Below are 115,343 nucleotides of genomic sequence, written 5' to 3' on the forward strand. Positions count from 1 at the left end.
CGGTGGTACCCGCCACGCTGCCGCCCACGGCACCGGTGGTGCGAGTCGCGGTATCCACAGTTGCCCCAGCGACGTTGCCAACGGTGTTCGTGGTCGCCCCGAGCGTGCTGCCGACCGTGGAGGTAGCGCCGCCCAGCAACCCGCCGCCCGACGCACGGCCTTGCCCGGAGGCTCCGGCCGTTGTCCTGGCACCGCCTGCTCCCGAGGACATGATGGGTTCATCGGCCATCATCGTGGTCGAGGAGACAGCGCTCTCCGCCGCCGCTACCGCTTGGATCGTGGCATCGAGCGGAATCTCGCGGCCGTCTTTCAGCAGGGCGCGTTCGAAGACGATGCCCAGCTCGGACTGTGAATCGGCTTTTCCCTTCTCACGGACTTGTGCCTTGGTGACTTTGCCGATCAGCTTCGAACCCCGAGGAATCACAACTTGTCCCTCGGACTTGACGTCCTGCGTGGTCTTGGCCTCAACCCGGTCGCCTTCCTTGTTCTTGCCGGCACTGATGGACTTCGTCAGAGTGGCATCGATGACCGTACCGCTGGCGAGGGTGGCCGAACCGCGACCTGCTTTCGCCGAGACGGACGCATCCGCGGAACCGCTCGCCGAAGCCTTGGCATCCTTCTTCGGCTTTTCCGGGGACGGCTCCTGGCCGGCTGCAGCCTGCTGCGACGCCGCTGTCGAGGTGCTCGACCCCACTTGCGCCCCGGACTTCCCTGCCGAAGCGGAAGTGTTGCTTGTGCCAGCGGCTGTGCTCTTCGCTTCCGCTTCGGTTTGCGCTGCGGCAACCCCGAGCGAAAGTACCATTACGAATAGCATCATTGCGAAGCGCTTCATTACTCTGTGACCTCCCGAGTCTCGTCCCGGGGGATGGGACGGATATCCAGTAGCTGGGAGGTTGAGATGCAGCCAGGGCCATTGCGGGTTGACCCGCGAGGGGCACAACTCGCTGTGTCAACGACTTAGACAGGCTGGAAGGGGCTCATTCCAGGGCAGCTTCTTCCCAACGTCGAAAACGCTGCAGGTCGGTCCGAACGGAATGCAGTACCCAGGCGACGATGGTGGCATCGTCCAGGTAGCCGACGATGGGCAGGGCGTCGGGGACGACATCCAGCGGATTCACGAAGTAGACCAGGGCTCCCAGCAGCGCCACGACCGTCCGCCAGGGGACGCTGGTGTAGCGACGGCTACGCCACGAGCGCAGAAGGCGCAGGGCGGTTGTGAAATCGGACCACAGGCTGCCGAATACGCCGCGACGTCGTTCGGCCTTGCGTTCGGCATCTTCCAGCAGCCGGCGCGCACGCTCGGGGTCCTGCGCGTACGACTCGGCCGCCTTTGTGGCCCGACGCAGTCCCCGTCCCAATTCTCCTGACACCATCCGCTCCTTGCGGCAGGCTGGCCGCACAACTCGTATTATGCACTGCCTCCAGCGCAGGCGCTACGTTGCGGACACCAGGCGGAAATCGCCCAGTTGTGGCGACCGCTAGACGCGTGCCGCACACTTTTTCGATAATGTCCGCACTCGTTTCCTGGAGGTCAAAGTGAGAGCGTGGACTCTTTTTTTCTTGTGCATCCTCTGGTCTTCGCCGGCCCTGCGAGCCGACGAGGGCCATGACCATGGGCCGGACGGACGGGAAAAAATCGGCCGCGTCACATTCCCGGTCTCCTGTTCGGCAGAAGCCAGGCAGGAATTCGGCCGCGCGGTGGCTCTCCTGCATTCGTTCTGGTACGAAGAAGCGGAAAAAGCATTCCGCGCTATCGCAGAAAAGGATCCAAAGTGCGCGATGGCGCACTGGGGCGTGGCCATGACCAATTTCCGCCCGCTCTGGTATCCCACCGATCGAAGCACGCGCGAGAAGATGCACGAAGAATTGGTAAAGGCCGAGAGCCTGAAGCCGCGTACCGCGCGTGAGCGTGACTACATCGCAGCCCTACTCACCTACTTCCGTAATCCCGAGCGCACGGACCACCCGGCGCTTATGGTGCAGTACGAGCAGGCGATGGAGAAACTGCACCAGCGCTATCCGCGCGACAAGGAAGCCGCCATCTTCTACTCCCTGGCGCTACTGGGGACGGCGCAGGCCCAGCCCCCGGACAAGAGCTATGCGCGACAGAGAAAGGCCGGCGCCATCCTGGAGCCGCTGTTCGCCGCCCAGCCCGATCATCCCGGCCTGGCCCACTACTTGATTCACTCCTACGACTTTCCGACGCTGGCGGCGCAGGGACTGAACGCAGCACGGCGCTACGCCCGAATCGCGCCCGCAGTACCGCACGCCCTGCACATGCCCTCGCACATCTTCATCCGTCTGGGCATCTGGGACGATGCCATCGCTTCCAACCGCGCATCGGCGGAAGCGGCGCGCGTCTACGCGCGCAGCCGCGGCTGGGAGGGCGCCTGGGACCAGCAACTGCACGCCATGGACTATCTCGCTTACGCGCACTTGCAGAAAGGAGAGCAGGGCGAGGCGGAGCGCGTGCTTGACGAACTGCAGGGCATTCAGACGGGCATTCCCATGAGCATCACCTCGCACTACGCCTTCGCAGCGATCCCGGTGCGTCTGGCCATGGAGTCGCGCCGGTGGGAACAGACGGCAAACCTTCAGCCGCGCGCGGACGCCAGCCCCTGGGCGGCGGCGATGGTGCACTGGGCTCGTGCCGTGGGCGCCGCACGGAGCGGCAAGCTGGAGGCGGCTCGCCAGAACCTGGCCACGCTCACCGCGCTGCGCGACCAGCTTCGCCAATCGAAAGTGCCCTTCTGGACCGATCAGACCGAGGTCTTGCACCTGAGCGCTGCCGCGTGGGTATCCCAGGCTGAGGGCAAGGCACAGGAGGCGGAACGGCTCATGCGCGCCGCCGCCGATCTCGAGGATTCGACCGACAAGCATCCGGTCACGCCCGGCGCCATCACGCCCGCGCGCGAGATGCTCGGAGACCTTCTGCTGGAGCTGAAACGTCCGAAGGAGGCTCTCGCGGAATACCAGGCGTCGCTCAAGAACGCGCCCAACCGCTTCAACGGCCTGTATGGAGCCGCGCGCGCAGCGGAACAGGCGGGCGATACCTCTCTGGCCCGAACCTTCTACAACCGCCTGCTGGAAACGTGCGGGAAGGAGAATACGGAGCGCAAGGAACTCGACGCCGCGCGGAGTTTCATCGCCATGCGCTAGCGGCCCTTGGCGCGGGCGGCGTTGACCTTGGCCAGCAGATCGCGGGCCGGCTGGCGGAACGGGCTGTTGATTTCTGCGGCCTGCATCAGCGCCTGTCGCGCTTCCGTCAGCCGGTTCAGTTTGGCGTAGGCGAAGCCCAGATAGTACAGACATTCGGCATACGCTCCGGCTTCGTTCTTGAGCGCGCTCGAGGCTTTTTGCAACTCGGCGATGGCCGCTGCCGTGTTCCCCTGGTTGAGCAGCGCCTTCCCCAGCGCGGTGTGCGCGGTACCCGCCAGCAGCGCGCGCTGCGGGTCGGCGGCCGCGTCTTTGTCGGCGAGTGTCACCGCCTTGCGTCCGTACTCGACGCCGCGTGCGGCCGTCTTGGGATCGGAACCGAAACTGTCCGCCAGCAGCACCAGCACGGGAACGCTTTCCGGGTTCGCCTGCAGCGTCTTCTCCGCGTACGCGATCAAGCGGGTGCGGTCGTTCAGTTGCTGCAGCGCGATCATGGCGAACTGGGCCACCTGCTCCTCGAACTTCGATCCCGGAAACGCCGGTGTGAAGCGTTCGATCAGGGCCATGCGCCTGGCCGGACTCTCTTCATTGGCGATGCCGTTGAAGGCCACGCTTTCCAGATAGTCATAGGACGGCTTGTGCTGCAGGCGCAACTCCTCGACGCGGTTGCGGAAATGCTCGTCCGTCATGCCTTCCGGTTTGTGCTTCTCCAGATTGTTGTACAGCTCGCCGCCGCGCGCCGCATACTCCACGATGCGCGTATTGTCCTTGGTCTGCATGGCGGCCGTCACCTGGGCCATGATCAGGTCGAGATTGTTGGGCATGGCTTCCAGCGCCTTGTCGCCGTGCGCGAGGGCGGCCTGTGCGTCGCCCCGCGCCAGAGCCAACTCCGCCAACTGTGAGTGTCCGTAGGCCACGGCGGCGGCATTGGACGAGAAGTTCTGCACAAACTCTTCCAGCATTTGCACTTTTTTCTGCGTGTCCGCTTCCTGATTGATTTGCTGGATGGCGGCATCCTCAGGGGTACCGGCAGGAATGATGATCTGTCCCAGCTGCGCCGTTGCCGGCGTGGTCGCCACCAGCAGCAGGAGCACGAGGGTCAACCCGCTCAAGGGGCGCATGGGAACCTCCACGAGGTGACGGTCGACAATCGGCGGGCATGGTAGCGCTGTTTGTCGATCCCGTGCAAGACACTCGGCTGAATCAACGCCAAGCGCGCAACTCTTTTCGACCCTTACTTCCGGCCGGTTCTCTTTTGCGCAACCACCAGCCCGCGCGGCGTGGGCAACAGCACAACGGAGATGAGGCCCTCCTGCTCCATGCGCAGCGCGGCTTCGCGTACTACGCGCAGGTGTGAACTCGCGTCGTGCATGAGGATGAGACCGGTGGGATTGATCTGCGGCAGAAAGCGCCGCACTTCCTGCTCGCGGATGGGCGGATCGCTGTCGCTGAAAAACAAGTCGATCCTCCCGTCGACCTCGAGCTCCAGACTGGCCTGGTTCCGGCAGTCGACCCAGGGCAGCAGCCCCGCAGTTTGCAGTCGTTCCCGGGCTTTCGCGAACACCACGGGATCGTGCTCGCAGGTGATGACCTTGCCGAAACCGTTCTGCTTCAGCCCTTCGGCGATCCACAAGGTGCTTGCGCCCATGAAGCTGCCGGTCTCGACCACCAGGCTCGGCTTCACGGTGGTGACCAGGCACTTGAGGAACTCCAGCACTTCGACCTCGGCCGTCATGGAGTCGTACATGCGCCAGCGCTCCGGATGCGGACACTCGGGCGTCGCGCGGTGATATTCGGGCTGCATCTTGGTTCCGTGCTCGCCGGCATGCTGCGCGATGCGGTGCTCCGCCTTGACCGCCTTGAACCGCCGCCGCACCACCGCCAGCAGCGTGATTCCTGCAATCATCGACAGCAGGCTCACGGCCTGCGCGTTGGTCAGGCCAAAGAACGACCGCGGGTTGATGCGGATGAACTCCACCAGAAAGCGCGCCAGCCCGCTCAGCACGAAGTATTGCGCCGCCACTTCACCTACGGGGCGCGGCTGCAGCAGCACCTTGGCTCCCACCCGCCACAAGTAGTAGAAGATCACCACGCCTGCGAGGAATTCATAGATGGGCGTCGGGTGCACGCGCTCGGTCGTCGGTACCAGGCCGTGGGGAAAACTCATGCCCCAGGGCAGCGAAGTGGGGATGCCGTAGTCGCCGTCGCCCGAGAGCAGGCAGCCGATGCGTCCGACGGCGTATCCCAGCGCCACGGCGGGCGTGGTCACATCGAGCATCACCGGCAGCGGCATTTTGTAGTGCCGCGCCAGCAGAACTACGGTAATCACCCCTCCGATCGCCGCTCCATACCAGGCGAATCCGCTGGAGCTGAACAAGCGTCCCACCGGATCAGCGAACAGCTCGGCCGGTGTCTCCAGCACGTGGTAGAGCTTGGAGCCAACCAGACCCGCGGCCGCCAGCCACAGCGCGATGTTCAAAGCGTCCGCCGAAAGCTTGCGTCGCTTCAAGTCGGCTTCCAGCGCCTTGTAGCCGCACACCAGCCCCAGCCAAACCATCAGGCCGTAGGTGCCCAGCTTGAGAGGGCCGATTTCGATAAAGGGGATCAGGTGCGTCCTCGCGACATTATCAGCAGTATAAGGGACGGCGTTGTATTGCCCGGCCTCAGCTTTCCAGGCGCGCACCGGTCTGAGTGTCGAAGAGATGCAAGGTTAGGTCCATCAGCCAGACGGCGCGAGCGAACTCCGGCACGCAGATGATGTTCCGGTTGATCGGGTCAATGTCAACGACACCCGGCCGGAAGGTTCAGGATGTCAGGACGACAGCAGCCCGAGCACAGCGCTGTTCCATCCCTCAGGCCCCGGCGCATCGCCGCGCATGATCTTCGGCAGCCGAGCGAGCACCTGGGCGTCGAACTCTCCTTCCGGGTTCGGCAACAGAAAGGCCTGGTCGACGGCCGCCAACATCGGCAGGTCATTGGCGCTGTCGCCCAGAGCGACCGACCGCAGACGAACGTGGGATGCGGCGCGATACAGATCCATCAGTTTGCGCACCGCCTTGCCCTTGTCACTGCCGGCAAACAGATGATGGAAGCGTCCGCCGCGCGCCACCTCAAGCCCATGTTCCCGCGCCAGTTGCAGAAGTTTTTTCTCTGCCTTCGAATCCGATCCGGCGAAGAAAAACGGTTCGTCGAAGTCCCTGCGTTTGGCCAATGCTGCCTGGCGCAGGTCGAGTCCGGTGTTAGCGGCGACCTCGCGCGCACTCATCTGGTGGAAGCCGACCACCTCGGCGCCGGCTTCGGCCGCGATTTCCTTTAGTTGCTCGATCATCTGTTCGTACGGCTTTCCCAGCGCCAGGCAGTGGTAACGGCCCAGCCGGATCTCGCCGGGAACTTTTCGCTTGAAGTATTCCTGGGGGATGAACACGCCGGCGCCGTTCTCGGAAATGAAAGGATGCGGATTGCGCAGGCGCCTCCTCAAGTCCTCGATCTCGGCCCGTGTCTTGCTGCTGCAAAAGACCAGCGGAATAGACCGCCGTTCCAGCTCCTCCAGCGCCGGCTGGGCCGCTGACCACGAATAGGTGTGATGGTCGAGCAGCGTCCCGTCGAGATCGGTGAACACGACGTAGCGCGGCGCCAGCGGGCTCACAAGTGCCGGAAGACCTCTTCTTCCTTCTCGCCCGGGCGCATCCTTCCCTCCAGCCACTCGCGAGCCATGTCGCGTCCGGCCAGGCCGAAGGCGATGGCCAGCGCGATCACGATTCCGGCAAACAGAATAGCGAAGGCGACCAGCAGCGCCGTGCGTCCGATGCGCAACTGCTCCAGCGCAATCACTACCGTCAGGCTCAGCACCAGCACGCGCACGATGCCGGCCACCAGCCGCGCTCCCCACCACTGCGCGTTCACCGCCGCCAGCAGGGCGCTGCGCGCCAGGAACTTGGCCACCAGCACTCCCAGCAGCAGCACCAGCAAGGCCGTGATCAGGTCGGGGACGTAGTTGACGAAGCGCACCACCAGGCTGTGGGTCATCTCCGTCTCGGCCGCTTCCAGCGCGATCAGGATGATCAGCACCCACAGCACGCCCTGCAGCAGGCGCGCGGCGAAATCGCTGGGCGCGCGGAACAGGCCGCTGCGGGCCACGATGCTGCCCAGTTCGGTTTCCATCATCATGCGGTCGAAGCGCAACAGGTGCAGCAGCCTTTCGGTGATGCGGCGGGCCACGAACGCGAACGCGCCTCCGACCACCAGCACGACCAGCACGGTTACCAATCCCGGGAGAATGGCGGCGAACTGGTCCGCCAGCCGCTGGAATGGGATCAGGAACGCCTTTTCAATCAGCGATTGCACGTGACTCCTCCTTCTCTGCCTTCTCCACCTTCTCCGTCTTCTCCGGTGGCGGCGTGCCGGACCAGCGCGCCAGCAGATAGGGCTTTTCTTGCTCGAATATCCTGCATAACTGTTCGATGCGGTCTTCGACCTGAACCGCATTGCTCTCCCGCACCTCGATCACGAAGGATGCCGTCCGCCCCAGGTATAGCGGCACCAGCGATTGCATGAGATGGTCGCGATCCATCTTCTTCTGATGGTGCGCCGCCGCGAACTCGTAGATCAGCCGTACCCACAGCACGTCCGGGATGCGGAAGTTCTCGCCATCGACCCTGGCCCAGGCTGCCAAAGACTCGAGCGTCTCCGGCGAAAGGAACACCTTGTACACCTCCGCCAGGTCGCGCACGCCCTGCGCGTAGGCGCGGATCATGCGGTTGACGTCGACCGTGATGGGCTCGACGCCCACGTCGAACGGAAAACCGAACATCGGCACCGATTCCCCTGTCTTGGGTTCCTTCCACACCGCCTCGTAGCTTCCCATCAGGGAGAACAACGAGCCCACGACCTGGCGAAACATGGCCGTCAGGTCGGCTCCGGGATCCTTGGCGTCGTGCAGTTTGGCGCCCAGGTAGGACTGCCCGATGCGGAACCCATCGCCCATCGCCGTGACCGTCATCCAGATGTCGATCCCGAAGCGCGCCACGTCGGTCTCCCACACGTCCTTGGTCAGATAGTGCGCCGCCAGGCGTCCGGAGAAACCGAAGTCTCCTCCGATGGGCTGCCGCACGCTCTTGCCGAACAGGGTGCGGGTCAGTGGATAGATGATGCCGTTGGTGATGGTGCCGTCGTACTTGTGGCGCAGGTAGTAGGGCGCGACGAAGTCGATGTTGCGCTCCAGCACCGGGCGCACCAGCAGGTCCACCCAGTGGGGCGTGATGCTGCGCAGATCCGAGTCCACTACCAGGCAGGCCTTGGCGTTCAACTGACGGGCCACTTCGAAGATGGTGCGAAACGCGCTGCCCTTCCCCGGAATCCCGTGGTAGGGCGTGCTCAGCCGCTGCACCGGACGCACCGGGTGCGCCACCAGCAACAGCGATTCCGTGTCCACCTCCGCCTTCAGCACTACCTCCGGCGTGCCGTCCTTGGAGGCGCCGTCGGAATTCACCAGGATGGACCGCCGGTCGGGGAAATACTTCGCCAGTCCCGCGGCTACGGCGCGCACCACATGTCCGATGGTGCGGGCGTTGTTGTAGCTGGGAATACCGGCGACGATGTCCGTCTCGCCGATCTCCTTCAGGCGAGTCTCCAGTTCGGCCGGCAGGAAGGCTTCCACGCTTCCTCTCCTTCACAGGCTGCGAGCCCGGGGACCGCGGCTAAGCCGAAGCCGCCAGCGGCTCGCGCTTGCGGGCCACGAACTCCGGGTTGTCCGCGTCCACCGCCTCCGACAACGCGCCCAGGAACCCGGGCAGCGCCGAGGTGATGCGGTTCCAGTTGGGGATCAGCGGCGCGCCCAGGGGATCGGCAAAGTACTCGTCGGCCGCGACCTTCAGCGCCTGGGCGAAAGTCTCAACCGCCGTCTCTTCTTCGTGCCGATCGAATACCAGGTCGTTGATCATGGCGTCGGCGTGGTAGCGCGTGATGCTGTCCTCCGCCTTGCGCACGTAGCGTACCTGCAGGGTCTGCATGTGTCCCGTGTCAAAGCTCGCTCCCTCCGCCGCCAGAATGCGGAACAGCGCTTTGGCGATATCCACCGACATCTTCATGAGTCCTCGCGATGGATCGCCCTGCGACAGATCCTGATGCTTATGTTCGTAGTTGTCCGCGATATCCACCTGGCACACCCGCTTGATCGAGCAGTTACGGTAGATTTCTGCCAGCACTCCTACTTCGAGACCCCAGTCCGAGGGGATGCGGTTCACCCGCGCCAGGTCCGCCTGCATGGCGAACTCGCCGGCCAGCGGATAGCGGAAGCTGTCCAGGTACACCAGGAACGGCACGTGACCGAAAATGGACTGCAGCGCGCGCACCAGCGGAGTGACGAACAACCGCGTCACCCGCCCGTGCATGCGGTCGCTCACCCGCGCGTAGAACCCTTTACAGAACTCGAAGTTGATGTTCGGATTCACCACCGGGTAGCACAACCGCGCCAGCATACGCCGGTCGTAGTTCACGATGTCGCAGTCGTGCAGCGCGATGCAACCCGCCCGGCGGCTGGCCAGCGCATACCCGTACGCCATCCAGCAGGACCTCCCCTTGCCGTCCGGTCCCGGCTGCAGCCCGTTCTCCTCCAGTGTTCGGTACAGGCTCTGGACGCGCTCACCGCTGTTCCACACCACCCGCACCTGTCCCGGCAGAACGTTCAACCGTTCCTTCACTTCGCGGAACTGCGCCGCCGTTGCGCCGGCCAGCGTCACGATGAACTGCTCCACATAGCGGACAGAGGAAAGCTCGCCCAGGATGCGCGCCATGGCCGGCTTTTCGAACTCGCTATACAGCGCCGGCAAGACCAGCGCGATGGGCTGTTGCTGGGCGTAGCGCTGCAACTGGGTTTCCAACACCTCCAGCTTGGCATCGCCCAACCGGTGCAGCGTGGCGATAACACCTGTCTGGTAGAAGTCCGACATGAACTGCCTCCCCGATGAAATAGGTTCTCGTGCGTCCCAGACGACGTGAGCAAGGGCGCCGCAGGATGTGGCGCAGAACGGGCTGATTCACCCGAAAGAATTGCTTCCGGTTGGATGCTACCAGCCTGAACTGCGATGCCTCAACAAAAATCGGACCGGTCCTTCCCTTTTTTGTCGCCGCACTCGTAAGGAATCTCTGCCTTCGTCCCCGGGAGCGGGTATGCACAGCACGCGGCCGGTACCAACCTGGGCACTTGGTGTAACCTCGGTGCGCGGCTAGCATCGAACCGGGTGCCGGGCCCGTTCTCCTGTTCTCACCCCAAGGGCCGGGGACAGCACATTCCGGGCACCGCGGAGAATTTCGACGTGGCGAAGGAATGGATGCAGTCGGTGATCGCCCCGCCCGAGCCTCGCGAGGACAAGCGTCGCGCCAAGCGCTTCACCATGCGTCTGCCCATCCACGTGTACTTTGACGACGGCATCGCGCGCGAGGTCACCGGCGTCACGCGTGACGTCGGCGCCGGCGGTGTCTACTTTTATCTTGATACGCCCCTCGCCACGGGCCTGGAAATCGAATACGTCGTCACCCTGCCGCGTGAACTGGTGCTGATGGACCGCGTCCAGGTGCGCTATCGCGGCCGCGTCGTGCGCAGCGAGGCCGTTCCCGGCCAGCAGATCGGCATCGCCGCCGCTAGCACGCACTTCGAGTACGTGTAGCCGCCAGCTCCTGGCTCCTAGCTCTGGTTCCGCCATCCACCGCCCCCGGCCATCTCTCCGGCCGCATGGTTTCAATCTTCAATCTCTGTGCCTCTGTGTCTCTGTGGCAGAATGGTAGGTTTTCAAGGAGCCTTCATGTTTCAACCGCTCGAGGGTCGCAATGCGGTCGTCTTCGGAGTCGCCAACAAACGCTCCATCGCCTGGGCCATCTCGCAGAGTCTGGCTAATGCCGGCGCCCGCCTGGCCGTTACGTATCAGAACGAGCGACTGGCCGAAGAAGCTCGCGACCTCATCGCCGACCTTCCCGGCGCGGAGGGCTTCCAGTGTGATGTCTCCAGCGACCAGGAAGTGGATCGCCTGTTCGGCGAGCTGCAGTCCCGCTACGGCAAGCTGCACGTGCTGGTGCATTCGATCGCGTACGCGCCTGCCGAGGAGTTGAAGGGAGAGTTCCTGAACACCACGCGTGAAGGCTTCCGTATCGCGCACGATGTCAGCGTGTATTCGCTCATCGCGCTGGCGCGCGCCGCCGCGCCGCTGATGACCGAAGGCGGCAGCATCATCACCCTCACCTATCACGGCTCCGAGCGCGTCGTGCCGCACTACAACGTCATGGGTGTGGCCAAGGCCGCGCTCGAAGCTACCGTCCGCTACCTTGCCCACGACCTCGGCAAGCGCAAGATCCGCGTCAACGCCATCTCCGCCGGACCCATCAAGACCCTGGCCGCGCGCGGCATCGCCGGCCTGGGCGACATGCTCAAGTCCCACGCCGAGCGCGCCCCGCTGGCCCGAAACGTGGACGTTGCCGAAGTGGGTTCCACGGCTCTCTTCCTGGCCTCCGACGCCTCCAGCGCCATCACCGGCGAGGTCATCTACGTGGATTGCGGCTACAACATCATGGGATTCTGAGAATTGTCGGATTTCGGAATTGTCGAATTGAAGAATCGTGTCTGAGTCTGGAAGCAATTGACAGGCGTCGCTCGCCCGCAACTCAATTCGTAAATTCGTCAATTCGACAATTCAATCCGCCGCTGGTTTTCTCCTGTCCGCGCAATCTTGATTTCAACGTCGCGGTCTCTTCGAAAACGTTCAAATTTCTCTCCCCACTCGATCAGCAGCAGGCTGCGCTCTCCCATCAGGTCATCCAGGCCCAGCGTCTCCAGTTCGCGCGGCGTGTCCACGCGATACAGATCGATGTGATACACATCAGCTTCCGGCCCGCGGAATTCGTGCACCAGCGTGAAGGTCGGGCTGGTCACGTCTTCTACCTTCGCCGCCTTGAAGCCCTCGACGATGCCTTTGATGAGTGTGGTCTTCCCTGCTCCCAGCTCGCCGGTCACCACCACGAGTTTCGGCGGACGTAGTTCGGCGGCAAGCTTCCGCCCAAGAGCCGTTGTTTCCTCCGCCGAGCCAGTCAGGATTTCCTTCGATCTCACTTGAACTCTCATTCAGCCATCATCCTGAGCGAGGCAAGCCTTCCGCGCGCAGTCTCCGGTGCGGGAAACCCGAGCGAAGGACCCCGGTGTTGCGATGGTCCGACCTCTTCAGGAAAGGCGCTTCCTTGAAGCGTTGCACCGCCAGCCCTCCCAACGCCCCAGCCCGCCCATGGCGGGCAGCATTAGAGTTAGCCCCGGGCGTAAGCCCGGGTAAGCTGCCTGAGTTCTGACAGCGCGCCCGATGGGCGTCGCCGAGCGAGCTCGCGAGCGAGGCAGCGACAATCGGGCGCGCCGCAACCACCTTATCCGCTCACTCGCACGAACTTGTCCCGCGCCCGCTCGCGCGCCACGCGAAACGCCGCTGGAAGGCACCGCAGCAGGTCGGTCGCGGTCATGACGTGCTCCTCTAACTCGTCCCGGGCCAAATCGCCGGCCAGACCGTGCAAATAGACGGCGGCAATTGAAGCCCTCTCTTTCTCCGACAGATGTTGCCCCATCAAGCCGGCGACCAGCCCGGTGAGGATGTCGCCGGTTCCTCCGCTTGCCATGCCGGGATTGCCCGTCGGGTTCACCCAGACCATACCTTCGGGCAGCGCGATCAAAGTTCTCCAGCCCTTGAGCACGACAACGCATTTGTGCTCGCGGGCAAAGTTTCGCGCCACCCCGACGCGGTCCTTCTGGATGTCCCTGGCTGAGGAGTTCGTGAGCCGCGCCATCTCTCCCGGATGCGGCGTCACTACCAGCAGTCGCTTGCTTCCATCGAGCTTCGACGCGCACCCTTCGAAAGCATTCAGCCCATCGGCATCGAGCACCACCGGCAGGTCGCACTCGGCGACCAACGTCCGCACGAACTCCGCCGACTCGGGATGCCGCGAGATACCCGGACCGATGGCCACCACGCTCTTCCCTTCCATCAGCTTGTCCATCCGCCCGTACTCTAGTGCGCGCATGGAAATTGTTCCGACTTCGGTTTCCTCCAGCGCCTCGGTCATCAACTCCGGCATGAATCCTGCCACGGTGGGCTGGATCGAGCGCGGGACCGCCACGGTCACCAGGCCGGCGCCGGCGCGCAATGCGGCCATACCGGCCATGGCTGGTGCCCCAGCCTTGCCCACCGAGCCGCCCACGATCAGGACGTGGCCAAAGTCGCCCTTATGGGCATCCGGCTCTCTCGGCAATAGAACCGTTCCGATATCGTCGGGGGTGATGACTTCCATAGCCAGCTTGGAGGTCACCGCTTCGCGCGGAGTCCCGATCTGCGCTACGACAGTTTTGAGGCATGCGAATCGATTGAACAGATGAACTGGCTTCGGTGCGGTGAAGGTTACAATTCCGCCACACTTCGCCACTAATTCTGGGTTCGGCTCGAAAGGTTCGTCCGCGCTTGCTCCGGAAGGAATATCGACCGCACACACCGCTCTTGCCGGAAGCGCATTGAGCGCTCGAATGGCAGCCGCCTGGATCCCATTCACCGGCGGCTTGAACCCGGTCCCCAGGATCGCGTCTACCAGCACCTCCGCCGCGAACACCTCTCTTGCGGATTCGCTGTTCAGTTCCTCCTCGTTCCGGGCGATTACGGCCGTAAGCGGCAGCTTCTTGTACATCTCCGCCGCATCGCCCTTCAGGTCTCCCGGGTCAGCCAGCAGCAGTACCTTCACCTGTTTCCCGGCTTCGTGCAGCTTGCGTGCGGCCACAAAGCCGTCGCCGCCGTTGTTGCCTTTGCCGCAGATGACGCCGAAGCACTGTGCCTGCGGATATTCGCGCAGAAGGAACTCCGCCACTGCTGCGCCGGCGTTTTCCATCAAGGTGAGCGAAGGCACGCCGTAGCGCTGGCTGGTGATGCGATCGATCTCGCGCATCTCGGCGGCGGTGACGATCTTCATCGGCAGGAGATCAATGGGTTACGCTGCGGCTCGGGGTCAGGGCGAGCTGCTCCAGTCGCTTCAGGTTCTCGGTCTCGCCCACCACAATCAGCGAGTCCCCGCCCAGGATGATATCGGTGGCGCTGGGGTTCACCCGCATGGCCTCGCCCGGCCGCTTGATGGCCAGGATGATGACCCCCATCTTCTGATGGATCCGCGACTCTCCGATGGTGGTGCCGGCCAGGGAGGACCCGGCAGTCACACTGAGCTCTTCAATCTCCACCTGCAGCTTGGTTTCGTCCCGGCCAACGGCGATATCCAGGAAGTCCAGCACACCCGGGCGCAGGAAGGTCTGCGCGATGCGGTGTCCGGCGAAAACGTAGGGCGAGATCACTGAGTCCGCGCCCGCCGTGAGCAGATGCTTCTCCGACCCTTCCTCGCTGGCCCGCGCAATGATTTTCAGCTTGGGATTGAGGCTGCGCGCAGTCAGGACAATGTAGATGTTGGTCGCGTCGGTGGTGGTGGCCGCCACCAGCCCGCGCGCATGCTCGATGCGCGCTTCCCGCAGCACTTCTTCTTTGGTCGCGTCGCCCACCAGCGTGGGCCAGTCCTCGGCGCAGCGCTCCGCTTTCGACTCGCTGCTCTCCACCACCACGAACGGCGCCGGCTGCGCCGCCAGTTCGCGCGCCACGCTGCGGCCGACCCGTCCAGCGCCGCAAATGATGTAGTGCCCGGAAAGCCGTCCGATCTCGCGCTCCATGCGCCGCCTTCCCAGAAAGCGTCCCAGTTCGAATTCTAGCAAAGCGGTGCTGAGCGTCCCGATGGCCGCAAACGCCAGCCCCACTCCGGAAGCGATCAAAAAGATGTTGAAGATGCGCCCCGCGTCGGAGAGCTCATGGACTTCCCGGTAGCCCACCGTGGCCAGCGTGGTCACCACCATGTACACGCTGTCCAGCCAGGACCAGCCTTCGATCAGGCGGAAACCGAGCACCCCGACGACGAACAACGCCGCCAGCGCCAAACTCAGAGTCCTCAGGATGCGAAACGGTTTCAACCGCAGCAATCTTCAGCCTCTACCACGCCCCGCGGCATCATACCGCCGGCCCCTCGCCCAGGCCAGTTACTTTCCCATGCCGAAGGTGCCCCGCGTTCGCGCCCCGCGGTTGGGCGCTAACGTGGGACCAGCAACGACCTTCGAATGCACAGCGCGCAAAGCGCGCGGCCGAGATTAGCCCGGCCCGCCCCAATCTTGAGGATGTCAAAGGGAACCTCACGGTGCCCCATGTCTACGCGATGCTTTTGCGCGGAGACATGGGAAAAACGAACGACAGAAACTCACCCGCGGAACTCTCGCAAGGTGCCCCACGTTCGCGCCCCGCAGTTGGGCGCTAACGTGGGACCGGAACGCCGCCTACACCAGTCGCTTCTCCATCCGCAGCCCGTCCACGCTCCCCTGGTAATAGCGCGGCAGCGGGTGGAGCACGGAATTGCCCGTTCCGTTTTGGGCCGCATCCAAGAACGGCACCATCAGGACGAATCGTTACTTTCGTTACTTGCGCGAGGCGAAACTGCCTGAGAGACTGCTCAACGACTACGGGAGAAAAGAATGCGCTCTATCGCCTTGACCCTCCTGCTCCTGCCGGTTTGCCTCTTCTTGGCGCGCCCGGCGGAAGCTCAGTCCTCGGTACAGTTGCCAACACTCTTTTTCTGCGACGGGGAATTCAAGACCGTGACCACGACCTTCACGCTGGACAGGAACACCATCACGGGGACGGAAGCTGTTACCGGCACCTGGCAAAACGACTTCTTCCAGGTCTGCTCGAACTTTCCGGCGAACACTGTTCTATCAGAATCGGTTTGTGCCGTTCCTAGCGCAGTGGTTCATTGGTACGTCCTCGACGACTCTCTGGGTCCGCGCGACGGCGGAGTCGGCTTTTGCAATCCCATCTATCTTTACTATCCAAAGACTCAGGCTACGTTTCAGATTCGCGCTGCCGAGGGTCTGGCCCAGCCCATCGATGTCAACATTTACACCAGCACCAGCTTAAGCACATTGATAGGCACTATCCGGTAACACCCATACTTGGACCCAAATTGCTTGTATACAAGATGTTCCCTAGCCTGAGGAACTACGGCGGTATAGCTCCATATCCCATCCAGGAGCAACAGCTCAACTTTCTCGTGGCATGCGAGAACACCCAAACCGCTGAGGTCGTGCCAAATTGCGAAGTTCAGATTATCCACACAGTGGTTCCCAATTCCGGCGGACACGACCATGACGATCCGAGCCGTCCCAAAGGCGAATTCAGTATGTTGGCGGGCAACACTGGCCCAGGTGGCTTCTTGAGTATCACCTACACGGCACCCGAACTCTCGAGTAACGTCAACGTGAACGTTTCGGGCCTTGCGAATGGGCTCCCAGCGACTCCCGAAGTCTTCGCCATTGAGGTGGGACTTGGTGGGTTGGTCGAGCTGTCTCCCAGCGACCAATACGAGCTGATTGGGAGCTTTGGGGAGCCGGGTGTCGGTTCCAGACACGTTCGCAATCACTTCGGCATGCCAGAATTCAATTTCGCCCTGAGTCGTCTAGCTGACTTGTACGTTGCAGCCTATCCCGGGGAGCGTCTGCGGTACAACGACATGAGCCTCGAGACCGGAGGCGTGTTCGACATCGGCAACAACTGGCAGCCACCACACGGCGAGCATCGCTTCGGCGTGAACGTGGACCTCGATACAGCATTCGTCAACCCAGAACAGCGACGCGAGCTACCGAGGCTCATGCGCCTTGCTGGCTTGCGAGGACCACTCGACGAGGGTGATCATTGGCACCTCACCCTGAGAGGATTCTAATGTTGACTACCAGAAGCTATTTAACCCTATGCGCAGCGATGTTGCTGACCGTGAGTTCGCTTGTGCAGCCCATGCAACTAGCGGCACAGGTGCGTGTACCGTACATTCCGGCCGATCGCGTATCCGTTACGGTCGATACCAACGTGACCTACGACGCCGCTACCGCGCTCTACACTTACGCCTACACGCTCAGCAGTGCTCCGACGAGCGAGCAGGAAGCGTGGTACTTCGCCTTGGAACTAGCGGGTGATGTGATGCCAGAGATCAAGCAGCCCACCTCGCCTGCAGGCTGGAGGTTCGGCATTCATCAAGACCAGCCTGTCGTCAGTTGGGCGGCAACCGAGGGACCTCCACCACCCGATTGGGTTGACGAAGGCCAGAACGTACCACCCAGTCCGTTCCAGCTAAAGCCGGGACAGACCCTCGCTGGCTTTTCCTTCAAGAGCCCAGACCCCCCCGCGTCCGTAAAGTTCTTCGCTCAAGGCTTCACGCCGATCCCTTCCGTCACAAGTGATGCCAGTGAACTCGGCGAAGAAATCCCCGATTGGACCGAGGACAGCTTTACCGGCATAGCTTCCGGGCCCAAGGGTCTGGTCTTGGACCAGCCATTCCTCGGCGGCCGCCGGCCTTCCGTGGACGGTTTCCTTGCCTTTCTCAATATCCACAATGACGAAACTTTGACGTCCCTCCCGGTAGCCGTCGCGGTGAAATTCTCCGTCAGTGGTGAAACCGTGGATCGCACGACCTTCCATGCCGAACTCAACGGAATGGATGTGACCAGGACCTTTCAGGAGACTGGAGGCGCAGCCGACTTGGTGGCGATCTTTGATCTTGGGTCCCCGCCACTCAAGCGAGGCCGCAACGTTCTCATCACCTCGGTAAGAGGTTTTGTGCCCGATACCAGCCGAACGGCGGACGATACAGACCGGATCACCTTCTTCGTGCCTGATTCCGTACCGTAAGAACGTAACCTCGCTACACCAGCCGCTTCTCCATCCGCAGCCCGTCCACGCTTCCCTGGTAATAGCGCGGCAGTGTTCGCAGCACGGAATAGCCGTGCCGCTTGTAGAAAGTAAGCGCGGCCAGGTTGTCCACCGCCGTCTCCAGGAAGACCATGTGGCACCCCGCCGAGCACAATCGTTCCTCCGCCGCCCGCATCAGCCGCGAGCCCAGCCCCGCGCGCCGGGCCGCCTCGCGGACGTCGAGCGTGATGATGTGCCCCGCGCCCCGACGCAGAACTTCACCCACTACGAAGCCCGCAATCACGCCGCCTTGCTCGGCTACCAAGGCAAACGCGTTCTTCTGCCCCAGGTAATACGCCAGCTCTTCGCGCGGATAGGCAATGCCCGGCGGAAAGCACTCCTGATCGATCCGCCACAGGGTTTCGAAGTCCGCCGGGCACTGGTCTCGCAAAACGAAAGTAGCGGTTTCAGCGTCGCGTTTCACAAGGCGTTTAGCAGTGGGCACATGGCATTTAGCCACGAACAGAAGTGGTCCAACCGATCAGATGCAACGCTCGCAGGCTCAATGCTAATCGCTAACTGCTAATTGCTGCCTTTCAACTGTCCGCATGCCGCGAAGATTTCCCGGCCGCGCGGCCGCCGGATGAAGGTCGGCAGCCCGGCATCGATTAACACCCGCTGGAATCCCTGCACGCGCTCGTCAGCGGGGGTAGCGAACGCGATGCCGGGCCCCGGGTTCAGCGCGATCAGGTTCACTTTGGCCCGCAATCCCCGCAACCGCTCCGCCAGTGCCCGGGCATGCTGGGGTTGGTCGTTCACGTCGTCCAGCAACACGTACTCGAAGGTCAACCGTTCCCGCGGCCGCAACGGGAACTCGTGCGCCGCCGCCAGCAGCGTTTGCAGGTTCCACTTGCGATTGATGGGCATCAGCCGCGTGCGCAGTTCGTCGTCGGGCGCATTGATGGAGATAGCCAGCTTCGGCCGCACCGGCTCCCTGCCCAGGTCATGGATGCGCGGCGCCACTCCGGCCGTAGAAACCGTCATGCGCGACTCAGCGATTCCCGCTCCCTCCGCCAGCAGCCGTACCGCCTTGATGAAGTTCTCGTAATTGAGGAAAGGCTCGCCCATCCCCATGAACACCAGGTTGATGCGCTCGCGCTTCCGCGCCACCCCCTGGTCGTCCAGCACCACCAACACCTGTCCCACAATCTCACCGGCCGTCAGATTGCGCCGCATTCCCAATTGAGCAGTCAGGCAAAACTGACAATCCACGGCGCAGCCCACCTGGCTCGAGACGCAGATCGTGGCCCGCCGCCGGCGCCGCTCTTCCGTGGTTGATTCCTTCTCAACTTCGTCTCCGGCTTCGCTGCCATCTCCGGCCTCGCCTCCGTCGCCCTCCGGCATCCACACCGTCTCGACGCTTTGGCCGTCTCCGAACGCCATCAGGTAGCGCACGGTACCGTCCTGCGCCGTGAACCTCTTCTCGATCCGCGGCTGTCCCACCTCGACCGCCTGCTCTTGAAGTCGCCGGCGCACCGCTTGCGGCAGCGTGGTCACTTCTTCCAGCCTTCCCAGCCGCTGGCCGTACAACGCCTCGTAGAGCTGGCGGCCGCGGTAGCCGGGTTCCCCGGCCTCCTCCATTAGGCCGGTAAGCTCTTGAAGATCAAGGCCTAACAGTTCGAGTTTCTTTTCCCTGGTCGGCATCTAAGTGTAGGAGGACAGGCTTGGCATCTGCTCCCCCAGATTGTACGCCCTAACCCCGGAACGGCTCGCGGCGATTCCATATAAGCTATTGATAAGGGAAGACTTAGACATCATGACGTCTCCAACGGCATATGCCACAATAAGAAGGAGATGACAGCCGAAGAAAAGCGCAATATACGCCGGCAGGCGCTGCCCAATGGACTGCTGGTCCTGACCGAGCAGATGCCACACATCCGCTCGGTATCCATCGGCATCTGGCTCAAGACGGGCTCACGCCACGAAGAATTGGCCGCCAACGGCATCTCCCATTTCCTCGAACACATGGTCTTCAAGGGTACACGCACGCGCAGCGCCGAGGACATCGCCCGTCAGATCGATGCCCTTGGCGGCCACATGGACGCCTTCACCGCCAAGGAGTGCACCTGCTTCAACGCCAAGGTGCTCGATGAGCATCTTCCCGTCGCCCTCGACGTCCTGAGCGACCTGGTGTTGAACCCCGTCTTTAACGAGCAGGATATTGCCCGCGAGCGCGGCGTCATCCTGGAAGAGATCAAGCTCGACGAAGACAGCCCCGACTACCTCGTCCACGAGATTTTCACCCAGAACTTCTGGAAGGGACATTCCCTCGGCCTGCCCATCCTGGGCACTCGCCAGACCGTACGCCGTTTCGACCGCAGCCTGGTGCTCGATGCCTACGCCCGCAATTTCCTGCCCGGCAATCTGATTGTGAGCGCAGCCGGCAACCTCGAGCACGACCATTTTGTCGACCTGGTGGCGCAGAAATTCCAGCATCTCCCCGCGGGCAGCAATGGATTCCACGACTCGGTCCCGGCCGTTTCCACAGCCATCACGCTCAGCCAGAAAAAGCTCGAGCAGGTGCAGATCTGTGTCGGTGTGCCCGCCCATCCCATTGCCCATCCCCGGCGATACGCGACCTATCTGCTCAACGTGATTCTGGGCGGCGGCATGAGTTCCCGGCTCTTCCAGAACATCCGTGAGCGCCAGGGCCTGGCCTACTCCATCTATTCCGACCTCGACTTGTACCGCGACACGGGATGTCTCTCCGTCTACGCCGGCACGTCGCCGGAAACCGCCTTGCGCGTGGTCGACGGCATCATGGACGAGTTCCGGGCGCTGAAGAACAAGCCCATCACCGAGGAGGAGTTGCAGCGTGCCAAGGGACAACTGAAGGGAAGCCTGATGCTGAGCCTGGAATCCAGCAACGCGCGCATGTCCAATCTGGCTCGCCAGGAAATGTATTTCGATCACTTCTTCGGCCTGGACGAGATCACGGCGCTCATCGAAGCCGTTACGGTCCGCGACCTGGCCGAGCTGGCCAACGAATACTTCCAGACCGGGCGCGTCTCCGCCACCGTGCTTGGCGACCTGAACGGACTTTCGCTCTCTCCCGAGCGCCTTGCCTGCTAGGCGGTATCCTGGCTGGGCCCCATCTTTATCCCATCTGCCCCAGCCCAAACTGACACTTTTTGATTTCCCGGGTGACACATTTTGTCATTCGAAGCCCACCCACAAGCGATTACCAACACCGCAAAAGGCCCCATTACTCACGGATTACTCGGCTATCTTGCTGATTACAAAAGAACTTTTGCCTATCGCCTGAAGGCTGTGGAAATCCAGTCGGCTGGAACCTGGCTTGCCAATACAGAGGAACAGCGAGCCTACCGGCTCGGCAAGAAATCTTCGCAAGCACGACAGCTAGACAAGCTAACACCTGGAGAAAAGAGGGAAACAAATGCGCAAACAGAAAGGATTCTCGCTGATCGAGTTGCTGATCGTCGTGGCGATCATTCTGATCATCGCGGCCATCGCCATCCCGAACCTGCTCCGTTCGCGAATCTCGGCGAACGAGTCTTCGGCGGTGGGCTCGATCCGCACCCTGAACACAGCGGAAGTCACTTACTCGACGACCTATCCTAACGTCGGGTTCACCTGCACCCTGGGCAACCTGGGCCCGCCGGCTCCCGGCGCCAATCCGACCTCCACGACCGCTGGCCTGATCGACAACGTGCTGGCCTCCGGTCAGAAGAGCGGCTATGGATTTGCTCTGGGTGGCTGCTCCGGCACGCCCGTGGTGACCTACAACTCGCAGGGCACGCCGGTGAGCATCGGCCAGACCGGGCAGCGCGCCTTCTGCTCCGACCAGTCGGGCGTGATTCGCTTCGCGGCTGACGGCTCGGGCACGACCTGCCTGGCGGGCACGACCGCCCTGCAGTAACGCTTCACGGCAGGCCCCCTCGTCCTGCCACAAGTTGGCGAAGTACCTGGGGGAGGGTACAAGCCAAGGGGAGCTCAGGCCTCACGCCTGGCTCCCCATTTTTATTCCCGCCGTGGCTGCTCAGCGCTCGCGTCCTGTTCCAGCTTCGAGCCGCCGAATCGCTTCCCGCGCTTGCGTCGCTTGCGTGGATCCCGGGTAACGCCGAATCTCCTCTCCAAATGCCGCCAATGCCTCTTCTGTCCTTCCCTGATTGGCGTACGCCACTCCCAGCAGAAAGTGGTATCCGGGAGCCTTGGGGCTGATTTCCAATGCCTTCTGGAGCAACCTTTGCGCTTCTTCCGCTCCGTTCTGAGCCAGCCGGATCACCGCCAGCCGGGCGTAGGTTTCGGAGACAGCCGGAGCAAACGTGATAGCCCGCCTCATTTGTTCTTCCGCCCGGACAAAATCGCCCGATTCGTAGTAGCAGATTCCCAGGTTGAAGGCAGAAAGCCATCCGGGCCGCAGCTCATCGGCCGCCTGGAAATGACGGATCGCTTCCGCCAGTTTCCCTTGATCCTTGTACGTGACCGCCAGGCTGAGCTGCGCCTTGAAGCTTCGCGGCGCTATCTCTACCGCCCGCGTGAACAACGTCAGATCGTCTTTCCAATGCAGACTTTGTTGGGCGCTCGCGAGCGCCATTGCTGCTCCCGCCAGGATTGCCAGGCCCGGCGCCAGCCACTGTGTCCTCGGCCGCAACCGAGCGTCGAGCCAGCGCCACCCCAGCCCCGCCAGCAACGCGAACCCCACGGAGGCGAGGTAGAGATAGCGGTCATGCACCAATTCGTCTTCGTTGACCAGGCGCGCGTTGAGCGCCGGCGCCAGTGCCAGCAAACCCCACAGGGCGGCGAACGCCACTCGCCAGTCACGCGACCGGCTCCACCACCAGCCGACCGCTGCGGCGCACACCGCCACCATGGCCAGCGGAATCAGTAACGCAATTCCCGGCTGCCGCACATAATCCAAGTCGTAGTAAGGGCTGAGTTCCGTCGGCCACACCAGCAGCCGAACGTAGAACGCCAGCATCTGCGGAGCCGTCAGCAACGCGGTACCGGTCGAGATCGAGGTCAGTGCTACCCAGCCCCCCAGCGCCTTCGCCCGTATCCCTACAAACGCCAGCGCGAGCACCAGGTACGGCAGCATCGACTTCGCGCCCGCGGCCATCCTGCGTGCCTGGCGAGGAAACTCTGCTGTGAAGTAGGCATGCAGGAACACCAGTGCTGCCAGGACCACGGCGACTTCCTTCGCGGCGAGCGCTCCGGCGAACAACAGCAGGGCCGCTGCCGTCCAGGCTGCCCGCTTCCCTGCAGCCTGGCGCGACTTTAGGTAACACAGGAAGGCGCCCACGAAGCCTACCGTCAGCAGCGGATCGCACACGCCGGAGATCCAGGCCACGCTCTCCACGTGGAGAGGATGCAGCGCGAATACCATCGCTCCCACCAACGCCGCCCGCCGGTCTTCCAGCAAACGCACTCCCAACCCATACACCAGCACAGTGGCCAGCAGATGAACCAGGACCGTCGTGGCATGGAACCCGCTCGCATCCAGCCCGAACAGGCTTCGGTTGGCAATAAACCACAGCAGCAGCAGCGGCCGGTAGAAGCGCGCCGGAACGCCGGGGAGGTGGCTCCAGAAGTGCTCGCTGAAAAATCGCGGCACGTTCCGCCAGGAGGTGAGGAGCGGGTTTTGCTCGATGCTCTGGTGGTCGTCGTAAACGAATCCGAAGCCGAGTGTGACCGCATAGCTCAGCGCCGTCACCAGCAGCAACACCACCAGCCAGCGGCGTTCCCTTCCGCCGGCCGGCTCGTTTCCGTCGTGTTCACGCTCTCCTGCAGCTTGGCGGATCATAGTCAATCGAACAGCAGCTCTGTGCCCAGACGGGCTTGGGCGACCTCCCCAGCCCGTGCTTCGCTGCCCAGTCTAGCGGGGGACTGAAACCCGGCGTTTCATTTCCTCGAGTTCCTGGCGCGCGGGTGAGGCCGGGTTCAACTGCAAGGCGGTTTCCCACTCGCGGCGCGCTTCGTCCTCTTGGCCCAGCCGGCTCAGCACCGTTCCCAGCGCATGGTGGAAGCCGGCCTCTCGCGGCCAGATCTCGATCGCCTTGCGCAGCGGCGTTTCCGCCTCCGGCCAGCGCCCGCTGTTCATCCGCGCCAGCCCCTGAAAGTAGTACTGGTTGGCATTCAGCGGGCGCAACTGGATGGCGCGGCTCAGTGCCTGGTCTGCCTCCTCGAAACGGCCCGATTCGAAATACGTCACGCCCATCGCGAAGTGCGTGGTCCAGTGCTGCGGGTCCAGCGCCGCCGACTCCTTGTAGAGCTGGATAGCCAGATCGGTGCGTCCGCGCTTGTGCAGCTCGTTCGCCAGATTGTCGCGCGCCAGAACGTTTCCGGGCGCGATTTCCACGCCCCGCGTGTAGAGCAGCAGGTTGCTGGCCCAGTACCCGCTTTGCGCCGCAGTCGCCGCGGCCAGGAACAGCACCAGGGCGCCGAAGGCTACGGCCTGGCCCGCGGGCAATCCGAAAACCTCAGAGCGTCCCCAGCGGATCTTCCGCAGACCCAGGGCTACCAGCATCGCGAAGCCAGCCACCGGCAGATACAGATAGCGGTCGTGTACCAGATCATGCGGATCGAAGACTGCCACACCGGCCAGGGCGGGCAGCAGCGGCAAAATCAGCCAGGCCAGGCCGCTCATCACTTTCGGACGCCGCCTCGCCCACCACCCCAGAGTGCCCGCACCTGCAATCACTCCGGCTAGTGGCAACCAGAACCCCCGGAATTCCGGGCGGGTCACCATTCCCAGATCGTAAAAGACGCCGAGCTTCACCGGCCACAGCAGGTGCTGCAGATAGAACATCGCCACCGACGGCAGCGTAAGCAGGAAATTGGCCAGTTCCGCCCATTCTGGCTGTCCTCCTCCGCGCAGCACATGCGCGCGCATGGCCAGGTAAGCCGCCGCCACCGGCAGGAATGCCGCCAGCGCGGAAAGAGCGCCTGTCACCGCTTTCCTCCGCCCAGGCTCGTGTGGGAACGCCAGCGCGTGCACCGCCGCCAGGCCCGCCACCGCCATCCCCGTTTCCTTCATCATCATGGAAAACAGAAATAGAATCAGGGAACCAGCCAGCCACAACCCTCGGCGGGGAGCATGCTCATACCAGTCCATCCAGCACAGGAAGGATGCCACTGCCAGCACCGCCATCAGCGGCTCGGTTGCGCCCGAGACCCACGCCACCCCCTCCAGGTGGACGGGATGAACGCCGAAGATCAGCGCGGTGAATCCGGCGGCGTAGCCATCGCGCAACAGGCGCTCCGCCAGCCGGTACACCAGCGCCGTGCACGCCAGCTGCGCCAGCAGTGACATCACATGCCATCCCAGCGGTTCCAGTCCGAACAGCGAGCGATTGATCAGCAGCCACACCAGGAACACCGGCCGGTAGTAGTTGCCCGGCTGGTCCGGCCAGATGTGCGCCCACACGTGCTGGCTGAAGTATTGCGGCAGGAAGCTCCATGACTGAAGAAAGGGATTGCGCACGATCTGCGTCACATCGTCGTAGACGAACTGACCCCGCAGCGTCCCGGAATACGACACCGCCGTCAGCAGCAGCGCGACGGCCAGGAAGATCCGCCCCCTGCGTTCCGAGTCCGGTCCGATCTCCGCCTCTGTTCCTGGCATGCTCTTGCTCGTCCCACCGTCTCGCGCACGATATCATGGCCTTCCTCCCGGACACGGCACATATGGTGACCGCAGAACCATCCGACCGTCTTCCTGGCTCGGCTTCGTGCTTCGTGCCGCGTCCTGGTTTCCTCCTGGGACTGGCTCTGCTGCTCACCGCCCTCGCCTACCTCGACACGCTGCGCTTCCAGTTCGTTTACGACGACATTCCGCAGATCGTGCTCAACCCGCGCCTCGAATCCTGGAGTTTCGTGCCTGCGTTCTTTCGGGAACACGTTTGGGCCCACATGCAGGGTCCGAACGAAGGCAACTACTACCGGCCGGTGTTTCTGCTCTGGCTGCTCGTCAATCGGACGTTGTTCGGGCTGAACCCTCTCGGCTGGCATGCGACCGCGCTCGCGCTGCACCTGGCGGTGACCTTCCTGGTGGGACGCCTCGCGTTCTCCGTCAGCCAGGACGCCTGGATGGCGGCGCTTGCCGCCCTGATCTTCGGACTGCACCCCATTCACGTCGAGGCGGTCGCCTGGCTGTCGAGTGCCAACGATCCCCTGGCTGCCCTGTTCGCCATCTCCTGCTCCCTCTTTTGGTTGCGAAGCCGCCGCGATCCCCGGCCATCGCGCTGGCTGGCTCTTTCGCTGCTTTGCTATTCGTTGGCGCTGCTGACCAAAGAGAGCGTCATAGTCCTGCCGCTCATGGTCGCGCTGTTGGCGTGGATGACCGATTCCTCGTCCGGAGCGCTGGGGCGCGCTCTCCGGCAATCAGGTCCGTACTGGTTGCTCACTCTTTTCCTCTATCTTCCACTTCGTTATGCCGTCTTCGGCCGGCTGGGCAGCCTCGCCACTCCCATCACGTGGGATACGCTGCTCTGGACTTTGCCTTCAGTGGCCTGGTTCTACTCCGGCAAACTCCTGCTCCCGATAGGTCTCAGCGCCTTTTACGATTTCTCCTTCGTCAATTCGCCGGACTTTGCCAACTTCGCGCTCCCGCTGCTGGGCTTGCTCGCCCTTGCTGCTGGGCTGTGGTTCATCGGGCGCAGATGGCCGTCTCCTGCGTTGGTTGCCGGCCTGGTCTGGCTCCTTCCCATCCTGCCGGTTTTGGCCCTGCCGGCGTTCCCCGCGACGCAGATCGTGGGCGACCGTTACCTCTACTTGCCCTCCATCGGCTTCGTGACCCTGGTCGCGCTGGCGCTGCGCCGCATCCGCCTGGGCAGCACTTTGCGCTTCGGGCTCCCCACCGGCCAATTCACGGCGGCGCTGGTGCTGGCTGCACTCCTGGGGGCAGGTACCGTCGCCCAGGCTCGTCATTGGGCCACCAACCTCTCGCTGTACACGCGCGCGGTCGAAATGGCGCCGCGCAACTTGGACGCGCTCACCTTCCTGGCCAATGAGCTCACCAACCGCGGCCAGATGGACCTGGCCATTCGTCTCTACCACGAGGCTCTGGCTATCGATCCCAACTACTGGTGGGGCAACCTCAGCCTGGGAATCACGTACTATCGCGCAGGAGATCTTGCCCAGGCGGAGATGTTCCTCAGCCGCGCCATCACAGCCAACCCGAACAACAGCCTGCAATTCCTGCACCTGGGGCTGGTGCGCCGTGCGCAGGGCGACCTGCCGCAGGCGCAGGCCGCCCTGGAACATGCCATTCGCCTGGAACCTACGGCCTCCGGATACCGTACGATTCTGGCGGAGGTGGAGGAGCAGCGCGGCGATCTCGAAGCCGCCCTCCGCCACTACCGCGAAGAGGCCGCACTGGTTCCCAACCATGCCGTGCTCGCCGAACGCATTCGCCGGGTCGAGCAACGCCTGCGCGAGCGCCCGGCTGATTCCCAACCGACTTTGGAGAGGAAGCCATGAAACAGCGTCTGCAGCGTCTTGCCACCGTCGTCGGCACCCTGGTGCTGGTGTATCTCGTGGTCGTGATCACCATCCTGGGCTACCGCAAGTATCAGGAGCGGGTTCCCCCGCGCGTCGTGCTGGAGGTCCGCCTGGATGAGCCGATGGTGGAATACGTTCCCGATGATCCCGTTGCCCGCGCTATGCTGCGCGACCGCGCCGTGGTGCGCGACGTCGTGGACGCCCTCGACCGCGCCGCCGGCGACGATCGCGTCGTCGGCCTGGTCGCCTGGATCGAAGCCTTCCCGCTGCCCATGGCCCAGGCCCAGGAACTTCGCGACGCCGTCGAGCGCTTCCGCGCAAAAAAGAAGTTCGCCATCGCCTATTCGGAAACCTTCGGCGAGTTCGGCCCTGGCAACCAGGCCTACTATCTCTCCACCGCCTTTGACGAAATCTGGCTCCAGCCTTCCGGCGACCTCGGACTCACCGGCTTCATGGCTGAGCCCATGTTCCTCGCCGGCGCCTTTGAGAAACTCGGCGCCCGCTTTCGAGGCGACCAGCGCTACGAATACAAGAACGCGCTCAACACCTACACCCAGAAGAAGTTCACGCCTGCCCATCGCGAATCTCTCGGCAAGGTGGTCGAATCCTGGTTCAACCAACTCGTGCGCGGCATCGCCCAGGGACGCCGCCTCAGCGAGCCCGAGGTCCGTTCCCTCATCGACCGCGGCCCGTTCCTCGGCAAGGAAGCCGTGGACGCCAAACTCGTCGACGGCCTCGCCTACCGCGACGAAGTCATCGCCAAGGTGAAGCAGCGCGCCGGCGAAAACGCCCCGTTCCTCTTTTTGGACAAGTACCTGGAGCGCGCCGGCCGCCCGCACCAGGAAGGCCAGACCATCGCGCTCATCTACGGCGTGGGTGAGGTCCAGCGCGGCGAGAACGGCTACGACCCTATCTTCGGCAATATCAAGATGGGGTCAGACACCGTGGCTGCCGCCTTCCGCTCTGCCGTTGCCGATAAGGACGTCAAGGCCATCCTTTTCCGCGTCGATAGCCCCGGCGGCTCGTACGTCGCCAGCGACACCATCTGGCGGGAAGTCGTCCGCGCCCGCCAGGCGGGCAAGCCGGTCATCGTCAGCATGGGCTTCCTCGCCGGCTCCGGCGGCTACTTTGTCGCCATGCCCGCAGACAAGATCGTCGCCCAGCCCGGCACCGTCACCGCTTCCATCGGCGTCCTCGGCGGCAAGTTGCTTACCTCCGGCTTCTGGGAGAAGACCGGTATCTCATGGGATGAATTGCACTTCGGACAGAACGCCACCATGTGGACCGGCACCCACGACTACTCGCCCACCGAGTGGGCGCGTTTTCAGGCCGGGCTTGACCGCATCTACCAGGACTTCACTTCCAAGGTTGCCGATGGTCGCAAGATGCCCAAGAGGAGGTGCTGAAGATCGCCCGCGGGCGTATCTGGTCGGGTGAAGATGCAAAGGCCCTTGGCCTGGTGGACGAACTCGGCGGTTTCCCCAAGGCTCTCGAACTGGCCAAGAAGGCCGCCAACATCCCCGAGAGCGAGGACGTCAAGCTCAAGCTCTTCCCGGAGAGGAAACCCTTCTTGCAGCGACTGCTTGAAAAGCAGCCGGACTCGAGCGAACGCACTGCCGTCCAGGTGCTCCAAACGCTGCAGCCCGTCCTGCGCCAGCTCCGCGCCCTCACCGGCGCAAGTCAGGGCGTGCTCGCCATGCCCGATTACGCCAATGATTCAATGACTAAATGAGTTCAATGATCCAACCGCTTCGTGCCCACGTTCGCGCCGCGCTGTTCGGCGCTAACGTGGGACGATGCGCGAAAGATGCGTCACCACGCACTTCCACTGCCCTTCCTGCCTCACAAACACGCAGGTCACGCGCTCGCCTTCGCGGAACGGCTGTCCCTGGTACTTCCCCCCGGAAACGCCACGCGCAATCACCACGGCGCAATCCCCGTAAACGCGCACGTCCATGTCGTGCGATTCCATCACGTCGTGGCTCAACACTCCCGACCGCACCAGCCCCAGAAATGTCTTCTTGTCGCACAGGTTTCCGTCGGACCCGATGATCGTCCACTCCTCGGCCATGTAGCGCCCGATCTTGTCCGCGTCGTTCGCCACCATCGCCCGGTCCCATTCGTGCGAGAGGGCGATCAGCTCTCTTCTGGCTTCTTCGTCCATGGCTCACCCCGTGCCCATCTTACGTCCGCCGCCTATCCCAGCTCTTGCCCCCTTTTCGTAAAATATTCCCGTAGGACTACACTCGCTTGACGCTTGGTGCCCGGTGTCTGCGCCCTGCCTTTCGGCGCAGACGTGGGAAAACCATCCATGGCTGCCATCGAAATCCAGGGTCTCTCGAAGACCTACACGGTCGGCTTCCTGCGCAAGAAGCAGAAGGTTGCGCTCAAACCTCTCAACCTGACCATCGAATCCGGCGAGGTCTTTGGCTACCTCGGCCCCAACGGCGCCGGCAAGACCACCACGTTGAAGCTCCTGATGGGGATCATCTTCCCCACCGCCGGCTCCGCCAGCATCCTGGGCATGGCCCACGATGACCCGCGCGTCAAGGCGCGCATCGGATTCCTTCCCGAGCAGCCCTACTTTTACGACCAGCTCACCGCCGCCGAGCTGCTCGACTACTACGGGCATCTGTCCGGCATGGACGTGGCCACGCGACGCCGGCGCGCCGCCGAGTTGCTCGAGCGCGTCGGTCTGGCCGATGCGCGTGACACCGCGCTGCGCAAGTTCTCCAAGGGCATGTTGCAGCGCGTGGGCATCGCCCAGGCCATCCTGCACGATCCCGACGTCGTTTTCCTGGATGAGCCCATGAGCGGCCTCGACCCCGTCGGCCGCCGCGAGGTCCGCGACCTCATCCGCAGCCTCAAGGACGAAGGCAAGACCGTCTTCTTCTCCACCCACATCCTCTCCGACGCCGAAGCGCTCTGCGACCGCGTCGCCGTGCTGCATCTCGGCGAACTGCGCGCCGTGGGCGCCGTGGCCTCGCTCGCCGCCGCCGGCCCCGCCAAGGTCGAGGTCCTCTGGCAGGGCATGGCCGCTCTCGACGCCGTGCGCGCCCTGGGCGCCGAGTGCCGCGTCGCCGGCGACACGATTTCCGCCGTCCTCGCCGAGGAAAAACTCAACTCCGTGATCGACTTGCTGCGCCGCGACACCTGCCGCCTCATCTCGGTTACGCCGGTGCGCGCCACCCTCGAGGACTACTTCGTGCGGCAGATCGCCCAGCCCGCTCCGCCCGCGGAGGTCCGCCGATGACCTCGCGCATCGCCACCATCGCCTTTGCCACCTTCCGCGAGGCCGTGCGCGACCGCGTCCTCTACAACCTCATCCTTTTCGCCCTTCTCCTCACCGCCGCCTCCGTGCTCGTCGGCCAGGTCTCCATCGATATCGGCCGCCAGGTGGTCATCAATCTCGGTCTCACGTCGGTGTCGCTGTTCGGCATCCTCATCGCCATCTTCATCGGCATCGGCCTGGTCTGGAAGGAAATGGAGAGGCGCACCCTCTACACCCTGCTGGCGCGCCCCGTGCGCCGGTGGGAGTTCGTCCTGGGCAAGTTCGCCGGACTGGTCGGCACGCTGGTGGTCAACGCTTCCATCATGGCCGTGGGAGTCTTTGCCGCTCTCTACTACGTGGCCGGCAAGTTCGAGCCCGGCGACAAATGGATCTTCGTCGCGCTTTACTTCATCGTCCTCCAGTTCATCGTCATCACGGCGCTGGCGCTCCTGTTCTCCACCTTCTCCTCGCCGCTGCTTTCGGCCGTGATGGCCTTTGCGTTGTTCGTCATCGGGACCTTCGCCGAGGACCTGCGCGCCTTCGCCCAGATGAGCGAAGGCGTTTCGCGCTGGGCTACCACCGCCGCCGCGTACCTGGTCCCTAACTTCGCCTCCATGAACGTCATCGCCGGCGTCGCCCACCAGCAACCCGTCGCCGGCGATCTCATCCTGCACAACACCCTGTACGCATTGCTCTATGCCGCCGGGGCGCTGAGCGCCGCCGTCCTCATCTTCGAGCACCGCAACCTGAAATGACCGAGCGCCGCCGCATCACCCGCATCTTCGCCGTCCTGCTGGTCGGCTGCGCCGTCGGCTGGTCGCTCGAACTCCGCACCCTCGACTCCCTCCGCACCGGCGCCACTTTGGAGGAGGTTCTCTACATCTCATCTCCCGCCGTGCTCCGCCGCATGAGCCTCGGCTACACCGGCCTCATGGCCGATCTTTATTGGACAAGGACGGTGCAGTACTTCGGGAGGAAGCATGTGGAGCGGGCGAAGCGTTATGACCTCCTGCCCAAGCTGTTGGAGATCACGACGTCACTCGACCCGCATCTGGTGGTGGCGTACAAGTACGGCTCCATCTTCCTGGCACAGCGGCCGCCGGAAGGCGCGGGCATGCCGGACTACGCGGTGAAGTTCGTCGAGGAGGGCATCCGCAACAATCCCACCGACTGGCAGCTTTATTACCACCTGGGCTTTATCCACTACATCGAGCGCAACGATTACGTGGCGGCCAGCCAGGCGTTCCTGCGCGGCGCCGAGGTGCCGGGCGCGCATCCCTGGATGCGCATTATCGGCGCGGCCATGGCGCAGCACGGGGGCGAGCTCGAGACTGCCCGCCGCATGTGGCAGTACATTTACGAGAGCAGCGAGGACAAGTACATCCGCGCCAACGCCGTCAAGCGCCTGCGCGCGCTGGAGGTGGACGAAGTCGTGCCCCGGTTGGAAGCCGCCATCCAGCAATACCGGCAGCGCACCGGCCAACTGCCCTCCGGCTGGCAGGAGATGATCGCCGCCGGCTACCTGCGCGGGATTCCGCGCGATCCCACCGGCGCCCCCTACAGGCTCATGCCCGACGGGCGCGTCGAAGTCATGCGTCCCGACGACCTGCCCTTCATCCGCCGTGGCCTGCCCAAGGGCAAGGAGTCCGAATTCATTCAGATCGTGAAGGACGAGAAGGAGCCAAATGAGCAGAAGAAGTGAGCGCCAATTGTGAACTATGCACTGCGAACTACGAACCTAGTTCAAAGTTCACAGTTTACAGTTCATACTTGTCCCATGCGCTTTGCTGCCCTCCTGCTGCTCACCGTCTCCCTCCCCCTCGCCGCGCAGCCGGACGTCACGAGCCTCGCCCGATCCGTGGACGCGCGCTACAACCGCCTGCAATCGCTCTCGGCGGAGTTCACCGAGATCTACCGCGGCCAGGGGATGGCGCGCACCGAGAGCGGCACCATGTGGCTGAAGCGGCCCGGCAAGATGCGCTGGGAGTACCGCCAGCCGCGCGAGAAGCTGTTCGTGACCGACGGCAAGACCGCCTACTTCTATCTGCCGGAGGAGCGCCAGGTGCGCCGCGCCCCGGTCAAGAAGCTCGACGACCTGCGCTCGCCGCTGCGCTATCTGCTGGGCCAGTCGCGACTGCTGAAGGAATTTCCTGACCTTGCGCCGGCGCCGGACCTGAAGCCGCTCGAGCCCGCGAACACCGTGCTGCGTGGCGCGCCCGAGCATATGGCCGGACGGGTCGAGCAGGTGTGGCTGGAGGTCGCTCCCGACTCGCGCATCACCCGCATCGTCATCGAGGAAGTGGACGGCTCGACCACCGAGTTCCGCTTTCGTTACCTCACGGAGAACCAGCTCCGCGACGACGCCAGGTTCCGCTTCACGCCACCGGCCGGGACGGAGGTGATTGAGACGGAAGCCTTCGAACCTTAGCTGCCTTAACCACTGAGGACACAGAGCTACACGGAGAACAGTTCTTGCCACAGGATCACCCGGATGACCACGGACTAATTGTGAATTGCAGCCTGAGGAATCCGCGTTCATCGGCGCAAATCGGGGCGGAATGTCTTTCGCCTTGGGCTCTTGGTTGTCGGCTAGAAGCTAGCAGCCAACGGCTAGAAGCCAAAAGCCAAGAACCAACAGCCAAGAGCCTGTCCGGGCGGTGATAGACTGGCGCTCGAAGCATGGCCGAATTTCTCATCAAGATGGCCGACGAGCACGGCCGCCTGCTGGAGCAGGTGGAGGATGCGCAGTCGGAAGCCGAAGCGCGGGAGCGCTTCTCCCGGCAGGGCTTCCTGGTCTACTCGGTGCGGCCGCGCCGCATCCTGGCCGGGGGCGAGGTGCATCTGCCGCGGCGGCGGCGGGTGAAGCTCGATGAATTCGTCATCTTCAACCAGCAGTTCGTCACCCTGATCCGCGCCGGGCTTCCCATCCTGACCGCGCTCGACCTGCTGAAGGCGCGGCAGCGCAACGCCTACTTCCGCGGCCTGCTGGAGGACGTTCGCGACCGGGTGCGCAGCGGCGAGCTGCTTTCGGAAGCCTTCGCCGCGCAAAAGGCCTTCCCCAGGCTCTACACCACCACGCTATTGGCGGGCGAGAAGAGCGGCAACCTGGAAGAGGTGATGAACCGCTACATCGTCTTCCAGCGCACGGCCAGCTCGGTGCGCAAGAAACTGCTGGCGTCCCTGGTGTATCCGGCGCTACTGGTGACGCTGGTGGTCGCCATGCTGATCTTCCTGGTGACTTACGTGGTGCCGGAGTTCGCCAAGCTGTTCGAGTCGCTGAAGGCGCAGTTGCCGCCCCTGACGCTGTTCATGCTGCGCATCGGGGTGACCTTGCGCGAACACATCCTGCTGGTGGCCGGGGGCGTGCTGGCGGTGGGGCTGCTGGTGCGACGCTGGCAGCGCAGCCCGGCGGGCGCCGAGCGCCTGGATCGTCTGCGGCTGGCGACGCCGGTGCTGGGCGACATCTGGCTGAAGTACCAGATCGCCATTTTCGCGCGGATGATGTCCACGCTGCTGGCGGGCGGATTGCCGCTCGTGCCGGCGCTGGAGACGGCCGGGGCGTCGCTCGAAAGCAAGTACCTTTCGCGGGGCGTGATCCAGGCTGCGCACCGCGTACGCGAGGGCCAGCCGCTCTCCAAGAGCCTGGAAGAAACGGGTTCGTTTCCCGAACTTTCGGTGGAGATGATCGAGGTGGGCGAATCCACCGGCGCGCTGCCCGCGATGCTGAACTCGGTGGCCGAGTTCTACGAAGAAGACGTGCAGACGGCGCTGGCGGCGCTGATGTCACTGATCGAGCCCGCCATCCTCATTTTCATGGGCCTGGTGGTGGCTTTCGTGCTGCTGTCGCTTTACCTGCCCATCTTTACCCTGGGAGCGGGAGGGGTGGCGGCAAGGTGAGACCATATGGTCATGTAGTCGTGTGGTCATCTGGTGATTGTAATTGGGTAATTTGGTAATTGCTTGATTCGACGATTGATGATTGCAGCTTGGTGATTGATGATTTAGCTGAGTGCTGACTGCTGATTGCTGAATGCTGGTTTTCGCGTGCTGATTGAGAGTTTGAGTTAACCTGAAAGATATGGCCAACGAGACCAATCCGGCCGGGGGGCGGCGTACGCCGCTGTTCGCCAACGGCGGCAACGGGGGGCGCGCCCCGGTGGCGACCCCGGTGGATGAAGAAGCGCGGGCGCACGACCTGGCCGGCCGCTACCGCTGCGAGTACGTGGACCTGAAGCACTTCCGCATCCAGCACGAACTGTTCCGCTCCATTCCTGTGGACCTGATGTTTCGCTACAACTTCGTGCCGCTGGAAGTGACCGAAGACGGGCGGCTGGCCATCGCCATCGACGATCCCAGCAAGCTGATGATGATCGACGAGATCGGGCTGCTGCTGGGCAAGCGCATCCTCACCAAGGTGGCGACGCTTTCGCAGATCAGCGACCTGCTGAAGAAGACCGAGCAGTCGCAGCGCGTACTGGAGGAGGCCAGCGAGGGCTTCACCCTGGACGTGATCCGCGAAGACGAGCTGGCGGATGAGACCATCTCCATCGAGAAGCTGACCGCCGAGGGCGACATCAGCCCCATCATCCGCCTGGTGGACACGACCATCTTCACCGCGCTGCAGCGGCGGGCTTCGGACATCCACATCGAAACGCGCGACGACTCGGTGGCCATCAAGTACCGCATCGACGGGGTGCTGCAGCCGGCCATGTCGCCCATCGCGCGCGACCATCACTCGACCATCATCAGCCGCATCAAGGTGATGAGCGAGCTGGATATCGCGGAGCGCCGCGTGCCCCAGGACGGCCGCTTCCGTGTGCGCTACAACAACCGCTCCATCGACTTCCGCGTCTCCATCATGCCCTCCATCCACGGCGAGGACGCGGTGCTGCGCGTGCTGGACAAGGAGTCGATGAGCGAGAAGTTCCGCAAGCTCACGCTGGACGTGGTGGGCTTCAGCGACGAAGACCTGAAGAAGTTCCGCCGCTACATCTCGGAGCCCTACGGCATGGTTTTAGTAACGGGGCCCACGGGGTCCGGCAAGACGACCACGCTCTACGCCGCGCTGAATGAGATCAAGACCGATGAAGACAAGATCGTGACCATTGAAGACCCGGTGGAGTACCAAATCCGCGGGGTGACGCAGATCCCGGTAAACGAGAAGAAAGGGCTGACGTTCGCGCGCGGGCTGCGCTCCATCCTGCGGCACGACCCGGACAAGATCATGGTGGGCGAGATCCGCGACACAGAGACGGCGCAGATCGCCATCCAGTCGGCGCTGACCGGGCACTTGGTGTTCACCACCGTACACGCCAACAACGTGGTGGATGTGATCGGGCGGTTCCTGAACATGGGGGTGGAGCCGTACAACTTCGTCTCCTCGCTGAACTGCATCCTGGCGCAGCGGCTGGTGCGAGTGATCTGCGACAACTGCAAACGGCAGGTGGAGTACGACAGCGAGACCCTGGAAGCCAGCGGCCTGGACCCGGCGGAATGGGGCCGGCAGCCGTTCTACGAGGGCGCGGGATGCATCGAGTGCGCAGGCACGGGGTTCCGCGGACGCACCGCCATCCACGAGCTGCTGGAGCTGAGCGACAACATCCGCGAAATGATCCTGGCCAAGAAGCCGACGTCGGAGATCCGCCGCGAAGCCAAGAAAGAAGGCATGCACTTCCTGCGCGAGTCGGCGCTGGCGAAAGTGCAGGCGGGTACGACCACGCTGAGGGAGATCAATAAGGTCACGTTTATTGAGACGACGCGGTAGGGGCGCTCTCCGCTCTCCGCTGTCCGCTCTCCGCTTTCCGGTGAAGGAGTAGGGGAACAGGTCGCAGGTAGCAGCCGCGGGTCGCAGGTCTCAGGTCGTAGATGTCAGGTCTCAGGTGCAGGTTGCAGGTCGCAGAGCCTGGATGCCTGGGCTTCCAGTCCCTCCTATTCCAGGTTTCGGATACAATCGGCGCTGAATAACCGCTTTGGTCGCAGCGGCGAAACTTCATGAGCAGCGAGGGCAAGGCGAGGGCGCGTCCCCGGCTGGCGTGTGAAATCGCCGCCAACCGGGTGATTGCGGCGCGCGCGGCGCAACTGGGGCGGGGCCTCGACCTGTGCACGTGCCGGGCGATCGGTGTGGGCACAGTGCATCCCGGGCTGACGGCGGGCAACGTGGGCGACGCCGCGGAGTTGCGTCAGGCCATCGCCAACGCGCTGGGCCCGGTGGCAGGGCGGTCGCGCGACGTGATCGCCATCCTGCCCGATGCGGCGGTGCGGGTTTCCCTGCTGGAATTTGAGAATTTCCCGCAACATGCGGACGACGCCACGTCCCTGGTGCGCTTCCGGCTGCGCAAGACGCTGCCGTTCGACGTCGAACACGCCGCCATCTCCTACCACGTACAGAGACCGGAAGGGACGTTCGCCGCGCAGGCCGGGCCTATCACGGTGGTGGTGGCGGTGGCTCCGCGGGCGGTAGTCGAAGAATACGAAACGGCGTTCCGCGACGCGGGCTACAACCCGGGCGTGGTGATGCCCTCGATGCTGGCGGCGCTGGGCGCAGTGGACGCGCTGACGCCGGCCATGATCGTGAAGACCGACGTGGTGACGACCACCGTGGCCATCGTGGACCGGAACGAGTTGCGGCTGTATCGCGCCCTGGAGAACCAGCCGGGAACTGGCGATGATGCCCGGCTGGCCGACGAGATCTACCCCTCGGTGGTGTTTTTCAAGGACACCTACGGCTCTGGCGTGGACCGCGTGCTGCTGGCGGGACAGTTGGAAGCCGAGGGACTGGGCGCGGCGCTGGAATCGCAGATCGGAGTACGGGCCGAGCCACTGGTGGGGCGCGAGCAATTGGAGCATATGCTGACGCGCGACCATGTACCGGTCTCGGCGCTGGCCGGCGTGCTGGGAGCGCTGGCGTGAAAAACAGTTTCGAGGTTCGAGTTTCCAGTTTCCTGCAAAGGCACTCAGGATGAAGCTGGACATCAATCTGGCGAGCCAGCCGTACGAGGACATACGGCAGTTCCTTTTGCAGTGGGGCACAGCGGTGGCGCTGGTGGCACTGGTGACGCTGGGCCTGGTGAGCTACGCGGTGCGCACCTGGACGGACGCGCGGGAGGCGCGCAGGGAGATCACGCAGCTACGGGAAGACCTGGCCCGTCTGGACCGCGAGCAGCAGGAGGCGGTGGCCGTTCTGAGCCGTCCGGAATACGCCGATCTGCGGCGGCGCGCCGCGTTCACCAATGGGCTGATCGCGCGGCGCACCTTTTCCTGGACGCAGGTGTTCGCGGCCCTGGAAAAAGTGATGCCGGCGCAGGTGCACGTGATCTCGCTCGAGCCCGAAGTGGTGGAGGGCAACCAGATCGAGCTGCACATGCGCGTGGCGGGGCGGTCGCGTGACCAGGCGCTGGAGCTGGTGCGGCGCATGGAGACATCCGAACGCTTCCGACTGCCGGAACTGCGCAGCGAGCGGACGCAGGCCGATGAGGAGGTCCCCATCGAGTTCGACATCGTGGCGCTGTATGTTCCGGAGGTGGCCGGAGCGGGAGGCGCACCATGATCTCGAACCTGCGCGAGCTGCGGAAACGCCTGCTGTGGCTGCTGGGGTTCCTTCTGGTGGTCGATGTAGCGACGGGCGCCTTCCTGCTCTCGCCGCTGGCCCGCTCCCGTGAAGAGCTGATGATGGAGAAGCAGAGCCTGGAAGCGCGCCGCGGGCTGCGCGAGCGGGAGGTAGCGCCGCTGCGCCAAATCGACCGGAAACTGAAACAGGCAGCGACGGACCTGGACAAGTTCTACGCTGAGCGCGTGCCTACGGAGGCGTCGGCGCTGGCAGACCGGTTGGGCAAGCTGGCCGCCAAGAATGACGTGCAAATCTCCCAGGTGAAGTACACCACCGGCGAGAGCGAACTGAACGGGCTGCGCCAGGTGACCATCAAGGCCGACCTCAGCGCCGACTACCTGGACCTGACGAAGTTCCTCAACGCGCTGGAGCGCGACCCCATGTTCTTCGTCATCCAGCGCATCACACTGAACGAAGGCGAGGAGGGCCAGGTGCGGTTGAACCTGGAACTGGAAACGTACCTGAAGCAGGAGAGCTAGTTTGAAACTGGGGCTGGAAAACCGGCGCATGGTGGCGCTGCTGGCGCTGACGGTGGCCGCAGGACTCTATACCGTGCCGCGCATGTTCCGCAGCCTGGAGCCGCAGCCGGTGGCTTCGGCCGGTGTGGCCGCGGTCTCCGCGCCGAGCCCGCGGCAGCGGAACGCGCCGAGGCGGGCGCGTCGCATGCCGCCCGCGGCCTCTCTCGATCCGACCCTTCGCCTGGACCTGCTGCGCGCCAGCCAGGAAACCGAGTACCGGGGCACGGGAAGGAACATTTTCGAGAGCCAGGCGGAGGCGCCTAAACCCGTCGTGCCCGTGGCGCGGCCGGGGGGAACGCCGGTGGCGTACAGCGGCCGTCCACCGGGTCCGCCGCCCCCGCCGCCCATCAACCTGAAGTTCTTCGGCTTCGCCAGCCAGCCCGGCGAACCCAAGCGGGTCTTCCTGTCGCAGGGAGAGGACGTGTTCATCGGCGGCGAGGGCGACATCATCAACCGCCGCTACAAAATCGTGCGCATCGGCGCGAGCGCCGTGGAGGTGGAGGACCTGCAGTACAACCACCGGCAGACGCTGCCGTTGACGCAATCGTAGGCGGCAGCAGAGCCGCCGACTACAGCGATTAGCAATAAGCAGTAAGCGATAAGAAACAAGTCCTCTTTGCTTATGGCTTATTGCTTATCGCTTATTGCCGTTTGCGAGAAGTGGAACCTCTATCCAAAGCGCGCCGCAAGAGCCGCAGGAGCGAGCGCGGCTACGCCCTGCTGGCCATCCTGCTGGCGTTGATGCTGATGCTGCTGGCCATGACGGTATCAGCGCCGGTGATCGCGCACCAGATCCAGCGCGAGCGCGAGGAGGAGATGATCCGGCGCGGGCGGCAGTACGTGCGCGCCATCCAGCGATACTACCGCAAGTTCGGCCGCTATCCCGCCAAGCTGGAAGACCTGGAAAACACCAACAATCTGCGTTTCCTGCGGCGCCGCTACAAGGATCCCATGACGGAGAGCGGCGAATGGCGCATCATCCATTTCGGCGAAGCCCGTCCGCGTGCCGGCCAGGCTGCGAGTGGGGCTCAGCCGGTGCTGCCCGGAGCGCAGCCGGCGGGCGGGACAAGCAGCCGACAAAGCGGTGCAGATTCGCGAGCGCCGGGCCGCCCGGCGGGAGATTCGCTCTCCGGGCAGCGCTTCGGCGGCGGGCCGATCGTGGGCGTCGCCAGCCAGAGCGAAGAAGAATCCATCCGCGAACTCGAAGGCCGGACCCACTACAACGAGTGGGAGTTCGTCTACGACGTGTCGCAGGATCCCGGAGCGCGTCCGCCGGTGCTGCCCGGACAGCCGGGTCAACCGGGAAGGCCGGGTCAGCCAACGCCCTCAACGCAGCCGCAACCGCAGCCTTCGCCCGGCCAGCGACCGAACCTGTAAGGCGCGGGCGCGCCTTCAATAATCCCTATTTGTCCACTCCAATATCGAAGTGATGTACGTCTTTCCGCGTGCCGAGAGATTCGTACAGTCGTGTGGCGGGCATATCCCCTGAGTCTGCTTGCACAAAGATTACGTACGCGTCCTTCTCGCTGGCAATGCGCTTGAGTTCGGTGATGAGCAGCGCCTGGATGTGAATCTGGCGGTGACAAGGGAGGCACAAACACAAAGGCCCCGCCATGCAGGCGGGGCCGGCCATCGAAGATTTAGACGTTGAAGGAAGAGCCGCAACCGCAGGTGGTCTTGACGTTGGGGTTGTCGAACTTGAAGCCGGCGCCTTCCAGGGTTTCCACGTAATCCACGACGCAGCCATCCAGGTACATGAGCGAGGTGGCGTCGATGAAGACCTTCAATCCATCGAAGTCGAAGCTCTTGTCCATCATGCCGGCGGAGTTCTCAAAGGCCATGGAGTAGGAAAAGCCGGAGCAGCCGCCGCCGACCACGCCGACCCGCAGGCCAGCCGGGACAGGGTCCTGCTGCGCCATGATCTCCTTCACCTTGGCGATGGCGGTGGGAGTCAGGGTGACGGGCGGAGCCTTCGGGGTGGTTCCTACGTTGGGTGTCGTGGTTGTGGACATTTCTCTCTCCTTCGGGACTGATTATAGCACGGGCGCGTGAGGCTCTTGGCTTTTGGCTGTTAGCAGCTCTCAATCAATATAGATGCTGTGGCGACGGAGGGGATGCGGGTTCGCAGAAGCCCTCGTGCTCCTCGCACTTCCGCAGACTCCGGTCACGGCTGGCAGCTACAATAGGGCGCATGGGCCGGTCGGACCGCGATCCGCTCTTCTTCCCGCCGTCGAAGTACAGCGACGAGGCGGAGCCGGAAGAGTATTCGGCGGAAGTGGACGTGGAAGAGCAGCAGGAGGGACTGAAGGCGGTGCTGTTCTTCGGCCTCCTGCTGCTGCTGGTGGGGGTGCTGTTCCGGTACTGCTAGGGGCGGGAGGGCTGGGCCTGCGAAACTTGCTTTTGCGCTTGGCAGCGGGACTATAATCTGCGTGAGGGCCCCCTATCGGCTGGCGCGACCCGGCTGGGTGCAGTGCGGCCGGGCCCTGGGCGCCGACGATCCCGGGCTGATCGCTTCGAGCGAGGTGGCGTATGCCGACCCTTACCATGCTGTTGATCGTCTGGGGTGCGATCACCGCAGTGCTCGTCGTCCTGCTGATCTATCGCAGCACGCTGACCATCCACGAGGACGACCAGCTGTTCATCGACGAGTCGGAATCCCACATGGCGCAGGAGCAGCAGGAGCTGGTGCAGAAGATCGACAAGCTCACGCCGCTGGTGCGCATGTTCGGCGCCGCCTCGGGAGTGCTGGCGGTGGTGATTTTCGGCATGTGGCTCTACCAGGGCTTCATGCAGAACTACTGACCGCCCGCGCTCGAGCGCGCCGCGACGCTGGCGGGCGCGCACGGTTGGTTGTCGACGGAAATCAGGACGCCTTCCGGCCCAGCCGGAAGGCGTCGGTGTCTTGGGCGGGCCGCGCCTGAAGAGGTTCCGCCCGCGGTTCCTCCCGCCTCGCTGCCGGGCGGCGAGGGCATACAATGAGAACAGCCAGGATGGCGGAACTGGCAGACGCGCACGCCTTAGGAGCGTGTGCCATACGGCGTGTGGGTTCGAATCCCACTCCTGGCACCAGAAAAGCAGCCGTCAGCATTCAGCCGTCAGCCATCAGCAAAGGCTGATCGGCTAATCGCTCCCCATCGAGGCCATCATGTCGAATCCGGCGCAGCCCAACATCAAGCTTCTCCAGAGCGGCGACTACCGCGAGAACTACGCCAACAGCGTGCAGGTGCGGGTAAGCGTCTGGGACTTCTTCCTGGTTTTCGGCACCCTGCGGCAGCAGACGCCCACCGAGGTCGAGGTGCAGAACTTCCAGGGCATCTACCTCAGCCCGCAACAGGCCAAAGCGCTCATGGCCATCCTGGAGCAAAACGTTATGAACTACGAAAAGGCCTTCGGGGAGATCAAGCTGGACCCGCAGATGGCGCCGGTGGGACCGATCAACTAGTGGCCAGTGGCCGGTGGCGAGTGGTCAGTTCCCGGTTCTCAGTTCTCATCTCGGTGGAAGCGTGAAGTGAGCCAGACCGCTGAGACAGCCAGAGCGTGGCGTCTCCACCACAAGGCACGCGCATTCGCGCTCATCTTTACCACGCTCTTCCTGCTGCACGCGCCGCTGCTGCGCCTGCCCTACTTCTGGGATGAAGCGGGATACTTCATCCCTGCGGCGCGCGATCTGCTGCTAAGCGGCGATCCGATTCCCCAGGCCACGCTTTCCAACGCCCACCCGCCGCTGGTGATGGCGTACCTGGCGCTGTGGTGGAAGCTTTCCGGGTTCATGCCGGCGGTGACCCGGACGGCGATGCTGCTGGTGGCGGCGCTGGCGCTGGCGGGAGTCCACCGGCTGGCGCGGCAGGTGGCCAACGCCGAGGTGGCGGTGGGGGCTACCGCGTTGACCGCACTGTATCCCGTTTTCTTCATGCAGAGCGTGATGGCGCACCTGGACCTGGCCGCTGCGGCGTGCACGCTCTGGGCGCTGGCATACTACCTGGAACGAAGGATGGCCGTGGCCACGCTGCTGTTCGCGGTGGCCGCGCTGGCCAAGGAAACAGCCATCGTCGCACCAATGGCGCTGGTGATATGGCGGTTCCTGCGCCGAGCGAAAGCGCCACACGACCCGGAAGAGTCCCGGCACGGCCCGCAGTATTTGCTGCTGCTCTCGGCCGCGCTTCCGCTGGCCCTGTGGTTTGAATACCACCGCGAACGCACGGGTTACATCTTCGGAAATCCGGAGTACGTCGAGTACAACCTGTTGGCGACGCTTGATCCGCTGCGCATCGGGCTGGCGGCGCTGCGGCGGCTGTGGCAGGCGTTCGGCCACCAGGGCCTGTGGGCTTTGACGCTGGCGGCACTGGTCGCTCTGCTGCGACGCCCTCTGCGCGACGCCGACCAGGAGCGTCCGCGGATCGCTGTGGCCACACAGATGACGTTCGCGGTTGTGATTGCGGCGTACGTGGCGGCATTCTCGGTCACGGGTGGGGCCATGCTGGCGCGCTACCTGCTCCCGGTGGTCCCGCTGGTGGTGATCGTGTGGGTCTCGACGTTGTGGCGGCGCCTGCGGTTGTGGAAGCTCGTGGGGGGAGCGGTCGCAGCCATCTTCGTGGCGGCTATGTTTCTTCAGCCGCCGGTGCCGCTCTCGCCCGAGGACAGCCTGGCGTGGCGCGACTTCGTGCTCATGCACAAGCGTGCGACGGATTTCCTGAGCGCGCGCTACTCCCGGGCACGCGTGCTCACGGCCTGGCCGGCCACGGACGAGCTGACGCGCCCCTACCTGGGTTACGCACAGACGCCGTTGCGGGTGATCGCGCTGCGCGATTTTTCACCGCCGCAAATGGCGGTGGCGGCGCGCAACAACGCGCTGTACGACGTGGCGCTGGTGTTCTCTACCAAGCCCGATCCGCCGCAAAACCTGCTGCGCCGTTTTCCCCGATGGGAACGATGGGAGACGCGCTTTTTCGACTATCACCGCGACCTGGAGCCGGAGTCGGCTGCCGCGCTGCTGGGCGGACGAATCGTCTTCCTGGAGCGGCAGGGAGGACTGTGGGTGGCGGTGATAGCGATCGGAAGAGTGGAGAATGCCGGACTGAGGAAATTGATTCATTGAATCATTGAGTCAGTGAATCATTGGAAAAGCAAGTCACTCTTCAATTCGAGAATCCAACCCTCGTCAATTCTTCCTCTCGGCCAGTCGCCTGGCGATTTGGAAGATCCTCAGGAACATTGCACGCGTCAGCTTGCCTGTCTGCGTGTTCTGCATGGAGGGATGGTAGGAGGCAAGAAGGGCCTTGCCATCCGGCAGCGCGTAACGCGCCCCGTGGCGGAAGGCAAAACCGCGCGCGGTGTCGATGAGGCCGGTGCGCTTCAGGTAGCGCAAATAGGCCTCGAAGGCGACGCGGCCCAGGGCCACCACCACGCGCACGTTGCTCAGACCGGCGAGCTCGCGGTCGAGGAAGGCCGAGCAGTTAGCCAGCTCAGCCGGAGTAGGCTTGTTGTCCGGAGGTGCACAGCGCACCGCGGCGGTAATGTAGAGATCGCGCAGGCGCAAGCCGTCGCGGCGGTCGGTAGCCGTGGGCTGGGAAGCGAAGCCTGCCCGATGGAGCACCGGGTACAAGAAATCGCCGGAGCCATCGCCGGTGAACATGCGCCCGGTGCGATTGGAACCGTGGGCGCCCGGCGCTAAGCCCAGCACCAGGACACGCGCCCGCGGGTCGCCGAAGCCGGGTACAGGCCTGCCCCAGTACTCCCAGTCCCGATAGGCGCGGCGCTTTTCTCGCGCGACTTTCTCCCGGTGGGCCACCAGGCGTGGACACAGGCGGCAGGAAACGATATCAGCGTTCAGCGTGTTCAGCCAGCGGGGAGGAGACATTTGGCGATTTGGTGATTGTCAGGTCGATTCGAAGATCCCCACGCTTCGCTCCTCGGTAGTGAGTTTCTCGAACGACCGGTCGAGCCGCGCGTACTCGTCGTGATGCTTCTGCTTGAAGGCGTCGTGGGCGGCGAGTGAGTCCCAGTCATCTATCGTCAGGTACCGGCCGGCATCCTTACTGTCGCGCAGGAGCGTGGTGCCGCGGTAGGACGGGTCGCGCCGGAAGAACTCTGCCCAGGTTCCGTCGCGGTTGTAATGACGCTCGAACTCGGCACGCTGCTCCGGCGGCACTCGGAACTCCCAGACGATGTGAACCACGATCCGCCCTCGATTCATTCTACGAGAGCCCATGCGATTGCCGCATTGCCGAATCTCAGGATTGACGAATCGAAGGCCGGCCAGCGTTTGACCGCGCTTTCGTTCCTCCCTATAGTGGAAACAGGTCCGCATCCGCGGGTCGAAATCCGATTCAGGGATGCCGTTGAGCCCAGACACCAAAGAGAGCTGTGTGCGTGAGGTCGAGGTCGAAATCCCGGCCGACGTGGTGGTGCGGGAGACCGAGGCAATCGTGGAGAAGTTCCGCGCGGCGGCGCGCCTGCCGGGCTTCCGCAAGGGCAAGGTGCCGGGCAGCATCATCCGCAACCGCTTCGCCGACGAAGTAAGAAACGAAGTGGTGGACGCGCTGGTGCCGCGGTATTTCCGCGAAGAAGTGAAGAAGCGGGGGTTGGAGCCGGTGTCATCGCCGCGGGTGACAGACCTCAGCGTGAACGACGGCGAGCCGTTGCGCTTCAAGGCCAGTTTCGAGGTACTGCCGGAGATCGAGCTGGGGGCTTACCAGGAACTGCGCGCCGACAACCCGGATGTTGCAGTTTCCGACCAGGACGTGGAGCAGGCGCTTGAGCACTTGCGCGAGCAGCACGCTACCTATTCACCAATCGAGGGCCGCGGGCTCGCGGATGGCGATTGGGCACAGGTGAGCTTCCGCGGCGCTCCCAAGGACGGGTCCTCGCCGGAGGCGAAACCCGTCTCGGTGGATGAAGTGATGGTCGAGATCGGCGGCGCGAACTCCGTGCCCGAATTCAATGAGAATCTGCGCGGCGCCCAAGAAGGCGAAGAACGCAGCTTCGACGTGGCCTATCCGGCGGAGTTCTCCGACCCGCGGCTGGCCGGCCAGACCTTCCACTACACGGTGCAGGTACGCGGCATCAAGAAGAAGGAGTTGCCGGAGCTCGACGACGCCTTCGCGCGGACGTTGGGCGAATTTCCCACGCTCGACGACCTGCGCAAGAAGATCCGCGAGCAACTGGAAGCCGAGCGGCGCCACGAAGCCGAGCACGAAGCCAAAGAGAAGCTCATCGACGAACTGATCCGCCGGCACCACTTCCCGGTGCCCGAAGCGCTGGTGGAACGTCAGGTGGAGCTGCGGCTGGAGCGAGGGCTGCGGGCGCTGGCGGCGCAGGGCATGCGCACCGAGGACATGCGCCGCATGGACTTTGATCGTCTGCGCGCCGGCCAGCGGGAAAGCGCCGTACGCGAAGTGAAGGCTTCGTTGCTGCTGGACCGGATCGCGGAGCGCGAGAACGTGGAGGTGACGGAGCAAGAGGTGGATGCGGAGGTGGAAGCGCTGGCGCGGCAGATGCGCCAGACGCCGGAGGCCATTCGCGCCCGTTTGACACGCGAAGGGGCGCTGGATAGAATCCGAAACAGAATCCGGCACGAGAAGACACTCGATCTTCTGTACCGCCGATCCGCTTAATCGGTATTTATCTGGGATACTCCGCTCCCCTCCCCGGCCCGCCAGTCGAGGCCGGAGTGTAGGCGCAGGAAAGGAACGCAGGACATGCTGGTGCCCATGGTAGTGGAGCAGACCGGCCGCGGCGAGCGCGCCTATGACATCTATTCGCGCCTCCTGCGTGACAACATCATCTTCATCGGCAGCTCGATCGACGACAATGTCGCCAACCTGGTGACCGCGCAACTCCTGTTCCTGGCGGCCGAGGACCCGGAGAAAGACATCCAGCTCTACATCAACTCGCCGGGCGGCGTGATCACCGCGGGCATGGCCATTTACGACACCATGCAGTTCGTGCGCCCCAACGTGACCACCATCTGCATCGGGCAGGCGGCCTCGATGGCGGCAGTGTTGCTGGCGGCAGGCACGCCGGGCAAGCGCTTTGCCCTGCCCAACGCCCGCATTCTCATCCACCAGCCCTCGATGGGCGGCCTTTCCGGCCAGGCTTCGGACATCGACATTCACGCCCGGGAAATTCTGCGCATGCGGGAGGTGCTTAACCAAGTACTCTCCAAGCACACCGGACAAAAGCTTGATAAAGTAGAACGGGACGTGGAGCGCGACTTCATCATGAGCGCGACCCAGGCCAAGGAGTACGGGATCGTAGATGACATCATCTACAAACACCCCAAGTGAAACCGGTTCTTCCGGCCCCAGCCACCGGCAGACGGAAGGAGCGGCAGCATGAAGTCGCGATCGGGTACGGACGACATCCTGCGCTGTTCGTTCTGCCACAAGTCGCAGGATGCGGTAGCCAAGCTGATCTCTTCTCCCAGCGACTACCCGCGGGCGTACATCTGCGACGAGTGCGTCGCGGTGTGCAACTCCATTTTGGAGGACGACCGCACGGAATCGCCCGCAGCCACGGTCCCCACCGACTTGCCCAAGCCGCACGAGGTGAAGACCTTCCTGGACGAATACGTGATCGGGCAGGAGCAGACCAAGAAGAAGCTGGCGGTGGCGGTCTACAACCATTACAAGCGCATCCACATGAACCGGCAGCGCAGCGATGTGGAGCTGACGAAGTCCAACATCCTGCTGATCGGACCCACGGGGACCGGCAAGACGCTGCTGGCGCAGACCCTGGCCAAGATGCTGGATGTGCCGTTCGCCATCGTGGACGCCACCACACTGACCGAAGCCGGGTACGTGGGCGAGGACGTGGAGAACATCATTCTGAAGCTGCTGCAGTCGGCCGACGGCGACGTGGGCCGGGCGCAGACCGGCATCATCTATATCGACGAAGTGGACAAGATCGGGCGCAAGGACGAGAACCCCTCCATCACCCGCGATGTCTCCGGCGAAGGAGTGCAGCAGGCGCTGCTCAAGATCCTGGAGGGCACCATCGCCAACGTGCCTCCGCAGGGCGGGCGCAAGCATCCTCACCAGGAGTTCACGCCCGTCGATACCACGAACATTCTGTTCATTTGCGGGGGAGCGTTCGTGGGGCTGGAGAAGATCGTGGGACGGCGGATGGGCAAGAAGGCCATGGGCTTCCGCGCCGAGTCCGAGGCGCAAAACCAGCCGGAGGCCGAGATCCCCGTCGCCGGGAAGCGCGACATCGAGCTGCTGCGCCAGACGCAGCCCTCCGACCTGATCCGCTTCGGGCTGATTCCGGAATTCGTCGGGCGGCTGCCGGTGATCGGCGTGCTCGAGGACCTGGACGAGGATGCGCTGATCGAGATCCTGCAGCGGCCCAAGAACGCCATCATCAAGCAGTACCAGCGGCTGTTCGAGTTCGAAAACGTGAAGATGAAGTTCAGCGAGGACGCGCTGCGGGCCATCGCCCGCGAGGCCATGGTGCGCAAAGTGGGCGCGCGCGGCCTGCGCATGATCCTGGAAGAGCTGATGCTCGACGTGATGTACCATCTGCCCAGCCAGAAGAAGGTCAAGGAATTCGAAGTGACGCGCGAAATGGTGGAAAAACGCGACGTGTCCATCTCGCTGATGGAGAAAGCAGGCTAGTGACCCGGGAAAAGTTCAATACGCGCAAGCTGCCGATGATGCCCATACGGGACGTGGTCATCTTCCCGTACATGATGACGCCCTTCGTGGTGGGACGCGAATCGAGCGTGCGGGCGCTGGAAGAGGCGCTGGCCGGCGACAAGAAGATCTTCCTCGCCACCCAGCACGACGCCTCGGTCGACGAGCCCAAGGCGAACGAGATCTACCAGGTGGGCACCATCGTCAACATCGTGCAGAGCCTCAAGCTGCCCGACGGCAACATCAAGGTGCTGGTCGAGGGCGTGGAGCGCGGCAAGATCCTGCAGGTCACCGAAGCCGAAGGCTACTTCCAGGCCTCGCTGCGCACCGTGGCCTACCAGACCGAGGTCACCCCGCAAATCGAGAACATGATGCAGCGGGTGACGGGCCTGTTCGAGCAGTACGTCAAACTCTGCCAGTCGCTCAACTACGAGACCATGCTGGCGGCCGTGCGCCTGGAAGAGCCGGCGCGCCTGACCGACACCATCGCCGCCAACCTGCAGCTTTCCATCGAGGAGAAGCAGGAGCTGCTGGAGATCTTCGACCCGGTCGAGCGGCTGAACCGCATCGCCGACGTGCTGGAGATCGAGATCGAAAAGCTCAATGTGGACCGCGCCATCCAGACGCGCGTGAAGAAGCAGATGGAGCGCGCCCAGAAGGAGTATTACCTCAACGAGAAGATCAAGGCCATCCAGAAGGAGCTGGGCCGCGGCGAGAAGAACGAGTTCGAGGAGCTGAAGAAGAAGATCGACGCCGCCGGCATGCCCAAGGACGTGCACGAGAAGGCCATCCAGGAATTGAAGAAGCTGGAGGCCATGCCCGCCATGTCGGCCGAGTCCACGGTGTCGCGCAACTACCTGGACTGGATGCTGGCCGTGCCGTGGAAGAAGCGCTCCAAGGAGATCCGCAATATCGAGCGGGCGGAGAAGATCCTGAACGAAGACCACTATGGCCTGGAGAAGATCAAGGAGCGCATCCTGGAGTTCCTGGCCGTCCGCCAACTCGTGAAGAATCCCAAGGGCTCGATTCTGTGCTTCGTGGGGCCGCCGGGCGTGGGCAAGACCTCGCTGGGAATGTCGATCGCGCGCGCCACCGGGCGCAAGTTCGTGCGCCTGTCGCTGGGCGGAGTGCGCGACGAGGCAGAGATCCGCGGCCATCGCCGAACGTACATCGGCGCCCTCCCCGGCCAGATCATCCAGATGATGAAGAAGGCCGGCACCAAGAACCCGGTCTTCATGCTCGACGAAGTGGACAAGATGTCCATGGACTTTCGCGGCGATCCTTCAGCCGCGCTGCTCGAAGTGCTCGACCCGGAGCAGAACTTCATGTTCATGGATCACTACCTGGACGTGGAATACGACCTGTCGCAGGTATTCTTCATCGCCACCGCCAACGTGCTGCATACGGTGCCGCCGGCGCTGCAGGACCGCATGGAGGTCCTGCGCCTGCACGGCTACACCGAGCCGGAGAAGATCGAGATCGCCAAGCAGTTCCTCATCCGCAAGCAGCGCCAGGCCACGGGTCTGACGGAAAAGAACCTGCAGTTCACCGACGAGGGCATTTCCACCATTATCCGGTCCTACACCCGCGAGGCGGGCGTGCGGAACCTGGAGCGCGAGATCGGCAACATCTGCCGCAAGGTGGCGCGGCGCGTGGTGAAAGGCGGCGAATCGTTCAGCATCACGATCACGCCGGAGAACGTGCACGACTTTCTGGGCGTGCTCAAGTTCCGCGATATGGGCGCGCACGAGAAGAGCGAGGTCGGGCTGGTCACCGGGCTGGCCTGGACCGAGGTGGGCGGCTCCATCCTCTCCACCGAAGTCACGATCGTGGACGGCAAGGGCAAGCTGCTGCTTACCGGCAAGCTGGGCGACGTGATGCAGGAATCGGCGCAGGCGGCGCTCAGCTACGTGCGCTCGCGGGCGGCGCGGCTGGGGCTGCCGCGCGAGTTCTATCGCAACGTGGATATCCACGTGCACGTGCCCGAAGGCGCCATCCCCAAGGACGGCCCCTCGGCGGGCATCACCATTGCCACCGCCATCGCCAGCGCCCTGAGCAAGATCCCGGTGCGGCGCGACCTGGCCATGACCGGCGAGATCACGCTGCGCGGCAAAGTGCTGCCTATCGGCGGATTGAAGGAAAAGCTGCTGGCCGCGCACCGCGCGGGCATCCTGGAGGCCATCCTCCCCAAGGACAACGAGAAGGACCTGGAAGAGGTTCCCAAGAACCTGCGCGAAGCGATGAAGCTGCACTTCGTCGGATCCATGGACGAAGTGCTGGCCCTGGCGCTGGAGAGGCCGCTGCCGGAAATGCCGGAAGCGGCCACCGGGGAGCCCTTGCCCCCGGAGTCCTTGCCCGTCCAGGGGCCGGCTGCGCCGCAATAGGTGTAGACTAGGTTTACCGGCCGAGCGCGTGGGTGTAGCCGCCCGGCGCCACGAGGGTCGCATCCCGGGGCACGAACAACGTCAGTCAGCAACGTACGCCTGAACAAGTTTCCCGGCAGACGCACGCGCGGCCAACCGCCGCATCGGAGCCAGATTTCCCCGACCATCCTGGTCATTCCACCCGAGGTGCATCATGGACGCAACCGAAGAACGCAAAGGCGCAAGGACCAAGACCGCGGAAGGTCCCACGCTGAACATTGCCGACCTGAAGGAGAAGAGCGCCGCCGAACTCATGCGCCTGGCCAAGGAGCTGGGCGTACAGGGCGCGGGCGGACTGCGCAAGCAGGAACTTATCTTCAAGATCCTGCAGGCGCAGACCGAGGCCAGCGGGCTCATCTTCTCCGAGGGTGTGCTGGAGTGCCTGCCCGATGGCTACGGCTTTCTGCGCTCGCCCGATTACAACTACCTGCCGGGCCCGGACGACATCTACGTCTCGCCCTCGCAGATCCGGCGCTTCGACCTGCGCACCGGCGACACCATCAGCGGGCAGGTGCGCCCGCCCAAGGAGGGCGAGCGCTACTTCGCGCTGGTCAAGGTGGAGGCGGTCAACTCCGACTCGCCCGAGGAAGCCCGCAACAAGATCCTGTTCGACAACCTGACGCCGCTCTATCCCAACGAGCGCATCAAGCTGGAAACGACGCGTGAGAACATTTCGGCGCGCGTCATGGATCTGTTCACGCCTATCGGCAAAGGGCAGCGCGGGCTTATCGTCTCCCCGCCGCGCGCCGGAAAGACCATGCTGCTGCAGAACGTCGCCAACTCCATCACGACGAATCATGAGGAAGTAAAACTCATCGTGCTGCTCATCGACGAGCGGCCTGAGGAAGTCACCGACATGCAGCGCTCGGTCAAGGGCGAAGTCATCTCGTCCACGTTCGACGAACCGGCGGCCCGCCACGTGCAGGTGGCTGAGATGGTCATCGAAAAAGCTAAGCGGCTGGTCGAGCACAAGAAAGACGTGGTGATCCTGCTCGATTCCATCACCCGTCTGGCGCGGGCCTACAACACGGTGGTGCCGCCATCGGGGAAGATCCTGTCTGGCGGCGTGGACTCGAATGCTCTGCAGCGCCCCAAGCGCTTCTTCGGCTCCGCCCGCAACATCGAAGAGGGCGGATCACTGACCATCATCGCCACCGCGCTCATCGACACGGGCTCGCGCATGGACGACGTGATCTTCGAGGAGTTCAAGGGCACGGGCAACATGGAGATCATCCTGGAGCGCAAGCTGGTGGACAAGCGCGTCTTCCCGGCCATCGACATCAACCGCTCCGGCACCCGCAAGGAAGAGCTCCTTCTGCCGCGCGACGAGCTGAATCGCATCTGGGTGCTGCGCAAGGTGCTGAACCCGCTCTCACCGGTGGAGGCCATGGAACTGCTCATCGACAAGCTGAGCAAAACGAAAAGCAACTCGGAGTTTCTGGCTTCGATGTCGGGCGGATAGAATCGTCCGTCGCGTTGACTCCCCTCCCCGCGCGACCTAACATCCCGCTGGGGGCGTGGCATGCTCGGCCAGACGCTGGGCCACTATCGTGTCCTGGAGCAGATCGGAGCGGGCGGGATGGGCGTCGTGTACCGCGCTCATGACGAACGGCTAGACCGCGACGTTGCTCTGAAGGTCCTGCCTGCCAGCACGCTTGTTGACGAAGCCGCCCGCAAGCGCTTCCGTCAAGAAGCTCTCACACTCTCAAAACTGAATCATCCCAATATCGAAACGGTCTTCGACTTCGACACCCAGGATGGGGTGGACTTCCTGGTGATGGAGCTGATTCCGGGAGTCACGCTCGACCAGAAGCTGGTCTCAGGAGCTCTACCGGAGAAGGACCTGCTGCGACTGGGACAGCAGCTTGCGGAAGGGCTGGCGGCGGCGCATGAGCAGGGCATCATCCACCGAGACCTGAAGCCGGGAAACCTGCGCGTGACACCGGACGGACGGCTGAAGATCCTGGATTTCGGACTGGCCAAGCTGCTGCAACCGGTTACTCACGCCGATGTCACTCAAAGTGTGACCGAAACGCAGAGCGTTACGGGAACTCTCCCCTACATGGCGCCGGAGCAGCTGCGCGGCGAGACGGCAGACGCGCGCTCGGACATATGGGCGGCGGGAGCAGTGCTGTACGAAATGGCGACTGGGCGGCGTCCGTTTGACGCCAAGCTCTCTACCGCCCTGGCGGGAGACATCCAGCACACTCCGCCACCTTCCCCGCGGCAACTCAAGTTCGAACTTTCGCCCAAACTCGAAGACATCATCCTGAAGTGCCTGGAAAAGGAACCGGACAATCGTTACCAGTCGGCTCGAGAGCTGGCAGTAGACCTGCGGCGGCTCGCAGCCCCAGCAGCGACCGCAGTGGTGGCAGTCGGCCTGCCCGCAAAGAAGCGCTGGAAAACCTTCGCAGCCGTGTCGGTCGCGGGCCTGGTCGTGCTCATTGCCGCTGTTTCCATTGCGAACCTTGGCGGCGTGCGCGACCGTCTGCTGGGCAAGGCCGCGGCACCGCAGATCAAGTCCATCGCTGTGCTGCCTCTGGCCAACCTTTCCGGAGATCCCGAGCAGGAATACTTTGCCGACGGCATGACCGAAGCCCTCATCACCGACCTGGCGCAGATCAGCGCGCTGCGGGTCATCTCCAGGACTTCCGTCATGGAGTACAAGGGAGCGAAGAAGCCCTTGCCGCAGATCGCCAGGGAATTGAACGTGGATGCAGTCGTCGAAGGTTCGGTGCAGCGCTCCGGTGGGCGGGTGCGAATCAGCGCGCAGTTGATCGAGGCCCAGACAGACCGCCACCTCTGGGCGCGGAGCTACGAGCGCCAGTTGAGCGACGTTCTTACCTTGCAGGAGGAATTGGCCCGCAGCATTGCCGGCGAAATCCGGGTGAAGCTCACGCCGCAGGAACAGGCGCGACTGGCTAGCGCCCGAGCCGTGAACCCTGACGCCCATGAGGCCTATCTCCTCGGCCGATTCCATCTTGAGAAGGGCGACCCTGCTGGGCTGGAGAAGGCTTTGGCGTACTTTCAGCAGGCCGTGCAGAAGGATCCGCAGTACGCGCCCGCCTACACAGGTCTGGCCGACTACTACGGCATTCTTCCCTTTTACACCCGCTCGTCTCCCAGCGAGGTTTTTCCCAAGGCCCAAGCGGCTGCGCTGCGTGCCTTGGAGATCGACAGCAACCTGGCGGAAGCGCACGCCTCGCTCGCCTACACGCTTGCCTACTACGACTGGGACTGGGCGGGCGCAGAAAGGGAGTTCCAGCGCGCGCTCGCACTCAACCCCAACTACAGCGCTGCGCACGCACGTTACAGCAGGTTGCTGGGCATGCTGGGCCGGCTCGACGAGGCTCGGGCACAAATGCAGCGTGTGCAGGAGCTCGAACCGCTGTCGCTCTCGCCTCGAGGCAACCTGGCGATGCTGGCGTACTTCGCCGGTCAATACGATGTGGCGATCGTCCAACTGCAGGAAATTTTGGAAATGGATCCCAAATTCCCGACCGGCTACTGGGGCCTGGGCCTGGCCTATGAACAGAAAGGACAGTACAAGCAGGCCATCGCCGCCTTCGAGAGGGCTCAGTCGTTGGCTCCGGGCAGCTTGAACATCAAGGCCTCGCTGGGCCACGCCTACGCGGTTCAGGGAGACGTCGGCAAGGCGAAGCAAATCATCGCCGAACTCAAGGACCAATCCAGGCAGAAGTATGTTTCTTCCTACCAGGTGGCGTTGGTCTTTGCCGGACTCGGGCAGAAAAAAGAGGCGCTGGACTGGCTCGAAAGGGCCTACAACGAGCGGTCCACTCCGGTGGCCTATGCGAGGATGGACCCGCGGCTTGCCTCGCTGCGCTCCGACGCGCGCTTCCAGGACCTATTGCGCCGGATGAAATTCCCCCCGTAGTTAGAGCCTATCTTCCCGCTCCCTCGGCCCGCCCCGCCAGCCACGCCGCCAGGCTCTGCTGCTGGGTCGCGCGCAGATCGATGCAGTTGCTAGCGGTCTCCAGCGCCTGGCGCATGGTGCGCTCGGCCGCCGGCACGGGATGGGCGGCGAAGAAGGCCCTGGCATCTGCAATCGCCGGGGCTTCGCAGAACGTGCTCACGGCCCGCACCACATCGCGCGCATTTCCGATGGTGAGCGCCGCCTCCACCCGCGGCCAGTTGGCCTTCACGAAGTCCCACGCCACGGCCTGCGTTTCCCGGTGCTCGAGGATCTCCTCGATGAAGCCGGGTGAGTCCTGGTTGCGCATCTTTTCGGAGACGGCATACTCCAGCGACCGCCGTACCAGCGCCGGGTCGGTGAAGTACGTCAGCGCATCCAGATAGCGTTCGCGCTCTTCCGGCGCCAGGTCACTTTCCATCTTCACCAGATACTTATCGTAGAGTGCGGCATCGCCATCCAGCGCGGCCAGGCTGAGCACGGTTTCGGCCAGCGTCGCGTCCACTGACTTCGGGTCAGCCAGGTACTGCTCGGCGAGCTCGCGCGCCTGCGCCCGAACTTCCGGGTCGCCTCCAGTGCGGCCCATCGTCATAAGCACATAAGCCCGCAGGCTGCGGACTTCGTCGCTTTCGCTGGCTCGCGGCTGCCATCCCAACTTCTGTGCCGTGGGGCGCAGCAGGTGCTGCACCCAGGCCTGGTATTTCGGCCGCGTGGCATCGTTCAGCAGATAATCGCCGATGTAATCCAGCCGCCCGGTCAGCGTGAACATCACCACCCGTGTGCGCTCGTCGCGGAAGCCCTCGGCAAAACTCAGATAATCGCCGATCTGCTGCTCGCCCACACGCACCAGCGCCCACTGGTCGTTCAGCAGGGAAAGCCGCTCGCCGGGGCTCAGTTCGGCCTGCATCGCGTGCGCCAGGCTGCGCAGCGACTCGCTGTCGTAGGCCACGCGGTAGTAGCCGGTGCCGGCGGGATTGGCCAGCATCCACGGCCGGCAGCTCTCCTCGATGAACGTCAGCTTGCGCTGCGTCATGACTTCGCACCGCGGAGCCGCATCGCCCGGCCCGCGCAGGCACAAGGGTACCTGCCACAGCGAATCGCTTCCCTTTTCGAACGCCTGGCGATCGAAAAAGAAGCGCTGTTGCTGGGCCTCGATCATTCCGCCGTGCTTCTCGCAGGTAACGCGCACACGGATGAGGGGCGTGCCCGGCTGGTCCACGAAGCTGCGCATGATGGCATCCACCGGTTTGCCGGACTCCTGCGCCAGGGTGTTCCAGAAGTCTTCTGCGGTGGCGTTGGCATAGGAGTGCTTTTTCAGATAGGCCTGCACACCGCGCCGGAACGTCTCTTCGCCCAAGTAGTTCTCCACCATGCGCAGGACCGCGGCCGTCTTCGAGTAAGCGATGCCGTCGAACAGTTCGTTGATCTCTTCGCGCGTCTCCGCCTGCCGGCGAATGGGCCGCGTGTTGGCCAGGGAATCGAGCGACAGCGCGGTTCCCGAGGAGTACACGTCCTGCACTTCACGCTGCCATTCCGGCTTCCACGCCTTCAGCGGTTTGCTGGTTGCCCAGGTGGCGAAGCCTTCGTTAAGCCAGATGTCATCCCACCATTTCATGGTCACCAGGTCGCCGAACCACATGTGCGCGATCTCATGCGCCAGGATGCCTGCGATGCCGCGCTTGGTTGCTGCCGAGGCCGTAGATTCATCGGCGAGCAGCGAACTCTCGCGATAGAAGATGGCGCCGGCGTTTTCCATGGCGCCGGCTTCGAAATCCGGAACCGCCAGCACGTCCAGCTTCTCGAACGGATAGCGGATGCCGAAGTACTGATTGAAGTACGCCACCTGTTGCTCGGCCGCAGCCAGCGCATACTTCGTCAGGTGAGCATTCTCGGGCGTTGCGCAGATGCGGATGGGAATGCCGTCGGCCGCTCCCTCCGAGCACTTCCAGTCGCCCACTGCCATGGCAACGAGATACGTGGATATCTTCGGCGTGGTGGAGAACCGCAGGGTGTGCTTCCCGGCCGCCGGTCCCGGCGTATCCGACACGATGCGGCCATTCGAAATCGCGGTATCACCCTGGTCCACCACCAGGGTGATGGCGAACGTCGCCTTGAACGCCGGCTCGTCGAAGGATGGGAACGCGCGCCGCGCGTCCGTGGGCTCCATCTGCGTGGTGGCGTAGTTGCGCCCTTTGCCCTTGCTCAGGTAGAAGCCGCGCAACTGGCCATTCAAAATGCCCGCGTAACGGACGTGAATCTCCGCCGGGCCGGGCTGGAGCGCCTTGCCGACGGCGAACGTTGCCGTCTCGGCCTTGGGATCGAGAGCGACTTCGGCCTTCTGCTTCTTGCCTGCCTGCGCGATCGTGACCTCGTGAAACTCGATCTCCAGCGCATGCAGTGTCACGGTCGAAGTGGGCCGCGCCACGTTGACGCGGATGGTCTCCTCACCGGCGAACTTCGCCGCCTTCAAGTCGGGCTTGAAGGTTAGCTCGTAATGTTCTGGAACTACGTTGCCTGGAAGGCGCCTGGCAAATGCGGGCGACAGCAGGACAAAGCACAGACAAAAGACTGCGGTCGTTCTCATCGGAACTCCAGCCGGGGATTCAAAAGCGGCTCTTTCATTAGAAGCGACAGCCGAAAAATCGTCAAACGCAGAGCTGGCCGCCGAACACGGTCGCCCGGCAACGATTCTCCGCGATCCAGTACGGAATCTCGCGATAGTCAGCGACGTCGAACAGGGCGAAATCGGCGTCCTTGCCGGGTTCAATCGAGCCTGTGCGGTGCGCCAGCCGCAGCGCATGCGCACCGTTGATCGTCGCCGACGCAATCGCCTCCGCTGGCGTCATCTTCATCTGCGTGCAGGCCAGCGAAAGCACGAAGGGCATGCTGCGCGTGGGTGCGGTGCCGGGGTTGTAGTCGGTGGCCAGGGCCACCGCCACGCCCGCGTCGATCATCCGCCGCGCCGGCGGATACGTCCCCAGACCCAGGAAATAGTTCGACGCCGGCACCAGCGTGACGATGGTGCCGTGTCGCTCCAGTTGCGGCAGGTCCTCCTCGATGACGTTGTCCATGTGATCGAGCGACGCGGGATGGAACCGCAGCAGCGGCCACACCGAGTTGGCGGTGAACTGGCAGATGTGTACCCGCACACCCAGTCCGTGCCCAGTGGCTGCTTCGAAGATTTGCTCGGCATCGGCGAGCGAGAATGCACCGTGGTCGACGAAAACATCCACGAACGCCGCCAGTTTGCGCCTCGCCGCCTGCGGGATCATCTTCTTTGTGACCTCGCGCACATACTGTTGCGGCTTGCCGAGGAATTCTTTCGGGACGACGTGCGCGCCCAGAAGCGTCGGCACCACCGTGCCCGGCCAGCGCTGCGCCGCCTGTGCGATGGCCTCCAGCGACTTCAGTTCCGCCTGGGTGCTCAGCCCGTAGCCTGACTTCGCTTCCACCGTGGTAGTGCCCTGCGCGCCCATGTGTTCGAGCGCGGCGAGCACTCGTTCCGCAAGCTCTTTCACCGTCGCCTTGCGCACCGATTCGACACTGGACCGGATTCCGCCACCCTTCTCCGCGATCTGCTCATAGCTCGCGCCCGCTACGCGCTGCTCGAAATCCACCAGCCGCGGCGCCACGAACGCCGGATGCGTGTGCGCATCCACGAAGCCGGGTAGCACTACGCCGCCGCCGCAGTCATATTCGCGGACTCTTCCCTTCCCTTTCGACTTCAGCAATGGATGCCGCCCCACCTCGCGCCGCTTGCCAGCCGCGGCAATCTTCCCCTCGGCGCACAGCACAGCCGCGTCTTCGATCAACCCGACGTCGTTCAGTTCCGCCCCGCGGCGCGGCCCTGTGGATTTGGGATTCGGCGAGCGTACGGTGAGCAGTTGGCGGATGTTGGTGAGGAGGAGCGGGGAGGCCTTGGCCATTACTCTTTTCGCCGCATCGGTATGTTCACGCCCCTCTTTTCCGCGAACCCGATCGCCTCTTCGTACCCTGCGTCGGCGTGCCGCGCGATACCGATGCCGGGGTCGTTGGTCAGAACACGCTCGATCCTCCGCGCCATGGCCTCGCTGCCATCGGCCACGGTGACCTGCCCGGCGTGCAGCGAGTACCCGATGCCCACGCCGCCTCCGTTGTGAATGGAGACCCAGCTCGCGCCGCTCGCCGTGTTCAGCAGCGCGTTAAGCAGAGGCCAGTCGGCCACGGCGTCTGAGCCATCTTTCATGGCTTCAGTCTCGCGGTACGGAGACGCCACCGAGCCGGTATCGAGATGGTCGCGCCCCATGACCACCGGCGCCTTGAGCCTGCCCTTCCTGACCAGGTCGTTGATGGCCAGGCCGAACTGCGCGCGCTCGCCATACCCCAGCCAGCAGATGCGCGCCGGCAGTCCCTGGAACTTGATGCGCTTGCGCGCCAGCTTGATCCAGCGGTCGAGAATGGGGTTCGCCGGGAACATCGACAGGACTAGGTCATCAGTCACGGCGATGTCGGCGGGATCGCCCGACAGCGCCACCCAGCGGAACGGCCCGCGCCCCTCGCAGAACAGCGGCCGGATGTATGCCGGCACGAATCCGGGGAAGGCATAGGCGTCTTTCACGCCACGCTGGAACGCGAAGGTTCGGATGTTGTTGCCGTAGTCGAAGGTCACCGCGCCCATGCGCATCAGCTTCAGCATGCCCTCGACGTGCCGCGCAATCGAATCGAGCGACCGTTCGAGGTAGCCCTTGGGATCGCGCCGGCGCAATTCCGCTGCCTGCTCAACTGTCAGCCCCTGCGGGATGTATCCGTTCAGCGGGTCGTGGGCCGAGGTCTGGTCGGTGAGCAGGTCGGGCACCACGCCGCGCTCCGCCAGTTCCGGGATCACGTCGGCGCAGTTCCCCACCAGCCCCACGGAGACGGCCTCTTTCTTGCGCACTGCGTTCTTCAGGATGCGCAGCGCCTCGTCCAGCGAGTTGACCATGAAGTCGCAGTAGCCGGTCTTCAGGCGCTTCTTGATGCGCTCCGGATCCACCTCCACACCCAGGAACGCCGCGCCCGCCATGGTGGCGGCCAGCGGCTGCGCGCCGCCCATCCCACCCATGCCGCCCGAGACCACCAGCTTCCCTTCCAGCGTACCGAAATGCTTTTCGCCCGCGGCGGCGAACGTCTCGAACGTCCCCTGCACGATGCCCTGTGATCCGATATAGATCCACGAGCCTGCCGTCATCTGCCCGTACATCATCAGGCCCGCGCGCTCGAGTTCGTTGAACTTCTCCCAGTTCGACCAGTGGCCGACCAGGTTGGAATTCGCGATCAATACGCGAGGCGCGTAGTCGTGGGTTTTGAAGACGCCCACCGGCTTGCCCGATTGCACCAGCAGCGTCTCGTCGTTCTCCAGCGCCCTTAGCGCGGCGACGATGGCGTGGTAGCACTCCCAGTTGCGCGCCGCTTTCCCCGTACCGCCGTATACCACCAGGTCGCGCGGACGCTCGCCGACCTCTTCGTCGAGGTTGTTCATGAGCATGCGCATGGCCGCTTCCTGCGCCCATCCTTTGCAGGAAATGGCCGTGCCCCGCGGGGCCTTGACGGGCGCGTAGACAGACTTGCTGGTCTCCGTCTCCACCGGCATGGCTGAGATGTTAGTGGTTTCCCGGAGAGCATTCAACGGGCCAGGGAGCGTTTGACCGCGGCGCGATCTGTCCGTAAGATGCCCCCACGCGTGAGCGCCACCGGCAACAGGCCCGTCGTCGCAGCGGGACAGACGCTGGGCAACTATCAGATCGTCTCGCTCATTGGCGCCGGCGGCATGGGCGAGGTCTATCGCGCCCGGGACCGCCGCCTGGAGCGGGACGTCGCCATCAAGGTCCTGCCGGCCCGCTTCGCTGAGGACGCCGATCGCCTGCGCCGCTTCGAGCAGGAGGCCCGCGCCGCCGCCGCCCTCAACCACACCAACATCCTGGCGGTCTACGAGCTGGGCGTGCACGAAGGCGCGCCCTACGTGGTCACCGAGCTGCTGGAAGGCGAGACGCTGCGCGACGCACTCCGCGCCGGTCCCCTTCCCGCGCGCAAGGCCCTGGACTACGCCATGCAGATCGCGCGCGGCCTGGCCGCGGCCCACGACAAGGGCATTGTCCATCGCGACCTGAAGCCGGAGAACCTTTTTCTCCCGCGCGATGGCGGCATCAAGATCCTCGACTTCGGCCTCGCCAAGCTCACCCATGCGGAGACGGCGGGCGCTGCCACCAGCGCTCCTACCATGCCCAGCCAGACCGATCCGGGCACGGTGATGGGCACCATGGGCTACATGTCGCCCGAGCAGGTCCGCGGCCTGCCCACCGACCATCGCACCGACATCTTCACCCTGGGCGCGATTCTCTACGAGATGCTCAGCGGACGCCGCGCTTTCCGCGGCGAGACGCCCGCAGACACGGCCAGCGCCATTCTGCGCGAGGATCCGCCCGAAATCTCCGACACCGTTCGCAATCTGCCTCCGGGCGCCGAGCACATCGTGCGCCACTGTATGGAGAAGAACCCGGCCGAGCGCTTCCAGTCCGCGCGTGATCTTGCTTTCGATCTGGAACGTCTCTCCGGCATCTCCGGTGCGACCTCGGCCGTGCGCGCCGCCGAAGAAGCCCAAGCCCGCGCGCGCTGGAGGCCCCTGCTGACGGCGGCCGCCCTGCTGGCTCTGGTCGCAGCCGCTTTCGTGGCGGGAAGGAATCTTGCGACCGGCCCGGCCCCCACCCAGAGCGGTTCCCATCGGTTGACGTTTCGTCGCGGCTTTGTATGGACAGCTCGCTTCGCACCCGACGGCCGGACCATCGTGTACGGCGCCACCTGGGACGGAAAACCCATGGAGGTATTCTCCACCCGGCCCGAAAGCCCGGAATCGCGCTCCCTAGGATTCGCGGGCGCCGACCTGCTGGCCATTTCTTCCACCGGGGAGTTGGCCATTCTCCTAAATCACAGGTTCGCCCAGACCTTCGCCTCACGGGGCACGCTGGCCCGTGTGCCGTTGGCAGGCGGCGCACCCCGCGAGGTGCTGGAGGACGTCGCCGAAGCCGACTGGTCTCCGGACGGCTCCTCCCTCGCTGTCGTCCGCTACCTGCCCCAGGGAGGGCAGCAGCTTGAGTATCCCATCGGCAAGGCCCTTTACAGCACTCGTGATGGCTTCATCGGCAACATCCGTATTTCCCCCAAGGGCGATCTCATCGCTTTCCTCGATCATCCCGGTGCAGGGGACGATCAGGGCTTCGTGGCGGTCGTCGATCGGGACGGGAAAGTCACGCGACTGGTGGAGAACTGGTCGGAACGGGGGCTGGCCTGGTCTCCGACCGGGGACGAGATTTGGTACACCGCCGCCCACGATGCCAGCGAAGCGGGGCGCTCGGTTTACGCGATTTCTTTCAGCGGCAAGGTCCGTGTGGTCCACCGGGATGTCGGAGTCCTGACGCTCGCCGATGTCAGCCGCGACGGCCGCATGCTGCTCGCTCACGAGTCCGAGCGCCGCGGCATCATCGCCCTGTCTCCCGAGGATGCCACGGGGCGCGACTGGTCCTGGTTCGACCGCTCCTTTGCCCGGGATCTTTCCGCCGACGGCAAGACCATCCTATTCGATGAGACTGGCGAGGGCGGCGGGCCAGAACATGCCGTTTTCCTGCGCCGCTTGGATGGCTCTCCTCCGGTGCGCCTGGGAGGCGGGTTCGGCCTCTCCCTGTCTCCGGATACCAAGTGGGCGATGGTTCGCGACCTCGACGGCAAGGCTTCGATTCTTCCCACGGGCGCCGGTGAGGCCAAGCCGGTTCCGGTCCAAAACATCTGGTTCTTCGGAACCGGCTGGTTCCCTGACGGCAAGCGCTTGTTTCTGGTCGCCGCGCCACCGACCGGCGAGCGCAAGCTCTACCTCATGGACTTCCCCGGCGGCGAGGTCAAGGAGGTTCCCAGTGAGGCGGTGCCAGGCGGGCCGCGCGGCATCTTCGCCATGCCGGACGGCGAGCACATCGCCGTAGCCACGGTTGCTTCCTCTCAGTGCAGCCTCTTGCCGATCAGGGGCGGAGCTGCACGGCCAATCCCGTGTCCATCCGGACCGGTTGCAGGCCTTTCCGCCGACGGTAAGGCCTGGTACGTGCGCGAGGGCGGCGTGCCGGCCAGCCTTTACCGCACCGACGTCCTCACCGGACGCAAGGAATTCTGGAAGGAGGTCGCGCCGCCCGATCCTGCCGGCACGTATCGCATGGACAACTTCCTGGTCACTCCCGACGGCAAGACCATCGTCTATACCTACCGCCGCATCCTGTCGGACCTCTACCTTGTGGAGGGGATGAAGTAGCGCCTCAATTCACCCTTGTCGTCCGGCGCTTGGCGCCTTTCCGCCTGCATCGCCGGCATTTCTCGTTCAGGTTCTCCTCGGCGAAACAGTGGTAGCACGACTCCTGGCCCGGCGGCACGTAGAAGTTGGCGCACCTCGGGCACGGCACGTTGCCCTTGGCCTTGGTCTCATGGTCCATCGCGAACTGGAACTGGCACATCTCGCACATCGTGCTCACCACTCGCTGTACGGGGTGCCTTCCGAACTCACCAGTTCACTCCCGCTGTGCACGTCCACGATTCCCGGCTCTGTCTGGTCCACGCTCAACAGCGTGTCCTCCTGCACTTCCACCCAGGTCTCGCGTGAGCGCGTGATGGGGTCCATGGGGATCTCGCGCAGGTATCCCGCGGATACCAGATCCTGCAGCGACTGCGGCGCGCGCTGCTTGTCCAGCGTGTACTGTTGGATCAGTTCCCGCATAGTCTGCAGGTCCTGCTTCAACACCGCCTCCCGTGAGCGCAGCACCGTCTGCTGGTAGATGGGGACAGCGATGGAGATCAGGATCAGGATGATGCTGATCACCACCATCAGCTCCACCAGGGTGAACCCGCGTTGTCCGATAGCACCCCGTTTCACCAACCCGTCCTCATCTTTCGGAGGGCACGGCTCGGCAGGTCGGGCTTTCAAGCCCGACTCGCGCAGCGACCATGCCGTAACCGTCTCTAAGCGACAGGGGCTTTAGCCCCTGAGGGAAAAGAAACGTGTCTTACCACTCCTGGTACTTGGTCCCGTCCAGGGCCTCGCCCTCTGACTTGGTGTAGACGTCGAAGACGTTCTCTCCGCCCCACGAGCGCGAGTCAGGATCGTCCTGCATCGAGCGCAGGCCCCAGTCTGTCCCGCCGGTCATGGGATCCACCGGGATGCGCCGCAGGAAGCGCACTTTCTTGCCCTGCACGTCCACTCCGTCCACCAGGGTTTGGAGATCGGGAGGATACCCCTCGGTGCCCACTTTGATCTGGAAGGCGCCGCGGTCGGCCGCTTCCTTGTAGCGGTCGATGGCGTCACGCATCTCCCACAACGCCCGGCGCAGTTCCTTCTCCTGCTGGCGTTTGATTTGCACGCGCGCCAGCGGCAGCGCCGCGCCCGTCAGCACCAGCAGGATGGTGATGGCGATGATCAGCTCCACCAGCGTCAGCCCGCGCATCCCCGCCAGCGTCGCTTTAGCCCGCTGCTTCATACAGATATTCTCTCACTGTCGAATGGTGCCGTCATGGCGCGAGAACGGGTTGAAACTCGCCGGGATACGTAGTGACTCAATGATTCAATTACCAAATTACCCAATCACCAAATCACTGAATCGTTATCGTCGCCGTCGTCGCCGTCACCGGGATGGCCTGCATGGCCGCGTCGCGCGCTCCCGGCCGCGTGATGCTCACCGTGGACTGGCCCGCAGTCTTGGCCAGGAAGGTCAGGGTGAACACGGCGCCGTCGCCGGAAACCCCTCCCACGCCCGGAGGCCGGCTGGCCGAGATCTGCAGCGACCCAAGCGGATCGTCGCGGTGCACCAGCGCCACCGCCTGCCCGTCCTGCGAAAGGTATCCGCCGTTGGAGACGTTCAGCAACTGCAAGGCATTGGCGTCATAGGAGATCTGGAGAGGGACCGCGTACACGCCCTGCCCGCCGCTCAGCACGACATTGAGCGCGAAGGTGGCGCCCGCAGCCGCCGTCACCGACGCCGGCTCGAAACCCAGGCGCGCGCCGCCGTCCGTCGCCGGCGCGGGAGTCGCCTGCGGCGGCGTCGCCGGGGTCGGTGCCGCCGGTTGTGTTGCCGCTCCTGCCGTTGGAGTCATGGCATTGGGAGGCGCCGAGGAAGCTCGCCGCAGGTCGATGCCGGTTCCCGTGCCGACCGCCACCGGCCGCACGTTCAGTTCACTGATCTGCGGCACGCGCACGATGCGCGGCGTCAGCGCGAACACCAGTTCGTTCTCCCGGTGCTCAACGTTTTCCGAGGAGAACAGGTACCGCAGAATGGGGATCTGCGCCAGCCCGGGCCATCCGCTCACTGATTTCGTATCCAGCTCTTCCAGGATGCCGCCCAGCAGGTTCACTTCGCCTTCGCGCAGCCGGATCTCATGCTCGACCTTGCGCTGCCCGATCACCGGCTGGTCGATCCCGCCGATGTTCACCCGCGAAGTCACCGCCGAAATGTCCAGCATCACCTTCAACGTCACTTCCCGGCTGCCGTGCACTTTGGGGGTGATGTCGATGTTCACGCCCACGTCGATGTACTGGAACTGCGTGTTGACCAGCGGGTTGATGCCCACGCCGCCGATCCCCGGCTGGAACGACCCCGTCGCCACCGGCACGCGGTCGCCGATCTTCAGCGACGCCTTCTGCCCGTCCAACGCCCGGATAATCGGGTTCTGGATGAGCTTCGTCGATGAATCGGTGAACAGGAAGTTCGCCGTCGCCGCCGGGATGGTCACCAGGAAGTCGTTGGCGTCCAGATTCGCAAGTTGGTTCAGCGTCACCGTGCCCGGTGTGTTGGTGGTGCTGGTTGTTCCTCCCTGCGTCGTGGTCGTGGTCGTTCCCTGCAGTTGCATGCTGGCGCTCTGCGGCGGCTGGATGCCCAGGTTGCGCAGCTTGTCGCGCGCCACCTGCATCACCGCCACTTCCACGATCACCTCCGGCTTGGCCCGGTCGATGTCGTTGATCAGCTTCTCCGCCAGCGCCACCTGGTCGGGCGTCCCGCGCACCACGATCGCTCCTTGCGTCGGCAGCGGTGTGATCCGGCTCAGCTCCAGCACGGTCCGCATGGTGTTCACTATTTCCTGATACTCGTTGGGCTGCGCCAGGTTCGAAACGTAAAACGTGCGGATGATGTTCGGCTCCAGCTCCTTCCGCTTGGCCGTGGTGTCGGCGGCCACAAAGATGGTGTTCGGCGTCACCGGGCTCCAGAACGTCTTCGACTGCAGCGCCAGGATCTCCAGCGCCTCCTCCAGCGTCACCCCGTTCAGTTCGATCGCGATGCGCCGCGAAACATAGTCGGGGTCGAACTGTACGTTGATCCCCGCCAGCTTTGCGATCGTCTGATAGATGACCTTGGTGTCTTCGGTCAGCCGCAAGTTGACGGGGATATTGGCGATCGGCGCCAGTTCCACCGGCCCGGCCGCCTGCTGCACCTTGCGCCGCAGCACGTCGTCGCCGACCGGCGCTGCGGCCGCCCCGGCCGGCTTCTGCATCAGCGCCCGGGTCTGTTCAATCTCCTGCCGTGCCACGGCGCTCGAGGGATCGATGGAGAGCGCCCGCAAGAACTCTGCCATGGCCTCTTCCAGCCGTCCCTGGTCGCGCAGTTCCTGGCCGCGCTTCACCACCACGGCCGACGCCCGGAAGCGCGAGCGCTGCAGCGCCGCTTTGTATTTCAGCTCCCGCGGTTTCAGGTCGAACGCCTGTTTGTAGAGTTCGTACGCGGCTACGTAGTCTTCGCGGGCTTCGGCGTCCCGGCCCTGGTTGAAGAGCTTCTTGGCCTGGTCGGCGGCGGCGGGCACGGCCATCAGCAGCAGCACAACGAGCAGCGCCGGCAGGCGTAGGCGACGGATCATCAGTCTCCTTGCGCGGCGCGGACCTTCGCCGCGCGGGAACTCGGATTATAGCACCGCCTTTCAGCGCCTCCCGCGTGCGTGCCCACCCTTGTCGCTCCCGCTGTGAAAGGGCAGGAGGAAGGCTCCGCCTCTCACCGCTTCTGCTACATTCGTCCTGATGCCTCGCCAGCCCACCCATCGCTTGAAACCGGAGAAACCCAGGGCTGCGAAACGCGACCCTGTGGCCACCGGCGAGCGCGACGCCACCGTCAACCGCGCCGCCGCCCATCATTACTTCCTGCTGGAGAAGCTGGAGGCGGGCCTCGCCCTTGTGGGCACCGAGGTCAAGGCCATCCGCGCCGGCCGCGCCAACCTGAAGGACGCTTATGCCATCGTCAAGGACGGCGAGCTCTGGCTGCTCAACGCCCACATCGGCGCCTACGAGCACGGCAACATCTTCAATCACGACCCCCTGCGTACCCGCAAGCTGCTCGTCCACAAGGAGGAGTTGCGCAAGCTCACGGGCAAGGTCACGCAGCGCGGCTTGACGCTTATTCCCACCCGGCTCTATTTTCGCAACGGGCGCGTGAAGTGCGAGCTGGCCGTGGCTCGCGGCAAACAGCTCTGGGACAAGCGCGAGACCGAACGCCGCCGCACCGCCGACCGCGAAGCCCGCGAAGCCATCGCCCGTGCCCGCAAGGGCTCTTGATTCACCACCGGGACACGGAAGCATGGAGTACGATTTGGTGACTTTGTGACCTGGTGATCTCGCGACCTGCTGGTCGCGCTCGTCCCAGTCCCGCACGGACGTGATTCATTAGGCCAGCGCGGAAGTGCTGGGCGCGCAGCCATTACAGCAGCCATTACAATGGATGAGCCCCGTAGGGGCGGCACTCACATCCAACGACATGAACACCACACTCTCTTTCTCCAACGCCGCCGCTGTCGAGACCGAATGCCTGGTCGCCGTCGTCCTCGACCAGGGCGAAAAAGACAAGCCCGCGCCTGCCGTTCAGGCCGAGTCCACGGTGCAATCCGCTGCCGCTGACGTCATCGCGAGCGGCGAATGCACCGGCAAGGCCCTCGAGATGGTGCTCGTCCACCGGCCCCAAGGCCTCAAGGCCAAACGCCTGCTTCTCATCGGAGGCGGCAAGGCCAAGGACTTCTCGCTTGCCGATCTTCGCAAGGCGGCGGGTGCTGCCGTGCGCTTCGCCAAGCCCCGCACCATCCGCCGGCTTGCGTTTTCTCCGCCGGACGCGACCGCGGCTGCCGTGCGCGCCCTGGCCGAAGGCGCTTTTATTGGCGACTTTGATCCCGATACTTACAAGAGCGACCGCAAGGACCAGCGCGTCGAGGAGTTCACCGTGGTCGCGCCCGCCGCCTCCGGTCGCGACACGCTCGAAGCCGCGCTCGCCCAGGGACGCATCATCGGCGAATCGCAGAACTTCACCCGCGAACTGGTGAACGAGCCCGGCAATCGCATGACCCCGACCATGCTCGCTGCCCGCGCCCGCAAGATGGCCGAGGAGGTAGCCTCCCCGCACCTCACCTGCGAAACCTTCAGCACCGACAAGATCAAGGAGCTGAACATGGGCGCCTTCTGGAGCGTCGCCCAGGGGTCGGAGGAGCCCCCCGCCCTCATCGTGCTGCGCTACACGCCGCCCAACGCCCCGGAAAAACCCGTGCTCGGCCTGGTGGGCAAGGGCATTACGTTCGACTCCGGGGGCATCTCCATCAAGCCTTCCGACGGCATGGAAAAGATGAAATACGACATGGCCGGAGGCGCGGCCATGCTGGGAGCCATGCGCGCCATCGCGCAGCTCAAGCTCAACGTGCGCGTCATCGCCATCGTCTGCGCAACGGAGAACATGCCTTCGGGAAAAGCGCAGAAGCCCGGCGACGTGCAGATCGCCATGTCCGGCAAGTCCATCGAGATCATCAACACCGACGCCGAAGGCCGCCTGGTGCTCGCTGACGGCCTTACCTACGCCCGCCGCCTGGGCTGCACCCACCTGGTCGATGCGGCCACGCTCACCGGCGCCTGCGTGGTCGCGCTGGGCTACATCAACGCCGGCATCTTCGCCAGCGACGATGACATCTACGCCCGCTTCCGCCAGGCCAGCGAGCGCGCCGGTGAAAAGATGTGGCGCCTGCCGCTCGACGACGAGTACCGCGACTCCATCAAGAGCAGCATCGCCGACATCATGAACAGCGGCGGACGCTGGGGCGGCGCTGTCACCGCTGCCATGTTCCTCAAGGAATTCGCTGAGGACACTCCCTGGGTGCACCTCGATATCGCCGGCGTCGCCTGGCTCGAAGAGCAGAAACCCTGGATCGCCAAGGGACCCTCGGGCGTCGCCGTACGCAGCCTGGTGGAGTTCGTGAAAAGCTTCGAGGGCTGACCGTCGCCGCAGGCATCCGGCTCGTGACCGTTTCGCCCGGCGCGTCAATTACCGCATTCCTCGCGTTGCAAACCCTGGCCGCCATGGACCAGCTTGAGAAAGAGCGCCTGCTGCGGTGATAACCCATTCAAAACACGTACCTTGTGGAGCACTGACCACTGCCCACTGGCCACTGCTTTCCTGTCAAGCGCCACAAACTGTCATTTTCCTCCCAACCCGCTGATTCCAAACCGAATATAGTTTAGAGAGAATTGTCCCAATGGTCCCTATGACTTTGATATTCTATACTTAAGAGTGAAAGCAAGAAACGAAAGGCCCTCCGCCCGGATGGCCTTTTTCTTTCCCGGCTTCAAATCCTCTTTTCGGGAAGACCGCAATGAAACCCCGTACCCGCCCTCCCAAGATGGTCGGGGAGTGGGTGGAGCTGGAGTTCATGGCCCGCGCCGCACGCCATGGCCTCACCATCTCCAAGCCCTACGGCGACTCCGCCCCCTTCGACTTCGTCGTCGGCCGTCGCACTCCCCTGCACCGTGTCCAGGTGCGCGGCACCTCCATCTACACCAACGCCCGCTCCTACATCTGTCGCGTCACCCGCGGCAATCCACCCGTCCGCTACCGCCGCTTCGACTTCGACTTCCTGGCCGTCTTCGCAATCCCCCAGGAGCAGTGGTACATCATTCCCATGGCGGCCATTCCCCGTACACGCAACGCCATTTCCCTTTATCCGCACATTCGCCACAGCCGCGGTCGCCTCGAAAAATACCGCGACGCCTGGCACCTGCTGGTCAGCATGGGGAACGCACGCCGTCGGCGGGCGCCGTGAGGAGACTTAACGGTTCAAGGTGTCGCCCAGAACGAACTTGCTTTCCGGGTCCATTTTCAGATTGTGCTTGTCGGAAACCACTTCGCTGACGATCTCGGGGTCCTCCACCCGGCGCAGGGAAACGCTCTTGTCTATGGAGGGGACATACATATGCGGACGAGCGGCGGACCAGCGACGGGTCCATTCGTTTCTCATCACTTGCAGGCCGTCGGCGATGAACGCCTTCAGTTCGAGCGAGCCGTCTTTCCAATCGGCACGCTCAACCACCACCGACAGCACGGACTCGCGCCTGTCGTCGGTCCATGGAACCGCCTTGATGACCCGTCCCGTCAAGCGGGCCTTTTTCGGAATCACGACGTTGTCCCCGACTCGGACGTCTTCTCTGCACTCCAGCAGCACCGTCGCGCCCAGCGGACCTCGGGCATCAACGCTGTTCTTCAGTACTACCGGGATACGAAGCCCGGCGGCGGAGCCGGTGTTCTGGCCGACGCTCAGCGCCGAAGATACCAGCGTGAACGCAAGCCATAAGACGAGCTTCTTCATGACTGTGGACGGCAACTGAACTGATTCTTCTGTCAGGCCCTGAGGCCGGCGCATTTCAGCCGGCGGGAGTATACGCTGCAACTCCGCCTCATGTCAGCGGCGGGCCCATCCCGGGACGCGGACCCGCCCGTGTCCTCACATCACGGGCGGCGCTTCGATGCCCATCAGGTCCAGCGTCCGAATCAGTTCCCGCCGGACAACCGCGGCCGTGGCCATCAGGAACTTCTGCCGCTCGTCATCCAGTTCATGCAGGATGTGGTGGCGGTGGTAGAAGTTGTTGAAGAGCTGCGCCAGCTGGAAAGCGTACTTGGCCACGTGCGCCGGTTCGGTGGTGGCGATGGCCAGATCGACCACGTGCGAGAGTTTCGACGCCGCCAGCCATAGCTCCCAGATCTCGTCCCCGGCAGGCTCTTTGAAGAAGCGTTCGAAGTCCACCGTCCCGGCCAGGGCTTCTTCGGGCGTCGTCTCGCCCTTGCGGAAGATGTTGGTGGCGCGCACCACGGCGTACTGCGCGTAAGGGCCGGTCTCGCCCTCGAAGCTCAGCGCGTCCTTGAAGTCGAACGCGATCACCGAAGTCTTGGTGAACTTCAGCATGAAGTAGCGCAGCGCGCCGATCGCGATTTGCGTGGCGATGCGCGTGCGCTCGCCGTCGCTGAGCGTGCCGTGGCGCGCATCGACTTCCTTTTGCGCCGCCCCGATGAGGGCGTCCATCAGGTCATCGGCTTTCACGCCGAAGCCGCGGCGTCCTGAAACCTCGATATAGGCTTTGCCGCGGTCGTCCTCGCTCAGCGCGTAGCCCAGGTAAGCGGCGCAGCGCGGCGTCAGCGCCACCATCTCATAGGAAAAATGCGTGTAGTGCGCGGCCTGCTCGGTGTAGCCCAGTCCGCGCAGCGCCTCGATGACGTTGTTCTGCGCGTCCGCCTGCCGTGAATCAATCACGTTGTAGATGCCCGCTACGCCGCCGAAGTGCGGGTGTTCCTTCTCGCCGTCCGCCGATGACATCCAGCACAAGTGCCCTGACGGATAGCGGTAGAACTTTCGATAGCCGAAATCACGCCCCAGCAGCCCGAACTTCCACAAGTGATAGGCGATGTCCTTGCCCACGTAAGTCACCGTGCCGTTCGACCTGACGATGACCTTTTGATTCTCCTCTGCGGTCTCTGCGCTCTCCGCGGTTGAGCTTTTCCTTTGCATCACCCAGCAGCCGGCGTTCTTGCCCTGGGTCTCCAGGCGCAGCACGCCCTTTTCCTTGAGCTGCTGAAATGCCAGGTCCCAGAACTTCAGGCGCAGGATCTCGGCCTCGCGCGGCAGGAAGTCGTACTCGATCCCCAGCCGTTCCATGGTCTTCAGATGCCGCCCGACGATGGCTGTGGAGAGCAGGTCGGCCATCTCCGCCAGCTCGTTGCCGCCCTGCTCGATAGCGTGCAGCGTCTCGTTGCGCGCCTCGAGGTGCTTCTTGTCCTGCTCGTACCATTCGGAGACCCGCGCATACAGGTCCCAGCAGAGGAAGTCGATTTTGGGGGTCCGCGCAATCAGCTCCGCCACCTCCGTCAGCGACTTCTTCTCCAGCCGCGTGAATCCCACGATGACGTCAGCCACCTGCACGCCCGTGTTGTCGATGTAATTTTGCGTGGTGACTTCGTGGCCGGAGGCGCGCAGCAGCCGCACGAACGTGTCTCCCAGGATGGCGTTGCGCAGGTGCCCGATGTGCGCCGCCTTGTTGGGATTCACGCTGGTGTGCTCGACCAGGATTTTTTCTTTCACCCCCGTGGCAGCAGCCTCGCCCGCCTGCAGCGCCCGGGCCAGTTCTGCCCGTTCCACGCGCGCGTTGATGTAGCCGGCGCCCGCCACCTCCAGTTTCTCGAAGCCCGGCACCGCCCCCACGCCCGAGACGATCTCTTCGGCGATCTTGCGCGGCGGACGCTTCAGCCGCTTGGCCAGCTCGAAGGAAAGCGGCAGCGCGTACTCGCCCAATTCGATGCGCGGCGGCTGCTCCACCACCATTCCATCGAGTGACAGACTGTACTCAGTGCGCAGGAACTCGCGGATGCGGTCGGTCAGAGCGAGTTGGAAGCGGCGATACACGGCGTTGCGGGCTACGCATGAATATAGCAAACGGGAACCCTTCACCACGGAGACGCGGAGGCACGGAGAATAGCGTGATTGGGCCACTGAACTGTCGCGCCATCTGAGTAGAGACCGATGGTCTCCGTGTCCCTGTGGTGAACCCAACTGAGGCGGTTTGACCCTGCCTCCCCGCTCCCCTATCATCGAATTTCGGCGCGAGGGTGCCGCCTGATTCATGCGCATCGCCTACCTGGACTGCTTTTCCGGCATCAGCGGAGACATGTTCCTGGGAGCGCTGGTGGATGCCGGCGTGCCCCCGGAGCTGCTGCAGAAGACCGTCGCCGGGCTCGGCCTGGACGCGAAGCTTGAGATTTCGCGGGTCACCCGTTCGGGAATCAGCGCCATCAAAGTAGATGTGATCGTCCATGGCGAAAAAGACCGCCCGCGCGAGAGTCCTTCGCACCACCACGAGCATGATCGTGGCCACGAACACGGGCACGAGCACGTTCACCCACGTACGCGCCCAACCGCGGGGCGCGAGCGTGGGGCACCCTCGAAGCAGGAACACGCCCACTCACATGAGCATGCGCACCGCGGGCTGAGGGAGATTCGGCAGATCATTGCGAACGCGCCTGTCTCGGAGCACGCAAAGAGGACGGCGCTGGCCATGTTCCAGGCACTGGGCGAGGCGGAGGCCAAGATCCATAACACCGCGGTCGAGAACATCCACTTCCACGAAGTGGGTGCGGCGGACGCCATCGTGGATATCGTGTGTGCCGCCGTGGGCGCAGAACATCTGGCCGCCGATATCTGGGTGTGCTCGCCGCTGAACATTGGCGGAGGCACGGTGGAGTGCCAGCACGGACGCTTCCCGGTTCCTGCTCCGGCCACGGTCGAACTGCTGCGCAGTGCGCCGGTGTACTCCTCAGGAATCGACGCTGAGTTGGTGACGCCCACGGGCGCGGCCATCGTCAAGACGCTGGCTTCCCGCTTTGCCGCGTTTCCGGCAATGACCATCGCGACCACGGGCTACGGCGCCGGCACGCGCGATTTCGCCGGCCACGCCAACGTCGTCCGCCTGACCTTGGGCGACGCGCTGGAAGAGGCTGCGGCGTTGCCGCGCGATTCGGTCACCGTGCTCGAAGCCAACCTCGACGACCTGAGCCCGCAAGTTTTCGGCTACGTGATGGAGCGCGCGCTGGCGGAAGGTGCGCTTGAAGTCTTCGGCACACCGGTGCAGATGAAGAAGAACCGCCCGGGGATGCTCTTGACGGTGCTGGCCCGCCCTGCCGACGCCGAGCGGCTGGCCAAACTCATCTTCGCGGAAACAACAACTCTCGGGGTGCGCATGCGCAGCGAAGAGCGCCGCGTGCTGGCGCGCCGCGAAGTCCGAGTCCCGACGCCCTGGGGCGAGGTCCGCATGAAAGTCGCGAGCCTGAACGGCGCCGTCAGCCATTACGCTCCGGAGTACGAGGACTGCCGCCGCATCGCCGAGGAGCGCAGTCTCCCGCTCAAGCAGGTGATGCAGGCGGCGCTGCGCGCGTACCTGGATAAGGAGTCGGGCGAGGCTTCGTAAAGAAAGGCCAAACGCAAGCATGGACCGCAAGTTCTACATCACCACTCCAATCTATTACGTAAATGCCCGGCCGCACGTGGGGCACGCGTACACGACCATCGTGTGCGACGCCATCGCGCGCTACCAGCGCATGCTGGGGGTGGATGCGTTCCTGCTTACCGGGACCGACGAGCATGGCGTGCACGTGGAGCGGGCGGCGGTAGCCGCCGGGCGCGATCCGAAGGAGTGGACGGATGAGATCTCGGCGGCGTTCCGTGCGCTGTGGGACCGCATGGGAATCGCCTACAACGACTTCATCCGCACCACCGACGAGCGACACAAGCGGGGCGCGCAGGAACTGTGGCGGCGGCTGCGCGACCGGGGATACATCTACAAGGGAAGCTACAGCGGGCAGTACTGCGTGTTCGACGAACTCTACGTGGACGCAGCAAAGCCCGGCGATCCCTGCCCGGACTGCGGCCGCCCCACGGAAACGGTCCACGAAGAGAACTACTTTTTCAAGCTCTCGGCCATGGAGGAGCCGCTGCTGCGGCTGTACTCAGAACGGCCGGAGCTGATACGGCCGGAGACGCGGCGCAATGAAGTGGTGAGTTTTGTACGCGGCGGGCTGCGTGACCTCTCCGTCAGTCGAAGCACCTTCCGGTGGGGCGTTCCCGTTCCCGACGATCCGGGCCACGTGATGTACGTGTGGCTGGACGCTCTGTCGAACTACATCACGGCCATAGGGTTCGGTTCGACGGAAAAGAAGGAGCAGCAGAAGTTCACGCGCTACTGGCCGGCAGACGTGCACATGATCGGCAAGGAGATCGTGCGTTTCCACTGCGTCTACTGGCCGGCGTTCCTGCTGGCAGCGGAGCTGCCGGTGCCGAAGACCATCCTGGCGCACGGGTGGCTGCTGTTCGAAGAGAGCAAGATGTCGAAGTCACGCGGGAATATCGTCCGGGCGGAGACGGTGATGGAAACCCTGGGCACGGACGCGCTGCGCTATTTCCTGCTGCGCGAAGTGGTGTTCGGACAGGACGGAGCGTTCAGCTTCGATGCGCTAGTGGGGCGCTACAACGCCGACCTAGCCAACGATTTGGGGAACCTCTCGAGCCGGACGCTGTCGATGATCGGACGCTACTTCAAGGGGCAGGTGCCGTATCCCTCGGCCACGCAGACGCGCACGGCAGCCGACGAACAAGTCGCGAAGACCGCCGGCGAAGTGATCCGCAACTATCGGGAACTGTTCGAGGACTACCAGTTCTCGCGGGCGCTGGAAGCGGCGTGGACGCTGGTGGCGTCGGTGAACAAGTACCTGGTGGAGAACGAGCCGTGGACGCTGGGGGAAAAGACGGACGAAGACAGCCGCGCGCGGCTGGCGACGGTGCTGTACACGGCGGCGGAAGCGCTGCGGGTGGTGACCGCGCTCGTGCATCCCGTGATGCCGGAATCGACGGCGCGGATATGGTCGCAACTGGGGCTGGGCGCGGTAGCCAAAGCCCGGTTGGACAAGCTGGAATGGGGCCAGCTTGAGCACGGCACCAAGCTGGGCAAGGTGGAACCGGTGTTCCCGCGCGCCGAAAAATCCGTGATCGAGAGGATGCAACAGATGGAGAGCCAGCCGAAGACGGCAGGAGCGCAGAAGGAGGAAGCGGCGCCGGCGTCGCCCACGCCGGTTGCGGTTCCGGCGCAGGCGACCGCGGCAGCAGGGGGCGATTCACGCATCAGCATCGAAGATTTTGCCAAGGTAGAGCTGCGCGTGGGCGAGATCAAGGTGGCCGAGAAGGTGAAGGGCGCGGACAAGCTGCTGCGACTGGAAGTCGATATCGGCACGGAAGTGCGGCAGGTGGTGGCGGGCATCGCCGAAGCCTACAAGCCGGAGACGCTGGTGGGACGCAAGGTGGTCATCGTCGTGAACCTGCAGCCGCGCAAGCTGCGCGGCCTGGAGTCGAACGGCATGATTGTGGCGGCATCCGTGGGCGAGAAGGGCACGCCGGTTCTGTGCGGGTTCCTGGAAGACGTGCCGGTGGGAGCCAAGCTGAAATAGCCCCAGAGACACCAAGGCGCAGAGAGCATGGTGACATGGTCATCGAGTCATGTGGTGAGTGCGTGCCTGGCCGCTTCGTGGCCCTGAAGCTTCTGCCAGACGATTTTCGATGACTGAGGCAGGGCTGAACTTTGTTCGTTGACTCCCACGCACATCTGGAGATGCCGCAGTTCGACGCCGACCGTGAGGCCGTGTTTGCGCGGGCGCGCGAGGCGGGTGTGGAAGCGCTGGTGGCTATCGGTTCGGGGACCGGGCCGGGGTCGCTGGACTGCGGCATCAGGTTCGCCGAGCAGTACGACTGGGTGTACGCGACGGTGGGCATCCATCCGCATGAGGCGAAGCTGGCGGAAGAGAGCGACTTTGCCGAACTGGAGAAGCTGGCGCGGCACAAGCGGGTGATCGCGTGGGGCGAAATCGGACTCGATTTCTACTACGACCATTCCCCACATGAAACGCAGCGCGCCGTGTTCGTGCGCCAGATGGAAATGGCACGGGCGGTGAAGCTGCCCATAGTGATCCATTGCCGTCCGTCGGATGGAAGTGAGAGTGCCTGGGAGGAGTGCCTGGAGCTGATCCGTGAACACTGGGCTCCGGCGGGACTGGGAGGGATCCTGCATTGTTTCACGGGCTCGACGGAGCACATGCGTCGGGCGCTGGACATGGGATTTCTCATCTCCTTTGCGGGCAATGTCACGTTCGCGAAGGCGGAAGGAATCCGGCAGGCGGCGCGGGAAGTCCCCATTGACCGCATGCTGATCGAGACGGACGCGCCGTTCCTGGCGCCCGTGCCGCACCGTGGGAAGAGGAACGAGCCGGCGTTCGTGAAAGAAGTGGCGCGGCGGATCGGGGAGCTGCGCGGGATGGCGCCGGAGGAGGTGGGAGTGCGGACGGGAGAGAATTTCTACTGGTTCTTTGGGCGGACGAAAGCCATCCCGGGTTAGCGCCGAGCGGCGCGAACGTGGGACACGGATTTTTCTTTGCTTCTCAAGCGGAGGTGGCAGCGCACCCAAGGGCTTGCTCATCCTGCCCTTTGTTCCCAGCACGTCCGTGCTGAGCTGACGAATCCGGCCCTCGCGGGTTGGGACATGACAATCCGGAATCGTCCGTATTCTCCGAATCTTCCAAAACCATCCGTCGAGGGCAGCGACAAGATGCACAACCGCACCGGAACAGGTAAAGTAGAACCTTAGGTATGGCGGATAATTCCTTCGACATCGTGAGCCGGGTGGACCTGCAGGAGGTTTCGAACGCCGTGCAGCAGGCGCTGAAGGAAGTGCATACGCGATTCGACTTGAAGAATTCGAAGTCGGACATCCAGATCGAGGGCAAAGAGGCGCTGGTGCTGAGCTCGGAGGACGAATTCAAGCTGAAGGCGGTGAACGACGTCCTGCAGCAGAAGCTGGCGAAGCGGCACGTGCCGCTGAAGGCGCTGAGCTACGGCAAGGTCGAGCCGGCGGCGGGAAGCACGGTGCGGCAGCGTATCACGCTGCAGCAGGGCATTCCGGTGGAGAAGGCGCGGGAGATCGTGAAGGTCATCAAGGACTCGAAAAAGAAGGTGCAGGCGTCCATCCAGGGAGACACGGTGCGGGTGAGCGGGCGCGACCGCGACACGCTGCAGGAGATCATCGCCCTGCTGCGGGGCAGCGACTTCGGCATCGATATGCAGTTCACCAACTACCGCACCAATTGATGTGAGCACGCCGGCCACAACCCGGGGCAAGGAAGTGTTCGAGCTGCTACGCGAGGACCTGGCGGCGATCGAGCGCGAGTTCGGGCGGGAGACGGTGTCGCGCACGGCGGCCATCACGGAGATCGGCGCGCACCTGCGCGCGGGCGGAGGCAAGCGCATCCGGCCGTCCCTGCTGCTGCTGGCGGCGAAGCTCTACGGCAAGAACGGCGCGACGGTAGTCCGCCTGGGCGCGGTGGTCGAGATCATCCACACCGCCACGCTGGTGCACGACGATATCATCGACGAAGCGGAAACGCGCCGGGGCCAGCCTTCCGCCAACCGCACCTGGGGCAACTCGCGCTGCGTGCTGGCCGGCGACTGGCTGTACATGCAGGCCTTCAAGATCGCGGTGGCGGAGCGAAACTTCCGCGTGCTGGACGTGCTGATCGACCTGACCCAGCAGATGGTGGAAGGCGAGCTGATGCAGGCGGAGGCGCTGGGGCGAGCCATCTCACTCCACGAACACCTGGATTTGATCCATCGCAAGACGGCGTGCCTGTTCGCTACCTGCATGCGACTGGGGGCGATCGTGGGCGGGGCGCCGGCGCACGAGGAAGAAGCGCTGGCGGAGTATGGGCGCAACCTGGGGCTGGCCTTCCAGGTGGTGGATGATCACCTGGACCTGACAGCGTCGGAAGAAGTGCTCGGCAAGCCGGTGGGCAGCGACCTGCGCGAAGGCAAAGTGACCATGGCGGTGATTCATGCGCTCGAGCAGTGCACGCCCGAGGAACGGCGCAAGATCGAAACGGTGCTTCAGGAGCGGGCGTTCGCCAGCGTCAGCCTGAGCGAAGTGCAGGAGATACTGAACCGCTACGGGTCGCTGGATTGGGCCATGGCGGAAGCGCATCGGTATGCGGAGGCCGCGCGAGGTTACCTCGGCGAGTTTCCGGATTCGGAGATCAGACGGGCGCTGGAGTGGGCGACTGAGTTTGTAGTGGAGAGAGAGAAATAAGCTGGCTGTTGGCTTTTAGCAGTTGGCTGAGGGCTCTTGAGGCTGGGAACAATCCAGCGGCGCTTTGCCTTCCAAGCTCGGTGTGCAGATTTTGCGGCAGCACCTCACCTGGTTCAAAGTAACGTTCGCGGGCGCTCTGTTGGTCAATGATGTATTCCAGGCTTTGAGCTTGCCTGCTTGTCCGAGCGTCGTGCTTCAATCAACCCGGCGATATACTCCTTCCTCGCATGGAATCAGGTAAAGAAGTCGAGATCAAGCTTCGGATCACCGACCGAAAGGCGCTGGTGCGGAAGCTGCGGGCGGCGGGGTTCCGGTTGCGCACTCGGCGGACGCACGAGATGAACACGCTCTACGACCTGCCGGACCTTGCTCTGCGCAGGCGCGGCGAACTGCTGCGGCTACGGCGCTACGGGCGGAAGTGGACGCTGACGCACAAGGCGGCGGCGAAGGTTGGGCGGCACAAGACGCGGGTGGAGCTGGAAACTGCTGTCGAGGATGGCGGCAAGCTGGGTGCTGTGCTGCGGGCGCTGGGCTTTGTGCCCACCTTCCGCTATGAGAAGTTTCGCAGCGAGTGGACCGACGGGCGAGGTCACGTGGTGGTGGACGAGACGCCCATCGGGGATCTGGCGGAAATCGAGGGCCCGCCCAAGTGGATCGACGGGGTAGCAAAGAAACTCGGCGTGACACCGAAAGACTACATCACGGATTCGTACGCCGGGCTGTTTTTCAAGTGGAAGGCGCAGACGGGCAGCAGAGCGGAGGAGATGACGTTCCGGGCGGTGAAAAAGAAGTGAATCAGTGAATCAATGAAAAGACTCCCCAACGTCGTCCCGCATAGAACCCGGGTTGGTTTGCGGCCTCAGGCGGCCTTGGCGCTGCGGGCGCGTTCGTAGCCGACGGCGGCGTAATAGAGGGCGCGGTCGAAGAACTGGTCGAGGGCCTGTACCAGTTCCAGTTCCCCGTAGAGCTCCATCGGATTGTCGACGAACACCTCCGAGCGCAGAAAGTCGTGCAGGTGCTGCTTGGTGGACAGGAACGCCCAAAGGAACTGGCTGAAGGCCACGCCCTGAGCGGCGCGGCGGGCGCCGAGCTCGAGGTAGCGCCGCTCGATCTCGACTTCACTCTTACCCATCAGCCAGTCGCTTAGGTTGCGATAGATCTCGTAGGTGCGCTCTTCCAGCTCGTCGACGGGAACACAGCGGCGCAGGTCGCTGGCCCGCTCGGACGACTGCAGCTTGTTGAGCAAGCCCTGGGAGAGTTCGGAGGAGCGGGATTCGATCAGTTGGACCAGCCGGGCGGTGACCATGGTGCGCCTCCTTGAGTCTGAGGCAATTCTAGCGCGATTGTGGCCGGTTTTGGCTGTGCGCGCGGTGACGCGAAAAACTGACAAAAGGTCTTCTCCTCCGTCTATGCTGCATTGAGCCCATCTCGATTTCGGTAAACCACGGAGAGCAAAGCCATGAAAAGTTCGTCTCGTCCAGTTCCAGGAGTGGCGGGCGGCCGCGAACTGATTGTGATCGGGGCGTTCGCTGCCGTGAAACTGGTTCTCCATCTGGCAACTGCAGCCCACTACGGATATTTCCGCGACGAGTTGTACTTCATCGCTCAAAGCGAACATCTGGACTGGGGTTATGTGGACGTGGCACCCATGACCGCGTGGCTGGCCAGGCTGATGCGCATGCTGTTGGGTGACTCGCTGTTCGCGATCCACGTGCTGCCGGCCCTGGCGGGGGCCGCGACGATAGTTCTAACGGGCCTGCTGGCCCGCGAGTTGGGCGGACGTCGCTTTGCGGTGGGGCTGGCCTGCCTGGTGGTGCTGCTGGCCCCGGTGTTCCTGGTCGACGACAGCCTGCTCGGTCCTGGGGCGCTGGAGCGACTGCTTTGGGTAGCCTGCACCTACTGCGTGGTGCTGGCGATCCGGCGGCAAGAGCCGAGGTACTGGCTCCTGTTCGGAATGCTGGCTGGATTGGGACTGGAAACCAAGCATTCTTTCCTCTTCTTCGGCTTCGGACTTTTCACGGGCCTGCTGCTAACGAATGAACGGAACAGGTTCCGTGAGCGGCATATCTGGATCGCCGGCGCAATCGCTTTACTCCTGTTCCTGCCGAATCTCGTGTGGCAAATACATCACGACTTTCCCACAATCGAGGGACTACGCAACGTACAGCGGCAACAGAAGAACGTGGTGTTTTCGCCTTCAGGATATGTGTTCCAGCAGATCCTGATGCTTTTGCCTACGAGCGTGCTCGTGTGGATGGCAGGCCTGTGGTTCTACTTCTTCCATGAGCACGGACAGCGTTACCGCCTGCTGGGCTGGACCTATCTGGCGGTGCTGCTGATGATGATCGGCCTGAAAGGCAAACCCTACTACATGGCACCGCTGTACCCCATGCTTCTGGCCGGTGGCGCCGTGTGGATCGATGAGATCGCGAACCGACACCGATGGAGGTGGCTGCGGCCAGTGAGCGTGGCACTGATCCTCCTGCCGGGGGTCGCGTCGGCGCCGGGGTTCCTGCCGGTGCTGCCCCCGGAGCAGGCCGTAACGTACATGGAGAGAATGCGGTTGCGCCCATCCAAGACCGAGGTGGGCCACATGGGCGCGCTGCCTCAGTACTTCGGGGACCGCTTCGGATGGCCGGAAATGGTGGAGGCCGTAGCGCAGGCGTACAACGCGCTCCCTCCGGAGGAGCGAGCGCAGACAGGAATCCTCGCCAACAACTACGGTGAGGCCGGAGCAATCGACCTGCTGGGGAGGAAATACGGACTTCCGAAGGCGACTTCACCACACCAAAACTATTTCTACTGGGGACCGGGGGAACAGAAGCGGAACTACATCGTCCTGCAGGACGAGGAAGAGCACCTGCGTGAGGTGTGCGATGCGGTGGAAGTAGTGGCGGTGCTGGACCATCCCTACGCGATGCAGGAGGAGCGCCGACCGGTGCACCTGTGCCGCGGGCTGCGGCTCAACCTGAAGGAACGCTGGCCGCGCATGAAGCACTGGAATTAGCGGGCTCCGAACAGACGCAGGCCGGCGATGCCGATGACGATGAGCGCGATACTGGCGAGCCGCAGTCCGTGGCTGGATTCGGCGAACAGGACCATGCCCAGTACCGCCGTGCCCAGCGCGCCGATGCCGGTCCACACGGCGTAGGCCGTGCCGATGGGGAGCCTCTCGGCGGCCAGTCCAAGCAGCCAGAAACTGGCAAAGCCGGCGGTGAAGACGATGCCGGTTGGCAGCGCGCGACTAAAGCCCTCCGAATACTTCAGGGCGATGGCCCAAATGATCTCGAAAACCCCGGCGAGGAGCAGGTAGAGCCAGGACATTTCTGTTTCACCTCGGTAGCGGACAGTCTAGCGCCCGCGGCGGGAATCAAACCCAAGATCCTTCGCTCGGGCTTCCCGCGCGGGAAGCAGTCGCGCCAGGGGGGCTCCTTCGCTTCGCTCAGGATCTCGGCGCGCGGCTGAGACGCCGCGCAAGCGCTCAACCTCGGCCAGGATGACAGCATCAAGGAAGTAGGTGCTTCTATGCACCAGCGCCATGACACTTCTTGTATTTCTTGCCGGAGCCGCAGGGGCAGGGGTCGTTGCGGCCGACCTTGGCCGTGGAGCGAACCACCTGTTGGACGGGCTGGTAGTCGCCGGAGCCGGCCAGGCGGGCGGCTTCCAGTTCGCGGCGTTTGCGGCGCTGGAACTCCTGCTCGATCTCGTCGATGGAGGTGGCGCGCGGGCGTCGTCCGCCGTCCGCTGAACCGCGGGCAGACGGGATGCGAGCGCCGGGAGCTTCCGCGGCCTCCGGCTCCGGAACGTGGCGCTCTAGTTCCGGGCCGCCGCTGACCACCTGCATCAGGTAGAGGTAGCGGACGGTCTCGTCCTGGAAGCGCTGCATCATCTCCTCAAACATCTGGAAGGACTCGCGCTTGTACTCCACCAGAGGATCCTTCTGGCCGTAGCCGCGCAGGCCGATGCCCTCCTTGAGGTGGTCCATGGAAAGGAGGTGGTCTTTCCACTGGCTGTCGAGGACGCTGAGCATGATGAGGCGCTCGTGGTAGCGCATGGCCTCCGAGCCGATGAGCTTTTCCTTGGCCTCGTAACGCTCGCGAAGCTTTTCGAAGATGGCGTCGCCGAGCTCGCTGCGGTTGAGCCTTTCGGGCTGGATGCCCTCGGCGAGGATATCCACGCCGAAGCGGGTGAAGAGCTGGTTCTTGAGCGCGGTCAGGTCCCAGTCGTCGGGGTGGACCTTCTCCGGGCAGTACTGGCCGAGAAGGTCGGAGAGGATGGCGGCGACGTAGCCGTCTTCGCCGATGATGAGGTCGCGCTGGTCGAGTCCCTCGAGCAACTGGCGGCGCAGGCCGTAGACGGCCTCGCGCTGCTTGTTCATGACGTCGTCGTACTCGAGCAAGTGCTTGCGGGCTTCGAAGTGCTGCGCCTCCACGGCTTTCTGCGCGGCCTCGATGCGGCGGGTGATGAGGCGGCTCTCGATGGGCACGCCTTCTTCCATGCCCAAACGCTTGAGCATGTTGGAAACCCATTCGCGGGCGAAGATGCGCATGAGGTCGTCTTCGAGCGAGAGGTAGAAGCGCGAAGAGCCGGGATCGCCCTGGCGCCCGGCGCGTCCGCGGAGCTGGTTGTCGATGCGGCGGGCCTCGTGGCGTTCGGTGCCGAGGATGTGGAGGCCGCCCAGAGTTACGACTTCATCATGCTCGGAGTCGGTCTGGCGCCTGTAGTGCTCAAAGACCTCGTTCCACTGCGCCAGGGGGACTTCATACTCGTTGCCCTGGTAATAGAACAGGGTCATGTCCTCGGATTCGGCGCGGGCCTGGATCTTGCCGGCCGCGGCGGCCAACGGACGAGCCACGCCGCGCTTCACCAGCTCCTGCTTGGCCATGAAGTCGGGATTGCCGCCCAGCAGGATGTCGGTGCCGCGGCCGGCCATGTTGGTGGCGATGGTGACAGAACCTTTGCGGCCGGCCTGGGCCACGATCTCGGCCTCGCGTTCGTGGTACTTGGCGTTGAGGACAACGTGGGTCACGCCGCGCTTCTTCAACAGCTCGGAGAGGCGCTCGGACTTCTCGATGGAGGTAGTGCCTACCAGCACCGGGCGTCCGGATTCGTTGAACTGCTCGATCTCCTGGGCGACGGCCTCGTATTTCTCTTTCTCCGTACGATAGACGACGTCGGGATGCTCCTCGCGGCGGAGCGGCTTGTTGGTTGGAATCACTATGACGTCGAGCTTGTAGATCTTGTCGAACTCGGCGGCTTCGGTCTCCGCCGTGCCGGTCATGCCCGCCAGCTTCTTGTACATGCGGAAATAATTCTGGAACGTGATGGTGGCCAGGGTCTGGTTCTCGCGCTCGATGGTGACGCCTTCCTTGGCTTCGATGGCCTGGTGGAGCCCGTCGGACCAACGACGGCCGGGCATCAGGCGGCCCGTGAATTCGTCCACGATGATGACTTCGCCATCCTTCACCACGTACTGCACGTCGCGCTTGTAGAGCGCATGCGCTTTCACGGCCGTCTCGACGTGGTGCTTGAGGGCCCAGTTTTCCGGGTCGGCGATGTTGCCTATGCCCAGGAGCTTCTCGACCTTTTCCCAGCCCTCGTCGGTGATGGTGATGGTGTGGTGTTTTTCATCCACTACGTAATCGCCGGTGAGAATCCTGTTCTCACCTTCCTTAATCTCTTCGCCGCGTTCCAGCTTGGGGATGATGCGGTTGACGCGATAGTACTTGTCGGTGGATTCCTCACTGGCGCCGGAGATGATGAGCGGTGTGCGGGCCTCGTCGATGAGGATGGAGTCCACCTCGTCGACGATGGCGTAGTTGTGGCCGCGCTGGACGCACTCCGAGAGGTCGAACTTCATGTTGTCGCGCAGGTAGTCGAAACCGTACTCGTTGTTGGTGCCGTAGGTAACGTCGGCGGCATAGGCTTCGCGGCGCTCGTTGTCGTCGAGGCCGTGCACGATGACCCCGACGGTCAGGCCGAGGAAGCGGTAGATCTGGCCCATCCATTCGGAGTCGCGCTTGGCCAGGTAATCGTTGACCGTGACCACGTGGACGCCGCGGCCGGGAAGCGCGTTGAGATAGACCGGGAGGGTCGCCACCAGCGTCTTGCCTTCACCGGTCTTCATCTCGGCGATCTTGCCCTGGTGCAGCACCATGCCGCCGATGAGCTGCACGTCAAAGTGGCGCATGTTGAGGGTGCGGCGGCCGGCCTCGCGGACTACGGCAAAAGCTTCCGGCAAGAGATCGTCGAGGGCTTCGCGCTCGCCGCGGCGCAGCTCGTTCTGGGCGCGTTCGACTTCGTCCGGGCCCAGTTCGCGGGCGCGCTCGAGATCGGCCTCGTAGGGTTCCAGGTGTTTGCGGATTCGCTCGCGGAATTGGTCGGTCTTGGCGCGCAGCTCGCCGTCGGTAAGGCGCTCGATCTCGGGCTCGAGCGCATTGATGCGCTCGACCAGAGGCTGGAGACGCTTGATCTCCCGCTCGTTACGGGTGCCGATGACCTTGGCCAGCAGGACGTTGAGCAATCGGAAGTTCCTTCAGCAGGCACAGGCGTGCCCAGAAGACAGCGTACCACATTGGATGCAGACGGCCGGGCAGGCGGTGCGGGGCCGGGTAGCTCCTAGCGACTAGCCTCTAGCTCCTAGCTCGGGCCATGGGCAATGATGCGGCGCGATAGAATAGATGCTTCGTGGAACCGCAATTCTCTATTCAGGGAGCGATACGATGAAGGCAGGGATTCGGGCATTTTGGGTCGTCACGATCGCGGTGGGGATGGTGTGGGCGGCATCCAAACCAGCGAAAAAGATCGTGGAACTCAAGAACGCCAAGGGTGAGAGCGTAGGCACGGCGACGCTCGTAATGAAGGACCACGCGGGCGTGGGCATCACGCTGCGGCTGAAGAACCTGCCGCCGGGCGAGCACGCCATCCACATCCATCAGAACGCCAAGTGTGAAGCCGACCCTGCGGCACCGCAGGACGCGTTCAAGTCCGCCGGGGGGCACTTCAATCCCAACGGCAAGAAGCACGGTTTGGAGAACCCTGAGGGACACCACAACGGCGACATGTACAACATCACGGTGGACAAGGACGGCCGGTGCTGCAGTAAGGACAATGTGAGGCACGGTCTGCTGAATGACCAGGTAACGCTGGAAGAAGGGCCGGCGAACTCGCTCTTCGCCAACGGCGGAACCGCGCTGGTGATCCACGAGAAGGCCGACGACATGAAGTCCGATCCGGCGGGCAACGCCGGTGCAAGAATCGCGTGCGGGGTGATTGTGAAGTAGCCGTTAGCTTCTAGCTCTAGCTTGTGACAGTTGTCCGATTGTCACTTGGCAGGTGGCGTTGGGTACTGGAGCTTGGGCAGCCTAATCTCGTGTTCGAACTGCTGCCCGACGAAGACTCGCCTCTGCGCTTCATCGTTCATTCGTTTTGCGCAACGGCCCTGCCGTTGTTTGTCGTGCTTGCACCTTGGCTCTTGATCGAGCTGCTCGCGCCCAGTGCTCCCACTTCCGCTTTGGCAAGAGGATGGCTCCATCTGGGTGACTGCTTATTCGAACCGCCGTTGTACCTCGGCCCCTTCCTCATAGGGCTGAGTCTTCGGCCGGCTCATCAATGGCTACCTCGGGGATGGCGAGGCAAAGTGGGTCTGGGTAATTCCCGGAACTCTTTGGGCGTTGCAAGGCGGTCCTTTCTACGAATGGCTGAGTTGGGACAGCGATGAGTGTTTTGGGCAAATTCTGTTCAGCATGCCGTTCTTCGCCTCGGCTGGATACTCCATTGGTGCCTACTACGGGAGGCGTGCAGGTGCACAACCTCAAACAGCGCCATAAGCCGACTATCCAGCGGCTGAAGCCGGCTTTCACGTGAGCCTCTCTGGCACGACTGAAGTCGTGCCTGATACGAACCTGTGAAGGCGAAGGACCGGGGGTCGATCTTGTGACAATCGCCCGATTGTCACTCCGCGGCTGGTCTTCACATCAGCGCAGGCGTAGCATCTAACCGTCTATGGGCCGAAGTGTGGCCAATTCGACCACGACTGTGCTCGCACTGGAGACGCCGGCAGCTTCGGCTCCGGTGGGTGCGGCGAACTTCTACCGGCGGTTCCTGGAAACCGTGGAGCGCTGGCCGGACCACGTGGCGGTAGAGATGCAGCGCTCCGATCCGGCAAAGCCGGTGGAACGGCACACGTATGCGGAGTTGCGTCGGGACGCCGAGTCCATCGGCCGCTGGCTGGCGGAGCAGGGCCTGGAGCGCGGTGCACGCTGCGCCATTCTGGCGTCCAACGGACCGCGCTGGGTAGCGGCCTACCTGGGCGCGGTCGCGGCCGGCATGGTGGCCGTGCCGCTGGACATCGCCCTCAAGCCGGAGCAGGTGGCGCGCCTGCTGGCCGATAGCGGCAGCACGGTGCTGTTCGTGGATGGGCGACACCTGGCGGCGGGCGAACGAGCGGCTTCGGGCCTGAAGTGCCGGATTGTTTTGCTGGAACTGGAAGCTGAAGGCAAGGGCCGCTTTCCCAACGTAGAAGAGATGTTCGCGGCTGGCCCGGGCGACTTCACGCCCGTTGACACCGCGCTGGACGAGACGGTCCTGCTGCTCTACACGTCGGGCACGACGGCGGATCCGAAAGGCGTCGTCCTCACCAATGACAACCTGCTGGCGGAAGTGGAGGCGGTCTTCAAGTTCATCCAAGTCACGCCGAAGGATTCCATCCTGGGCGTGCTGCCGCTGTTCCACGCGCTGGCGCAAATGGCCAACCTGCTGCTGCCGTTCGCCGCGGGCGCGCGCGTGGTCTACCTGGAGCAATTGAACACCAGCGAACTGATGCGCGCGCTGCGCGAGCGCGACGTCACGCTGTTCTGCTGCGTGCCGCAGTTCTTCTACCTGATCCACGAACGCATCCTGAAACAAGTGAAGGAGCGAGGCGCTCTGGCGCAAGCCGCCTTCCGGGTGCTGATGGGCGTCTCGCGATTGGGGCGTCGCGTGGGCATCAACCTGGGAAAAGTCTTCTTCAAGAAGGCGCACCAGGCGCTGGGGACACACATGCGTTTCCTCATCACCGGCGGCTCGCGGTTCGATGCGGCCATCGGACGCGACCTGGAAGCGATGGGCTTCGACATCCTGCAGGCCTACGGGCTGACGGAAACCTCCGGCGGAGCGTTTGCTACGCCCATCGGTCAGAACGTGATCGGGTCCGTGGGCAAGCCGCTCTACGGTGTGGAGGCGCGGCTGGCCGACACGCAAGCCAGCGAGGACGAGGAAGGGCCGGCGGCGGGCGAGATCCTGATCCGCAGCCGCATCGTGATGAAGGGCTACTACAAGCGTCCGGAGGCCACCGCGGAAGTGCTGCGCGACGGCTGGCTCTACACCGGCGACCTGGGCTACTTCGACGAGGACGGCAACCTGTTCATCACCGGGCGCAAGAAGGACGTGATCGTCCTCAGCTCAGGCAAAAACATTTATCCGGAAGAGATTGAGGCGCACTACCAGCAGTCGCCCTGGATCAAGGAAGTATGCGTGCTGGGCCTGGAAAGCCGGCCGGGCGAGCCCTTCGCCGAGCGGCTGCACGCGGTCATCGTGCCCGACTTCGAGTTGCTCAAGCAGAAGAAAATCGTCAACACGCGCGAAGTCATCCGCTTCGACCTGGACGGGCTCTCGGCACAACTGCCGCCGAGCAAGCGCATCCTGAGTTTCGAGCTGTGGCAAGAGGAACTGCCGCGCACGACCACGCGCAAACTGAAGCGCTACCAGATCCGCAAGAGCGTGCTGGAAGGAGCCGCAGCCGCCGAAGCCGAAGCGTCCCCGGTGCGCGAGCTTTCGAGCGAGGACGCGGCCTGGCTGGACGAGCCCGATGTGCAGCGCGCCCTGCGCGTGGTGCGCGAGGCGGCTCGTGAAAAGAAAGAATCCATCCATCCCAACGACAACCTGGAACTCGACCTGGGGCTTGACTCCATGGAGCGGGTGGAACTGCTGGTGGCGCTGGAGCAGGAGCTGGGCGCTTCGGTGGACGATTCGGTGGTTTCCGAGGTCTACACCGTGCGCGACCTGGTGGATGCGGTGCGCAAGGGCATGGGCGCCGAGGGCGCGAAGCGCGCCTCGTTTCCCGGCTGGGAGGCCGTGCTCGCCACCGACACCGACGACCCCGAGGTCACGGCCATCACGGAGCCGCGGCCCATCTCGACCGCGGCCATCTTCCTGCTGGGACGCGCCGTCAACTTGTTCTTGCGTGACGCCTTCCGGTTGAAGGTGATCGGCCTCGAGAAACTGCCGAAGCATGGTCCCTTCCTGCTCTCCCCAAACCACCAGAGCTACCTGGAAGCGCCCATCCTGCCGACGCTGTTGCCCTGGAGTCTGTGGAAAGACATGTTCTACGTGGGGACGAGCGAGATTTTCGGCGAAGGGATTTTTCGCAGGATCGCGCGCCTCATCAAGCTGATCCCGGTGGACCCGGATGCGAACCTGGTGCGGGCGATGCGGGCCGGGGCTTATGGGCTGCGGCGCGGCATGGTGCTCACCCTGTATCCCGAAGGCGAGCGCTCCATCGATGGTCGTCCGAAGACGTTCAAGAAGGGCGCCGCCATCCTCTCCTATCACCTGCAGGTGCCCATCTACCCGGTGGCGGTGGAGGGCTTCTACGAGGCCTGGCCGCGCGGCAAGCCGTTCCAGAAGTTCGCCGACTTGAAGATCATGTTCGGCGATCCCATCTATCCACCGAAGAAGGGCGGCAACCCGGAGCTGGTCTACGACCAGATTACGCGCGAGCTGCGCGCCCGCGTGGTTGCGATGTGGCTGAAGCTGCGCGGAGAAGAACCGGACCAAGCCGACCGGTTGGACCAAGCGGCAGACTGAAAACATCAACCACAAAGGACACGAAGGAATACAAAGGGATTTCAGCGACTTTCTTTGCTCCTTTCCTTTGTGAACTTTCGTGGACTTTGTGGTTAGACTCTTACTTTGCCCGGGGATGGGTGTCGTCGTACACCTTCAGCATGTGCTTGACGGAGAGCTGCGTGTAGCGCTGGGTGGTGGCGAGGCGCTCGTGGCCCAGCAGCTCCTGGATGGCGCGCAGGTCGGCGCCTTCTTCCAGCATGTGGGTGCCGAAGGCGTGGCGCAGCGTGTGCGGGTGAACGTCGGCGGAAAGACCGCGCGCCAGCGCGATACGTTTGACAATGCGGCCCACACTGCGTGTGGTGAGTCTTCCGCCGCGGCGATTCACCAGCAACGCGGAGCAGGAGCGCTTGAGCGCCGCCAGCCTCTCCCGCCGAACCGGCAGGTACGCGGCGAGCGCGGCGCGGGCCACCTCGCCGAACGGCACCAGTCGCTCCTTCTTCCCTTTGCCGCGCACCAGCAGAGCTTCGTTCGACCACTGCACATCTTCCAGATCGAGGCCGACCAGCTCAGAGTTGCGCAGTCCGCATCCGTACAGCAGCTCGAGGATCAAGTGGTCGCGCTCGGGGAAGGCGGTCTCGTTGGCCATGGGAGCGTCGAGCATGGAGTTCATTTCCTCGACCGTAGGGACGCGCGGCAGCTTCTTGGGCAGCCGCGGCGTCGAGACCAGCACGGCGGGATTCTGCTCCACCATGCCTTCACGCGCCATCCAGCGATAGAGCGAGCGCAGTGCGGCCAGGGCGCGCGCGACCGAGGTCTTGCTGAGTCCCCGGTGATAAAGGTGCGAGAGGAAGGCGCGGATGCGAAGATGGTCGATGGCGGGCCAGTCGGCATCCGGGCCAGCCCAGGCGGCAAAACGCCCCAGGTCCTGACGATAAGCGCGCAGCGTGTGCCGCGAGGCGCGGCGCTCGGATTCGAGCGCGCGGAGGAACTGGACAATGGCGCGCGGGACAGGACCGCGCGGGCTGGACTTTCTCTTGCTCATTCCTTTTCCTTCGCCACGGCGGTTTTGAATCGGGCACGCGCCCGCGGATGGTGGCTGCGGTAGACGTGCTTCAAGCGGTCGAGGGCCACGTGCGTATAGACCTGCGTGGTGGAGATGTCGGCGTGGCCCAGGATGGACTGCACGGTGCGCAGGTCGGCGCCGCCTTCCACCATGTGCGTAGCACAACTGTGACGCAACATGTGCGGGCTGGCACGGCGCCCGCCAGCGGACGAGGCGCGCACCATCTGCCACACGCGCTGGCGCGAAAGGCGACGGGCGCCGCGGGCAATGAACAGCAGCGGCGAGGCCTTGCCTGCGGCCAGCACGGAGCGGCCCTGATCGAGGTACAGGCGCAAGGCGTCGAGCGCGGGACGGCCCAGCGGCACGATGCGTTCCTTGTCTCCCTTGCCACGGACCAGCACGTAGCCGAGGTCGAGCTTGAGGTCTTCCTGACCGACGCCGATGATTTCCGAGACGCGCAACGCGCCTCCATAGAACATCTCCAGCATGGCGCGGTCGCGGAGCGTGAGGGCCTGCGCCAACGGCGTGTCTTCCGCCCGAGGCGGGCCGGCGAGAAGGGCTTTTACGTCGTCGCGCGCCAGCGACTTGGGCAGCACCTTCCACTGGCGCGGCGCATCGATGTTCAACGTTGGGTCGCGGGTGACATGGCGGTCCAGAAGCAAATAGCGGTAGAGATGGCGGAGGGTCGAAAGCTTGCGCGCCACCGACCGGCCATCTACGGCGAGCGAGAACAGGTGGTCAAGGAAGTCGCGGACGTCGGCACGGCGCGCGTGGGCAAGTCCGCGCTTCTTGCGAGCAAGGAACTCGCCGAACTGGGTGACATCGCGCGTGTAGGCCGCGATGCTCAGCCTCGCCAGTCCCTTCTCTACCCGCAGGTAGTCGGCAAAGCCGGCGAGCAGGCGCTGGTCCGGGGCGGAAAGGGCTGCGGCTCCCATAACCGAAGTATGCGCGTTATCAGACGCAGAAAGGAATAGCAATTCGGGTGCGGGATGGCCGACAGTTCGTCCCAGCGTGGTGTCCGAGTCGTTTGACACGGTTTTTCGCCGCCATTTAGCCTGTTGCTCCTACCGTTTCCCGTGGAAATTCCCGAACGTTCGGAGGTCGGATGAAACTTCAACGGCCCAAACTCATCGATCTGCTGACGGTGCTGCTGCTGGCTGCGCTGAGCGCGGCGGCGCAGGATGTTGCCTCCTTCGAGAAGCGCATCACGGTGAAGAAGCTGGAGAACGGCCTGACGGTGCTGATCTGCGAGCGTCCCGAAGCGCCCGTGTTCTCCTACTTCACCCACGTGGATGTGGGCGCCGTGCAGGAAGTGCCGGGCATCACCGGCCTGGCCCACATGTTCGAGCACATGGCCTTCAAGGGCACGGACAAGATCGGCACCAAGGATTACGCCAAAGAAAAAGCGGCCCTGGAGAAAGTGGAGCAGGCCTTTGCCGCCTATGATCGGGAGCGCCTGAAGCGCGTGGGCCGCGATGACGCCAAGGTCAAGGAACTGGAAAAAGCCTGGAAGGACGCCATCGCCGAGGCCAACCAGTACGCCTTACCGGACGAGTTCGAAGAGATCATCGAGCGCGAGGGCGGAGTGGGCGTCAACGCTTTCACGAACTGGGACGAGACCGGCTACTTCTACTCGCTGCCCGTGAACCGGCTCGAGCTGTGGGCCTATCTGGAGTCGGAGCGCTACCTGCATCCCGTGATGCGCGAGTTCTACAAAGAGCGCGACGTCGTCTTCGAGGAGCGCCGCATGCGCACCGACAGCCAGCCGGTGGGGAGGCTGGTGGAGCAGTTCCTGGCGGCTGCGTTCACGGCCCACGGGTATCACCGGCCGGTGGTCGGCTACGCCTCCGACCTGATGTCCTTCTCCGCCACCGATGCGGAGGAGTTCCGCCGCAAGTATTACGTTCCGGCGAACATGGTGGTGGCCGTGGTGGGTGACGTCAAAGCGGCGGAGGCTTTGCCCATCATCGAGAAATACTTCGGGAGGCTGCCCAACACACCCAAGCCTGAGCCGGTGCGCACCCAGGAGCCGCCACAGAACGCGGAGCGCACGGTCATCCTGCGCGACCAGGCGCAGCCGTTTTATCTGGAGGGCTACCACCGCCCGGATGTGCTGGATCCCGACGACGTCGTCTACGACGCCATCAGCGACATTCTTTCCAAGGGAAGAACGTCCCGCCTGTACCGCTCGCTGGTGCGGGATAAGAAAATCGCCGTGGCCGCCGCCGGCTTCAGTCCGTTCCCCGGAGCGAAGTACCCGCACCTGTTCGCATTCTTCGCGGTGCCCACGCCCGGACATACCAACCAGGAGTGCGCGGATGCCATCCACCAGGAGATCGAGCGCCTGAAGACCGAGGACGTGAGCGACGAAGAATTACAGAGCGTCAAGACGCGGGCCAAGGCCGACCTGATCCGGCAGCTCGACAGCAACCAGGGACTGGCGTTGCAACTGGCCACCTTCGAGCGCCGCTTCGGAGACTGGCGCGAGCTGTTCCGCCAGGTGGAGCGCATCGAAAAAGTGAGCAAAGCGGACATCCGCCGCGTGGCTAACGCGGTCTTTCGCGACACCAATCGCACCGTGGGGATGATTGAGACGGTGAAGCCGGCCGCCGCCCCGAAGGGAGGCCAGTAATGACTCAGCTCAGGCGACTCCGTTCCGTGACGGCGCTCCTGGCCCTCTGCCTGTGGGCCTGCGGGCACGCTGCCGGCCAGGCCACCGACTGGAAGCAGATCAGCCGGCCGCCGCTGCCTCCGTTCCATCCGCAGCAGCCGGTGCGCGTCGTACTGCCCAACGGCATGGTGATCTTCCTGCAGGAGGACCATGAACTGCCGCTCATCGAGGGCCAGGCTACAGTCCGCGGCGGCTCGCGCGAGGAGCCCGCGGCCAAGGTCGGCTTGGTCAGCATCTACGGCGAGGTCTGGCGCACGGGCGGCACCAAGTCCAAAACCGGCGACCAGCTCGATGACTTCCTGGAAGCGCGTGGCGCGCGCGTGGAGAGCGGAGATGGAGTGGACAGCACCAATCTCTCCTTCTCCTGCCTCAAGGGCGATTTCGACGACGTGTTCGCGATATTCACCGAGCTGCTGCAGCAGCCGGAGTTCCGAGAAGACAAGATCACACTGGCCAAGACGCAGGAGAACACGGCCATCGCGCGGCGCAATGACAACGTGCAGGGCATCGCCGGCCGCGAGGCCAGCAAGCTTGGCTATGGGGCGGAAAATCCCTACGCGCGCCACACCGAATATGCCACGGTAGCCGCGGTCACGCGGGACGACCTGCTGAACTGGCACAAGCAGTATGTCCATCCCAACAACATCATTCTGGGAATCGTCGGCGATTTCGATGCCAAAGCCATGGAAGCCAGGCTGCGCAAAGCCTTTGCCGCCTGGCCGAAAGGACCGCAGGCCAGGCCGGCTGCCATCGAGTACCAACCGGCCAAGCCGGGCGTGTATTTCGTCGCCAAGGACGATGTGAACCAGAGCGAGATCCGCATGGTCCACCTGGGCATCAGGCGCGACAACCCGGACTACTTCGCGGTCGAGGTGATGAACGAAGTGTTCGGCACCAGCGCACTGGCGCGGTTGTTCACCAGCATCCGCTCGCGCAAGGGCCTGGCCTATGCCGTCGGCGGAGGTGTGCGCAGCGCCTTCGACCATCCCGGGCTCTTCAGCATCACCATGAGCACCAAGAGCAACACCACGGTCGAGGCCATTCACGCTCTGTACGAGGAGATCGACAATTTCCTCGGACCCAGGCCGGCTACGGAGGAAGAGCTCAAGCGGGCCAAAGACGGCATCCTGAACTCCTTCGTCTTCAACTTCGATAGCAAGGGAAAAGTCCTGAGGGAGAGGATGCGGCTGGAATTCTACGGGTACCCCGCCGACTTCCTGGAGCGCTACCAGGCCGCAATCGAGAAGGTGACTGTGGACGATGTCAACCGCGTCGCCAGGAAATACATTCAGAAAGACAAGCTGGCGGTCCTGGTGGTAGGCAAAGCGGCGGACTTCGACAAGCCTCTGGCCAGCCTGGGAACCGTGACCGCGCTCGACGTCACCATACCGGAAGCCGGACCCAAGACGCCGGCGGTGGCGGGCTCGAACGCGGAGGGCAAGGCGTTGGCAGCCAAGGTGGTGCAGGCTTTGGGCGGGGCCGAGAAGCTGCGCGCCATCAAGGCAATCCGAAGAAAAGGGACCTCTATCAACAAGACGCCGCAGGGCGAGATGGCCTTCCGCGAGGAAGGCATCGTGGTGTACCCGGACCGCAGTTGGACGAAAGTCACTCTGCCCATGGGCGAGATGACCATTGTCATCTCACCCGAGGCGTCCTTCATGGCCATGGGAGGCATGCCTCCGCGGGAAGTTCCGGGCCCCATGAAGCAGGAGGGCGTCAGCGACATCAAGCGCGACCTGGTCTTCATCGCCCAGAATGTGGAAAACCCCAAGTTCGTCTTCGCGGCAGCGGGCACGGAGAAAATCGGGGAGACTGAAGCGGCCGTCCTGGAGATCAACGCCGACGGCACCCCCTTGCGCTGGTATGTCGATCCGCAGAGCGGCAGAGTGTTGCGAGCCGCCTACCGTGCGTCCAGCATGACCGGACCCGTGGACCGTGTTGAAGACTACTCCGACTGGCGCGAGGTCGACGGGCTGCGCGTGCCCTTTAAATCCAAGTCAACCGACAACGGCGCAGAGGTGGGCTCAAGCGAGAAGCTGGAACTGGAGGTTAATCCGGTCATCGATCCCAAGCTGTTCGAGAAACCAGCCGAAGCGGCTGCACAACAGCCTTCGAACTGAGGCTCCAAGCACCGGACGGCCCAGAAACCTGGGCCGTTTTTCTTTGCACGGGAATGGGCTTGACAGCCACGGAGGCCCGGCGTTACGTTAGGCGAACAAAAGGCGAAAAGTCATGACGCCTTCGGCCGCACTCCCGTTCCCTTCCCCGCAGGACCAGCCTCCGCGCCTGGTCGGCATCGCGCGGCTTGCCGCCGAAAGCAAGGCGCTTTCCGAAGGCCATCAGGTTGAGTACCGCACGCTCGATGCCCGCAGCTTGCTGAACCGCTGCGAATCGCCGCGCATGCCGTTTCGCTGGACCATCAATCCTTACCGCGGCTGCGAATTCGGCTGCCACTACTGTTATGCCCGCTACACCCACGAGTTCATGGAGCTGCGCGACGGCCGCGACTTCGAGCGCGTGATCTACGCCAAGCAGAACGCAGCCTGGATGCTGCGCCGCGACCTGCGGCAGGTAAGAGCGGGCGAGCTGATCGCCATCGGGACGGCCACCGATCCCTACCAGCCGGCGGAGCGACGCTACGGTGTGACGCGCTCCATCCTGGAAGAACTGGCGCAGCACCGCGGGCTGAATCTCAGCATGGTCACCAAGTCCAACCTGATCTTGCGGGATGTGGACCTGCTACGGCGCCTCAGCGAGCGCAACCGCTTCTCGGTCCTGCTGACGATAACCACTACGGATGCGACGCTGGCCCGTCTGCTTGAGCCGCGCGCACCGCGTCCCGATCTGCGCCTGGAGGCGGTTCGCGGGCTGGTCGAAGCCGGGATCGAGGCTGGCGTGATGTGCGCGCCCATCCTGCCGGGCATCACCGATTCACCGCAAAATCTGGAGAACGTGGTCCGCGCGGCAGCCAACGCCGGCGCACGCATGGTTGCGAACAATGCTCTGTTCCTCAAGCCGTGCTCCCTGCAGGTGTTCCTGCCGTTGGTCGAGGAGCACTTCCCTCACCTGGCCTCGCAGTACCGGCGGCTTTACGCCAAACGAGCGTACCTGCCGGACCACTACCGGCGCGAGACCTCACAACTCATGACCGGGCTGCGCCGAAGATATGGGGTCGACAAGCGGCGCGCGCAAAGCGTGGCGTACGCGCATGAGCGGATGACCGAGCAGCAACTGGGACTGTTCTGAGCGCCTGTGGTCTAATAGCCGCTCTCATGCCCGCCGGCACGTTCGTCCTGATCGCTATTCTGTCCGTTTCTTTGACGGCCCTCTCCCAGGACGACGCCCTGCTTCGCCAACTCGACGCCAGGGAAGAACAACTGGAGAAACTCTGGGCCGAGTACTGGACCACCGATCGGGAAATCACTCTGGGGAACGACAAGCTCTCGACCGTGCCCCTCCGGCAACGCATTCGCGACGTGCTCACCGAGCCGGAATTCCTGGCGAAGATGAGATCGGCTGAATTCCAGGACGCCACGCTGGAACGGCGCCGCCAGTTCTTCCTTCAGGAGGCGATTGAGGCCCAAATCGCTGCGGACACGGAGTTGGCGCAACTGGTGGAGGAGATCGAGCGCGACGAAAGCGCCCTCCGCTACCAGGTGGGCGAGCGCAAGCTGACCCGCGCCGAACTGAACAATATCATCGGCCACGAGCCCGATCGCGCCTTGCGCCGGACGGCCTGGGAGGCGCGAGCGCAGATCACGGCGCTGACAGGTGAACGCGTACGCAAGGCCATGAAGCTGCGCAACGCGCTGGCGCAGCGCCACGCCGGGCGGGCATTCACCGACTTCATGCTGGAGCGCAAGCAGACGGACCGCAAGGGGTTGATGGCGTGGTTCGAAGAGATCCGGCGTGAGACCGACGCCGACTATCAGCGCTTGCTCGAACGCATCCGCCGCGAGCTGAAGGTGGAGAAGGTCGAGCCCTGGGATTTGGAGTTCTACTTTTCCACCATCACCGGCGAGTTCGAGCAGAAGCTGCTACCGGCCGAAGAAGCCTGGCCGCGTATTCAGAAGCTGAGCCGGGCGCTGGGCTTCGATTTCGAGACGCTGGGCACGGACGTGGTGATTGCTGACATCACGTTTGGCGGCGGCACCTACCCTATCTACTACGGCAAGCAGGCGCGCATCGTAGTGAACAAGTACAAGGGCGTACGCTTCACCGACACGCTCTTGCACGAAGCCGGTCACGGACTGCACTTCACGCTGATGCGCGAGCCGTCTTTCCTGCTGCGCGCGAATTACGCCGAAGCCTATGGCGAGGGTCTCGGCCAGGTGATGGCTCTCCTGCTCTACCGCGACGAAATTGCCGGGCCGTACTTCGGGCTTTCTGCGGAGCAAGTACGCGCAATTCAGGAGCGTTACCGGCTGAAGTCCATCGTCGACATGCGGGAGACCATGGCGGCTTCCCTGTTCGAGTTTGCCGCCTACGCAAGTCCCAACCAGGACCTGGTCGCGCTCTACAACCGCATCTACTCCGAGTATCTCGGCGTGGATATGCACGGTACGGCGACTTGGGCGTTCGATCCGTTCTATTCGACGGGCCCCATCTACCTGCAAAGCTACGTGTTAGCCGAGATGGTCGGCCGGCAGATTCACCATGCCGTCGACCAGCGCTTTGGACGCAAGTGGGGGCTGGAAGCCGGCCGCTTCCTGCATGAGAAGTTCTTCATGCGCGGAGGCCGGTTGCCACTGGATGAAATCATGAAGGAAGGCACGGGTGAGCCGCTGACGGCGCGTTACCTGATTGAAGCGATGAAAGACCCGGGAGCGGCTAGCCGCGCTTCATCCATTCCGCATACAACCGATGGAAGTGGTGCACGCCTTTCTCCTGGCGGACGCTGAAGCGGCCGCGCTCGTAGCTGCGGGAGCGCAGGTTGCGCTGCACTTTCTCGCAGATATCTTCGTCCTCGAGCTGGATCTCGTGGCTGAAGCGCACGCCGGCCTGGGCAGCCTCGGTGTTCGTTAGTTCCGGAAGCACGTACCACTCGAAGATGGCCAGTGTTTCCTCCGCCGCCAGCGGCACAACGATATTCAGCGACACGTTGTCCGGATAGCAGTTCAGCATCCAGTTGGGAAAAATCCAGAAGTACTCGGCTGCGAGCCCGGCAGCGTCAGGGTAGCGGCGGGGCGCATCACGCTCGTTCTCCGGCCCGCGAATGGGACTGGATTGCCGCGAGTGGCGCGGGAAGGTCTCGGTGACGTACCGGCCGTAATCCAGCTCCCGGTTCAGGCCGGGATGGACGCTGGGCAGATGGTAGCCCTCCAGATAGTTGTCCACGTAGGTCTTCCAGTTGCACTGCATGACGTACTCACGCCGCTCGAAAAACCGCACGCGTTCGAGCGGAAAGCGTTCGGCCTGCCGCGGCAGATCCCCGAGCGCCGGCAGCAGCGGTTCGGCCGCGTCGTCGAGATTCACGAACACCCATGCCGCCCACTCTTCCACGCGCACCGGCCGGAGTCCGAAATCTTCCGCGCGGAAGTCTTGCGCTCCTTCGAATTCCGGCGCCGTGATCAGGCGGCCGTCCAAACCGTAGGTCCAGCCGTGGTAGGAGCAGCGGAAAACTTTGCGCGAGCCGCATCCTTCGGCAGGCGGCCCGGCGCGATGCCGGCAGACGTTGTAGAAAGCGCGCAGCCTCCCTTCCCCGTCGCGCACGACCAGCAGCGGCTCGCCCGCAACCTGGCACGTGAAATAGTCGCCCGGTCGTGCCACCTGCTGGCGGCATCCCGCCACCTGCCACGTGCGCCCGAAAAGGCACTGGTGCTCGTGCGTCAGCACGGATGGTTCCGTGTAAAGGCTGGCAGGGAGCGTCCAGGCGCGAATGATGTCGGGGTCGACGCTCAGGTCGGCGAAAAGATTCCGGTCGGAGGGCATGGACCTATTCAGAAACCGAGCATACCCCGCGCCATACGCCCGAGCACGGGGTACTCGGCCCACTCGCCCTTTCCCGCCTTGATGGCATACACGATGGCCAGGATCAGCATCGCTGCCCACCCCATCATGCCCAACAGCCAGGCGAGGGGAACCAGGGCGACGAACGCGGGCGGCGGCCCGGACATGCTGCCGCCCGCCGCGCCCAGGATGGCCACCGCCACGATGCCAACGAAGAAGACCACCCAGATGACCATGTAGACCAGCTGCAGGAACACCGCCTGCAAGGCATGGAAGGTTACGAAACGCGAGTCGCGCTTGACCAGCAGGATGATGAGCGGAGCGATGAAGGTGCCCACAATCTGCAGGGCATGGGCGAGCACGGCAAACGTGCGCTCATCCTGCGTGACGGGTGTGGCTTCCATTCCAGGCTCCTGCGATCCGGCGGACGCGGCGCGGGAGCCATTATACGCAGCCCGGCCCGCCAGCCCCGCTTCTGCTGGGGTCCATCCTTTAGAATGAACGATTCGATGGATTCGAAGGCAAGGAGCACAATGCAACGCTGGTCGCAACTGTTCATTCCCACGCTGCGCGAGGCCCCGGCGGACGCCGAGGTGGCCAGCCACAAGTTCCTGGTGCGCGCCGGCTACATCCGCCAGCTCGCCGCCGGCATCTACTCCTACCTCTTTCTGGGACAGCGGTCGCTGCTCAAGATCCAGGCCATCGTGCGCGAGGAGATGAACCGCATCGCGCAGGAGTTCTACCTGCCCGCCCTGAACCCGCGCGAGCTTTGGGAGGCATCCGGCCGCTGGACCTTGATGGGCGAAAACATGTTCCGGCTGAAGGACCGCAAGGGCGCCGACCTGTGCCTGGGCATGACCCATGAAGAGGTCATGACGGAAATCGCGCGCAAGGAACTGCGCAGCTACAAGCAACTGCCGCAGATCTGGTACCAGATCCAGACCAAGTTCCGTGACGAGCCGCGGCCCAAGTCAGGTCTGCTGCGGGTGCGCCAATTCATCATGAAAGATTCGTATTCCTTCGACCTGGATCCCGCCGGACTCGACGTGAGCTACCAGAAGCACTACGACGCCTACTGCGCCATCTTCGACCGCTGCGGACTGAAGTACATCGTGGTGGAGGCGCACTCCGGCGCCATGGGGGGTTCGCAGTCGCACGAATTCATGGTGATGACCGAAGCTGGTGAGGACATGGTGGCGAGCTGCGAGAAGTGCCGGTACGCGGCCAATCTGGAGAAGGCCACCTCGCGCCTGGACCCGGTCGAGGACCTGGCCCCCGAAGGCGACGGCAAGCCGCTTCCGGTCGAAACGCCCGGGATGAAGACCATCGACGACGTGGCCCGGTTCCTGGGGGTGTCTCCGAAACAGAAAATGAAGACCCTGGCCTACATGGCGGGCGACCTGAACGCCGGCAAGATCTACCCCCTGGTGGTTTTCGTCCGCGGTGATCACATGCTGAACGAGGCCAAGCTGGCGGCGGCCTTGCCCGCCAAAGATGCGCTCCGTCCCATGCATCCGGAAGAAATCGAGCAGATCTTCGGCTCACCGGCGGGATACCTGGGGCCCATCGGTACGGAGAAGATGTCGTACAACGGAGAGGCCGTCCGCGTGATGGTGGACGAAGCCTTGCGCGGCCGGAAAAATCTGGTCGCCGGCGCCAACCGCGAGAACTATCACCTGAAAAACGTCACGCCGGAGCGCGACTTCCCTGTACCGCAATGGGTCGACGTGCGCAGTGCCGAGGCGGGAGAAGGCTGTCCCAACTGCGGCCATCCCCTGCGCGTTTCCAAGGCGGTGGAGATCGGCCACATCTTCAAGCTCGGCTACAAGTACGCGGAATCGCTGGGAGCACGCGTCCTTGACCAGGAAGGCAAGGAGGTTACGCCCATCATGGGCAGCTACGGCATCGGCCTGGAGCGCATCCTGACTGCGGCCGTGGAACAGAGTCACGACGCGGATGGTTTCTGGCTGCCGCCGCAGATCGCTCCCTTCGAGATCATCGTCGTACCCACCAACGCGCGCGATAGCAAGCTGCTGGAAACGGCCGTGGCCGTGGCCGAGCAACTGGGGAAGGCCGGCTACGACGTCCTGCTCGACGACCGCGATGAGCGCCCCGGGATCAAGTTCAAGGACGCCGACCTCATCGGTGTTCCCTTCCGCGTCACTGTTGGCAAGAAAGTTTCCGAGGGCAAAGTGGAGGTGGCGCGGCGCTCGACACGTGAAACCCAGGATGCTACCATCGGCGCAGTTGCGGACACATTCCGGAACTTTTTCCCGCCCGGCCGTTGACTTCGAGCCGGTCGACTCCGGAGGCAGGACGCCATGAGATCGCTGAAGGCGCTGTTAGGGATCGTCGTCATCGTAGGCGGCGTCTACGTAGCTTTTAAGCTTATCCCGCCCTATTTCGCGAATTTCCAATTTGAAGACGCCATTGAGAGCGAGACCAGGCTGGGCGTGTACTCCAACAAGAGCGAGGCCGAGATCATTGAAAATGTCCTGAAGAAAGCCAAGGATCTCGACATCCCCCTGCGTGCGGAGCAGGTTCATGTGCAGCGCGAAGGGAGCGCCCTGGTCATCTGGGCGGAGTACACCGTACACGTGGATCTGCCGGGCTATCCCGTGGAATTGAAGTTCAGGCCGTCGACCAAGAACAAGCGCATTTAGACCGGCATCCTGGGCAGTTTCCCGACTGCAGCCTTTGCGGGTAACATGATGGAGCGCGCCCGGCCCCTGGGCGGGCGTGGACGCGCTCGCTGTATCGGTGGCCACTCGCACAAAAATACCGCCGCGTTCGAAACGCCGGGTCGGTTCGCGGACTTCCCGCGCCTTCGGCCGGATTCCCATCCCCCGCAGCCTCCCGGGCAGGATTCTCCTCTCCATCGCGGTTCTGGTCGCCGTAACCGGCTTGAGCCTGTTCATTTGGATCTACGTCAAGTACGACCGCATGGTGGACCGGCGCATGAGTGGCCAGATCTTCACCAACGCCTCCAAGATCTATGCCGCGCCCCGGCTGGTGCGCGTCGGCGACCGCCTGACGGCCCACGATGTGGCCAGTGAACTCCGCCGCGCCGGCTACACCTCCGAGGGCGAGAATTCCCCGGTACGCATGGGCAGCTACCGGATGCTCGGCGACAGCATCGAGATCCACCCCGGAGCGGAATCCTATTTCGCCGCCCAGCAGGGACGCATCTACTTCCGTGGCGGGCAGGTGTCGCGCATCGTGGTGACCCGCGGCGATTCTCGCAGCGATGCCGCCGCCTACGGCCTGGAGCCGGTGCTGGTCACCGCCTTGTTCGACAGTGAACAGCGCTCCAAGCGGCGCCTGGTGCAGTACGCGGAAATCCCCAGAGTGTTGCGGGACGCCGTGCTGGCCATCGAGGACCGCCGCTTCTTCGAGCATGGCGGGGTGAATTACTGGCGGCTGGCGCAGGCCGCGTTCATCGATGTGTGGGAAGGACATCGCCAGCAGGGCGGTTCCACGCTCACCATGCAGCTCTCCCGGCGTTTCTTTCTCACCCCGGAAAAGACCGTCAAGCGCAAGCTCACGGAGATCCTCATCACCTTTCTGCTCGAGCACCGCTTCACTAAGGAACAGATCTTCGAGCTCTACGCCAACGAGGTCTACATGGGGCAGCGCGGGTCGTTCGCCATCAACGGCTTCGGCGAGGCGGCGCGCTCCTACTTCAACAAAGACTTGCGCAGCCTGAACCTGCCGGAAGCTGCGCTGTTGGCGGGCCTGATCCAGCGTCCCAGCTATCTTTCTCCCTATAAGTATCCGGAGCGCGCGCAGGCGCGGCGCAACCTGGTGCTCGACGGCATGGTGGAAACCGGCGCCGTTACGCGCGAGGAAGCCGAGCGCGCCAAGGCGGCGCCCCTGAAGCTGGCGCCACCCAACGTGGAGGCCAGCGACGCTCCCTACTTCGTGGACCTGGTGAAGGATCAGTTGCTGGAGCGCTACAGCGAAAGCGACCTCAACGAGCGCGCCTTCCGCATCTACACCACGCTGGATCCGGAACTGCAGCGGTACGCCGCGGAGGCCGTCCAGCAGGGGCTGAAGGAAATCGACGCCGAACTCATCAAGAAGCGGACGCGCCGCGTCCCGGTGGGAAAGGGCAAGTTTGAAACACGCGTCCAGCCGGGTCCGATGCCGCAGGTGGCTCTGGTGGCTATGGACGCACACACCGGCGCCGTTCTGGCGCTGGTCGGCGGAAGGAACTACGGGACCAGCCAGTTGAATCACGTGGTCGCCAAGCGGCCGACCGGCTCCGTCTTCAAACCGTTTGTGTACGCGGCTGCGATCAACACCGCCGTGACCGGCCAGCAGCCGGTCGTGACCGCGGCTTCGCTCATCGACGACTCGCCGACTACTTTTCTTTACGGCGACCAGATCTACGAGCCGCGCAATTATCAGGAGAAGTACCACGGGATGGTCACCGCGCGCTACGCGTTGGCCCTTTCGCTGAACAACGCTACCGTCCGGCTGGCGGAGCAGATCGGCTATGACAAGGTGGCCGAACTGGCCCGTGCCGCCGGCATCAAGTCGGTAGTAGGCACGCCGGCCGCCGCCCTCGGAGCGTACGATGCCACGCCCCTGGAGATGGCGGGAGCCTACACTGTCTTCTCCAACCAGGGCGTTCACGTGACCCCGCGGCTGCTCAATGCGGTGCGCACGGGAACCGGCGAGCCCGTGGAAGAGTTTCAGTCCGAACGGAAGCCGGTACTGGACCCGCGCGTCGCCTATGTCATGACCAACATGATGGAGGTGGTCATCAACTCCGGCACTGCCGCTGGTGTACGCGCCCGCGGTTTCTCCGCCCCCGCGGCCGGCAAGACCGGCACGTCTCACGACGCCTGGTTTGCCGGTTACACCTCGGAGTTGCTTTGCATCGTCTGGGTCGGTTTCGACGACTACAGCGACCTTCGCATGAGTGGGGGAACCACCGCTGCGCCTATCTGGGCCGAGTTCATGAAGAAGGCGGTCCTTCACCCGCAGTACGGCCGCTCCCGCTCCTTCTCTCCGCCCACGGGCATCGTGGGCGTGCAGATCGACAAGGCCACGAATCTGCTGGCCACCCCAGCCTGCCCCGACACCTACTTCGCCACGTTTATCGCCGGCACCGAGCCGCAGGATACGTGCGAACACGGTTCCGGGCTGAAAGGCCTGGCCCAGCGGCTTCTGGGCCTCGATGGGCACCCGACGCCGCCGGCAGTGGTGTCTAATCCTGGGACTAGCCCGCCCGCGGGGGCTGGTTCGCAGCCCGCGGGACAGACGGCCGCAAGCGATGGAACGGTTCCCGCAAAGAAGAAGAGCTTTTTGGGAAGGGTTGTAGGCATTTTCAAGGACGAAAAAAAAGAAGCGCGCGCCGCTCCCGGCCAGCCGGAAACCCCACCCAGCCAGGGCGCCGGCAACCGCGCTCCGCAGTAGGAGGTAGTCATGACTCGAGCATCCTGGCTCATGGCTCTGTGCGTTCTCTGGTTCAGCTTTCCGCTCGCCGCGCAAATCCCCGAACCGCTTGTTCCCCCGCTCGACCAGGATCAGACAGCCACCACCCCGACCGAGCTTCGCCGCGCCGAGCCTCCTCCGCGCGACTGGACGGCCGCGCAACTGGAAAAGCGCGGCGACGAACTGCGCGCCACCAAGGTCTATGCCGATTCCATCGACTACTACCAGGCGGCGCTCAAGAAGCAATCCAGCGCCGTGCTCTACAACAAGATGGGCCTGGCGGAGTTGGCGATGCTGCGCTACGACCGTGCCAAAAAGAACTTCGAAAAAGCGGTCAAGATGAATCCGCAGTACCCGGAGGCCCTGAACAATCTGGGCGCCGTTTATTACATCCGCAAGAGCTACGGACGGGCTATCAAACAGTACAAGAAGGCGATCGAGGCCAGCCCCAACTGGGCCAGCTTCCACAGCAATCTGGGGACCGCTTATTTCGCGCGCAAGGAGTACGACAAGGCTACCGTGGAATACCTGCGCGCTCTGGAACTGGACCCGGAGATCTTCGAGCGGCGCTCGACTATGGGCGTCTCCGCCCACCTGACCACCTCCACGGATCGTGCGCGTTATTCCTACGTGATCGCCAAGATGTACGCCCACATCGGCGACACCGAACGCAGTCTCCTCTATCTGAAGAAGGCCATGGAACAGGGTTATAAGGACATTAACGACGTTTACAAGGACGAAGAGTTCGCCACCGTACGCAAGGACCCTCGCTTCACCGAGCTGATGGCTGCGCCTCCCCCCGCCATCCCGAATTGAAGGTTCGGCGATGGCGCTGGGGTTAGCTATCCGGCTGCCACTCATGGCGCTCTTGGTGATGGCTGGCGCCGCGGACCTTGACATGGATTCGCTTGGCGCGGCGTCAATCCAGGGAGGACACCAGATGTCTTTCTCCATCGAATCTCCAGCCTTCGCACCCGGCGGCGACATCCCGCGCAAGCACACCTGCGACGGTCCTGACGTCTCCCCGGCCCTGCGCTGGAACGAGCCTCCGGCGGGCACCAAGGGTTTCGCGTTGATAGCCGACGACCCCGATGCTCCCGTAGGCACCTGGGTACATTGGGTCGTCTATGATCTCCCGGCGGCCACGCGCGAGTTGCCTGAAGGCGTTGTCAAGCAGAAAGATGTTCCGGGAGGAGGCCGTCAGGGAACGAACGATTTCCGCCGCCTCGGTTACGGCGGACCGTGCCCTCCGCCCGGCAAGCCTCATCGTTACTTCTTCAAGCTCTATGCGCTCAGCACCGCGCTGGGCCTGGAGCCCGGCGCGACCAAGGTCGACGTCGAGCGCGCGATGAAGGGGAGGGTGCTGGCCGAAGCGAGCCTGATGGGTCGCTACCGGCGCTAGCTCATCGCGCGGGCAGCCGCACCTCGAAGGTCTTGGAGAGCGCTCGCGTGCGGCCCTCGGCGTCCTGCACGCCTACCTTGGCCCGGAAGCTCTGGCGGGAGCTGGCTTTTGCCGCATCCAGTACCAGCCTGACCATGCCATCTTCCGGCGTAGGACACTGCGTTTCGCTGCGTACCTCCTTCAGCGTGTTGTCCGCACCTTGCGGCCTGAACACTATGTAAACCGGACCGCGGGCGTTTCGACAATGCAGCGAGATCTTCAGATCCAGAGTGTCCGGATTCGCACTCGCGCTGACTTCCGTGTCGCCGAGGAAAACCAAGAGCGGCGCCGGCCCGCCGGGAGATGCGGCTGCGTCTGGCCAGCGCTGTTCGAACTCGGCCAGCGCTTCCTCGGAGGCGCGCAGGCTGTGCTGCCCACGTGTCTCCCAGCGGGGGTGACTGGAAAAAAACGCCAGCGGCTTCGGCGTCTCTCCGCGGGCCTGCCGCAACAGTTGTTGCAGGGCGAACATGGAGTCGGGATGGTAGCCGGCAGCGGCCATCAGCATCATGCCCGTGGCATCGGCGCGGTGCTCACGGTCGCGCAGCACCTTGCCGAACACATAGGGCAAAGCCAGGTGCAGCCCTTTTAAGGCGAGGTTGGGATGGCGGAGGATCACGTGCGCGACCTCGTGGGAAAGAACGGCCGCCCACAAACCGCGATCCTCATTCAGCAGCCGCGCCAGGCCGCCGGCAACCCACACCCGCCCTTTGGCGTCGGAGTACGCGTTGATGCTCTCGTTCTCGAGGATGGCAAAGCGCCAGTCCAGCTTGGCTTCCGCCACCAGCGGCGTGCCGACCAGGTGACGGAACACGGCGGTTCCCATTACCAGCTGCGGCCGCAGGTCCGGATCCAAGGCCGCTGCATCAGCGTCCTTTTGCTCAGCCCACGCCAGGCTGCCTGGGGACAGACAGAACCCGACCACCACCAGTTGCAGCCAGACGAATCGCCTTGTCGGGTGAGGTTTCACGCTTCGCCCCAGAAGACGAGGGAAGCATATGCCATAACCCGTTTAACTGCAATTGGTTACGGGTAATCTCGTTTGGTTACGACGAGCGTTACTTTGGGCACCTTTACGCTGCATGCGACCCCGGGTAACGTCGAGAGTGCAACAGGCCGCGCAAGCGGAGAGGTTGGGCTTTGAACAAGAACCCCCAGGACGTTTCCGTTATCGTCTACCCGGATCAGCCGAAAGCGGGCTGGGTTCCGCCGCGGCCGAAGCCGTCGCTGATTCGTCCGGTCAGCGGCATGTTGGCCATGGCCGGTGCGACCGCCAGTTCCACCGGTTTCTCTTCCAGCGTTGCGACCGGAAGTATTCCGGTCATCGACCTGGATTCGGCCCGCCGCATCTATCGCAGCATCAAAGGATTCCGTATCCTGTTTGCCTTGGTCACCGTGACGGTTCCGGTGTCCTTCTTCCTCTTCGTGGCCCTCGGAGCCGGATGGCTGCGCGCGGAATTCTTCGAAGGAACGCTGATTCTGGCCTACGCCACCGCGATTGTTCGGCCGGTCGCGGAGCTGGCGGAGCAGTTGTTCCCGTTCCGCACCGTCATCAACGCCTTCAACTGGTGGATATTCGCTGTCGGCCTGGCCGCGCTGGCCCTGCGACGCACGCTTCTCGATCATCTGGAGCGGGCCGAGCTCTGGGCCAAGACGCGCGCCTTTACTGCCGAGTGGACAGCCCGCAAGGCTCAGGCGAAGAGAGCCCAATTCCGATAGCCTGAAGCTCGCAAACCGCGCAGCCTGTTACCGCGTGGAGCGCATCTTTCGAAGGGTGCGCTTTCGGTGTCGTTGACTTCCGGCGGCGTGGCCCCTAAGATGCTCCCCGCCCCACCACCGCCCCTAGAAGGAAGGCCGCGTGCTGACCATTCAGACCAAACGCATCGATCCGGACATCGTCGTGCTGCAACTGGCGGGCCGCCTTACCCTGGGGCGCGACGCCCAGCACGTGGAGTGGCAGGTCGCAGACCTGGTGAAGGCCGAGGAGAAGAAAATCATCTTCGATCTCTCTCAGCTCGACCACATCGACAGCACGGGCATCGGCATCGTGGTGGCATGTTCCGGCAAGCTCCGCCAGTCCGGCGGCGAACTGCGGCTGGCCGGCGCCAAGGGCCTGGTGGCCGAGGTGCTCAAGCTCACCAATGTCAACGCCATCGTCAGCATGTTCGAGAATGCCGACGCTGCGGCGCAGAACTTCTCGCGCCCTGCCTAGGGCTCGCATCCTTCCGAAAGCGTACGCCCCAAAGATCTAGCGCTGCTGTGGCCGGCTCGCCGGCGGAATGACGCCGTTCATCCGCAGGTACACCACCATCTGGCCGTAGTGGTCGAAGCAGTGCGCCACGACCGATGAGGCCATGGCCAGGCGCGTGGTCTGGTTGTCCCCGAACGGGCTCTTGATCCACGCCGTGGCGTTTTCCGCTTTTACCGCGTCCATGGCCTTGTGCACATAGGCAAAGGAATCCTTGAGGAACTTCACCGCGTCGGCCTTGGTCTTGATGGAGTCGGGGCCATTTTCACCGGTTCCGATATCGATGGGAATCTTCTCTTCCAGGATGGCGGCGCCGATCATGTAGTTCACGGCCGCCACGTGCTTGATCTGCTGCAGGTAGGTGCGGACGCCTTTGAACTCACCATGGGAAGGCGCAAAGTCGAACTTGTCTTCCGGCATGGCTTCGGCGGCCGGAACGAACTCGCTCTCAATCCAGCCCAATTGGCCGTGCACAACCTTGGTAACGGTAGGCGGCGGACCCGGGTCCTTCTTGGCCGCCTCCTGCGCGAACGCCATGCCACCCACGGCAAGTAACACCAGCAAGACCGCACACAAAGAATGCCTGTTCATCTCGAGTCTCCTTGGGAAGTGAGAAACAGCCGCATATCTTATCGCACAGCCGCGCACGCTGCTCAGGCAACGGGCGTAATGATGGCGCCCACGCGCAGGGGATGACGGCGCACGGCCACCAGACCGAGAATCAGGCCCGTGGCTGCGGCCAGCAGGGCCGTCACCATGCCGGAGCGCTCGGCGACGCCGCCCCACATGGCGCTCCCTGCCGCCAGCCCTCCCTGCAGCACCAGAAGGTACATGGAGAGGGAGCGCGCCCGCAGCCAGGGCGGCGACATCGTTTGCGCGGACAGGTTCAGGCTCGCCAGAATCACGATCCATGCCAGGCCGCCCACCAGCAGTGCAAGACACATCGCCGCGAACGCCTGCAGGTAGGCCATCGCCGCGGTCACCAGGGCGAAGACCAGGGTCGCGGTCGCGACCAGCGTGTTGAGCGAAGCCATGCGCCGAAACAACGGCAGCAGGCCCGCGCCCAACAACGCTCCAGAACCGAACGCTCCCAGCAGAAAACCGAAGCCGATCGAACCGTGAGGGCGCGCGATGAGCGGCAGCATGGCCCACATCCCGCTGGCGAATACGCTGAACAGGCCGGAGCGCACCAGCACGGACTGCACGGGCGGCGATTGTCGCACGTGGTCGAAACCCGCTTTCATCGAATCCACAATGCTGTTCAGAGGCACCGGAACATCGTGGTGGACGCGCTTCCACTGGTGCAGGAACAGGATTACGCCGAAAAACGAAGCGGCATTCAGCAGGAATGCCACGCCCGAGCTGGTCGCCGCAATAATCACTCCGCCGATCGCCGGCCCGACCGCGCGCGCAATGTTGAAGCCGGCGGAATTCAGCGCCACCGCTTGCGGCAGTCTCTGGTGCGACGCCACCTCGGGGATGATTGCCTGCCACGCCGGGTCGTTCATCACCGCGCCCAATCCCAAAAGGAACGTCAGCAGCAGCAGGATGCCGGGCGTTACCACGCCATAGATGGTCAGGACGCCGAGCGTGGCCGCGACCAGCACCATCCAGGCCTGCGTCGCCAGGAGAAGCCGGCGACGGTCCACCATGTCCGCCAGCGCCCCCGCAGGCAGGACCACCAGGAACACGGGAAGACTGATGGCGGCTTGCACCAGCCCCACCAGCATCGGCGAGGTAGTGAGTGAAGTCATCAGCCAGCCGGTCCCCAGGTTATGCATCCAGGTGCCGGTGTAGGAAATGACCGCCGCCAGCCACAAGTTGCGGTAGAGCGGCTCACGCAAGGGCGAAAAGGCGGAGAGGTAGTCCTCCTGCGACGCCGCAACCACGCTGACGGGGTTCTCGGTATCGGCCATCAGGTATGGGACTTCAGGGGTTCGGGAAGCAGCCATTCGCGGAAGCGCAGCCCCGAAGCAAGCAGGAGCCGCCTACCTTTAGACTCCGCGAATCCGGCAAGGTTAGCACAGTGCCCGACCATCGCCGGCCTGCCCTTCAGCCATTGGCGGAAACCGATTCGGCAGCCGCCACAAACGGCCAGTGCCGATGCCTCCAGGAGCGATGCAGAAAGATGGCGGTGCCGACCACCAGGATGACCACGGCATAACGCACTTCCTTGAGGAAGTTCGGGCGCGAGACCAGCACATACAGGAAGCCGGTGATGGCCAGCAGCGCCGGCAGGGGATACAGCCACATGCGGAAGGGGCGCGGCATATCGGGCCGCCGCCGGCGCAGCACCATCACTCCCACTGCCTGCACCAGGAATTGGATCATGATGCGAATGACGACCAGAGCGGCGATCACATCCGCCAGCCGCAGGAAGCAGAAGGCGGCCGCCACCAGGCCCAGCGCCAGCAGAGAGACATGCGGAAAGCGGTGTCTGGGGTGGACCTTGGCGAAGGCCCGGAAGTAGTTGCCGTCCAGCGCTGCGGCATAGGGCACTCGCGAGTAGCCCAGCAGCAGCGAAAAAACCGAGGCGAACGCGGTCCACATGATGAGGACCGTCACCACGTGCGCCGCCCAGCTCCCGTAGATGCGTTCCATGAAGATGGAAATGATGTAGAAGCGCGTGTCGGTGCGCGCGGCCTCGTCCAGCTCACGCCACGGCATCACCCCCAGGATGGCGATGTTCATCACGATGTAGATGGAGGCCACCGCCGCAATGGAATAGAGCAAGGCCCGCGGAATGTTGCGCCCCGGGTCGCGCACCTCGTCGCCGAAAAAGCAGACGTTGTAATAGCCCCAGTAGTCGTACGTGGCGATGAGCAGCGCAGCCCCGAAGCCCAGGAAGAACTTCTCATTGAGCACGAACGCATCGGGAGGAAAATCGAACGCCAGCCGGGGATTGAAGTGGGTCAACCCGGCGAAGATGATCCACACGATGGTGGAGATGACTCCGGCCCACAGCACCTTGGAAAGCCATCCGATCACCGTGATGCGACGGTAGAGCAGGAAGACGGCCAGCAGACACACGCCCACCGCCACGAACGTGCCGGGGTTGACCAGCACCCGCACCTGCAGGTCTCCCAGCAGCGGCAGCCCCAGCCGGAACTCCCGCGTCAGCCAGGCCGGTTCCAGCGCCGGCACAATGTAAGTCGCGTACTGCGCCAGACCGATGCAGCCCGAGGCGATGGAAAGCGGCGCGCTGAACGAGATCTGCCAGATAAACAGGAAGGAGAAGAAGCGGCCCAGCTTCTCGGCGCCGTAAATCTCCCTTAGGTAGCGGTAGGAACCGCCCGAGCCCGGCATGGCTGCGCCCAATTCGGCCCACACCAGGCCGTCGCATACGGCCAGGGCCGCGCCCAGGATCCACCCCAGCATGGCCTGCGGACCGCCCGCGGCGCTCACAATCAGCGGGATGGTGATGAACGGCCCCACGCCGATCATGTCGATCATGTTTAGCGCGGTGGCGCCGCCCAGGCTGATGCCGCGGATGAGCTGCGGCTCTGTCGCCTCACCGCTAGCGCGGCTCATGTCCCGCACTCAGAAGATTGACGAACAGCCGCACCGCGCCGGGCACTCCGGCAGGCAGTTGGCGGAAGAAGGAATAGCCCGTGAAGATGTAGGTGCCCTTTCCGTACCGCGCGCGCAGCAGACCGCCCGGCAACGCGGGTTCGCCCGGATCGTGGGAGGCCAGCAGTGGCTGGTAGCGTTCGTCCCACTGTTCCATGAAATAGAGCCCACGCTCCTGCACCCAGCCCTCGAAATCGCGCGCGCGGATCTGGTTGGGATAGCGGAACAGCACGTCCTCCGGCGCGAGGATTTCCACCGGCGCCTCTTCCGTGGCCACGCGGACCCGGCCGACGCGCGCCGGATACGGCATGTAGTTGCCGGAGTTGAACTGCTCCCACTCCGAGTTGTACTGCACGATCAGCGTGCCGCCTTTCTCCACGTAGTCCAGCAGCCGCCGGTTCGCACGCCGTACGTCTTCGCGCACGTCGTAGGCGCGAATGCCGAGGATAACAGTTTGATAACGGCTCAGGTCACCTTCGGAGACGTCGGCAGGGCTGAGTTCGGTCACGTCCAGGCCCAATTGCCGCAGGATCCCCGGAATGTCGTCCCCGGCGCCCATCACATAGCCGATCTTGAGTCCTTCCGGAACCGCCACTTCTACAGCACGGATGTGCTGCACCGCTGGACGAAAGAAATACGACGCGCCCAGGTCCTCGCGCTCCACAATGCTGAAACCCTCGGTGTAGACGTGCCCTTGATGCTCGAGGCCGGCGCGAATCTCGTGTCTCCCTTCCATTCGCTCTGGGGCGGAAACCAGGAATGTGCAGGTCATGGAGCCGTTCGCCGGCAGTGAGACCGCTTGTGCGGCAGGTGCTGCGCTCCAACCATCGGGCACTTCCAGCCGCAGAGTTGCGTCCGCAGGTTTCTCCCGGTTGTTACGCACCGCCACCCGAACCTCGATGTCGCCGTTCCTCCCCGCCACCACCACCGCGGCTGGTGGCTCCGGAAGCACCGAGAACGCTGGTACCACCGCCAACGGGCGGCCGGACTTCCCCCTTCCTGCGGCATCGAGGGAGCCGGCCAATCCTCCGAGCTCATAGGTTGCCTTGCCACGCACCGGGATCGGTGGTAGCGGCTCACCAACCGGCCCGGCATCATCCACCGTGTATACCGATTCCCGCTCCGGATCGCCGCGGCGCCAGTAGGGGCGCGTGATGTCTGCGTCTTCCGGTACTTTCACCTCGAATTCCACTCGTGCTTCCTCACCCGGCGCGACTGTTCGCGCACGCTGTCCGGAAACGTGTGCCGTCCAGCGCTGTGGGAGGTCGAGCTTTACCTGCTTCACCTCGATGGTTCTCGCGCCACGATTCGCGACACGTGCGGTGAGTCTGAAGCTCTGGCCCGGCACCAGCATGGCCGTCGTCGACTCAGCCTCTAACCGGAACTCCAGTCCCAACGCCAGCGCGGCCGCTTTGTCGAATTGTTCTTCCTTGGTCCGCAGGTGTGTAAGCAGGTCCGCTTTGGCTGCCACCGAAAGGCTCGCCCGCTCAACCCGCCGCACCAGTTCTCTAACCTGCTGCAGCCCTCGAAGCAGGATTTGTCCCGCCTTTGCCGGGTCGCTGCCGGCAGCCATCTTGGCTTCTGTCACCCGCGATTCAATCTCGATCAGCGCCGGACGCAGGAACGCCGCTTTGGACTCTTCTTTGCCCAACCGTGCGGCGAGGCCGGGCAGCGTAGTGTCAATCCCGTCGAAGTAATCCTGCTCCCGGGCCGCCGCAGTGCCCGCGGCTAGCACGGAATCCACCAGCTTGTAGTTCGCAAAGCGCGGACCCGGCGTCAGGCGCCACTCGCCGGCGCCTTGCGAGAGTTGCCGGCCCAGTCCTTCGAACGCCACCTCCACATAGGACTTGCCCAGCACTTCATCGCGCTGGCTGGTTTCCAGCGACAGCGTGGGATTCTCCTCCCGCCGGATGTTGTCGATGTAGAGCTTCTTGGGCTGCCAGGGCGCGAGCCCCTGCGCGATCTGCTCCGGGAACCGGTTGGGGTCAGCGGCGGCGCGGAACGCTTCCCGGGAAAGGATGCCTGCGGCCTGGTGCTGCCCGTGGCCATCACGAGACGTCCCCTGGAAGCGCGAAACCAATACATCGGGCCGGAACGTGCGGATGACGCGCACCATGTCGGCCAGCGCCACGTCGTGGCCCTGCCACTTGGCAAATGCTTCCTCGGCGGATTTCGAGTACCCGTAGTCCACCACGCGTGTGAACCTCTGCTCCACGTCGTAATAGCGGTCCGAGGCCAGCAGCTCCAGCGTACGCAGCACGCCCAGTTCATCGGAAAGATTGCTGCTGGTCTTGTTCTGCCCGCCCTCACCGCGGTTCAGCGTCAGCAGCAGCACGGTAGCGCCCCGCCCACGCGACTCCAGCGTCATCATTCCGCCGTCTTCGTCGTCGGGATGGGCCGTCGTGTGCAGCAGCCGGGCGGTCGTGCCCAGCTTGCGCAGCATCTGCTCCAGGCCCGCCTTGCCCGTGTCATACGGAAGAGGACGATACGGGTCGGGGGCGGGCGTCTGCGCGCTGACCGGCCAGCCCAGCGCAATCAGCGCCAGCCAGGATGCCCAACGGAGTCCGGCAAGCAGCTTGCGGCTTCCCGAGAGCTTCGCCTTCATGTTGGCCACGCCGGTTGGATGCCGCATCGCTTCGATTGGTTCTAAATGTTTTGCTTTCAACGCGCAAGAAGGATTCGGCTGGCGCCGGAGAGGCTGCGGTGAAAACTGTCGTCACCAAGGCGTTGATGTGGATGGAGGGTATTCACACCCCCATCTGCTCCTGAACCGGGTGATCGGTCCGGGCCGCGACGCACACGCCTCGACTCCGGAGTACAAGGTCACCGCCGTGCGCGTGGAACGTGCCGAAGCGCGCGACGCGGATTGACCTTCAGGCGGCGCGTTCCAGCGCGAAGGACGAGATGGTCGGCTTCACCAGGCGCGCGAAGTCCGCATAGGCCAGGCGAATGATCTCGTTGTGCGAGCCGGCGTTGAACGCGATCTCCTGGTCGCGGGTCAGCGCTTCTTCCACGAAGACCGGCATTCCATAGAGATTCCCGAAGGGCGGCATGGCGCCGGTTTCGCAGTCGGGGAATTTTTCCCGAAACTCAGCTTCCGTGGCCAGCACGGCATGCTTCGCGCCGGCCGCCGCCTTGACCGCACCCAGGTCCACGTGGCGCGACGCCGGAAGCACCGCCATCGCCATCCTGTCATCGAGCTTGAGGATGACGGTCTTGGCCATCTCCCGCCCCGGAATGTGCGTCAGGGCTGCGATTTCCTGCGCCGTGAAGGCGGTGGAATGGGCGATGCTCACGTAGCGAACGCCTTCCTTGTCGA

96 protein-coding genes, 1 tRNA gene and 1 pseudogene (1 of these 98 running past the window's edge) are annotated in these 115,343 nt (G+C 63.9%); 57 read left to right on the forward strand and 41 right to left on the reverse strand.

From position 1 onward, the window contains the following. On the reverse strand, positions 1–802 hold an 802-nt coding region (locus tag VNK82_09305), incomplete at its 3' end, for a TrbI/VirB10 family protein (protein HXE91146.1). A gap of 175 nt (positions 803–977) precedes the next feature. Then, positions 978–1,400: a YkvA family protein gene (locus VNK82_09310; protein ID HXE91147.1), complete on the reverse strand. Its 423-nt coding sequence runs from the start codon at positions 1,398–1,400 to the stop codon at positions 978–980. 298 nt (positions 1,401–1,698) lie between these two features. On the opposite strand from VNK82_09310, the gene VNK82_09315 reads away from it, so the two are divergent. Further along, positions 1,699–3,159 carry a tetratricopeptide repeat protein gene (locus VNK82_09315; protein HXE91148.1) on the forward strand — a complete coding sequence of 487 codons (1,461 nt, stop codon included), beginning with the start codon at positions 1,699–1,701 and terminating at the stop codon, positions 3,157–3,159. On the opposite strand, the gene VNK82_09320 is transcribed toward VNK82_09315, so the two are convergent. The 6 genes from VNK82_09320 to VNK82_09345 form a co-directional block, all read right to left on the reverse strand. Next, positions 3,156–4,277: a tetratricopeptide repeat protein gene (locus VNK82_09320; protein HXE91149.1), complete on the reverse strand. Its 1,122-nt coding sequence runs from the start codon at positions 4,275–4,277 to the stop codon at positions 3,156–3,158. The genes VNK82_09315 and VNK82_09320 overlap by 4 nt on opposite strands. 113 nt (positions 4,278–4,390) lie before the next feature. Next, the gene (locus tag VNK82_09325; protein ID HXE91150.1) at positions 4,391–5,839 is read right to left on the reverse strand and encodes a prolipoprotein diacylglyceryl transferase family protein; all 1,449 of its coding nucleotides are present in this window, start codon (positions 5,837–5,839) and stop codon (positions 4,391–4,393) included. Between the two features lie 129 nt (positions 5,840–5,968). Continuing rightward, entirely contained in the window at positions 5,969–6,802 is an 834-nt protein-coding gene (locus VNK82_09330) for an HAD-IIB family hydrolase (protein HXE91151.1), read from the reverse strand. Further along, complete coding sequence (locus tag VNK82_09335) at positions 6,799–7,500, reverse strand: hypothetical protein (protein HXE91152.1); 702 nt, start codon at positions 7,498–7,500, stop codon at positions 6,799–6,801. Before VNK82_09335 ends, VNK82_09330 begins: the two co-directional genes overlap by 4 nt. Continuing rightward, on the reverse strand, positions 7,484–8,812 hold the full coding sequence (locus VNK82_09340) for a cell wall biosynthesis glycosyltransferase (GenBank protein HXE91153.1): 1,329 nt from the start codon (positions 8,810–8,812) through the stop codon (positions 7,484–7,486). Before VNK82_09340 ends, VNK82_09335 begins: the two co-directional genes overlap by 17 nt. A gap of 40 nt (positions 8,813–8,852) precedes the next feature. Then, the gene (locus VNK82_09345) at positions 8,853–10,103 is read right to left on the reverse strand and encodes a hypothetical protein (protein HXE91154.1); all 1,251 of its coding nucleotides are present in this window, start codon (positions 10,101–10,103) and stop codon (positions 8,853–8,855) included. 366 nt (positions 10,104–10,469) lie between these two features. On the opposite strand from VNK82_09345, the gene VNK82_09350 reads away from it, so the two are divergent. Both VNK82_09350 and VNK82_09355 read left to right on the forward strand, forming a co-directional pair. Further along, positions 10,470–10,820: a PilZ domain-containing protein gene (locus VNK82_09350; protein HXE91155.1), complete on the forward strand. Its 351-nt coding sequence runs from the start codon at positions 10,470–10,472 to the stop codon at positions 10,818–10,820. A 135-nt stretch (positions 10,821–10,955) separates the two neighbouring features. Then, a complete protein-coding gene (locus tag VNK82_09355) occupies positions 10,956–11,726 on the forward strand; it encodes an enoyl-ACP reductase (GenBank protein ID HXE91156.1) in 771 nt (256 codons plus the stop codon). Between the two features lie 98 nt (positions 11,727–11,824). On the opposite strand, the gene tsaE is transcribed toward VNK82_09355, so the two are convergent. The 3 genes from tsaE to VNK82_09370 all read right to left on the reverse strand — a co-directional run bounded on the left by tsaE (position 11,825) and on the right by VNK82_09370 (position 15,169). Then, positions 11,825–12,253 carry a tRNA (adenosine(37)-N6)-threonylcarbamoyltransferase complex ATPase subunit type 1 TsaE gene (gene tsaE / locus VNK82_09360; GenBank protein ID HXE91157.1) on the reverse strand — a complete coding sequence of 143 codons (429 nt, stop codon included), beginning with the start codon at positions 12,251–12,253 and terminating at the stop codon, positions 11,825–11,827. 302 nt (positions 12,254–12,555) lie between these two features. Next, the gene (locus VNK82_09365; GenBank protein ID HXE91158.1) at positions 12,556–14,136 is read right to left on the reverse strand and encodes an NAD(P)H-hydrate dehydratase; all 1,581 of its coding nucleotides are present in this window, start codon (positions 14,134–14,136) and stop codon (positions 12,556–12,558) included. A 10-nt stretch (positions 14,137–14,146) separates the two neighbouring features. Next, positions 14,147–15,169, reverse strand: coding sequence for a potassium channel protein (locus VNK82_09370; GenBank protein HXE91159.1), 1,023 nt, complete (start codon positions 15,167–15,169; stop codon positions 14,147–14,149). Positions 15,170–15,736: 567 nt separating this feature from the next. Between VNK82_09370 and VNK82_09375 the strand changes: the two genes are divergently transcribed. The 3 genes from VNK82_09375 to VNK82_09385 are packed head-to-tail and all read left to right on the forward strand — an operon-like array spanning position 15,737 to position 17,927. Further along, positions 15,737–16,189 carry a hypothetical protein gene (locus tag VNK82_09375; protein HXE91160.1) on the forward strand — a complete coding sequence of 151 codons (453 nt, stop codon included), beginning with the start codon at positions 15,737–15,739 and terminating at the stop codon, positions 16,187–16,189. A 35-nt stretch (positions 16,190–16,224) separates the two neighbouring features. Beyond that, the gene (locus tag VNK82_09380) at positions 16,225–16,965 is read left to right on the forward strand and encodes a hypothetical protein (protein ID HXE91161.1); all 741 of its coding nucleotides are present in this window, start codon (positions 16,225–16,227) and stop codon (positions 16,963–16,965) included. A 38-nt stretch (positions 16,966–17,003) separates the two neighbouring features. After that, positions 17,004–17,927: a hypothetical protein gene (locus VNK82_09385; GenBank protein ID HXE91162.1), complete on the forward strand. Its 924-nt coding sequence runs from the start codon at positions 17,004–17,006 to the stop codon at positions 17,925–17,927. A 13-nt stretch (positions 17,928–17,940) separates the two neighbouring features. Here VNK82_09385 and VNK82_09390 read toward each other — a convergent pair whose 3' ends face one another. Then, positions 17,941–18,411: a GNAT family N-acetyltransferase gene (locus tag VNK82_09390; protein HXE91163.1), complete on the reverse strand. Its 471-nt coding sequence runs from the start codon at positions 18,409–18,411 to the stop codon at positions 17,941–17,943. A 98-nt stretch (positions 18,412–18,509) separates the two neighbouring features. Further along, positions 18,510–19,631: a 23S rRNA (adenine(2503)-C(2))-methyltransferase RlmN gene (gene rlmN, locus VNK82_09395; protein HXE91164.1), complete on the reverse strand. Its 1,122-nt coding sequence runs from the start codon at positions 19,629–19,631 to the stop codon at positions 18,510–18,512. Positions 19,632–19,781: 150 nt separating this feature from the next. Here rlmN and VNK82_09400 point away from each other — a divergent pair, with 150 nt between their 5' ends. Beyond that, complete coding sequence (locus VNK82_09400) at positions 19,782–21,059, forward strand: pitrilysin family protein (GenBank protein HXE91165.1); 1,278 nt, start codon at positions 19,782–19,784, stop codon at positions 21,057–21,059. A 325-nt stretch (positions 21,060–21,384) separates the two neighbouring features. Further along, a complete protein-coding gene (locus VNK82_09405; protein HXE91166.1) occupies positions 21,385–21,867 on the forward strand; it encodes a prepilin-type N-terminal cleavage/methylation domain-containing protein in 483 nt (160 codons plus the stop codon). Between the two features lie 120 nt (positions 21,868–21,987). Here the strand turns inward: VNK82_09405 and VNK82_09410 are convergent, their stop codons facing one another. Both VNK82_09410 and VNK82_09415 read right to left on the reverse strand, forming a co-directional pair. Then, positions 21,988–23,751, reverse strand: a complete 1,764-nt coding sequence (locus tag VNK82_09410) for a tetratricopeptide repeat protein (GenBank protein ID HXE91167.1) — start codon at positions 23,749–23,751, stop codon at positions 21,988–21,990. Positions 23,752–23,823: 72 nt separating this feature from the next. Then, positions 23,824–25,572: a tetratricopeptide repeat protein gene (locus VNK82_09415; protein HXE91168.1), complete on the reverse strand. Its 1,749-nt coding sequence runs from the start codon at positions 25,570–25,572 to the stop codon at positions 23,824–23,826. Positions 25,573–25,685: 113 nt separating this feature from the next. Between VNK82_09415 and VNK82_09420 the strand changes: the two genes are divergently transcribed. Both VNK82_09420 and VNK82_09425 read left to right on the forward strand, forming a co-directional pair. Continuing rightward, a complete protein-coding gene (locus tag VNK82_09420; GenBank protein HXE91169.1) occupies positions 25,686–27,428 on the forward strand; it encodes a tetratricopeptide repeat protein in 1,743 nt (580 codons plus the stop codon). Positions 27,429–27,721: 293 nt separating this feature from the next. Continuing rightward, positions 27,722–29,181 (forward strand): annotated as a pseudogene (locus tag VNK82_09425) (S49 family peptidase). Positions 29,182–29,232: 51 nt separating this feature from the next. Here VNK82_09425 and VNK82_09430 read toward each other — a convergent pair. Beyond that, a complete protein-coding gene (locus tag VNK82_09430) occupies positions 29,233–29,613 on the reverse strand; it encodes a nuclear transport factor 2 family protein (protein HXE91170.1) in 381 nt (126 codons plus the stop codon). Between the two features lie 147 nt (positions 29,614–29,760). Here VNK82_09430 and VNK82_09435 point away from each other — a divergent pair, with 147 nt between their 5' ends. The 11 genes from VNK82_09435 to VNK82_09485 all read left to right on the forward strand — a co-directional run bounded on the left by VNK82_09435 (position 29,761) and on the right by VNK82_09485 (position 40,221). Further along, complete coding sequence (locus VNK82_09435) at positions 29,761–30,702, forward strand: ABC transporter ATP-binding protein (protein ID HXE91171.1); 942 nt, start codon at positions 29,761–29,763, stop codon at positions 30,700–30,702. Then, positions 30,699–31,475, forward strand: a complete 777-nt coding sequence (locus VNK82_09440; GenBank protein ID HXE91172.1) for an ABC transporter permease — start codon at positions 30,699–30,701, stop codon at positions 31,473–31,475. The genes VNK82_09435 and VNK82_09440 overlap by 4 nt, the downstream gene beginning before the upstream one ends. Continuing rightward, positions 31,472–32,422, forward strand: a complete 951-nt coding sequence (locus VNK82_09445) for a hypothetical protein (GenBank protein HXE91173.1) — start codon at positions 31,472–31,474, stop codon at positions 32,420–32,422. The genes VNK82_09440 and VNK82_09445 overlap by 4 nt, the downstream gene beginning before the upstream one ends. Positions 32,423–32,497: 75 nt before the next feature. Continuing rightward, positions 32,498–33,148, forward strand: coding sequence for an outer membrane lipoprotein carrier protein LolA (locus VNK82_09450; GenBank protein HXE91174.1), 651 nt, complete (start codon positions 32,498–32,500; stop codon positions 33,146–33,148). Positions 33,149–33,399: 251 nt separating this feature from the next. After that, on the forward strand, positions 33,400–34,617 hold the full coding sequence (locus VNK82_09455) for a type II secretion system F family protein (GenBank protein ID HXE91175.1): 1,218 nt from the start codon (positions 33,400–33,402) through the stop codon (positions 34,615–34,617). Between the two features lie 181 nt (positions 34,618–34,798). After that, positions 34,799–36,484, forward strand: coding sequence for a GspE/PulE family protein (locus tag VNK82_09460; GenBank protein HXE91176.1), 1,686 nt, complete (start codon positions 34,799–34,801; stop codon positions 36,482–36,484). Between the two features lie 227 nt (positions 36,485–36,711). Next, positions 36,712–37,629 (forward strand): hypothetical protein, encoded by a 918-nt coding sequence (locus VNK82_09465; protein ID HXE91177.1) that lies wholly within the window; start codon positions 36,712–36,714, stop codon positions 37,627–37,629. A 49-nt stretch (positions 37,630–37,678) separates the two neighbouring features. Beyond that, complete coding sequence (locus tag VNK82_09470) at positions 37,679–38,266, forward strand: hypothetical protein (GenBank protein HXE91178.1); 588 nt, start codon at positions 37,679–37,681, stop codon at positions 38,264–38,266. Further along, positions 38,263–38,805 carry a GspMb/PilO family protein gene (locus VNK82_09475; GenBank protein ID HXE91179.1) on the forward strand — a complete coding sequence of 181 codons (543 nt, stop codon included), beginning with the start codon at positions 38,263–38,265 and terminating at the stop codon, positions 38,803–38,805. The genes VNK82_09470 and VNK82_09475 overlap by 4 nt, the downstream gene beginning before the upstream one ends. 1 nt (position 38,806) lies before the next feature. After that, positions 38,807–39,394 carry a hypothetical protein gene (locus VNK82_09480; protein ID HXE91180.1) on the forward strand — a complete coding sequence of 196 codons (588 nt, stop codon included), beginning with the start codon at positions 38,807–38,809 and terminating at the stop codon, positions 39,392–39,394. Positions 39,395–39,504: 110 nt separating this feature from the next. Further along, a complete protein-coding gene (locus tag VNK82_09485) occupies positions 39,505–40,221 on the forward strand; it encodes a hypothetical protein (GenBank protein ID HXE91181.1) in 717 nt (238 codons plus the stop codon). A gap of 263 nt (positions 40,222–40,484) precedes the next feature. On the opposite strand, the gene VNK82_09490 is transcribed toward VNK82_09485, so the two are convergent. After that, complete coding sequence (locus VNK82_09490) at positions 40,485–40,856, reverse strand: iron-sulfur cluster assembly accessory protein (GenBank protein HXE91182.1); 372 nt, start codon at positions 40,854–40,856, stop codon at positions 40,485–40,487. A gap of 179 nt (positions 40,857–41,035) precedes the next feature. On the opposite strand from VNK82_09490, the gene VNK82_09495 reads away from it, so the two are divergent. The 5 genes from VNK82_09495 to VNK82_09515 all read left to right on the forward strand — a co-directional run bounded on the left by VNK82_09495 (position 41,036) and on the right by VNK82_09515 (position 43,939). Beyond that, on the forward strand, positions 41,036–41,212 hold the full coding sequence (locus tag VNK82_09495; GenBank protein HXE91183.1) for a hypothetical protein: 177 nt from the start codon (positions 41,036–41,038) through the stop codon (positions 41,210–41,212). Positions 41,213–41,373: 161 nt separating this feature from the next. Continuing rightward, positions 41,374–41,646, forward strand: a complete 273-nt coding sequence (locus VNK82_09500; protein ID HXE91184.1) for a hypothetical protein — start codon at positions 41,374–41,376, stop codon at positions 41,644–41,646. A 182-nt stretch (positions 41,647–41,828) separates the two neighbouring features. Continuing rightward, positions 41,829–41,913: transfer RNA gene (locus VNK82_09505), tRNA-Leu, on the forward strand. 76 nt (positions 41,914–41,989) lie between these two features. After that, on the forward strand, positions 41,990–42,286 hold the full coding sequence (locus VNK82_09510) for a DUF3467 domain-containing protein (protein ID HXE91185.1): 297 nt from the start codon (positions 41,990–41,992) through the stop codon (positions 42,284–42,286). A gap of 66 nt (positions 42,287–42,352) precedes the next feature. Then, complete coding sequence (locus VNK82_09515; protein HXE91186.1) at positions 42,353–43,939, forward strand: glycosyltransferase family 39 protein; 1,587 nt, start codon at positions 42,353–42,355, stop codon at positions 43,937–43,939. Positions 43,940–44,002: 63 nt separating this feature from the next. Here the strand turns inward: VNK82_09515 and VNK82_09520 are convergent, their stop codons facing one another. Further along, entirely contained in the window at positions 44,003–44,701 is a 699-nt protein-coding gene (locus VNK82_09520) for a uracil-DNA glycosylase (protein HXE91187.1), read from the reverse strand. Positions 44,702–44,719: 18 nt separating this feature from the next. After that, positions 44,720–45,037 (reverse strand): antibiotic biosynthesis monooxygenase family protein, encoded by a 318-nt coding sequence (locus VNK82_09525; GenBank protein HXE91188.1) that lies wholly within the window; start codon positions 45,035–45,037, stop codon positions 44,720–44,722. 139 nt (positions 45,038–45,176) lie between these two features. On the opposite strand from VNK82_09525, the gene tig reads away from it, so the two are divergent. The 6 genes from tig to VNK82_09555 all read left to right on the forward strand — a co-directional run bounded on the left by tig (position 45,177) and on the right by VNK82_09555 (position 54,794). After that, positions 45,177–46,457 carry a trigger factor gene (tig, locus tag VNK82_09530; protein HXE91189.1) on the forward strand — a complete coding sequence of 427 codons (1,281 nt, stop codon included), beginning with the start codon at positions 45,177–45,179 and terminating at the stop codon, positions 46,455–46,457. 84 nt (positions 46,458–46,541) lie between these two features. Next, positions 46,542–47,129 (forward strand): ATP-dependent Clp endopeptidase proteolytic subunit ClpP, encoded by a 588-nt coding sequence (gene clpP / locus VNK82_09535; GenBank protein ID HXE91190.1) that lies wholly within the window; start codon positions 46,542–46,544, stop codon positions 47,127–47,129. 48 nt (positions 47,130–47,177) lie between these two features. After that, positions 47,178–48,458: an ATP-dependent Clp protease ATP-binding subunit ClpX gene (clpX, locus tag VNK82_09540; protein ID HXE91191.1), complete on the forward strand. Its 1,281-nt coding sequence runs from the start codon at positions 47,178–47,180 to the stop codon at positions 48,456–48,458. Then, entirely contained in the window at positions 48,458–50,860 is a 2,403-nt protein-coding gene (gene lon / locus VNK82_09545; protein HXE91192.1) for an endopeptidase La, read from the forward strand. The genes clpX and lon overlap by 1 nt, the downstream gene beginning before the upstream one ends. 193 nt (positions 50,861–51,053) lie before the next feature. Continuing rightward, a complete protein-coding gene (rho, locus tag VNK82_09550) occupies positions 51,054–52,361 on the forward strand; it encodes a transcription termination factor Rho (GenBank protein ID HXE91193.1) in 1,308 nt (435 codons plus the stop codon). A 60-nt stretch (positions 52,362–52,421) separates the two neighbouring features. Further along, a complete protein-coding gene (locus VNK82_09555) occupies positions 52,422–54,794 on the forward strand; it encodes a protein kinase (GenBank protein HXE91194.1) in 2,373 nt (790 codons plus the stop codon). A gap of 7 nt (positions 54,795–54,801) precedes the next feature. Here VNK82_09555 and VNK82_09560 read toward each other — a convergent pair whose 3' ends face one another. From VNK82_09560 to hutU, 3 genes are all read right to left on the reverse strand, one after another. Then, on the reverse strand, positions 54,802–57,414 hold the full coding sequence (locus tag VNK82_09560; protein ID HXE91195.1) for a M1 family metallopeptidase: 2,613 nt from the start codon (positions 57,412–57,414) through the stop codon (positions 54,802–54,804). Positions 57,415–57,475: 61 nt separating this feature from the next. Further along, positions 57,476–58,756, reverse strand: coding sequence for an imidazolonepropionase (gene hutI / locus VNK82_09565; GenBank protein ID HXE91196.1), 1,281 nt, complete (start codon positions 58,754–58,756; stop codon positions 57,476–57,478). After that, positions 58,756–60,438: a urocanate hydratase gene (gene hutU / locus VNK82_09570; protein HXE91197.1), complete on the reverse strand. Its 1,683-nt coding sequence runs from the start codon at positions 60,436–60,438 to the stop codon at positions 58,756–58,758. The genes hutI and hutU overlap by 1 nt, the downstream gene beginning before the upstream one ends. Before the next feature lie 78 nt (positions 60,439–60,516). Here hutU and VNK82_09575 point away from each other — a divergent pair, with 78 nt between their 5' ends. Then, positions 60,517–63,135 carry a protein kinase gene (locus VNK82_09575; protein ID HXE91198.1) on the forward strand — a complete coding sequence of 873 codons (2,619 nt, stop codon included), beginning with the start codon at positions 60,517–60,519 and terminating at the stop codon, positions 63,133–63,135. A 4-nt stretch (positions 63,136–63,139) separates the two neighbouring features. Here the strand turns inward: VNK82_09575 and VNK82_09580 are convergent, their stop codons facing one another. From VNK82_09580 to VNK82_09595, 4 genes are all read right to left on the reverse strand, one after another. After that, the gene (locus VNK82_09580) at positions 63,140–63,343 is read right to left on the reverse strand and encodes a hypothetical protein (GenBank protein ID HXE91199.1); all 204 of its coding nucleotides are present in this window, start codon (positions 63,341–63,343) and stop codon (positions 63,140–63,142) included. 5 nt (positions 63,344–63,348) lie between these two features. Continuing rightward, entirely contained in the window at positions 63,349–63,750 is a 402-nt protein-coding gene (locus VNK82_09585) for a prepilin-type N-terminal cleavage/methylation domain-containing protein (GenBank protein HXE91200.1), read from the reverse strand. A 130-nt stretch (positions 63,751–63,880) separates the two neighbouring features. Next, the gene (locus VNK82_09590) at positions 63,881–64,351 is read right to left on the reverse strand and encodes a type II secretion system protein (protein ID HXE91201.1); all 471 of its coding nucleotides are present in this window, start codon (positions 64,349–64,351) and stop codon (positions 63,881–63,883) included. Positions 64,352–64,463: 112 nt separating this feature from the next. After that, on the reverse strand, positions 64,464–66,716 hold the full coding sequence (locus VNK82_09595) for a cohesin domain-containing protein (protein HXE91202.1): 2,253 nt from the start codon (positions 66,714–66,716) through the stop codon (positions 64,464–64,466). Between the two features lie 157 nt (positions 66,717–66,873). Between VNK82_09595 and smpB the strand changes: the two genes are divergently transcribed. The 3 genes from smpB (at position 66,874) to VNK82_09610 (ending at position 69,920) form a co-directional block, all read left to right on the forward strand. Next, a complete protein-coding gene (gene smpB / locus VNK82_09600; protein HXE91203.1) occupies positions 66,874–67,404 on the forward strand; it encodes an SsrA-binding protein SmpB in 531 nt (176 codons plus the stop codon). Positions 67,405–67,603: 199 nt separating this feature from the next. Next, entirely contained in the window at positions 67,604–69,097 is a 1,494-nt protein-coding gene (locus VNK82_09605; GenBank protein ID HXE91204.1) for a leucyl aminopeptidase, read from the forward strand. 376 nt (positions 69,098–69,473) lie between these two features. Further along, positions 69,474–69,920 (forward strand): group I intron-associated PD-(D/E)XK endonuclease, encoded by a 447-nt coding sequence (locus tag VNK82_09610; protein ID HXE91205.1) that lies wholly within the window; start codon positions 69,474–69,476, stop codon positions 69,918–69,920. A gap of 6 nt (positions 69,921–69,926) precedes the next feature. Here the strand turns inward: VNK82_09610 and VNK82_09615 are convergent, their stop codons facing one another. Together VNK82_09615 and argS are read right to left on the reverse strand one after the other, a co-directional pair. Next, positions 69,927–70,463 (reverse strand): hypothetical protein, encoded by a 537-nt coding sequence (locus VNK82_09615; protein ID HXE91206.1) that lies wholly within the window; start codon positions 70,461–70,463, stop codon positions 69,927–69,929. 135 nt (positions 70,464–70,598) lie between these two features. Continuing rightward, positions 70,599–72,548, reverse strand: coding sequence for an arginine--tRNA ligase (argS, locus tag VNK82_09620; GenBank protein HXE91207.1), 1,950 nt, complete (start codon positions 72,546–72,548; stop codon positions 70,599–70,601). Between the two features lie 217 nt (positions 72,549–72,765). On the opposite strand from argS, the gene larC reads away from it, so the two are divergent. From larC to VNK82_09650, 6 genes are all read left to right on the forward strand, one after another. Further along, a complete protein-coding gene (gene larC, locus VNK82_09625; GenBank protein ID HXE91208.1) occupies positions 72,766–74,106 on the forward strand; it encodes a nickel pincer cofactor biosynthesis protein LarC in 1,341 nt (446 codons plus the stop codon). 19 nt (positions 74,107–74,125) lie between these two features. Beyond that, positions 74,126–76,135, forward strand: a complete 2,010-nt coding sequence (metG, locus tag VNK82_09630; GenBank protein HXE91209.1) for a methionine--tRNA ligase — start codon at positions 74,126–74,128, stop codon at positions 76,133–76,135. Positions 76,136–76,266: 131 nt separating this feature from the next. Next, entirely contained in the window at positions 76,267–77,076 is an 810-nt protein-coding gene (locus VNK82_09635; GenBank protein ID HXE91210.1) for a TatD family hydrolase, read from the forward strand. A gap of 251 nt (positions 77,077–77,327) precedes the next feature. Continuing rightward, complete coding sequence (locus tag VNK82_09640; protein ID HXE91211.1) at positions 77,328–77,825, forward strand: YajQ family cyclic di-GMP-binding protein; 498 nt, start codon at positions 77,328–77,330, stop codon at positions 77,823–77,825. Between the two features lies 1 nt (position 77,826). Continuing rightward, on the forward strand, positions 77,827–78,816 hold the full coding sequence (locus VNK82_09645; protein HXE91212.1) for a polyprenyl synthetase family protein: 990 nt from the start codon (positions 77,827–77,829) through the stop codon (positions 78,814–78,816). A 227-nt stretch (positions 78,817–79,043) separates the two neighbouring features. Next, a complete protein-coding gene (locus VNK82_09650; GenBank protein HXE91213.1) occupies positions 79,044–79,610 on the forward strand; it encodes a class IV adenylate cyclase in 567 nt (188 codons plus the stop codon). Between the two features lie 65 nt (positions 79,611–79,675). Here the strand turns inward: VNK82_09650 and VNK82_09655 are convergent, their stop codons facing one another. After that, on the reverse strand, positions 79,676–80,122 hold the full coding sequence (locus VNK82_09655; GenBank protein HXE91214.1) for a hypothetical protein: 447 nt from the start codon (positions 80,120–80,122) through the stop codon (positions 79,676–79,678). A 153-nt stretch (positions 80,123–80,275) separates the two neighbouring features. On the opposite strand from VNK82_09655, the gene VNK82_09660 reads away from it, so the two are divergent. Continuing rightward, positions 80,276–81,823: a glycosyltransferase family 39 protein gene (locus tag VNK82_09660; protein ID HXE91215.1), complete on the forward strand. Its 1,548-nt coding sequence runs from the start codon at positions 80,276–80,278 to the stop codon at positions 81,821–81,823. On the opposite strand, the gene VNK82_09665 is transcribed toward VNK82_09660, so the two are convergent. Both VNK82_09665 and secA read right to left on the reverse strand, forming a co-directional pair. Then, the gene (locus VNK82_09665; GenBank protein HXE91216.1) at positions 81,820–82,140 is read right to left on the reverse strand and encodes a multidrug efflux SMR transporter; all 321 of its coding nucleotides are present in this window, start codon (positions 82,138–82,140) and stop codon (positions 81,820–81,822) included. The two genes, VNK82_09660 and VNK82_09665, sit on opposite strands and share 4 nt — an antisense overlap. A 199-nt stretch (positions 82,141–82,339) precedes the next feature. Continuing rightward, the gene (gene secA / locus VNK82_09670) at positions 82,340–85,339 is read right to left on the reverse strand and encodes a preprotein translocase subunit SecA (protein ID HXE91217.1); all 3,000 of its coding nucleotides are present in this window, start codon (positions 85,337–85,339) and stop codon (positions 82,340–82,342) included. A gap of 199 nt (positions 85,340–85,538) precedes the next feature. Between secA and VNK82_09675 the strand changes: the two genes are divergently transcribed. After that, positions 85,539–86,099 carry a superoxide dismutase family protein gene (locus VNK82_09675; protein HXE91218.1) on the forward strand — a complete coding sequence of 187 codons (561 nt, stop codon included), beginning with the start codon at positions 85,539–85,541 and terminating at the stop codon, positions 86,097–86,099. A gap of 733 nt (positions 86,100–86,832) precedes the next feature. Continuing rightward, positions 86,833–89,661, forward strand: a complete 2,829-nt coding sequence (locus VNK82_09680; GenBank protein HXE91219.1) for an AMP-binding protein — start codon at positions 86,833–86,835, stop codon at positions 89,659–89,661. Between the two features lie 100 nt (positions 89,662–89,761). Here VNK82_09680 and xerC read toward each other — a convergent pair whose 3' ends face one another. Both xerC and VNK82_09690 read right to left on the reverse strand, forming a co-directional pair. Further along, the gene (gene xerC, locus VNK82_09685; protein HXE91220.1) at positions 89,762–90,685 is read right to left on the reverse strand and encodes a tyrosine recombinase XerC; all 924 of its coding nucleotides are present in this window, start codon (positions 90,683–90,685) and stop codon (positions 89,762–89,764) included. Continuing rightward, complete coding sequence (locus VNK82_09690; protein ID HXE91221.1) at positions 90,682–91,641, reverse strand: tyrosine recombinase; 960 nt, start codon at positions 91,639–91,641, stop codon at positions 90,682–90,684. Before VNK82_09690 ends, xerC begins: the two co-directional genes overlap by 4 nt. A gap of 170 nt (positions 91,642–91,811) precedes the next feature. Here VNK82_09690 and VNK82_09695 point away from each other — a divergent pair, with 170 nt between their 5' ends. From VNK82_09695 to VNK82_09710, 4 genes are all read left to right on the forward strand, one after another. Next, on the forward strand, positions 91,812–93,338 hold the full coding sequence (locus tag VNK82_09695) for a pitrilysin family protein (GenBank protein ID HXE91222.1): 1,527 nt from the start codon (positions 91,812–91,814) through the stop codon (positions 93,336–93,338). Positions 93,339–93,364: 26 nt separating this feature from the next. Further along, a complete protein-coding gene (locus VNK82_09700; protein HXE91223.1) occupies positions 93,365–95,497 on the forward strand; it encodes a pitrilysin family protein in 2,133 nt (710 codons plus the stop codon). Positions 95,498–95,609: 112 nt separating this feature from the next. Continuing rightward, positions 95,610–96,623 (forward strand): radical SAM protein, encoded by a 1,014-nt coding sequence (locus VNK82_09705; protein ID HXE91224.1) that lies wholly within the window; start codon positions 95,610–95,612, stop codon positions 96,621–96,623. A gap of 26 nt (positions 96,624–96,649) precedes the next feature. Then, positions 96,650–98,278 (forward strand): M3 family metallopeptidase, encoded by a 1,629-nt coding sequence (locus VNK82_09710; GenBank protein HXE91225.1) that lies wholly within the window; start codon positions 96,650–96,652, stop codon positions 98,276–98,278. Here VNK82_09710 and VNK82_09715 read toward each other — a convergent pair. Then, positions 98,208–99,308 (reverse strand): aromatic ring-hydroxylating dioxygenase subunit alpha, encoded by a 1,101-nt coding sequence (locus tag VNK82_09715; protein ID HXE91226.1) that lies wholly within the window; start codon positions 99,306–99,308, stop codon positions 98,208–98,210. The genes VNK82_09710 and VNK82_09715 overlap by 71 nt on opposite strands. An 8-nt stretch (positions 99,309–99,316) precedes the next feature. Continuing rightward, positions 99,317–99,730, reverse strand: a complete 414-nt coding sequence (locus tag VNK82_09720; protein HXE91227.1) for a DUF4870 domain-containing protein — start codon at positions 99,728–99,730, stop codon at positions 99,317–99,319. A 129-nt stretch (positions 99,731–99,859) separates the two neighbouring features. Between VNK82_09720 and VNK82_09725 the strand changes: the two genes are divergently transcribed. The 5 genes from VNK82_09725 to VNK82_09745 all read left to right on the forward strand — a co-directional run bounded on the left by VNK82_09725 (position 99,860) and on the right by VNK82_09745 (position 106,170). Further along, entirely contained in the window at positions 99,860–101,614 is a 1,755-nt protein-coding gene (locus tag VNK82_09725; protein HXE91228.1) for a proline--tRNA ligase, read from the forward strand. 33 nt (positions 101,615–101,647) lie between these two features. Continuing rightward, positions 101,648–101,989, forward strand: coding sequence for a hypothetical protein (locus VNK82_09730; GenBank protein ID HXE91229.1), 342 nt, complete (start codon positions 101,648–101,650; stop codon positions 101,987–101,989). 97 nt (positions 101,990–102,086) lie between these two features. Further along, on the forward strand, positions 102,087–104,750 hold the full coding sequence (locus VNK82_09735; GenBank protein ID HXE91230.1) for a PBP1A family penicillin-binding protein: 2,664 nt from the start codon (positions 102,087–102,089) through the stop codon (positions 104,748–104,750). Between the two features lie 9 nt (positions 104,751–104,759). After that, the gene (locus VNK82_09740; GenBank protein ID HXE91231.1) at positions 104,760–105,584 is read left to right on the forward strand and encodes a tetratricopeptide repeat protein; all 825 of its coding nucleotides are present in this window, start codon (positions 104,760–104,762) and stop codon (positions 105,582–105,584) included. Between the two features lie 43 nt (positions 105,585–105,627). Then, a complete protein-coding gene (locus tag VNK82_09745) occupies positions 105,628–106,170 on the forward strand; it encodes a YbhB/YbcL family Raf kinase inhibitor-like protein (GenBank protein HXE91232.1) in 543 nt (180 codons plus the stop codon). Between the two features lies 1 nt (position 106,171). On the opposite strand, the gene VNK82_09750 is transcribed toward VNK82_09745, so the two are convergent. Further along, positions 106,172–107,020 (reverse strand): M48 family metallopeptidase, encoded by an 849-nt coding sequence (locus VNK82_09750; protein HXE91233.1) that lies wholly within the window; start codon positions 107,018–107,020, stop codon positions 106,172–106,174. 326 nt (positions 107,021–107,346) lie between these two features. Here VNK82_09750 and VNK82_09755 point away from each other — a divergent pair, with 326 nt between their 5' ends. Then, on the forward strand, positions 107,347–107,925 hold the full coding sequence (locus VNK82_09755; protein ID HXE91234.1) for a hypothetical protein: 579 nt from the start codon (positions 107,347–107,349) through the stop codon (positions 107,923–107,925). Between the two features lie 139 nt (positions 107,926–108,064). Further along, a complete protein-coding gene (locus VNK82_09760; GenBank protein ID HXE91235.1) occupies positions 108,065–108,418 on the forward strand; it encodes an STAS domain-containing protein in 354 nt (117 codons plus the stop codon). A gap of 36 nt (positions 108,419–108,454) precedes the next feature. Here the strand turns inward: VNK82_09760 and VNK82_09765 are convergent, their stop codons facing one another. The 4 genes from VNK82_09765 to VNK82_09780 all read right to left on the reverse strand — a co-directional run bounded on the left by VNK82_09765 (position 108,455) and on the right by VNK82_09780 (position 114,656). Beyond that, the gene (locus VNK82_09765) at positions 108,455–109,045 is read right to left on the reverse strand and encodes a DinB family protein (GenBank protein ID HXE91236.1); all 591 of its coding nucleotides are present in this window, start codon (positions 109,043–109,045) and stop codon (positions 108,455–108,457) included. A 62-nt stretch (positions 109,046–109,107) separates the two neighbouring features. Then, entirely contained in the window at positions 109,108–110,370 is a 1,263-nt protein-coding gene (locus VNK82_09770) for an MFS transporter (GenBank protein ID HXE91237.1), read from the reverse strand. Positions 110,371–110,506: 136 nt separating this feature from the next. Next, entirely contained in the window at positions 110,507–111,985 is a 1,479-nt protein-coding gene (locus VNK82_09775) for an APC family permease (GenBank protein ID HXE91238.1), read from the reverse strand. Beyond that, on the reverse strand, positions 111,972–114,656 hold the full coding sequence (locus VNK82_09780) for an NEW3 domain-containing protein (GenBank protein HXE91239.1): 2,685 nt from the start codon (positions 114,654–114,656) through the stop codon (positions 111,972–111,974). Before VNK82_09780 ends, VNK82_09775 begins: the two co-directional genes overlap by 14 nt. Before the next feature lie 100 nt (positions 114,657–114,756). Here VNK82_09780 and VNK82_09785 point away from each other — a divergent pair, with 100 nt between their 5' ends. Continuing rightward, positions 114,757–114,894, forward strand: a complete 138-nt coding sequence (locus tag VNK82_09785) for a hypothetical protein (protein HXE91240.1) — start codon at positions 114,757–114,759, stop codon at positions 114,892–114,894. 3 nt (positions 114,895–114,897) lie between these two features. Here the strand turns inward: VNK82_09785 and VNK82_09790 are convergent, their stop codons facing one another. Beyond that, positions 114,898–115,343, reverse strand: the 3' portion of a protein-coding gene (locus VNK82_09790) for a YbaK/EbsC family protein (GenBank protein ID HXE91241.1). 28 nt of this gene lie beyond the right edge of the window; 446 of the gene's 474 nt are visible here — the last part of the coding sequence; its start codon lies beyond the right edge, outside the window; its stop codon occupies positions 114,898–114,900.

Source organism: Terriglobales bacterium (assembly GCA_035573675.1).
In the GTDB taxonomy this organism is placed as follows: Bacteria; Acidobacteriota; Terriglobia; order Terriglobales; family Acidobacteriaceae; genus DATMAB01.

Coding starts and splice junctions, on each gene's coding strand:
- VNK82_09320 (HXE91149.1), bottom strand. CDS start 4,277: ATGCGCCCCTTGAGCGGGTTGACCCTCGTGCTCCTGCTGCTGGTGGCG.
- VNK82_09345 (HXE91154.1), bottom strand. CDS start 10,103: ATGTCGGACTTCTACCAGACAGGTGTTATCGCCACGCTGCACCGGTTG.
- VNK82_09355 (HXE91156.1), top strand. CDS start 10,956: ATGTTTCAACCGCTCGAGGGTCGCAATGCGGTCGTCTTCGGAGTCGCC.
- VNK82_09365 (HXE91158.1), bottom strand. CDS start 14,136: ATGAAGATCGTCACCGCCGCCGAGATGCGCGAGATCGATCGCATCACC.
- VNK82_09380 (HXE91161.1), top strand. CDS start 16,225: ATGTTCCCTAGCCTGAGGAACTACGGCGGTATAGCTCCATATCCCATC.
- VNK82_09385 (HXE91162.1), top strand. CDS start 17,004: ATGTTGCTGACCGTGAGTTCGCTTGTGCAGCCCATGCAACTAGCGGCA.
- rlmN (HXE91164.1), bottom strand. CDS start 19,631: ATGCCGACCAGGGAAAAGAAACTCGAACTGTTAGGCCTTGATCTTCAA.
- VNK82_09400 (HXE91165.1), top strand. CDS start 19,782: ATGACAGCCGAAGAAAAGCGCAATATACGCCGGCAGGCGCTGCCCAAT.
- VNK82_09405 (HXE91166.1), top strand. CDS start 21,385: ATGCGCAAACAGAAAGGATTCTCGCTGATCGAGTTGCTGATCGTCGTG.
- VNK82_09410 (HXE91167.1), bottom strand. CDS start 23,751: ATGATCCGCCAAGCTGCAGGAGAGCGTGAACACGACGGAAACGAGCCG.
- VNK82_09415 (HXE91168.1), bottom strand. CDS start 25,572: ATGCCAGGAACAGAGGCGGAGATCGGACCGGACTCGGAACGCAGGGGG.
- VNK82_09430 (HXE91170.1), bottom strand. CDS start 29,613: ATGGACGAAGAAGCCAGAAGAGAGCTGATCGCCCTCTCGCACGAATGG.
- VNK82_09435 (HXE91171.1), top strand. CDS start 29,761: ATGGCTGCCATCGAAATCCAGGGTCTCTCGAAGACCTACACGGTCGGC.
- VNK82_09440 (HXE91172.1), top strand. CDS start 30,699: ATGACCTCGCGCATCGCCACCATCGCCTTTGCCACCTTCCGCGAGGCC.
- VNK82_09445 (HXE91173.1), top strand. CDS start 31,472: ATGACCGAGCGCCGCCGCATCACCCGCATCTTCGCCGTCCTGCTGGTC.
- VNK82_09450 (HXE91174.1), top strand. CDS start 32,498: ATGCGCTTTGCTGCCCTCCTGCTGCTCACCGTCTCCCTCCCCCTCGCC.
- VNK82_09455 (HXE91175.1), top strand. CDS start 33,400: ATGGCCGAATTTCTCATCAAGATGGCCGACGAGCACGGCCGCCTGCTG.
- VNK82_09460 (HXE91176.1), top strand. CDS start 34,799: ATGGCCAACGAGACCAATCCGGCCGGGGGGCGGCGTACGCCGCTGTTC.
- VNK82_09465 (HXE91177.1), top strand. CDS start 36,712: ATGAGCAGCGAGGGCAAGGCGAGGGCGCGTCCCCGGCTGGCGTGTGAA.
- VNK82_09470 (HXE91178.1), top strand. CDS start 37,679: ATGAAGCTGGACATCAATCTGGCGAGCCAGCCGTACGAGGACATACGG.
- VNK82_09475 (HXE91179.1), top strand. CDS start 38,263: ATGATCTCGAACCTGCGCGAGCTGCGGAAACGCCTGCTGTGGCTGCTG.
- VNK82_09490 (HXE91182.1), bottom strand. CDS start 40,856: ATGTCCACAACCACGACACCCAACGTAGGAACCACCCCGAAGGCTCCG.
- VNK82_09495 (HXE91183.1), top strand. CDS start 41,036: ATGGGCCGGTCGGACCGCGATCCGCTCTTCTTCCCGCCGTCGAAGTAC.
- VNK82_09500 (HXE91184.1), top strand. CDS start 41,374: ATGCCGACCCTTACCATGCTGTTGATCGTCTGGGGTGCGATCACCGCA.
- VNK82_09510 (HXE91185.1), top strand. CDS start 41,990: ATGTCGAATCCGGCGCAGCCCAACATCAAGCTTCTCCAGAGCGGCGAC.
- VNK82_09520 (HXE91187.1), bottom strand. CDS start 44,701: ATGTCTCCTCCCCGCTGGCTGAACACGCTGAACGCTGATATCGTTTCC.
- VNK82_09525 (HXE91188.1), bottom strand. CDS start 45,037: ATGAATCGAGGGCGGATCGTGGTTCACATCGTCTGGGAGTTCCGAGTG.
- tig (HXE91189.1), top strand. CDS start 45,177: ATGCCGTTGAGCCCAGACACCAAAGAGAGCTGTGTGCGTGAGGTCGAG.
- clpP (HXE91190.1), top strand. CDS start 46,542: ATGCTGGTGCCCATGGTAGTGGAGCAGACCGGCCGCGGCGAGCGCGCC.
- clpX (HXE91191.1), top strand. CDS start 47,178: ATGAAGTCGCGATCGGGTACGGACGACATCCTGCGCTGTTCGTTCTGC.
- rho (HXE91193.1), top strand. CDS start 51,054: ATGGACGCAACCGAAGAACGCAAAGGCGCAAGGACCAAGACCGCGGAA.
- VNK82_09555 (HXE91194.1), top strand. CDS start 52,422: ATGCTCGGCCAGACGCTGGGCCACTATCGTGTCCTGGAGCAGATCGGA.
- VNK82_09560 (HXE91195.1), bottom strand. CDS start 57,414: ATGAGAACGACCGCAGTCTTTTGTCTGTGCTTTGTCCTGCTGTCGCCC.
- hutI (HXE91196.1), bottom strand. CDS start 58,756: ATGGCCAAGGCCTCCCCGCTCCTCCTCACCAACATCCGCCAACTGCTC.
- hutU (HXE91197.1), bottom strand. CDS start 60,438: ATGCCGGTGGAGACGGAGACCAGCAAGTCTGTCTACGCGCCCGTCAAG.
- VNK82_09575 (HXE91198.1), top strand. CDS start 60,517: ATGCCCCCACGCGTGAGCGCCACCGGCAACAGGCCCGTCGTCGCAGCG.
- VNK82_09580 (HXE91199.1), bottom strand. CDS start 63,343: ATGTGCGAGATGTGCCAGTTCCAGTTCGCGATGGACCATGAGACCAAG.
- VNK82_09590 (HXE91201.1), bottom strand. CDS start 64,351: ATGAAGCAGCGGGCTAAAGCGACGCTGGCGGGGATGCGCGGGCTGACG.
- VNK82_09595 (HXE91202.1), bottom strand. CDS start 66,716: ATGATCCGTCGCCTACGCCTGCCGGCGCTGCTCGTTGTGCTGCTGCTG.
- smpB (HXE91203.1), top strand. CDS start 66,874: ATGCCTCGCCAGCCCACCCATCGCTTGAAACCGGAGAAACCCAGGGCT.
- VNK82_09605 (HXE91204.1), top strand. CDS start 67,604: ATGAACACCACACTCTCTTTCTCCAACGCCGCCGCTGTCGAGACCGAA.
- VNK82_09610 (HXE91205.1), top strand. CDS start 69,474: ATGAAACCCCGTACCCGCCCTCCCAAGATGGTCGGGGAGTGGGTGGAG.
- VNK82_09615 (HXE91206.1), bottom strand. CDS start 70,463: ATGAAGAAGCTCGTCTTATGGCTTGCGTTCACGCTGGTATCTTCGGCG.
- larC (HXE91208.1), top strand. CDS start 72,766: ATGCGCATCGCCTACCTGGACTGCTTTTCCGGCATCAGCGGAGACATG.
- metG (HXE91209.1), top strand. CDS start 74,126: ATGGACCGCAAGTTCTACATCACCACTCCAATCTATTACGTAAATGCC.
- VNK82_09640 (HXE91211.1), top strand. CDS start 77,328: ATGGCGGATAATTCCTTCGACATCGTGAGCCGGGTGGACCTGCAGGAG.
- VNK82_09650 (HXE91213.1), top strand. CDS start 79,044: ATGGAATCAGGTAAAGAAGTCGAGATCAAGCTTCGGATCACCGACCGA.
- VNK82_09655 (HXE91214.1), bottom strand. CDS start 80,122: ATGGTCACCGCCCGGCTGGTCCAACTGATCGAATCCCGCTCCTCCGAA.
- VNK82_09660 (HXE91215.1), top strand. CDS start 80,276: ATGAAAAGTTCGTCTCGTCCAGTTCCAGGAGTGGCGGGCGGCCGCGAA.
- VNK82_09665 (HXE91216.1), bottom strand. CDS start 82,140: ATGTCCTGGCTCTACCTGCTCCTCGCCGGGGTTTTCGAGATCATTTGG.
- VNK82_09675 (HXE91218.1), top strand. CDS start 85,539: ATGAAGGCAGGGATTCGGGCATTTTGGGTCGTCACGATCGCGGTGGGG.
- xerC (HXE91220.1), bottom strand. CDS start 90,685: ATGAGCAAGAGAAAGTCCAGCCCGCGCGGTCCTGTCCCGCGCGCCATT.
- VNK82_09690 (HXE91221.1), bottom strand. CDS start 91,641: ATGGGAGCCGCAGCCCTTTCCGCCCCGGACCAGCGCCTGCTCGCCGGC.
- VNK82_09695 (HXE91222.1), top strand. CDS start 91,812: ATGAAACTTCAACGGCCCAAACTCATCGATCTGCTGACGGTGCTGCTG.
- VNK82_09705 (HXE91224.1), top strand. CDS start 95,610: ATGACGCCTTCGGCCGCACTCCCGTTCCCTTCCCCGCAGGACCAGCCT.
- VNK82_09710 (HXE91225.1), top strand. CDS start 96,650: ATGCCCGCCGGCACGTTCGTCCTGATCGCTATTCTGTCCGTTTCTTTG.
- VNK82_09715 (HXE91226.1), bottom strand. CDS start 99,308: ATGCCCTCCGACCGGAATCTTTTCGCCGACCTGAGCGTCGACCCCGAC.
- VNK82_09720 (HXE91227.1), bottom strand. CDS start 99,730: ATGGAAGCCACACCCGTCACGCAGGATGAGCGCACGTTTGCCGTGCTC.
- VNK82_09725 (HXE91228.1), top strand. CDS start 99,860: ATGCAACGCTGGTCGCAACTGTTCATTCCCACGCTGCGCGAGGCCCCG.
- VNK82_09730 (HXE91229.1), top strand. CDS start 101,648: ATGAGATCGCTGAAGGCGCTGTTAGGGATCGTCGTCATCGTAGGCGGC.
- VNK82_09740 (HXE91231.1), top strand. CDS start 104,760: ATGACTCGAGCATCCTGGCTCATGGCTCTGTGCGTTCTCTGGTTCAGC.
- VNK82_09745 (HXE91232.1), top strand. CDS start 105,628: ATGGCGCTCTTGGTGATGGCTGGCGCCGCGGACCTTGACATGGATTCG.
- VNK82_09765 (HXE91236.1), bottom strand. CDS start 109,045: ATGAACAGGCATTCTTTGTGTGCGGTCTTGCTGGTGTTACTTGCCGTG.
- VNK82_09770 (HXE91237.1), bottom strand. CDS start 110,370: ATGGCCGATACCGAGAACCCCGTCAGCGTGGTTGCGGCGTCGCAGGAG.
- VNK82_09775 (HXE91238.1), bottom strand. CDS start 111,985: ATGAGCCGCGCTAGCGGTGAGGCGACAGAGCCGCAGCTCATCCGCGGC.
- VNK82_09780 (HXE91239.1), bottom strand. CDS start 114,656: ATGCGGCATCCAACCGGCGTGGCCAACATGAAGGCGAAGCTCTCGGGA.